The sequence below is a fragment of the Lentibacillus populi genome (assembly GCA_014642895.1).
Lineage (GTDB): Bacteria > Bacillota > Bacilli > Bacillales > Amphibacillaceae > Lentibacillus_C > Lentibacillus_C populi.
This window is the reverse complement of the sequence record BMJD01000012.1, coordinates 1-90,771: the sequence shown is the minus strand read 5'-3', so window position 1 is coordinate 90,771 and position 90,771 is coordinate 1. Positions and strand designations below refer to the sequence as shown.

Genomic DNA, 90,771 nt, shown 5'->3' with positions numbered 1-90,771 from the left:
TGGACGGTGCCACCTTTGATTGGACTTTGACTTTTTGGCAAAAATTACGGGAATAGTACTTACTGAACATTTTGACTATATTTATGCAATGCTAGTGACGGAACAGAAGTTGATAATTTCTGGAAACTTAATCCAAGCCTTAGGTGGACTTGTTTCACTAGCAGATGAATTAAATGATCCTACAGCTTCAGGTCAAATATATAACATAATAGGTAATCTGTTACAATCTATAGGTAATTCATTGCAGGCTATAGCAGGAATGTATGAATTAGAAAATAAACATGTTGACCATAAAGGCTATAAAATAGATGAAAATATTGAAACATTAGAAATTAGTGGTAGTTGGATACAAGCAACTGGCTCTGTAATGACATTGATTGGTCAAATAAAAGAAGAAGATAATGAAATTGACGTATCAGAAAAGGAAACATTGCATTAGCTTTGTTTCCCTTTTCTGCTATTTGGGTAGTAGGAAAACCCAGGATATTTCACAACAGGCCATTTCTCCTTGTGTAGAAAATCTAGCAATTCTGATCCAACATTCAAGTTGCTTTGAACTAGCTCTTTAGGAGTCAGTGCCATCCATTGGTTTAGAGATACGTCTACAAAGCGATTGCTTTTGAACATTTCTAAAAACCATAACGTTTCGGTACCGGTGTTCTGAATATAGTGACCAGTAGCAAAGGGTACATATCCGACATCACCTGCTCTATAGTCAAATGTACGTGCTGTACCGTTTCCAGTAAATACCGTCATGCGCCCTTGTCCGGTAAGGTAATACTGCCACTCGTCGTTATTAGGATGCCAATGAAGTTCTCTCATTCCACCAGGCTCAATCTCAACGAGTGCTGCTGCGATTGTTTTTGAAATAGGGAAGTTAGAAGAGTCCACAATTCGTACGCTTCCACCAGGTGTTTTGATTGGTATTTGTTTCAACAGTTCGTGCTTGAATGTTAAAGGAACTTCTCCATAAGGTGACTGGACTTCTTGACTTTCCAGAGAACCGGGTACCTTTCCCTGGTAGATATAAACCTGATCTGACGGAATGGAATTAAAGGCACTCTCTGGTACACCGAAATTGGCGGACAGGACATCTTTTGGCGTATGTGCAAACCAATCAGAGATGGATAAGGTGTTAAGATCGGAAAAGTTTCCGTCATCGAAAACAAGTAGAAATTCGCAATGTTCCAACCCTTGAATCGAATGTGGTATTCCAGGGGGGAAGTACCAAAGATCGCCTGGGCCGACGTCGACAATGAAATTTCGTCCTTCTTGGTCAACCGAGGTTATGCGTGCCCGTCCTAGTAGCATATAAGCCCATTCTGCTTCTTGATGCCAATGGAGTTCACGTACTCCGCCGGCCGTTAAGCTCATATTTACTCCCGAGAGAGTGGTCGCTATCGGAAGTTCTCTGGCGGTGACCTCCCGGGACCATCCCCCGTTATTTAATGTCATATAGGTGTCCGAGAATGAGAATTTCAAGTTAGGAAGCAAGCCTGCATCTGTAATAGGTGGGACGAGCATATTCGGATTTTGAAGATCGCGCATTATATTACGCGGGCCGGAGTCAATCGCTCCAGCTCCATCACTTCGGATAGGTTGCGGCACCTTTCCCTCCACTTGATTAATAGTGCGATTCTCCATAAAAAACCACCTCTTTTATGAGATTATACAGGAATAGAAAAATCCTTGTTCGTGGTGTATGACTTGGGCTATGTTACTGTGCCTATCGATATAAGAACCTACTTCTTACATCTTTATGGCTAACTGTTGATATATGCTAAAACAATTCACTTGAACATTTAAAACAAACATTTGTATTATTCAATTTTAATGGTGATTATGCTCATCCATTTGATTTTCAACAGGATGATCATTATTCTGCTTTCTAACAGAGTTACCATCATAAAAAGTAGTGATCAATACACTAACTGTTAAAATAACCATTATGAAGATTGACATGTATTTATTAATAAAAGTGGGAGCTTTATCACTACTTTCCCTTAAAATATTACTAATTAGAAGAAAGATCAAAGACACAACTATGATATATAAGACATCCATAAATGCTAACATTATTTTAAAGTTCCCTGAAGGTAACATTTCTCCCAGCATTGCCCCCATCATGCTACCCATTAGTGCAGCTGCCATTCCTTCAATTGTTACAAGCAAGCCCAACCGTTTACCTAAAAAAAACCCTACAATCACACTTAAAATCATTGCAAGAATCGTTGAAGAAGTTAAATCATTTTTATAAACAATTCCTGCGATTAATCCAATAACCAGACTTGACACCATTCCTAATGACATTACAATTGTCATGCCTGTCATGCCAGTTAATTTATCTGAATTGGAAGGTATTTTGCAAATTAAACAAGTAGTATAACCTAATACTATTAATATACTTAAAATTAATAACATCCACTACCCCCCTTATTTACAGAGCACAGTCATTTATCGAATAACCATAAACGGTCGCATCATTTCCCAATCCTCATGCTCCAATATATGACAGTGCCATACATACAACCCTGTAAAAGGACCAAATTTCATGATAATTCGGGTTACCTGTTTTGGGTTAGCTCTTACTGTATCCTTTCCTCCTCGTTCTTGGGGTTCGGGAGGCGTCGCCGGGCCAGTATAATGGATAACTCCCTCCTTATTGTACTTTTCTACATCAAAATCTCTCCGATCTAATATTTGAAAATCAATTAAGTGAATGTGGATAGGATGTGAATCGTCCGTTAAGTTAATAAGATACCATATTTCGGTTGATCCCAATTTAGGATTTTCTGTTATGGGGGCATCCCACTGTTTATTATCCAATAGCATGAATTCACGACCGTATTTATCCATATTGTCATTTAAAGTTAGGTATCTTACCCTTGAAGCCGACTGTTCATTTAGTTGGGGTAAGGACATCATATTAGCCGGGATAACACTCGTATCCACACTAGACAAGGGAAGAGTTACACTAAACTGCATCACTGTACCTGTATTTTCATCTACTGGATCTCCAGTTGGAAAGGGAGCAGGCGCATCGTTTGTCATAATAATGGATTTACCCTCAAGATTGGTAAAATCAATGATTACTTCTGCTCGTTCTGCAGGTGATAACATAATCTCTGTTACTCCTATCGGGTACTCCATGAATCCTCCATCCGTCGCAATTTGATACATAAGTTGACCTGAATCAAGCTTCATCCTAAAGAAACGCGTGTTGGATGCGTTTAGCAGCCTAAATCGATATTTGCGTGGCTCCACTTTTAAATAGGGGTATACTTTGCCATTCACCAAAATGGTATCCCCGATAAATTCAGGAATGATCGACGTTTCTAATTCCGGGATTGGTTGTTCTGGCTGCTTCGGGTAATAGAGAGAACCATCCTTATTAAAAGTCCTGTCTTGTAGCATAAGAGGGATATCATATGTCCCACTTGGTAAATTCAGGTAACGTTCCCGTTGATCTCTGATCAGATAGAATCCTGCCAATCCAGCATAAATATTAAGCCTAGTGATACCAAGCGTATGGTCATGATACCAGAGGGTGCAAGCATGATTGCAATTATCATATCGATATACTTGCTTTCTAAAATATCGACCGACTTGTTTGAATCCCTTTGTAAACCAAGCCTCTGGGTAGCCATCGCTTTCCCATTCAACACAAGCACCGTGTACATGTACCACCGTTCGCACTTCCGGTACGTCCATATGGGCACCATGTACCGTATAGTCTACAGGCAACAGATGCTTATCTGGTAGATTGTTGATCCATTTAATAAACACGATTTCTCCGCTTTCCACTTCAATGGTAGGCCCCGGATAGCTTCCTTCGTACCCCCAAACCGTTGTATCATTTAACTCACTATGGAGTGATTGCTTGAATTCAGTCATATTTACTTCATAATAAGTATAAAACTGATCTTTCCATCGAGGTTTTAAAACAGGTGGGATGGGAAGTTCATCTACAAATTTAGTGAGGTTGATTTTGGGGGGATTTGTTTCATTACAGCCGCATTGGTTGTTAGGTGTGCATTTACATTGATCCCCACATTTACAATTTGGATTATTACAGTGTGGGTTGGTACAGGGTTTGGAACCGTTATGCATATTATGTGAATTTGCTTCCGTACTGTCACATTGGTTTTCAGAAGTGCATTTACATTGATCTCCACATTTACAATTTGGATTAAAACAGTGTGGGTTAGTACAGGGTTTGGAAAAGTTGTGCGAATTATGTGAAACGCCATCATTAATATTCATTCAGATTCCTCCGTTTTCTAAATTGTCGAATGAAAACTAAGCACTCTAGATCACATTGATTAATAAAAAGGCGAACAAAAAGCTCGATTTGTATCACCCACTTACCTAGGAATTAAAGGAGCAGATATTACGCCGTTAAGAATGCAATATTAATATATAAACCTTCGAATCCACCTAACTACCCCTTTTCTCTATAAAAGATATGCATAGCCTTATGTATAATTTCCTTTTTCAATTAACCTTACCGTTGGGACACCACAGATTATGCAAGATAAAAATTTGGTTCTTACTCTAGAATCCAATAAAGCTGCCCTAAAAACAGATCGAATCCTCCATTAAATATTTTCGTTTGTTGGCACAAAAACCTTTGTATTTATTGTTTTCTTCCATCAATTTTTCGTTTGGTCAATAGCTGAAATCACTTGTATCCAGCTCCCATACACATTAAATGGTGTATTTCTAATTGCAAAAATGACTGTTCCAATTGCTTGTGTCCATTAACCTATAAATTCTTTAAGTTGATAATCCGTTTGAAGACCGCCCATCCATTCATAATCCATTAATATTGTATTCCTGGGTATTTAAAATATGATATAAGAAATAAAACAACTATTCAGTCGTAAAGCATTGTATTTGTTTTATGCCCACAGCCAATTGGTTAAAATACACCTAAATCACCAAACTATGCTCTGGCTTTAGAATCAATAAAAATAAAAAAGAACTCTTTAAGAGTCCTTTAGAGTATGTCATTTTAATCAAGCATTTCATTAATTTTCCATAATTATACAATTTGATGTGCACTCCTGGGATAATACCCTTTACCGATCAGATAGGTTATAGCTGCTTTCCATCATCGTATAGGGATGGATATTTTTTTGCTTGTTTAAACATATTGATCCATGGTTGAAAGCATTATAAACAGAATAACTCTGTTTAAATGAATCTCAAAAAGACATATTTTCTATTTGTTTTTGTAAAAATATTATTTGTTGGTGCAATTGCTCAATTATTTCTTTCAGTTGTTTAAGTTGTTGTTCCTGTGTTTTTTTCATCTTATGTTCTTGAAAATGTACATCTTTTTCTTCTTTTAGAGCAATTGTTTGCCCTAGAAGAGAAAGTGCTTCTCCCATCATAACTAAACTTTGTCCAACGAATTGCTGCGTATCTACATAGTTACTGCCATTTCCGTCAGTACCAACCTTCACACTATAAACCTCCTTCTTTTCTTGAACTATTTTTAAGTTATGCATGTTGGGCTTGGGCGATACCAAACAAGAGAACACTATCAGAAAAAATGGAATCCCACTTTCGATTCAAGGGTTAAATCCTTTATTACCTCTTTTATTTCGCTACCCCTTATAGATATAAACCTGATCTGACGAAATGGAATTAAAGGCACTCTCTGGTACGCCAAAAAAGACATCTTTTTTCTCCTTATCTAATATCATGATTAAAGCTATAGTTTTTTATCTTGCTCTAGTATTTCGTTTTTATATCGCTAGCTTCTAATCTCTTAACTTAATTTTAAAAAATATCGTAAATAGAGTCGAAAAATGATAATGGAAAGCATATAAGCAATAATTCCTAACACGATATTCATAGTTATCATTTGTCGTCCACTTCTAACATTACAAATTATCCTCTATTTTATCACAATTGAGATCCTTATTTATACTAACTTTTTGTAGAGAACAATTCAATCAAAACGGGTTTGAATCCCGTCAGTTCCACTCTTGACTAAACATCAAAGTTAATAATTTAATTAACTCCTTTCTCGACTACATCTCAACACTCTTACTTATAATAATAACTTCACCCATAACTCCGTACAAATCCGATTGCACTATTCACAGTCATACCTGCATCTGTAAATTTTATTCAGAAAACAGAAAAATACCAATTGATATTACATTGAATTTTGGATGTATAATTATTAAAAAAATACCCCTACCAAATTATTTTTGGCAGGGATTTTGGCAGGGAACTATATTATTTTATACCAATTTGTCAATTTAAGATTAAGATAAACACTGTTAAATAGGCGTTCTCTCTCCAAATTAAGTTAGCTCTTTACTCCCACTCAATCGTCGCCGGCGGCTTACTCGTCACATCATACACAACCCGATTAATATGCTCTACCTCGTTAACAATCCGTGTAGAAATTTTTTCCAGAACATCCCAAGGAATACGTGCCCAATCCGATGTCATTCCATCAATTGATGTCACGGCACGGATCCCAATTGTGTAGTCGTATGTCCGTGCGTCTCCCATAACCCCGACACTGCGGATATCAGGAAGCACGGTAAAGTATTGCCAGATATCGCGTTCTAAACCAGCGTTCGCAATTTCCTCCCGTAATATAGCATCCGATTCCCGAACAATGGCAAGCTTTTCTTCGTCCACTGCACCTAAAACACGGATGGCTAAGCCTGGTCCAGGAAAAGGCTGACGCCATACGATATGTTCTGGAACACCGAGTTGGATACCCAGCTCCCGAACTTCATCTTTAAACAACGTGTTCAACGGCTCAATTAATTCAAATTGCATGTTTTCCGGAAGACCGCCGACATTGTGATGCGATTTGATTGTTTGGGCCGTCTCAGTTCCGCTTTCAATTACATCCGTATACAATGTGCCCTGCGCAAGAAAATCAATGTCTTTTAATTTTGCGGCTTCATCATCAAACACGTAAATAAATTCGTTGCCGATAATTTTCCGTTTTTGTTCCGGGTCGCTCACACCGGCAAGCTTGGATAAAAAGCGGTCTTGAGCATCGATTTTGATAATATTCATATGAAAGCCATCGGCAAATGTTTTCATTACATCGGTTGCTTCATTTTTCCGTAGTAATCCATGATCAACAAAAATACATGTCAGCTGATCACCAATTGCTTTGTGTATAAGGGCAGCAACGACTGATGAGTCAACACCACCGCTTAGAGCGCATAACACTTTACGATTTCCAACCTTTTCTTGGATCTTTGCCACTTCCATGTCAATAAAGTTTTCAATTGTCCAGTCACCAGTACATTGGCATACGGCAAAGACGAATTGCTTCAATAGATGATTCCCATATTCCGAATGGCGAACCTCCGGATGGAACTGAACGCCGTACAATCTTCGCTTTGGATCGCTCATCGCGGCAATTGGCGTAGAATAACTTGTGGCGTCAATTTGGAATGTAGCTGGGGCCTCGATCACTTTATCACCATGACTCATCCACACGGTTTGCTGATTTGGAGTTTCCTGAAATAGAAGGGGATCATGGCTCAGTTCAATAAGTGCCTTGCCATATTCACGGTTTTTTGCCTTTTCAACCTTTCCACCAAAATGTAGTGTCATTAGTTGCATTCCATAGCAAATACCCAAAATGGGGATATCCAAGTCAAAAATTTTCTCGTCACAGCGAAAGCTATTTTCATCGTATACACTATGAGGGCCTCCAGATAAAATGATACCTGAAGGATTCATCTGTTTAATTTCGTCTGCTGATAGCTTATGGGAATGAAGCTCACTATAAACACCAAATTCTCGAATACGTCTGGTGATTAGCTGGTTGTACTGGCTGCCAAAATCTAATACTAAAATTGTTTCTTTATCCATGCTACCACTCCTACTGTTTTATGTTTGGGGTGCTGCCTCCCGAGTTGCGGTGATTTCCCGTCTTATGTGGTTCTCCCGTTAAGCAGTCATTTTTTTGCGAGGCAAACTTAATCGTCCCAAAAATTAGTAACAAAACAGGTGCCGATTAAAAATGCGCCTGGTTCGATCGAAATTCCGACGCCGTGATTGATTCCACTGCCTATCGATCGAAATTATGAGCTGCTCGATCGTTTTTCCTTCCTACTCTATCGAAATCCGTGCAACTCGATCTATTTACCTAAAAGCATCCTGCCCAATCAATATCACGCCCTACTCAACTAATAGGGCTTCCAAAATCCAATCATAAACTCACTTAAAAGCAAAGAACCGAATTCCCACCCTTTATGCAGCAACATAGCTACAAAAAGGCAGAAATCCAGGCTCGATATAACCATAGATATTCCGCCTTCATAGTCAAGGCATTTATGGTGCCCTGGTAGAAACTTTCGAACCATATTTTCGAGGATATACGAACGCGTTATATTCATTTTATTCTTTATTCAAGAAAGTTTTCTGGTTAGTAAGCGAATCCTGCCTGATAGACTGCATCGTTTCCGTAAACAAGGTGGATTCGCTGTTATATATTCTACTAACATAAACAATCATGGTCAAGCACTGATTCGTTTAATTAAATTTTTCCATAATTCATTTAGCTTCTTCGTTTCGGTTTGACTTTGCTCCATCTTATTATTATACAGCATCCGTTCATAATGATCAGTAAGCATCCCCATTTCATGTGTTCCATAACGGTTATCGATCCGCTTCGCGTATTCCCGGAGGGTTTGCCCGGGCTCCATTGCCAGCCCGCTGTGTTTTAACAGTTTTAATAAATGGTGATATGCTTCCTGAAATGTTTTGGCACCAGTTTTACGGTTAAATTTTATCGACAGTATAATGGTTTTAAAACGAAACCGTAATCGGTAACCTGCAATAGCCAGCAGTAACAATAGAACGCCACCTATTCCAACATAGCCCCAACTTACCCGGAAGCCGGAATTATCGGCGGTGGCACTTGTTGTTGCTGTCTCATTTTCCGCTTCTTTTTCTTGCTGCATTTCCTGCTCCGGCTTTTCTTTATCCTGTTCAGACGGGGCTTCGACTGCTTCGTCTTGTGCGTTTTCATCCAGATTTTCTACATCGACATGAAAATCGGTTAAATTGGAAAAACCTTGCGTTGGCTCAAACGGCACCCAGCCAGATCCCGGAAAATAGACCTCCACCCATGAATGGGCATTTGCACTTGTTACCTCGTACACATCATACGTATTATCAGTATCACCGATATTGTCGGCAATTTTTTCGCCACTTGTGAACCCCTTCGCCCATCTCGCCGGGATACCGAGTGTTCTAAGCATCACGACCATTGACGACGAATAGTTATCGCAATACCCCTTTTGAGAATCAAACAAAAATTGATCAACATAATCCTGACCCCTTTTTGGAACCGGGATGTCATTTGTCTGGTACGTAAAGCCATTCCGTCCAAAATAGCTTTCCACCGCACGGGCTTTATCGTAGCGATTGTCCGCCGCAGCCGTAATTTCTTTTGCCAACTCACCAACTCTTGCCGGCAATGATGCTGGTAATTGCGTATATTTCTCTTTTATATCACTTGGATCTTCTGCAGTTGTCTCACGTAATTGGTCAATCGCAAATGACGGGTAATCATACGTAATCGTGTAGGTTGCCAGACTGACATCCTTCCCGTTTGCCTGCGTTCGTATTTCACCTGTATTTTCATCAAGTAAAAATTCTGTATCTGATTCTGCTTCTACCTGACGAATACCATACGGATAAAGCAATTTTTCGATGTTCGTATTTCCCTGAAACTCGACAATGGTTTCATGACGTTCTGTTTCAACACCAGGATCGAATGTTTCCAGCGCAATCCGGCCATCCTGCTGTTCCTGATAGCTTGGGTCTTTCGATGGTTCCCATCCTTTTCCAGTATAAACATCCTTTGTTTCAATCCGCCAATAATGCTCTTCTTTCGCTGCTGCCTGGAAAACTGGTGTATAATCCTGAACAAATGAGCCACCAAGCCGGGAATCATCCTCCCCGTAACCAACCTTATGAATACCCGACCCTGCACCGGAATGACCCGCTCCTTCTGCGGCACTTTTTAAAAATGGAACTGGATCCGGCCATTTCGGAGCAAACTTTGGTGCTGCATAGCCGACTAACGTCGAAAATAGCACAACTGCAATTAGCGGTACTAACCACACCGATGTCTTTTTAAGCCATGCAAAACGAATGGATTCATGGTCAATTACCTTAAAAAAATTAGCAAGCCCAAAAGCAATAAAGGAGATAATGAAGGTTCGAACAATCGATCCATCTGCTTCATAGACCGTAAACGTATCCAATATCGTTACGTAAATAACCGTTAATAGCACGAACAGAAAAATCCGCTTCATCACGACAAACCAATAATACATCAGATAGCTCATAAGCCAAATCAGTAAAAGAAATAAAAAGCTGCGAAATAGGGCTGTCATGTCATACCAATTTTGCTGCACCAGCGCTTGTATATTAAAAGCAAATTCTATATAAAAGCTTTGCAGCCATAGTTTACTTAAGAACGTGTAAGGCAGAAAAAGTGTATGAATAATGAATAGCATCGTCAGTCCTTTTAACAGGAATGATAGCCACCATTTCATTTGAAACATGGAAATAATAAAGCAAAACGCCGCATAGACAATAAAAATAGCCAAATTACTCGTATCGGTAATTTGCTGGACAGGATATATCCATTCCAAAAATAGGAAAAAACCTAAAAAATACAGAACCGAGGTATAGAGAAATGGTATTTTATTTGTTGCGGAAGCACTCATACTATACTCACCTCGATCGTGTGCTGTATTAATTGCTGTTCCGATAGTACGTTCACCACGGCTCCACTAAGCCGGAGCTGCTTAACGATATGATGTTCATGTTCGGTAATCGACTGGGCTGCCTGGACAAAATGAACAACTACCCGTTTTGACCGTTGACTTATTTGTTTAATCGTACTCTCCAGCATATCATCCAAATGGGTCGTTACAATCATGACAATGCTGCCACTTGCCATTCCCAAGGATTCTTCCCTTAATTTAACTCCAAAGGATGCAAATCCATCAGGCTGATCCTTTGTTAGATGTTGCATCAGCAGGTCCTTTTCTCCTTGGTCACGTTGCATTGAAAAGTAGGCAGTTCTCTTGCCAATGGAGATAAAACCCGTTTTTGATTGTTGCTTTTTTAGTTCTTCCATCATCGACAGACTGATTTCAACTGCTGCTTCATATGCTAATAAATTTATTCCTTTGTAATAGCAGCTATCCAATACGACTACAGTATCCGTGCTTTTTTCCTGTTCAAATTCTTTCGTCATCATGGTATTCTTTTTTGCTGTTTGCTTCCAGTCGATCCAGGAAAATTTATCACCGGGGAGATACTCACGAATGCCCGTTGCAACGTTGGTATTTTTTAAATTTAATCTATTCGACGACACTGAGCCCTGTTCAAAGCTGCTGATTCGTTCTGTCATCTTGATTAAACGTTGATTCGGATAAGCAACAAGCTGATCTGCAACTTGAAAAATATGCTCCTTTTTCACAAAGCCAACTATGTCACCTGTTTTAATCCGGATTGCTTGAAAATGGTGCTCCCCCCTGGGTACCTGTTCTATTTGATAGGCTAACTCCAGCGTTCGCTTAAACCCTGGAAATACAACCTGCTTCATGGTACGGTTAGCTTTTAACTTTTCCGGGTGATCTAAATAATGATATTTTTCCGTACGATTGTCCAGCTTGTTCAACGACTCCGGCAGAATTTCTTCAAAGACACAATAATAAAGCGGGTATGGGATAGAGCGTTTAATCCGTATCCTTACTGTTATGGTATCGCCAGAGTGGGCAAAGTACCTTGAAAGTGTTCTGGTTACCTGCCATTTATTTATCGGGTATAAAAGCAGTCCGACAGATAACAGGAAAATGGGCAGATAACCGAAAAATAAGAACCAGCTGACAAACCCACCTTGAAACATAGCGAATGAAAACAGCGAAAGGAAAAGCGCAATAATAAAGAAGAGTTTACCGATAAATCGTATCGGCCGGTTCATTACCGAAATTCCTTTCGAATCGGCACATGCGCATTACTTACGATTGTCTGGATGACCTGCTCGCTCGTCAGTCCATCATATTTTGCCTCAGACGTTAAGATAACCCGATGGGACAGAACAAACGGGGCTAAATACTTTACATCATCAGGGACCACATAGTCACGCGAATAAATATATGCATAGGCTTTTGCTGCCTTCATCAGGGCAATGGATGCCCTCGGACTGCTTCCGAGAAAAATTGCCGGATGGGTTCTTGTTGCAGCAGCCAGATTGACAATATACCGCTTGACATGATGATCCATGTAAACATTGTTTACCTCTTCCTGCACCCCGATTAGCTGCTCCTTTGTCATAACAGCGGTTATATTTTCGATCGGGTGATGTGTTGAAGTACGTTCCAACATTTCCACTTCTTCATCCGGGGCAGGATAACCCATTTTCAATTTCAATAAAAAGCGGTCCAGTTGTGCTTCCGGCAGTGGGTATGTCCCTTCATATTCGATTGGATTTTGTGTAGCCATCACAAAGAAAGGAGCATTTAGCGGGATTGTATTCCCATCAACGGTAACGCTTTTTTCCTCCATCCCTTCCAAAAGGGCAGACTGTGTTTTTGGCGAAGTCCGATTAATTTCATCAGCTAGGACAATATTTCCAAGTATTGGTCCAGCGCGAAATTCGAATTCCATCTCTTTTGGATTATAAATCGATACCCCTGTCACATCTGATGGCAACAGATCCGGGGTAAATTGAATTCTTCTAAAATCGCAATCAAGTGATTTGGCAAGTGTTCGTACAAGCATCGTTTTTCCGACACCGGGAACATCTTCAAGCAACACGTGCCCGCCTGCAAGTAATGCGACCAGGCTTAATGTCGCCTCCCTCTCCTTCCCGATCATGACTCTATTAATATTGGATAATACCTTTTCTATTTTTTCATTATATAAAATGGTTTCTTGCATGTGGCTGCTCCTTCCTGACACCAGCGTTTTCCTTACCTTAATCATACTAAAAATACATCTTGAAGTAAAAGCACAATTATAGGCAGTTTTTGATTATTTCAATTATTTTAATTCCAGTATTAGCTGTTCTAAAAGATTTTAAACGTGTTTGGAAAAGGAATTCCACTCGCTTGTCGCAAATTCATACTGTTTTCACACGAAAACCGGCATCCCGTATTTACCGAATTGGCAAAATAGTTGGAATGCCGGGTTTAGCCGCTACGCATGCGGATCTTCATCCACCCCCTTCTCTTTCTTCTTCCACGGTGGATCACCAAAACGGTGCAACTTCCGATTAAGCTTATAAACAATTAATGGCACCAGAAATGCTAATATGGTATAAAAAATCACAATTGGTTCAGGCAAAAGCCCTAAAAAGTGCTTCCACATCACGTTCACACCCATCTTATTCATTCTTTGATTTATTAACGTTACCGGTTGTTCTGATTCTGGTGGTTGTATTTACATGGAATGTACTTTGGGAAAAGTAATTTGCACCACGATCCCAATTGTCATGTATCTGCTGCCATTGATCGTAATGGCGTTCCTTTAACATATTGCCAATGCCAAAGATATCCGTCTTCAATTCTTGCTGGGCTTTTTTAATCGTTTGTTCCGCTTTCGTTTCAATTTCTCTGGACACGTGCTTTTCGATCTCTTTAAATGTGCTTCGCTGAAAAAGGTTTTCCGTTCCGAATGTCTCCGAAATAACCCCTGATACGTTAATGTCAACGTAAACATCGAGGTGCCTTATGTCGTTTGTATCAAGTTTGATTTTGCTTTTGGCTTCCTCCATTTCATACGTTATATTCTTTTGATTAAGAGAAATATTGATGATCCCTTGCTTTGCTTTTCCTATGATTAAATTCAAGGCTTTTGTTTCAGCATCGTTAAGGGTACCGATCATTTGGTTATTGTACCCCTGAAAAACTGCAGATCCTTCTGATTCAACACTTTTTTCCCTGGCAATTATCCGCGGTAAAACATAGCTCATTTTTCCCATTAGAAACTCATGGACTTCACCAATCTTGACTGGCTCCATTCCCGAGGCATTCTCAAAACTGTTTTCCATTACCGAATCAAGATAAATAGCAGGTATTTTTTCACTTTCCGGTTTCGTATTCAGTACATCCTCAGCCTTGCCGTCCGCAACGGCAACCTTAATACTGCGGCGCATTTCCGGATTACGCAAGAAAATATCCATCATTTCACCAAATAAATACGGAAGCTTGGCAACCTCGTTGGAAATCACTATAATCTTTTCGTGTCTGTAAAAGGGAAGCTTGCTTGATTGCTCTGTCATTTTCCGGGAAATTTCAAACATGCTTTCTCCCGATGCGGATAAATTATCGAAGGCTTTCTGATCACCTCCGCCCTGCATTGGTGCCCCAAGCCCTGCTGGTACAACAAATTGATGGGTCAACGTTAGAACACGCCCCTGTTTCTTCTGCTCATCCGCCATATCAATCCCCGATCCGATAATGAATCCACGCTCTTCGATATCTACCTGATCCCAGCATCCGGTTAACAGCAAAACAAACGAGCTGGAAACAAGTAACAACAGCCTGCGTCTCATCAACTTATTTCACCTTCCTTACCTTGGCAATTACACTCAGTAAAATGGTCACGATGGATGTGTAGGATATTGCAAAGTAACTTAAATATCCCCCCAATGCTGAAACATCGAGTAAATCTTCCGGATACATAGCGATCAGGTAAACAACCGGGGATAAAACACAAACGATTTTCATTTTTGACTTGTTTTTAAAAATCGAACTAAGCGCAAGTAAGGCAACATCAATGGCCATTACAGTCGTATTAAAAATCGCCATGATCCAAATAACAAAAAATATAGATTCAAATCGTTCAAAGAAGCCACCTGGTATATCGACTTCTTTTGCCAATTCAATCGTCGGAAAAATCAAATTCGATGTAACGGAATTTCCGAATACGCCAATACAGGTAATAAAAATCAATATATACAGCAAAACAGGGATACACATCCCGATTACGGCTGACCTTGGTACTTTAGCGGGATTATCTACCAGAGAAGTATAAAACAGAATAATCCCAAATCCCATATAGGACAGCAGTCCAGTCGTAAGTCCCCTTCCAACACCCGTAAAGTCTGTTTCAAATACGGGTAATAAATTTCCCAATGAAAACCAGCCAATATTAAAGACAAACACGGCGATAGCAATAATAAGAATGATTGGCAGAAACATCAGATTCAATCTGAAAATACCTGCCCTTGAACCTGAAACGGCATAAACAACGACAAGCAAGAAGGATAATGATATTATTTCAACCGGGGTCCGATCAAATAAATATTGTTTCGAGATATCTGATATTTCCCGCACCTCCAGGGCGGCCAGGGCAATCGCAATCGCAATAAAAATAAATGTCATCACAACCGCTACCGGTTTTGTCACAATTTTGGATGAATAGGTAAGAAAGGATTGTCTCGGAAATTTCGTTGCAAGCCTCGCCATCAGCCAGGTAATAAAGACAATAACCCCCCCGCTGATCACTAGCAGTATCCAGCCATCGGAACCAACTGTCGCTGCTGCTAAATCCCTTGGCAGAGATAGAACGCCAACAGCGATCACCATCGAAGGAATCGCAACCAGAATTTCCCGGTGACTAATTTTTTCGTTCCCATATTCAAACCATTTCATGATCCATTTTCTCCTTTATTTCCGGATTTCTGGTCCGTGGGCTTCAGGTATTGCGGACGTTTTGTTAATACCTGAATAGGCGCGCGAAAAACGAGGTCCTTCCAATCAGAGAAAAAGCTTGGCGCGAATGGAGCGGAATAAGGTACACCGATACTTTTTAAATTTACAATATGAATGTTTACCATAATGTACGCAAGAATGATCCCGTAAAGGCCAAAAAATGCTGCGGCAATCATAAAGCCAAAACGAATCAACCGAAATGATATGGCAACACTGTATGCCGGCAGGGAAAAAGAGGCAATTGCTGTCAGCGCAACAACAATTACCATAACCGGACTAACAATCCCCGCCTGTACAGCAGCATCGCCAATTACCAGTCCGCCGACAATGCCGATTGTTTGTCCGATTGTTCGTGGCAATCTTGCTCCTGCTTCCCGTAATAATTCCATCGTTACAGCCATTAACATCGCCTCTACAAATGCCGGAAAGGGAACCCCTTCCCTTGTAGCTGCGATCGAGAAAGCAAGCTTCGAGGGGATCATTCCTTGATGAAAGGAAACTAGTGCGATATATAAAGCTGGTACGAACATGGCGATAAATGCTGCCAGGTAACGTAAAGCCCTGAGTAGTGACCCGATCGCCCAGCGTTCATAATAATCCTCTGGTGTCTGCAAGGCATCGCCAATATTAAACGGCAAGATTAGCACCATTGGCGTTCCATCCAATATAATCGCGACTTTCCCTTCCAGCAGTCCCATCGCTACTTTATCTGGTCTTTCCGTGTTCATAACTTGCGGGAAAGGGGATAAAAAACTGTCCTCTATCCATTGTTCAATAAATCCGGACTCCGGAGCATCATCCATATCAATTGTGTCAAGTCTGCGATTAATCTCCTTTAACAAATCCGGATGGGTAATTCCTTCCATATAGGTAACAACAAGAACTTTCTTGGAACGGCGGCCAACTTTCCGTGTTTTAAAACGCAAATTCGGATCCCTGATGTAGCGTCTGATCAGCACCATATTCGTACGGACATTTTCAACAAACCCTTCTCTCGGACCACGAATGACCGGCTCTGTTATCGGTTCCTCGATCGAACGGCTTTCCCATCCTTTTGTATCCATAATGAGTACTTCATCAATACCATCTAAATAGAACACCGCGCTTCCATACAAAATGGCATTGGTGACATCATCCAGTGTCTTCCCCTTTTGAATGTCGCTGACCGAAATCATTTCCTGGTAAATCACTTCAAACATTTGTTTTGTATTGTGAGGCAATTCTTTTCTTTCGGTTACCCCTTGAATACGCAGGAGGATATCATTATCTACTTCTGCCGTATCAATTAACCCATCAATACAGACGATCGCACCCTTATGGTTTGTATTTCGGATGGAAAACTTCCGGATAATCAGATCATTTGGCTGCTCCAGCATTTTCTTGATGTTTTCCATATTTTTATCTAAATTTTTGCCGATCTGAATGGAAAAGTCCTCATCTTTTGTTTGCTGTTTTTTCTTTTTGTCTTGCTTTTTTCGTTTAAAAAATGAACCCATTTAAAATTCCCCTCCTCGTAAACGATATGCCTTTCCCTTTTGTTTCCCATCTTCTCCTGCTTTTATACGAAATCAGGAGAAACTGTATATAACAATAGATAATTGACAAACTAAGAAAACCACAGAATGGACAGTTAAAGGAGGATACATTCGATGGAACTGAAACAAAACTTAACATCTGCTGAAATTGCAAATATATGGCGGGCATATCAAAATGCCAGTATCACATCTGCCGTGCTAAAATATTTTACTAGCAAGGTTGAGGACGAAGAAATAAAACCGGTTATCCAAGATGCTCTAACACTTGAGCAAACCCAATTGGATAAGCTTACGCGAATATTTAAGAAAGAAAATTTCCCTATACCGATTGCTTTCACCGATCAGGATGTCAATGTCGAGGCACCGAGACTATATACGGATAACTTCTTTTTACAATATGTTGTACAAATGGGCTCACTTGGAATGGGATCATTTACTCAGGCGATAAGCGCATCTACCAGAGAAGATATTTATTTGTTTTTTTCAGAAGGTTTTCGTCAATATAATGAACTGCATCAAAAGGCTTCACTCATTGCGTTAACAAAAGGGCTTATGAACAAACCGCCGATTATTCCCGTGCCGAAAGAGGTCGATTTCGTAAAAAAGCAAAGTTTCCTTACTGGCTGGTTTGGGGAACGCAGACCTTTGACCGCTTTGGAAATTGCCAATCTGTACACCAATATTGCACGCAACAATTTAGGTGTTGCAACATTGACAGGGTTCAGCCAAGTAGCAAAATCCAAAGAGGTCACAGAGTATATTAAACGGGGAATTCATATTGCCAAGAAACACGCCGAAGTATTCAGTTCTGTATTGCGCGAAGGGGATGTTCCTGTACCATCAGGATCGGATGCCATGGTAACCGATGCCAACGAAACTTCCCCATTTTCCGATAAACTGATGATGATGCATGTTACCGCAATGATCGGTCTTGGAATTTCATTTTACGGGATGAGCATCTCGACAAACATCAGACGGGATTTAATTACACATTATACCCGTCTCAGCGGGGAAATCGCCTTATATTCGGAGGATGGTACCAACATCATGATCGACAATGGATGGTTGGAGGAGCCACCACGAATGGTTGCTCGGGACGATTTAGTAAATTCCAAAAAGTAAAGGGATGAAAATGATGGCAGCTAACGACAATTATTCAGAAGAATTAACAGTCGCAGAAATTTCTGCGCTTTGGACTTCCTATCAAAATGATACGATGATGATTTGCGGATTGCGTCATTTTCTGCAAAACGTCGATGACCCACAAATCCGGATCATTTTGGAAAAACTATTAGCTATATCAGAGGAGCATCAAATAACATTAACGGAAATTTTTACTGCTGAAGGTTACCCTGTTCCAATTGGATTTACCGAAAATGATGTCCACTTGGATGCACCAAGACTTTTTTCCGATCGGATTTACCTTGAATTAATGCTGAACGTTGCCAATTTCAATTTAGCCATTTACGGATTGGCCTTATCCCAAGTTGAACGGGATGACATTATTAGCTTTTATTCAACTGCCCTGGATGAAACACAGAAATTGAATAAATTGACCAAAGCTAACGCGAAAGAGAAAGGGCTTTACATTCGTTATCCGCAAATACCGAAGGCGAAGCAAACTGAATTTGTGACCAATGATAGCTTTTTAACAGGCTGGTTTGGGGAGCGCAGACCGTTACTTGGTGTAGAAATTACTGCACTTGTATTAAACACAAGGCGCAACGCTCTCGGTCAGGCACTTGTTGCAGGGTTTGCCCAAGTTGCCAACTCAAAAGAGGTTAGAAAATACTTTGAAAAAGGGCGTGACATTGCAGGAAAACAATTGGAAATATTCTCCTCGATTATAAAGGACGATTATATAGATGATGGAGCCCGTATCCTAACATCAGAAGTAACCAATTCAACCGTTTCCCCTTTCTCGGACAAGCTGATGATGACGCTGGTTACGACCCTAATCGCGTCTGGCATGGGACAATACGGTACATCGATGTCAATCAGTCCACGACACGATTTAGGTGTCCACTATACTCGACTAATAGCAGAAATAGCCAAGTATTCCAATAAAGGGGCTACTATTTTGATCGACAACGGATGGATGGAGCAACCACCAATAGCAGCAGATCGAAAAGATTTAGCGAAGTAGGTTACAACGATGCAAAATAACAGAGAGTCCCGAAGTAAACGATCAGAAATGCTGCTATGGAGTATTGCCTTTCCAGGGTTTGGCCAGTTATTGAATGCACACTATATTAAGGGTCTTTCATTAATTGCTTTAGAATTTATCGTTAATGTACAAGGAAATTTCAACACCATCATTGTGTTAAGTTATCATGGTAAAATTCAAGAAGCTATTGAGCAAACAAACTATCAGTGGCTCATGTTTTATCCATGTCTGTATTTTTTTGCGATTTGGGATGCCTATAGGGGAGTAGGTGGTGGAACAAAGCCATATTCCTTTATGCCTTTTGTTTTCTCCGCCTATTTTGTAACACTTGGGTTAATTTTTTCTCCCAAACTTACCTTATTTGGTGTCTTGATTGGACCAATGTGGCTGCCAATATTGTTTTTACCGATTGGCATCGTGGTCGGATTCATTATTCAATTTATTATGCTAAAGGTTAAGTCGGATGAAACTGGAGGGCGGGTTGAATGAAGGAAGCAGCCCTCCTTTAATCATATTTTATACATAGAGAAATGCAGCAATAATGGTGATCAATATAAATTCAGGTGAATAAAAGAAAGGACGGAGAAGTAATTTGAATGAATTATTGGAAGCACTTTAGCACTGAGCCCTTAAGCCCTATGTTGCTGTTTTAATTGTTCTGTCATCTTCCATATACAATTTCTACCATTTATAGACAATAAAAATTCGCTGCACCTAAATCAAAATTCCTTGCAGCGATTACCGTAATACAATCTATTTTTTTATCATAAATATCAGTCTGTTTCTTAATTCCTTATCAAGATTCCTCACAAATTCCGTGTCAAGGTTTAATTCCTTCGCCTTCGTATAGGCTTCAACAAGTTGCTCATTACTCAAGTTATGCATCGTTCAAAATACCCATCCTTCTCTACTATATTAGTCACAAACACTTGTTATTTTACTATGTTACGACAACTTGTCAAGTATTTTGGCGAAATTTTTGTTTTTTGGAAAATTCCCTGGCAACAACAAATCATGTTGAAATTTGTTTTTCGCATGATATAATAGGAACATTCTATACAGCATTCACTCATATAATCGCGGGAATATGGCCTGCAAGTATCTACCGGTTTGCCGTAAACAGACTGACTATGAGCAGCAATGAAAAGAAAAGAACATGCAATTTGGCATGGCTTCTTTTCTCTTCCTTTCGACTATATAGCTCGAAGGACCTTGCTCCACTCATATAATGAATGGATGCACGGTCCTCGGGCTTTTTTACTTTTCCATGGATCGACAAAACAAGAGAGGAGAGGCAAGTATGCAAATACTAAAAGATAAAATTAGGCAAGAAGGGAAAGTACTATCGGACAACGTATTAAAGGTGGACTCATTTTTAAATCATCAAATTGACCCAACACTAATGAAAGAAATCGGGGAGGAATTCGCTGAACGTTTTCGAAATTCCACTATCACGAAAATCCTTTCCATTGAGTCTTCCGGGATTGCGCCAGCAACAATGACTGGTCTTGCGTTAGGTGTACCGGTGATTTTTGCCCGCAAGCGTAAATCGTTAACCTTATCCGATGATCTATATACCGCAAGTGTTTATTCCTACACCAAAAAAGAATCAAATGATATCTCCATATCCAAGGATTTTATTCACGATGATGACACGGTACTGATTATCGATGACTTCTTGGCAAATGGACAAGCCGCATTTGGATTAATGAAAATTGTAGAACAGACTGGTGCTTCGCTTGCCGGGATCGGCATCGTTATTGAAAAAGGGTTTCAGCCCGGCGGCAAACTCATCCGTGATCGCGGGATTCGTGTAGAATCTTTGACAACTATCCGCTCATTACAAAACGGCATAGTGGAATTTTTTGAGGAGGTTCATGCGAAATGAAAAATACCTTGAAACATACTACCTTAGGAATTCAGCACCTTTTGGCCATGTATGCAGGAGCGGTTATCGTTCCCTTGATTATTGGTGGAGCGTTGGGTTTTAATGCAAATGAACTGACCTACCTTGTTTCCATTGATATTTTGATGTGCGGGATTGCAACTATTTTACAAATTACCAGCAGCCGTTTTATTGGGATCGGCCTTCCAGTTGTGCTTGGCTGTACGTTTACCGCGGTTGGTCCAATTATTGCAATTGGTGGCCAATTTGGTGTATCTGCCGTTTACGGATCTGTCATTGCATCTGGAATAATTGTTGTTCTCGTCAGTAGTTTTTTTGGCAAGCTGGTAAAATTTTTTCCACCTGTTGTGACAGGCTCTGTTGTCACCGTTATCGGGATTACGCTTATTCCCGTTGCGGTAAATAATTTGGGTGGTGGTGACGGAGCAAGTGATTTTGGATCCCTGTCGAATATTTTACTAGGGTTTGGGACATTATTGTTGATTATACTTATTTATCGTTTCTCTTCTGGATTTATTCGTTCAATCTCGATCCTGCTTGGACTGGTTGCAGGTACAGTTGTTGCTGTGGTGATGGGAAAAGTGGACTTTACACCAGTAACCGAAGCATCCTTTTTCCATGTGGTAGAGCCTTTCCATTTCGGTTTTCCAACTTTCGAATGGCCCGCTATCCTAACGATGACACTAGTCGCAATGGTTTCACTAGTCGAATCAACTGGTGTTTATTTTGCCCTTGGCGATATTTGTGAAAAGGATTTGCAGGAACAGGATCTGACAAAAGGCTATCGTGCAGAAGGCCTCGCCGCCATAATCGGTGGAATTTTCAATGCATTTCCATATACAACATTTTCGCAAAATGTCGGCTTGTTGCAGATGTCCGGTATTCGCTCCCGTAAAGTCATTTTGCTTACCGGTCTGATGCTTGTAGCTCTTGGATTCTTACCGAAAATAGCCGCTCTGGCAACAATTATCCCTGCTTCCGTTTTAGGTGGAGCGATGATTGCCATGTTCGGTATGGTTGTCTCACAAGGAATTAAAATGCTTAGCGGCATTATTGCCGATTCCGATTCACAGGAAAACTCCATGATTATTGCCTGTTCAGTTGGAATGGGACTTGGCGTGACCGTGGCTCCGGATTTATTCGTAAACCTTCCATCAAGTATACAAATCTTGACGAGTAATGGAATTGTTGCCGGCAGTATAACAGCAATTGCACTAAATATTATGTTCAATATGCTGCCTGCAAGGAAAAGGAAGCGGACATCGGTGTTGTATGAACAAGAAGCATAGTGCTGGATGAGGAAAAATCGCTGGATGGTGGCCATTCAGCGATTTTTTGTGTGGTCGGTCAACTATAATTAAACTTGTATTTATCGATGATTTTTAACGTTTATCAGTAGTGGCCTGCTAGCCTGCAGCTTTTCCTGCTTTATCAGCGACTTCCCGATCTTTTTGGCCCTTGGATTACGTGATTTACATGAATATTCTAGTCGAGCTCTATATCAACAATGTCACCTGTATTGACATCAACATTCACTTCATATTCAACGCCTTGTTGTGTTACAATTTCTACCTCATAGACAGGTATTCCATGCTCCGTGTCCAACTCTACTCTGACCACTTCACCTGGTACTTGCTGTGTTGCGATATTCATCGCCTCTTCCATCGTTATTCTGCGATGCCAATTTGAACCGTTTTGATTATAACCTTGGTGTTGCCAATTAGGATGGTATGCCGGATTTGGATTGTTCCAATTTGGCTGTCGGTATGGATCAGGATTAGGCTGATTCCAATTCGGATGGTGCGATGGATTCGGTTGGTTCCAATTATAATTGTACATTCTCGTTTCCCCTTTTCAGCTTAAGATTCTCCTTATTATCCTATTCATTCGCCTACTTTGGGTGATGTGTTTAGATGAAAATGGGTATTGACCTATTGCTCGAAGAAACCATTTTTTGAATAAATGTTACTTTTCTGTTACTTATATAAATAAAAGACAGGAATTGCTCGCACAATTCCTGTCATATCAATGTTTTTATATTTAAACTTACATCATGCCCGGCATATTACATTTGATTATTTCGTATTTCGCCGGGCTTTCTAACGTTAGTATAATAGTAAAAAGTAGTATCAACTTCTGATTTATTTATGCTCGATTACTTATTATTACTTTTTATTATTACTTTTTGTATTACGTCAAACAATAGCGGTCAACACACCATAAATAAATCACACCTATTTTAACCAATTTGGAACAACACAAAAAAAGCCCCTCGAGTGAGGGGCTTTAGTTAATAATGCTTTGTTGCATTTTCAGCAGATTTAAATATCAGATTTATAAAAAAGTTTGATCATTATCTACTTTGTATTGTTTCATTAAAGCGCCCGATAGTTGAAAAAGTCATATTCCAGACATTCCTGCAATTATCACAAAGGTAGTCCAAAGAAAACCACAAATTAATATAATAAATGTCGCTATCCCCAACATTGACAGTCCAAATATTAATTTTCCTTTCACGTTTACTTTCCTAGTAATTGCTATTACTAAGAAAACTATACCCATCAACCAAATAAAATAAGTGAAAGCAACTCCAACCCAATACCAAGTCAAATCATTTCCCCAGTATGCCATACTTTGAAATGCACTACTCATTAAAAATACACCTATTGCACATAACAGCGATAAAAACACAAAAAATTGTTTCGTTTTGATTAAGTCCATCTCATTTCTCCTTTTACTTATGTCGCAAAAGTTAGCCCTTTTGTTGAATTGTCTAATCCGCCTAGATCGATGTAATTGTATCAAACTCTTTTATAAATTATCAAACTTTATTTAAGATGATAAAGCTTTATTATAAATTATCAAACTTTATTTCAAAGTTACAAACGCCACCTTTTCCACTTCTCATTCGATAATAAATATAGGAGGGGTTTTTCTAATGGAAAAAATTATTGCTGGTCATTTAATTGGATTTGGAACTTTGCAGGAATGGGGGGATTATGAGGATTATATTTGGCACGGCGGTGCTATGTCTGAGGAAAGGTATAATGTTTGGGCTGATACACCTAGTAAGAAAGAGTGTGATCGGATTTGTGAGGAGTTGTCTGGAGAAGTAGTTGAATATAAAATAAAAAACCCTTTATGAAGGGTTCATTATACTATCTATAGGACAGTAGGAAAATTTATCAAAATCATGTTGATTATAATAGTCATTTGAATGAATTAAGTGATGGTAATCAATAAAAACTGGTGTCAGGTAATTGTTTGTATAATCATGTATGGCAATAAGCCTAATATTTTGAGTTACACCAAATTGCCATAACTGTGGTCCTGCAACCTTTTGAGAATTAAATTTGTGTCCATGAATCTCTTCGGTAATTTTAAGTACTAAATCTAGCTTGTCCTCGTCAATAGGATGACAATGTCGCCACCCTTTTGTTCCAGCTTCCTTAATCATATCATTACCATTTCTTTGAATTAAAGGAATTACTTTATGGAACAACTCCGTTATGTATTCAATAAACATATCTTTGTCTTTCAGTTTGTTTGTATACTTTTCTTTTGGTACTGAAACGCTTTTTAGCCAGTTTTCATTCGATAAATCAAACGTTAAAGGGGAATCAGACTGAATTGGTCTATTCCCCCTAACATTTTTAGATGCAACACTTTTATTATTTTTCTTTACCTTTTTCGTACCCATTAATCCACATACTCAACTTCCTGAATATAATACGAAAAAATATCTTCGTCTGAAATAAGTGTGTTACATCTTTCGATAGGGCTACAATCCCCTCTTGCCTTTTTCCATGGTTCTTCTTGATGAGTAATACTTTCTAACTGGTTACCATTATAATCACCATACTCATCCCACACCTGATTTAAAATATCTTCGATATCTTCATCAAATTTAATTTTATAATCTTCTAATCTAGCTATATCGTGATAACCAAATGTTTTAAAATCATGGTAAACAGATGGTAATACCGGCCCGTGTACCCAGGCTTCAAAATTGTTATCGAACAACTTGTTTTCGAGATTTTCTACATCCTCGTTTTGCAACGCTAATGTCCACGAATAAGCATAATATAATAATTTTTGCAGCTTCTTAGGTGACATGGAATCCTTGGATAAAAACCAATTGATCACATCTTGTACTTGATAATACCCGTTTTGATCTCTTTGAGCATATTCAACCAATGCGGTCACCCTCCTTATAATTTTCAGAAAAAAATAAAAAAGTAATATCTTCTTTATTTATTATAATACAACGGATAAAGATTGTATACATTTAAGAAAAAAATTCACAAAAAAGATGATTTTATTATGTTATATCCCATTTCAAGGAAATATAAACCAAAGAAGGTGATTATAAATCAAATTAAATCAACACAAACTAACGTTGCTTAGCCCCTCGAGTAAGGGGCTTTAGATAATAATGCTTTGTTGCATTTTCAGCAGATTTAAATTTGAGATTTATAAAAAAGTTTGATCACTTTATAGTGTCTCTTCCATATTTCAAGAACGGTCTGTTATTTTTTTAAAGCTATCCATGTTGCTGAACCAATTCGCTACAAAGAAAAGGGATAGATAAATAAAAAAGTCATAAATCATTGGCCATCCTTTTGGATCGTAAAAATCAATCATTGCAAAAAAGTTCATACCTATAAAAGCCCCAATTCCAGCAAATATTAAACCTTTTAAAAGTGAATTAGCTCTTGGTTTAATTTGAAGAGCAAACATAATTGTAACAGGAGCTAATGAAAAATGATAGGGAAGAAATAAAAGTGGAGCTATAGGTGAAAATTTCATGGGGTAAGACCACAGCCCATAAGACAAGGCAATAAGGTCAATTATTAATGACAAAATGATGGTTACAAATCCTCCAATAAGAAGCCGACCCGTACTTTCTTTATTTCTAAAAAGAAACCATATTATCCAAGGAATAATAAATAGTCCGATCCCAAACCACCATTGCCATGTAAACATAAAGACATTATCAACTGCTTCGGACATCGAGTTATTCATTTCTATTAGCTGTTCGTAGGCTCTTTCAACCTGTTTTATTCCTTCTTTTACTGTCATTTTTCAATCCACCTCATATACCCCACTTTTACGTGTGTTTTAATGGTTATCTTTTGCAATTTATTTTCCTTTTATCCGAATAACAAATTTATAAGTGTTTATTTGCAAGCAGAGCTACTTTGTTTTAAATCGATAGTTCGGAATAATGCCCCCCTTTTCCCCTTCTCATTCGATAATAGTTATAGGAGGGATTTTCTTATGGAAAAAATAATTGATGGTCATTTAGTTGGGTTTGGTACATTGCGGGAATGGGATGATTATGAGGATCATATTTGGTTTGGTGGTGCGATGTCTGAGGAAAGGTATTATGCTTGGGCTGATACGCCTAGTAAAAAGGAATGTGATCGAATTTTCGAGGAGTTGTCTGGGGAAGTAATTACTTATAACAAGAAAAATAACGACTGATTTGATAGACTTGTCTTAACTAAAAAGATGAAATTGGAGAAAACAATGGAAAACATCTTAGAGTGGTCGATAAGTAACAATTTAAATTTAATTGAAGTATGCATAATTGTTCAATTAGAAAAAGCCTATCCTCAAACATTTTCTATCGAGGAAATGGTTTCCGATACAACTGGGCAGCAGATCGTAAAGAAAAATATGCATAGCTTAGTCGCAAAAGGGTTTGTTGAACAAAGGTTTGATAAATATAGGATTAAGGATAATACATATGGAGGAAAATAAAAATGTTGATTGTATCCTATAAGTTTCAGATAGAGCCTATGGTTTTAAAAGCATAATAAAATGGCCCTGGCGGGGCCATGTAAATACATGTTTTTTATATATTGGATTAGCACGAAAATTTTATTTGGTTGACATATAACTTTAAAAACCTTAATATAAATATATACATAGACGCTTGGTAAGGCGTGTTAGTTGGACTAATGCTTCCCTTACTGGGCGTTTTTATATTTTTTAATATCATAAATACATGCCATCTTCCTGTAATGTGTCCCCCCACTGGTCATTCCATAAATTTTATTACCATATGATAATAAAAATTGTCTAATTTCCCCAGGTTCCGAGTCGTAAACACATCTTATGACTAAATAACTTAGCTTCCTACTGTTAGATGGTATTGTCTCAAAGATTTCTTCTAGTGATGAAAAATGATTTTCGTAATAGGAATCGATATCTCTTTTTATGCTATTGTTAAAGAAATCATCGACCTTCATATTACATAATCTATTCACTTTACTTTCAAGTGTTAACTCGCCATTATAGTTTTTAATATATTTGTGTATAGGTAGTATATTATTTCCTCTTAATAAATTCGGTATCTGAATTTCAATAAGCAGTTTTTGTCTCTCATTGGTCCTGATCTTGTTTTCTAGTGACCCGGTTAAAAGGTCATCAAATAAATCCTCTGGCTGTATTCCTGTGATTCCAACAGAATCAAGAAAATTATCTTTTTTGGTTATGGCCACAACAATTTCATCATCATCTATAGCAGTCTCATTATCCACCAAATTAATAAACTTCTTTTTTTGTCCATTATCATTTTGAACAATATCGTATACTATATCCTTTATATGTTTTAAATCTTTAAATCTTACTTTTTTCTTTAACTTCTGCATCTCCTCCAAAATGGGGGTGAAACTTGAAGTTACAACTTTTGTAAAAGTGATTTCAACATTGTCAATTGACATAGCGTATGTACCAATAGAAGGGATTTCCTGATTTTCACTGTATTCAATCATAATTAACCTCTTCTCAAATACTTTATAGTCTTCTACCTCATCTATACATTGAAATATATCCAATAATATTGACCTTATATTTTCATCGGAAACTGAATACCCCATAAAAATCACAGGATTCTCAGTAAATAGATTAATTAATTTTGCTGACAAAACTTTTCTTTTTTTCTTAAATTTTTGATAGTCCTTGGAGGTTAAAACCAACGAACTCGGATTGGTAATACATCCGTGTATCTTGAATAAAGTTCCTAGCTCAGAATTTTTAAATATGTCTTGACCGACAATTTTGTCATGCTCAGTAAATATGTAATCCTCAAACAATGTATCATAGTTGGTTGTAATAACTGTTAACATTTTGTCTCTTAGTCTTTTAAACAATTCAATTTCGTAATTCATCTCCTCATTCAGACTATATTCACTAAGCATTTTTGCGATAAACACCTTAAGTGGATTCTGTTTATTTTCAACATCAAGGCTTTTAATGTTTCCTTTATAAAATTCTTTATTGAAGTCTCTTTCAACTTTAGTACCAATTTTTTCATTAATAGAAAATTTATTTATCTGATCAGATTCTAATTCATATTCGACATCAACTTTATACTCCTATACTTATTTTCCGGATCTGCATTATATTGAGAAATGCATTCAATTAATAATCGTTTCCAATCATAACTGTTTGACGTATATCTTTTTGTTATTCCTGAACCAGCAAATATAACTGGCAACATTTCCGAGCTAGCCAAATTATCAAATATCTCCTGAATACTTTTCATTAACGTTCCCCCCTAAAATCACCATTCTAACAACATTATATAACAAATCTTCGAAATTTTACATTGTCCTATCTATAGAACTTTGCGAATGGTGGGCTTGCCCCCTAGTTGAATTTTGGGTATTAAAAAGCACCGCTATGGGTGCTTTTTTAATCAAGATTTATTTCCTCATTATAACTCGTCCAATACTCTGCTCCATCGTCTTCTTTAACACGTATATCTGTGCCATACGAGTTCTTTTGCACATCAACAACTGTAATATCTTTAGTAATCTTGCCAGTCATCCCTTTTTCTAATTCTTTTTCTTGATTCATATCAAGACCTCCTTTAAATATATTTTATCCTATTGTTTAATCGATATGACGGATTCTACGTAAATATCCCCTTTCAGGTGGTATGGAATCCACAATTTGCTGAAATGCTGTTATAGAATCTTCATCTCTATTTAGGTCTGGAATGTCAAATTTATCAAGAGAACTTCTGCTAATAGTAAGATTCTTATCCTCCTCTTCTTCGTAATACTTTATTTTATCAATTATAACATTTTCTGAATTTAAGGCTGCAATAACAACTGGATTGTTATTAACTTCGCCTTCGTTAGTTGCTTTTATAAGTATTAGGTTTGTGCGTGAATCATCATTATTCCAAAACTCAAGAAATCCATTATTAATTATTGGATTATCTGAAACATCATGATTACATGCACGCCTCTCATTTAAATTACTGAACTGTGCTTCGATAACCCTTGCTGTGTTAAATATCCTTTCAAATATTTCATTTCCTTCAGGAATTTGGGTAGGAATTACATTAAAATTAATATTAAATACCGCTTGGAAGGCATCATTTAGGATATCAATTAACCTACTAGAAGTCCTACCAGGATTCAAATTAACAGGTGAATAATTTCGGTTTTGTATAAGTAAATTCCTAGTGTAAAAATCAAATGCAAAAATCGTTCTTTCATATGGTTCTATGTCTTGGACAGGCATAAGGATTTTATCATCATTTAATTCATTGGTATTCGGAACGTACTCTTCACTAATACTTCCAACCAAGATTCCATTTTGGTGTTCTACGTCCCCGTTAATCAAGTAATCCAGTCCTTGACCTGCATTTAAAGGATCTAACCCTCTTAAGTAATAAACCATCCTGGATAATGCATCATCATCAAATTCCACTTGTTCATATAATTGGAAAATTTTAAAATTCAATTTTGTACCCCCTTTTTTATCTTATTTTTATTCTTTCGACAAAAAGGGACTATTTTCCTTCTTTATATTACAAATTAACTAAAAATATTTTTTGTATATTATTACTTTAACCAGTAAAAACTTAAACAGACTATGTGGAACTCTCTTTATGCCCCCAAGCAATTAGAAAGGGCCTTCTTAAAATTTTTTTTGCAAATAATTATAAAACCATAAAGGATGGTGAATTATTATGAATGGTCGTAGAGGTATGTTAACTTCGGTAATAACTGTTGGTGCGGTTGGTGCTGCTATATATGGTATTACAAGGGGTGTTCAAAACGGAACTTTCAGCGTTTGACTCAAACCACTTCTAATGCACTGAACAAGCTACAACAAGGCACTAATGCAATGCAAAACATGGCAAGTAATATGCAACAAATAGCCAATCCATTGCAAGGACAGACAACAAACCAAAATTCGGAACAACAAATAGGAAATACCAATCAAAGTAATCAGTTATAATTCATAGACAGAAGGATGGATCTCCAAATGGATAACCATCCTTTCTTTATTGTTTGAATAATTTAAAACAAACCGTTAATACTAAAATCGCTATGAATCAACCATCCTTGAGCCCCTCGTTTGTGAGGGGCAATTTTTTATTTATTTAACCAACACAAGACATTCGGAGGTTTACATGAGTATAAATTACCATATGTACAGTTTAGCAAAAGTTGCCTGTCATACCATACTAAAGTTATATTCGATTGTAACTTATAAAATTGCATAAATTAATCCATACCGTTAAAAATATAACATAGCCACGAGACTCCTATATCAGCCCCTCGAAAGAGAGGGGCGTATTTTTACCCACGCATCTTCTTAAGCAATTGCGCGTTTTGCGATGCGGTACCACTATAATTTTTAATACCGTACTTAGCCGCTAACTTTTTCCGATTAGCAAACGACGAATTGACATCAATTGATTTCAGATAATCGACAATCGAATGTGTTTTCATATCGCCTTTAGGTTTTCCGAATTTACTCAACTTTAATTTGTCTCCAGGATGAATGACATCACTTGATAGATTGTTTAAATCTTTAAGCTGTTTAACTGTCATACCATGATCTTTCGCAATGTCCCAAAGCGTGTCGCCCCTTTTTACAGTGTAGGTTCCTTTACTACTTTTGCTGCCGGAACTAGAACTACCCCCCGATTTCTTTTTCAAATTAAAGGCTTTTGCAATACCATTAACATGGCCGCGTGCAACATCATTAATCCAACTTTGGGTTTTCATTTTAGCTACATCATCCGCATTATCAATAAATCCGTTTTCCGTCAATACAGCTGGCATTTTGGATTCACGCAATACATGCAAGTTTGCTTTTTTCTTGCCGCGATCAGATAGTCCGTTTTTCTTCATCACTTCCGTGTGGATATGATCGCGGATTTTTCCTGTTTTGGAATTATCGGCAATCGTTGTATAAACAAAGTCCTCATATCCAGCCCCACCACCTGCGTTAATGTGGATGGACAAGAAAAAGTCTGCTCCCCATGCGTTAGCTTCATTTGTCCTTTGTGTTAGCGTTGGAAAAGTGTCGCCGGTACGTGACATCTTAACTTGTACACCATCATATTCGCCAAGGAATTGTTGCACTTTCTTGGCAATTTTCAAAGTAATATCTTTTTCTTTAATTCCATTCCCAGATGCACCTGGATCGCTACCGCCATGACCTGGATCTACATAAATCTTAACCATAAATAATCTCTCCTTTTTATTTTTCATATAAGAAAAAGACACCCTGCTGGATGCCTTAATCAACCTTCTTTTCTTTCAGTTCGTCAGCTTGCGGTTCATCATAATCCTTCAATCTTCCTTGGAATATATTAATAGCCTTTTTAATTGCACCAGGAATAGGCAAATTTAATCGCCCTGCATTTTCTAGGATTGAAACCAATTCGTTTACGATATAAAAGTAGATAGTAGCTGTCATAACAAACTCATCAATACCCGCCACATCTAACAGCACTAAATCGATCACATGTGCAACCGCCACTATGCCAAAGATAAATACCTTTTTCCCAATTCCCCAGAACCCAATGCGACTGGATAATTTGCCTTCATACGCACTTGCTGCAATACCTGTTAAATAATCTGCTACAACGAATACTACCAATGCTAAAAGCGACACTGACCACCCTCCGAACAAATAAGAAAAGACCACAGCAAGTGCTGCAGTCCCTGTTTTAGCTGTATTAATAATCATGTCAATCATCATTACCCTCCTATAATTTTTTGCATAGAAAAAGCACCCCGTGTGGAGTGCCTTAACTAAATAATTTTGCTTCCAATTTTTTCGATTCTTGATTCAATGATTCTTTTTCTTCTTTTAAACTTTTCATGCGTTCAAGAACTTCGGTATTTGTGATATCTTTTTCCAATTCTTTTGAAGCATCAAGCAGTTTCTCGTCAATAGAAATGATTGAATCTATCACATTCTGAAGTTTTTTATTTGCTTCTAGTTTTTCTTTTAACCCCATTATCTCACCCCCGCTATTTAATTTATCGGCAAAAGGGGATGATACTTTAAGCTAAAAAAATAGCGCCATTTAGCGCTCGATCAAATCCTCCCGACCTTCAGCAATCAAAATCGCATCCACATCAGCCTTAAACATATCTGGTACTCGGTTGTAATCCCACTTCCCTCGAATAATATAAGTTGCAAACAACATAGCCAACATTGACTCACCTTCCCATTATTAATTCTGTTAGTTCCATTAAGGCAATAGCATTCATTTCCTCATCAGATGGTAAGTTCTGCTTTTCTTCCTCTTCCGCGATTAGCTGTTTTTGATATTCTTCATCTTTGATGAGTTTACCATTTTCATATTTAAAGACGTTTGCATCATATTTAAATATTTCATGGTTGTCCGGTACCTCTAATTCGATTGCACCTTCCATTTTTCCATAAGACAAACCGCCAGAGATGTAATTATTGTCGTCTACTACAAAATAAATTTTAACCATAGCACCATCTCCTAAAATTCCAAAACTTCCCTTAAACACATATTACGATTAACACCATTACCGTTATTGTTATGCCCAGTTATTTTTGTGTTAGATATATAGTAATACTTAAACACTTCAGTTTCATTCCCACTCCTTAAATACGTCCTGTGTCCGCCTGAATCATATGCGACGCTTTTAGGGATATAGGTAAATTGCCAATCAGTATCAGTCGGCCCGTTACCTATGACATAGTTACTCCATTTTAAAATCCAACCGTTTGTACAATCCTTTAATGGTTTTTCCGGTGTAATAACATGAGAGGCATTCAGATATATAGCACCAGCCCACAATGTTTTTTGCTGATTAATCACAGGATAATATCCTTTGTACATTTCCCAAACAGAATCTTCAGGCTGGTAAACTCTAGGCATTATTCCTTCCACAAGTTGCACCCCGTCACACTGTACCCATTCAGTATTTCCACCAGAAATTTTTAAGTCAAGTTCGTCTCCGCGTTTAAAACTGGTAGGGACTGTGAATGTAACTGAATGTCTAACTACACTATAGTCATCCGGCACAGGAGCGAATATTTCGTTTAACAATCTGGTCCTTGTGCTATTGCCGTTGTTATCCCAAGCGATATAATCTACCTCAAAGCGTGGTTGACCGCCACCAACCACATTCCATTGTCGTTTAAAAAATCCAGACAGTGTATACATCTTGTCACCGCCGATACCTTCATAGATCCTTTGCCTTACAAAGTGGGCATTTCGTACACATATTGCCTGTTGCCCGTAAATCGCCAGGGCTTTTGCGTTATCAGGGCTCCATTGTATTGCGACTCTGGGGTTCCCGGATTTCTCCCAAAATCGTTGATAGCCCATTGACTCCTTCATTTCCAGCCAATTATGATCAACCGTGGTCTGCCCGAATGAGTCCTCGTCAGCTTTCACAAGTTCAAACGAATGATCCTTGATCAAATTCCTTCCGGGGGTCGCAATATATTTCATTCCAGTTACTTCATCTTTCAAGGTAAAATCACCGTTGTCCACCGTAACCTCACCGAATGTACCGCTTGATCCAGTTATGTCTCCGCTAAACCTCGCATTTCCTTCAAGATCAAACCAAGCCACCGGATTATCATTTTTATCATACTGAACAAATCCATTTATTCCGTCAAAGCTAATTCTGGCCCCGTTAGCTGCTGTGCGGATTGGAACTGCACCAACATCTAATATTCCTTTCATGATGTTTGATGCATCTTCGGAAAAATCTTTCGCATTTTTCTCTGCTTGATCAGCATATCCTTTTGCATCATCACGCACTTTTTTGTCTTGCGCCTCCGAATAAGCATTAGCAGCTCTCTCGGCAGCATCCGCCTTTGCTTTTGCCTCCGCCTTAGCTGCGTTTAAATTTTCTTCAGCTTGTTTGATACGGGCTTTCTCTTCCTCCGTAATCTTACCGTCTGCATGGGCTTTTGCTTGTTCTTCGGCAAGTTTAGCCTTTGCTTCTGCGACTTTCTCCGCCGCAGCCTGTGCGGCATTTGCTTTGTTGGTCGCATCTTTTTTTGCTTCTTCCTCTACATGGCTATCTTTGTCATCAATCACGCTTTTGTCATACGTATAATCATTCGTATAGTCTTCTGCGTGTTTTTTAGATGCTTCCAGATTTTCTCGAGCTTGTTCAATCCGTTTTCGTTCTTCCTCGGATAATTTTTTATTTGTATACTGCTTTGTTTCTACAGCAATTTGTGCTGGAAGTTCTTGTTTTTCAACACCCGATAACTCATTAAATTTATCATTTAATTTACTAATTAACGTTGGCCTTGATCGTCCAAATGTTGCCTCTAATCGAAAGCCGTCATCCTCGTAAATCTCTAAAAACTCAGTGATAGGAGCCGACATTTTTAAACCCCACGACTTATTAACAACCTGTACCTTGTCTCCTAGGTCGTAATCCTTTTCATATTGAAAAGGTGTTATTTTTTTAACGGGGGTTATTATTTCGGCATCAAGTGAATATACAGTAACCATCTCACTCATTTTCTCTTTGCCACGCTCAACAAGTTGTTGGTCTAACTCTTCCTCTGTTGGTTCTTCTTCACCATCTTCAGTTGTACCAATATCACGAGCATCAACAAAGGTTTCTATTCTATCCCATCCGGATTTGTTGCCCAAAATAATTATTTTACGGTCGATCCCTTCACCTTGACCGCCAATATAGCCTACGGTTTTAAGGTCATTGTCACTATCAACAAAAGATTGTGATTTAGTCGTCTCAAATTCAGGACTAAAAAACACAGGATTATATCCATGCAGATTCCCCTGTGTTAAGTCTTTTGCATCAATCACATCAAATATTAATTTCTTTGTTTTAAAATCGGTGAAGATGCCCCAACCTAAGCCGGTTTTTATTGAGATGTTTTCCAATTGTTCAGCTACATTTTTAAAACGCGATTCCCATTCGATATGCACACCTCTATTAAGGTCGGGCGCAACCTCAACGTGTGGCATTTTCCTTTCTGGATCAGTAGGGTTTACAAAATGATTATTTACATAATGTTTCATCACCGTTTCAGCGCTGCCACTTTTGCGATCGTGTGAAGTGTGGCTGGGCGGTACAGTTATTCGTCTGCTCATTAATCCATCCAAGGTATAACCAGTCAGCTTAAAATTTTCTGTTTCCTTCCCGTTTTCATCTAAGACGATCTCTTTTGTAATAATAATGGCCGCCTTATTGTTTTGTTTACCTAGTGATATAATATTACCTTTATTAAGTTTTTTCGCTTCATGCATGTAACGGTTTACATGTAACTCAAAGTCCGCTATACCATGGTAACTACGTCTAAACTGCAAAGATTGGTACCTGTCCATTTCACCCTCACGATCAAGAAAACGGTTATATATACGTATTGGTTGCTTCAATATAGCACCCCCTATGCCATTTTCGCTATTCTTATACGTGTAAACCATGTAGGAGGCATAGTACGACTTCCTAGGCCTGCTATGCTCACCACAAATGTTAATTCGTCGCCTTTTTCGACTGAATCGGAACCAGAACAAATAAAGAATCTATCTCTGCTGTCTGTCGCCCATCTTGCCCCTAATGGAAAGCTCTCTTTACCATTCTTGTATAGGTACATTCTAAATCCTATATTTTCAAGAACACTATCCCAGGCCATCTCAACCCAAAAATGATAGATGCCATCCTCTCTGGGTTTAAACGTTAAATTGTCGCTTGACATTTCCGATTGATTATCTTTTTCGACGGTACCAAACGGAATAGCCGTTCTTTCTTCTCGATAGTTAAACTCCTCCCAGTTAGTTGCTTTAACAAAAGATTGGTTGGGTAACGTGACAAGTCCATTCTCATTGATTCTCATACCCCGATAAATGTTATGCAGTGGAATATATCCACAAACCGCGTCATTCGTGCGTTCGTCTGTTATCTGGCTTTGTTCGATAAACGATTTACCTTTTATAATTCGTACCTGGGCAACACTCATTTCAAAAATATAATTATCACGTTTAATGCCAGGGGGAACAGGATTTGCAGCTGGAACGCCCTGTTTAACATAAGCATATATTCTGCGTTCGGCAGGATTATTGTCAAAGCATATTACGATCCGATCTATTCGGTCGTTTGTTGGATCGGCAATAGTATGCGTTAATGTCTTAGTACTATCGTTTTCGTACATGTACCCATTTGCGAAACAATAGCCCGCTCCTAATGCGACATCCATATTTGTTTTAGCTGTTACTTCAAGATCAGGTAAATTTGCAGTGTTTGAAACGCCGTTTCCAATTATTTGTGCGTGAAACCTAGCAAAGTCGGCCGCCTGATATATGCGCTGATCATCTGCAGTACTATCGAAAAAATAACTTTTTTCCACTGTGTCACTTCCTTTCAAAAATAAAAAGCACCTCATGTTTGAGATGCTTAATCATCCAATTCAATTTTTCCTTTGTCGTAATGGTAAGCGAACATTCTATCCCTTTTTATGTCAACAATTGATGCTCGTGTAAAGTAGTTATCAGAGCATAATTCTACACCATATTGTTTTTCTAATGCATATAATTTTTGAGCGAACTCTTTTATTTCTTCTTTTCTCATTTGCCCCAAGTCAAATTCACTCCTTTAAAGGAAAAATATACCTCCCTGTCGAATAATGTAGACTGGAGGGAGGTGAAAAAAATGACTAAATTACATCCTGAACTACTTAAAAATATCGACAAACCCTTAGAGGATATAGCACATGATTTATCTTTGCTTCGTGTGAAAAGCAAAATGGAATCAGGACAAATATCTACTATCGGTGAAATGTTCGAAACATATGTTGATGGTGTCGATACTTTTAAACACTATTTCGATAGTGTGGAAGGATTAAAGGACTTTATTAAATCCTAAGTCAATGGGTGCACTACCCATAATGACGCCATTTACTTTCTTTAAAAGTTTACTGGCTTCACGGATTGTTAATCCTTTAAGCGCTTCGTGGATTTTGCTTTCAACCTCGGTTTCCATCGAGGTTGAATCCCATTCAAATGCTAATCTTTTCATTTCTTCTTTCATTTCTTTAATCGTTTCTTCTTTCGTTAACCCATCAGAATTAATTTCAATAATTACTTTACTCATATCATATCCTCCATTATTTTTTCAAATTATTTTCAAATCCCCACGTACATACTATTCCACGTAACAGCCACTAAACTAGTACGATCCCCAGCATCAGCAATATGTTCAATTTCATTTTCTCCTAAAGCGAGTTGTATCCAATCGGAATCATGATCCAAATCTCCGAATACCGAATAAACCTGATTACCGCGATATATTTCCGCACGTTTTTGTCCCTCAGTAGTATCAATATGCAATATCTCACCGGCAGCAACTGAACGATTAACCCTTAACCATTCGCTGGTGGTACGATTGATAATTTGCGGGTTGGTAACGGGACCTTGTATGTCAATACGAACCGGTGCCGGTACATCTCCGACATTGTACAGTAGTGTTCGGGAACCGGACATACCCAATTCAAAGGGTAACGTAAATGGTAATGTAAAATTACCAACATATGCTTGTAGTGGCTTTGATGTTTGATTTGGGTCACGCCAGTATGGGTTGGGTGCGATTAAATCAACAGTTACACGTTGGTATGTTGGCCCCCTATTTTGAGATCCGGACGGAAATTGTGGCACGCTTTCCGCAACCGGACTGATTTCATGGATGATGCCAACCCTTTCATGTTTCAATAATCCCAATCCGAACTTCGGGTTAAACACACTGCTTATAAATCGTTTCTTTGCCATTAATTCTCTTGAATCATCCGCGAGTATAACAAACGTCATATTAATCGGACGCTCTTCCAAAATCGAATCAATATACATGGCGCCATCTTGATATGGTGAGTTTTGTGTTTGTGTATCCGCCCCAACATCCCCATAACCGTCAAATGATTCAAGTAGGAAAGGGGCCCTTGATGTAATTACTGCTTCCTGTCCTCTTGCGTTTGTAAATGATATTTCCATGAATTAAAGCCCCCATTCCAATGCCATTCGTCTTAATGATTGTAGGTTTTTACGCGATATCTCCGAAGGTGACAAAGCCTTCGGACTATTGATTGTCAAGTTCTGTGTGAACTCTGTCGGTTTATTATTTTCTTTTTCGTTTGTAAATCCTAAATGATCTCCAGTTCGTTTCCATATTCTCTCTTGACTCACTCGCTTAGCCGGGTCATGACTAATAATAGATTCAGCCCATCCACCGTCGGCAATCCACGCTAATTGCTTTCTGGTGATGCCAAATGCACCATCTTTATATCCTTTGTACGGCCCGCCATTTGCCATGGATTTAATTCCAGGTGTGTTCCATGGGGTTCCATACCTTGATTTTATATAGTTTATAGCAGCAACGATATTGTGCACCGGATTCATAATGTCGTTCATGCCTTTTTTCTTATACGCGTCAAATGTTGGCTTGATAGTCTGCATTACACCCATAGATGGTGTTCCACGTCGCCAGTTACTGTCCCATTTATTAATAGTCGCTGGTCCAGTACGTCCTCCAGATTCCTTCATAGCAATTGTGGCTAATGGACCTGCCCAACTTCCCGATACTCCAGTTGCGGTAATTGCTTCTGATATCCATTTTTTTAGATTTCCGGAATAATTTCCGCTACCAAAGTCAAAAGAGTTTTTTAGCTTGTCTTTAATAAAGTCAACAGCACTTGATTTAACCTTTTTAAAAGCACCTTTAGCCATTTCAATAATAGAACCAGTACCGCTTGGCATGGAAACTCCGACTTTTTCAAGCGCAATATTCAATAATTTCCCCGGATGCTTAACGTAATCCCAAATGTTACCTGTCCATTTAGCTACTTTTTTAGCACCAGCAACTGTTTTATCCTTAGCTTTTACCGCTCCTTTTTTAATAGCAGAGCCGGTCTTTTTAGCTCCAGACTTGACTTTATTCCACGCATCAGTTCCCCATGCATATTGCGGTGTATCGAGAAGTTTTCTGGTGAATTTTGCAGCTAGGACCTGTGTGCCTTTTGGCATATCCGGTACTAATGTCGGTTTATCTGGTGATAGGTATTGTTTTCCGTCTGGTGTAGTGATTAATTCTGGACCAGCATTAGACCCTTTACCGTCACCAACGACAGCAGGTCCATCTTCTGGATGACCTTTTGTGCCATGAGCGTACCAACTGAATGCCTTAGAATTCTTTGGATCCCATCCTTTCCCCTTGTTTAATTGCTTTTCCTTTGGAACCTTTAGTTTGTTTAATACCCAGTTAACACCCGTTATTACACCGTTTACACCATTCTTTATGCCATCGACCATTTTTCTAGCGAGTGAAAGCATACCGTCTTTTAGTTTTCCAGCACCTTTTTCAAGGCCTTTTTTCATTGTTCCAGGCATGCCTTTAATCTTCTCGACCATATCCTTTACGCGGTTAAAAACAGTATCTTTAATATTTTTAAATATATTAGATACAGTAGTTTTAAAACTTTGGAACTTGTCAATCGCCCATTTAACGCCGGATTTAATCGGGTTGACAATGTGGTCCTTTATCGCATTCCACGATTTTTTCGCTATATTTTTAATTCCAGTAAAAATGCTAGACACGTTATTTTTCATATTCGTAAACCTTGATTTAATAAAGTCTACGATACTTTTTATGATCATCTTGAAAAATGAAAGTATAGCATTCCAAATTGTTGAAATGACATTTTGGATTACTTTAAAAATACTGCTTACTGTATTACGCATTGCCGTAAAACGATTTTTCACAAATTCAACAATCCATTTTATAACTCTAGAAAATAAATCTTTTATAGTTGTCCACATCGACGCTATCGGTTTACTGAATCCTTTTACAAAACCAACGACACCCTTGAGTAATTTACCCCAGAACATAAGTTGGACAAAATTCCAAATGAATTGTAATGCACCGGAAAACACCTGTTTGATGCCTTCCCACATTTTTGAAAAGTCACCGGTGAACAATCCTGAGAAAACCTTTATAATGCCCATGATCACGTTTAAAGCACCATTTATTACACCTTTTATGTTGCCCCATACGGATTTCACGATTTCAAGCACAGCCCAGAAAACGACTTTAAAAATGCCTTGTATAATTGGCAGAGATACCTTAATTACCGATACTATAGCATCTATAATCGGTTTAATGACCGCCCATATACCTTTAAAAACATTACTAACCGCCTGCAACAATTGCTGGCCGTTTGAATCCCAGAATGCTTTCATTTCAGCAAATTTGTTTTTAAAAAAATCAACAACTGCTCTTATCCCGCTTTTCACACTGTCTACAAATCCTAGAAATGATTCGTTAGTAGTTAGAAACTCTTTTACTTTCTTATAGGCATTAACAAAAGCGTCTTTCAATTTGTTGACAAAATTCCGGAATGTTTCAGATTTTTTATAGGCTATGATGAAACCTGTTACCAATGCTGCTATAATACCGATTGTTATCCCAACGGGTCCAGTCAGCAAAGTAAACGTTCTGGAAAGTAATCCTACCTTTTTTGTTCCATCCGCAGCTGTTATACTTAACAGGCCAAAAACACCTTTTGCTTTAGACAATGGTGTAATCAATGTACCTAATCCTGCAGACAATTTACCGATAATACCGCCCAATGTTCCAAGGACTACCAAAATAGGGCCTGCAGCAAGCGCTACTGCACCAAACTTCATGATCATGCTTTGCTGGGATTTACTGAGATTAGCAAACCATTGTATGGCGCTTTGGACCTTATCCACGACAAGGCTAAACATTACACCGATTTGCTTCCCTACTTTTTGTGCCCATGCCACTACTTCGTCAGACTTTAAAAATTCTATAAATTCAGCAATAGATTCTTTCGACTTTTCAAAGACACCGCCCAGTAGGTTTTCACCAATGATTCCAATGTAAGCCTTGGTGTTAGCAACCATACCTTGCCATGAATCGGAATAAGCGCTCGCCATGCCACCAGCAAAGTCCTCCATGACATCAAGGAATTGTTTAGAATTGACTTCACCAGCAGTTACCATTTTCCTGAATTCTTCCTGTGATACGCCCAAGTTTTTTGCCATAGCTTGCGCAAAACCTGGCATACCATCTTCAATCATATTCAGTTCCTGGGTCATTAATTTTCCGGATCCTTGCACACGGTTAAATATCTGGGCCATATCCCCTACTGGCCTATTAGCGCCAACTGCAGCGTCACCAACAAGTTTAATGTAGCGCTCCAATTCGGAGCCTTCTTTAACTCCAGCAGCTAATGCGCCCGCTGCAACAGAGGTACCCTCCGCCATAGTGGTCATACCGCCGTCAATGGCTTTGGTGACTTGCTTGGATATTCTGCCGACTTCTTTTGTATTGTAGCCAAGTCCTTTCAGCTGTGCTTGTGCTGAATCTAGGCCGACAAGCCTTTTCCACCCCAAGGCTGCTGTAATACCACCTATAGCAGTTGCGGCACCGGCCGCTGGCAAAGTGATTTTTTTTGTTAAGCTTTTACCAAGGGTCCCCACTTTCTGAGATGCCTGTTGTAATCCGTTTCCAAAATTGGTTAAAGTTTTGCCAACGCTGCTGAAATTGGTACTCATTTTACCAGCCGTTTTTCCACTGGAAGATTCAAGACTGTTAATATCCTTTTTAACGCCTTGAATGGCCGATTTCATCCCGCTAACTTTTGCCACAAAAGACGCTTGCAACTCCCGTATTGTTGCCATGTTTTACCTCCCTTCTATCAATGTTTGTTGTTCCAACACTTCATTCGGGTCAAAATCCCATTCGTATGTTTTAGTCGAACCTTTTTCCGGCCTGTTCTCCGGCATTAACAAACGTTCAAACTCTCTTTTGGCTTGTATAAATTTTGGGTCTGGCTTTCCTTCTTGCGGCCGTGAGAATATATTGGAAAGGTATTGGATATACATCTTGGCTTTTTCATGTTCCGCTTGTTCTCGCTCTCTTTCCAATGTCATATCCATGTATTTAAATAACTCCACAGCCGGGGCGGTGACAACCTCTTTCCGACCTCCAAGCATGTCAGAAAGCTTGAATACAAACGCTTCCGTTATGCTTGCACTGGTTCCACTGTCTGCTTCGGCTTGAGCATCGTCATAAACTTCGTCTGCGCCTTCGTGAGCGCCAAAGACTTTTTTGCCCGTTTAATTAGTTGATCGATGTCGTTTACTTGAATGATAGCGTCATAGATGTCGAACACATCCATTGCTTTTTGCTGAACGAAAGTCTCATAGTCAATGCCCGATAGAATCGACAAAAGTTCCAACGCTTTATCCGGAATTTCCATCAGCAGGACATCTAAAGCACCGATTGCATTTGCGATTATGCGTTGGCCAAACTCACTTTCTGCAGCTTTATCTTCGTCCGCTTTTTGGGATTCATCGAAAACATCCACTAATAGTGCTTGCAAGTTCTGGTCTTTCTGTGCAATGTCAAAAATCTCTTTGATTTTTTTAATGGCTTTCGTGATTTGTATAATGTTCATTTCTTCTATGTCGTGTTGTACCGTTGTTATCGATTCGTCCTCTTTTATTTTTAAATTAACTTTCATTTTAATTAGTACCTCCCGATTGATTTATATATAAAAAGAGCAGGGTAACCCCTACTCTTGGCTAATCAACGCTTTTAATGCTGTAACTTCATCCTCCGTAAATTGTGGCTCTGCATCTTTTCCGGGGTCTCCCTTTGGACCTTTTAATGATGCAAGCCATTCTTGTTCGGTACCTTTAAAACCATTTTTGACAGCTACTTGATATGCAGAGTCCCCGTTATCGCCTTTATCTCCCTTGATACTTTCTACACCGCTAAGCGCGACAGGCATAGGTGCATCGGTAGAAATAGCTACAGGATTCCCATCCGCATCATAGTATTGCGGAAGTCCTACTTTAGCGCCGTAGATTTCCGTATATAAAATGTCTTTATCTGATTTTGGCATTAAAAAATTCCTCCTTAACTTAAATTACGCCATTCAATCGTCTTCAAAAACAACCGCTGTCGAGGGCTGTATTGACTGAATGACGTCTACTCCTTTGGGGGTTCTTGTCCATTTCCTTGGTCGTCTTCTTCAGTATGCGGATCAACTGCACCACGGTAGAAGAAGTTACCATCATCACTAGCGTCAAACCCTTCACGCGGCATCATTGCAAGTGTAATCGTTACGTTACCCTGTTCGGCGTTATATTCACGCTCAAATCCTTCTGTAGATGCCATATTGTAGATCGTCCAGTCCATGTCTTTGACACTGTCAGGAAGAATCCTCGGGTGAATACGAACTTGGCGACCTGTTAATTTTGTTCCAATTTTCGCGTCCGTTGCGCCTTCTTCGCCGCCATCAGGGTTTTTTACTGGTACAGTGGAGGCGAGTGCAAGTTCAAGAATGTTTACGTCCTCTTGCCCCGCAACGATTGAAACTTCACCTTCCCAACCGGATAGACGACGTTCTACAATTGTTTCACCAAAATCAGCAAATTGGAATTCTGTATATTGTGGTGTTAAGTTCAACGAACCGCCTTCTGCCTGGAGATAATCTTTACCGTCAAACTTAATCTGATCTTCACCTTCACCAACGTAAATGTCGGCTACACCAAAGATGTATTCTTTGTTCTCAGCCATTTATATTTCCTCCTTCAATTCCCTTAAAGTAACGTCAAAATTGACGCTGTATTCCATAATTCCGTCATTGCCTCCGATGCGCAAAGGATCACTTGCAGCCATAACAAAAAGGACAAGGTAATGTTTTTTTAACACTACTTGTCCATTTTTTTCGTACTCAACAGAAACCCTAAAATTGCTTTTCTTATGCAGCTGTTGATATGCCATTTCGGCAGCTAGTTTTGCATAATCCCAGTCAGATGATCTTATCCATACCTGATAACAGGGGTAACGGTATTCTGTGTCGTATCTGTCTGGTTGACTACTACTTGTCGCATAAACGGTTCCTGTATTGTCATCGGCATAATAATAGTCTACTGTCCACGTAAGACCAGGAACGACTGTTTGCAGTTCCTTCATCAATTCATACTGAATCATTTATCTGCCTCCAGTATGCGTTCTAATGCTCGTGCATTCATTTTGTCGTAGTCCGGTTCTATGGCCTTGATTGCGTTTTCCATGTATTTTGGTCCCGGTTGATACCCACGCCATGCAGGTTTTGCTAATGTGCCTGGTCCTCTGCCCGGTTCTTCATGCCGTCTAAGAGCATAAATAACGTTGGTACCGCCACGGACAACGATATCGCTTCCTTCTTTTGTTGCTTTATCAAAGTTGATGGAATCTTCAAGTGTTCCTTCATCATGATGGACAAGTGCTTTTGTGCCTTCTTCAGCCAACATGCCGAATTTGGTCATTTCGTCTATGATGATTTCCTCTGATTTATTGTCCATCTTGTCTAGCAATTCCACGAACTCGTCTAAGCCTTCCCATTCGATTTCGAAAATATCGCCTTTAGCCATCGACAAACACCGTCCTATAGTAGACTTTGCTACCTGCTAGATTCGTAGCTTCATCTTTTGCAACGATAGTGCCACGTCCTTTATCACCGGCCATAGTCTTATAATCTAGTTCGGTACCATTGTCCGGATTAAAGCCACTCGGGAGATCGATTTCTAAGTTGACTTGTCGTTCCCTGCCTTTTGCATCACGTACCAATTGCGACTTAAATTGCACACGTGCTTTTGAGTCAATCTGCTTCGTTTTCGGCTTGCCATACTTATCGGTAATTGGTTGCCCGTTCTCGTCCAAAATAGGCACGTTTGCGGTTACTTTCTGTCTCATGGGTGGCTTCATATCAAACGCCCCACTTTTGCTTTAGGAACAGGCTCTAATAATTGGATTACAGCTGGTGCAATCTCCGTTCCTTCAAATGTTACAGATACACCTTTCACGCTGTAAGATTTCACACCTTGGCGCTTTAGTTTGGCATATTCCTCTTCTTCACCTTCGAGCATATATAGGACTTGTAAGGCAACCGCACGATCTGTGATATCATCCTCTTTAAAATTGTCTTTCAACAGTTCATGAGCCACGAATATGATTTTTTCTTGATCTTCTTTAACCAACTCTTTATATAGCTCGTTGCCATACATACGATCAAGATAACCTTTAATAGATTCATTAGTAATCATGTTGATCACTCCATAAATGAAATGAGCGCCTATTTAGACGCTCATAATTACAATCGATTGCGGCCGTTGAATTGCCGGGAATACCGTTTCGCCAATAAAAATAGCTTGACTTGGTGGGTTGGTTTCCTTGATTTCTGTAACCGAATAGATACCAGATTGATAGTTCTTTTCAACGGTAGGACCTAGGTATGTCTTACCTAATTCCTCACCCAAGAACACAACTTTATTATCATCCAACAACTGTACTTCGCCATTGCCGTATACATCCACAACATCGTCATTGATTTCATATGGGGGTAAACCCAAGGACGTAAGCACGTTGGAAATATCATTCTTAGTTAGCAAGCGTTGGCCGTTATCCGTTCCATACACTTGTGTGCGGATTTGCTCATTATTTAACAGATGCGCTTCCGTTACACTAGTCATATGCATTACACGTGGCTTTTGACGTTTATTTTCTTTTTGGTATTGTTTAACCGCTTCCCGGATGTCTTCAAGTGGTGTGGATTTAGGGTCAGACCATTTTGTTTTGACGTTGATCTTATTTCCCTTCGGTATGTCATATTCAACATTCAAATGAATATCGTTTTCATCATCGTCATATTTAAGCACTCCGTTATAAACCGCTTGTGCGCGCATGTATTCTTCAATATCATAAACACCTTGAATAAGATCGTCTGTGGTGTCATAAACATAATCAATCGCTTGGTTCTTTTCCTCGTTGTCACGCGGACGGTTGAAACGCAGTAGTTCTTCCTCGTCCAATCGTGTTCCGTGTTGTACTTTTGCGACGGAACCAAAAGCCTTTTGCAAGTCCTTTTTGTCGCGTAATGGGGCGGATGCATTAAATCCAGTAATGCTTGCAGCTTGTCCGTATTTACCATTAATCACATTGTAGGAAAAGTTAATATCCTTGATTGGTTTATTCGGCAAAACGTTTCGCAATTTATATTCTTTGGCTACTGGTACGTTTTCCACATAGCCTTGAAATTCTTCTCCTTGAAATTCTTTTAAATGTAATGGCATAAATTATTCCTCCTTCTTACGCATCAAAGCGCAAATATCCTTTTACTGCATTTTTAAATCCTTCTGTAACACCAGTGCATTTATTTTCTAGTGGGTGCCCAGCTACAAGTACACCGACAATCGGATTAGAACCCTCCACGACTTTTACATCATGAGAAGTCAAACCAGCGCCCTCGCGTGCTTCTGTATTTCCATCTTCATCTGTTTTAGGGTCAGTCCACGGAACGTATAACCCGTCGGCACCTTTATAAACGGCAGTACCGGCTTTTACGTACTCACCAGTCGTAAATTTTGAAGCATCAAGTGTTGCGCCACCTGTTTTATATTCAGTGCCTACATTGTTGCGTAAAAACTCTTTGCCACTAACAATATCGATCTTCGTTGGCTGTAAATTCATTTATTTTTCCTCCTTTTTATGTCGTTCAAGTGCCCTTTGACGACCTGCTTCCCTTGGATCGACTTTCTTTTTCCTGTTTCCTTTTTGCCGGGAACCAGGTACAAAAGATGATTTCTTTTTCTTCTTAACCGATTCGTCCTCTTCCTCGTCATCATCAACAGCACCAAAATACTCCGGAAATTCTTCTTCCAATTCCTCGAATAAATCGTCAAGGTTTTCCGGTTCCCCATCTTCATCCAGTTCGATGTCATCAACGTTGATCAGACGTGCCAATAATCTAGGATTGACCTGGTTGTCCACTGCATACTCTTTGACCATCGCCCGCTTTTCCTTACGTTCTGCACGTTCGATGCGCTTTTCTTTTTCGGACAATTGATTTTTGAGCGACTCAAGTTCATCGTCATCATCCTTATCCTGCTTGTCTTTTTTCTTACCAGCCTGCTCTTTGAGTCGGCGATACTCTTCCGGATCCACGTCGTTGTACTTCTTCATTCGTTTGGACAGTTGTTCCTTCATCTTCTTTTGATATTGCTTTTTGAATTCCTTATCCTTGAGCAATTCATCCAAATCTGGAACGCCGTCATCGTCCTCGTCATCATCTGAACCTTCTTTATTATCGTCTGTATCATCTTCGTCATTAGAGCTATCACCTTCGTCAGCAAAGAATTGCAGATTCAATTTCAAAGGTTCAACCTCTTTCGTTATCGTAGAAAGATCACACTTAAATAATGAGATAAACCATGTAATTAATCGTTGTAGCATTTCAATATCCTTCCTCTGCTTAGGTGCAGGAACCGTTACTCATAATTGTTCTTTAACGCCTTCAATTATGGAAAAAAGGCATAATAAAAGCACATCGGCAACCATTTCAATACGATGTGCGCCCTGCCCACTGACTTCAAATTGCAGGATTCCATTTTAAACCTAATTAATCTTTTGCAGGATACGTCAAACTAACGTTAAGTCCAATCGAACCGTCGTCATACTTTGTATTATCAATTTGTACAATTTCTAATTCCTCTGGATTGACGTTCTGTAGCAATTCAATAGCATGTTTCAACATTACCTCGTTTTTCATGCTACTCACCTCCTGTTATTTTTTAATAGATTTCAGCGTATCCTGGTAATCTTGTATCAACTTATTGTAATTATCTGTGTTAGCGCGCTTCATCCGTTTGAAAGCCCCCAGATTAGCAGGAGCATCGTCACCGAGTACCCCTTTAATATCTGCATAACGCTTCTTCTCATAATTATTGATACGATTTAAGCGCTGTTGCTCTTCGTAAGCTTTCTTTTGTGCCACTGTCCGCGTGTCTTTATTGGGATCAAATGATTTCCATTTTTTCTTGGCATCCTCTATTTCTTTATCCGTCTTGTGTTCAATCACATACGGACGGACAGAACCTCTACAATTTGCATGGCGTGGTGGTAATGGTGCTTCTTCTGTAGTCGGAAACCCTTCGTGTTTACCAGTTAAACTAACCACAATACCGTTGTATTTGGCACATTCGGCACATCCATCACTGCGTTCGAATATCTCAACTAAGCCAACGCCGTTCTCTAAATAGCGATTATTAGCACCTTGCACATTGGCGCTTTTTAGATTGGTTCTTGTCACAACCTCACTATAAAAATCCAATGGCAGTTTCTTTCCATCAACGGTTGTAAAAGATGTCATACCTTCCTTTGCAAAGGATTCAGCTACTCTTTTAGTGATAACCTTTCTGGATTTACCTTGAATTATTCCACTTTGCAAATCTCTTTTAACTGATGTCAGTGCTGCCTCAATTGATGCATTGGTATTCTTTCTTGCTGTTCGAATAGCCGCTTTCAAATCTAGCATAGTGTTATCTGTTATTTCTGCTATAGCTGCTAGATGTACGTGATTATTAAATGCAGATGAAACTTGACCGCTACCAGATATACTGGCGGCAAGTCCGTTTGTTGGATTGATACCGGCGCCACTTAGCGCCTTTGTGGCTTCGTCTACACCCTCTAAATATGCCTTTAATGATTCAGCAGGGATAACATCCTCAACAGCTATATCAAGCCTGGAAAACATATTATCTATGGTTTGTAGCGTTTGCTGTGCATTCTTATCGTTCGCAAGATTGGTATTCTGCAATAATTCCAGAATTTCTAGTTTTAATACCTTGGTTATTTCTAGTAACTGTTCACTATTCATTCTTCATCATCCTGTATAGGATTGCCGTTCTCATACCGATTACCCATAAATTGTTGTAACGTTTGCCTTCCTCTCAAAAGAGAAAAGCTATCATCATTCGAACGTTCAGCTTCAACCCGCGCCAGTTCTTCCTGTATCCATTCCTCGGATGCATTCGGGTTATTACGTCTAATTGTCGTTTCAAGCGACTGTGTTTCCGATTCGAAAGCCATGTTATTTTCCTCGATAAGTTCTTTCCTGCTAATTGGTATCATGGACTTAAGCGTAATTTCTGGTTCCTCAATTACAACAGCCGGATCATTATAATTGGCAAGCCACAACGCACTTTCAATCAACTGCTGCAGGAAATAGATGTATTCGCTTTGTATTTGCTCTGCTTTGATTAACGACGTAAACAGGTCGTAGAACTTTGCTACACCAGATTGGGCGCTAGTTCCACTGTTATCCATATAAAAATCAATTACCTTCTCTGATGTCTTAGTTTCCATGAGCATGAGTTTCATCAAGTCTTTAACCCACTGGATATCGCCTATTTTTGTAATGTCAATTTGAATTACTTCCATAGCCTTCCCTTGATCATCAAATGTGGTGATCTCTAAATCCCTATGATCAATACGGCCACGTTCTCCGTAACGTTCTTCCGCCTTTTCCTCTAATGCCACCATGATCTCTTTAGAGACAGCAATACGCGGCTTACCATTACGCTCAAACGTGATTGCATTTCTGGTAAGCGTCCAATTTACTTCATCTTGTTTGCCATCCTGTCCTTTCAAACAGGAAGAACCCAACGGATTCATAAATGTCTTTTCATTCGGCCAATAAATAATAAAAGGCCTACCCCGACCTGGGTAAACCTTTTCTAATTCCTTCATTCCTAATAATTCCTTAGCTTCATCGTCTGGAACTTCTTCTGTTTTGCGTGATTCATTCAGTAAATAAAGCATGTGACTGGTATATAAATCACCATCTATCACTTGTTCCCGATACACATGCAAGTATTCCTGCTCGTCTATTTCGATCTCATAAGCCAAATCAGCACCCATACCATCTTCATGGGGGTAATACACGTCACGAGCTTTAAATTCTAACCGTAGCCCCCTCTCATCCATCCACGGAACGCCTACAAGGCCACCATCTACTTGCTGTTGTAGGATATTTCCCCAATGCTCAAATGCAAGGTTGCTATTCTTTTGTATCTGATCGATCACTTCCTGCTGCACATGAATGATCTTGCTTACATCACCCCGCGGCTCGTCCACTATTTCATCTGTGTCAGCATTAATTTCACCAGCTTGAAAATCATCAGGAGATAAGGACGATTGTATATTACCAATAGATCGGCTTACAAGCATGGCCGGTATTTCCGGTATTAGTTTGCATATATTAGCGACAATGTACGGTGTTTTAACGTTTTGCGCTTGTTGTGTACCGTACATAATGTTGTCGATGATCTCACCTTTTTCAATTAGGTTTTTCGCCCGCGGGAATATTTCCGAATGCTTTCCCTCGTAGAGATCACGATAATAAAAGATATGGCCATGTACTTTTTTAATTGTATCTTCATCAAATTTCGTCCAATTTGGCATGGGTTCACCTTCTTTCTACCATACGTTAATACTGCTTATTCCTGCTTTAGGGGCAAATATTATAGTGTTAACAAAGTACCTGTCTGAATCCATAAGATGATCAAATTGCTTAATAGGCTTATCCTCGCCTCTTTCAGATGCTTTTGTGTCCCAAACATAAGAAGAAAACTCCCTAAATGTTTCTTTGCAGCAATCGTTATATAAAATCATCATTTCACTAAGAGCCGTCTGTACATTGCGGATGCCGTCCAACACATCATTCTTTGCTTTAATAACATAAAATCCATCTTTTCTTAACTGAGCAATAAAACTTGCAGCCGACGGATCCACAATAATCCCTTTTACCCGTATTCCTTTAATAAATTCCTTCAAGTCTTTACTGTACTCAACATCTGTTTTCTGCTTTGTGGAATTGCGGCCATCATAGAAATACTCCTTCACTTTGTACCATGTCTTACCCGATTTCCCCCACAACCCAAATGTAGTAGGGTTTTGAGTACCATAGTCGATAGACACATAATAATCCGTATATCTTCGTCCCTCAGTTTTTACAACATGCTTGTCCTTATCGAACATGTCATAAATAACGCCTTCTGCAAGCACCCATAGACCTAATATGAACCGCTTGTAGAAAACACCTGTAAACATCCTTTTATAACGATTAATAACCCTTGCGGATAATGAAGGGTTGTCGTCCATAGTAAAGTGCAATCGTATGAGGTTTTTTTCTTCCAGGTTATCGATGTAATTCTCTTTAAACCAATGATATGGGCTTGCAGGGTTGCAGTTATACCAATACTTTGAGCCATCAACAGAGCAACGAGCTTCTGCCTGACTAACAAATGATTCCGGCATTAATGCAACTTCATCAAAGAACATTCCGGCCAGCGTAATCCCCTGTATCAAGTCTTGGGAGCTTTCGTCTTTACCGCCAAAGATGTAAAAGTAATTCGTTCTTCCTCGGAATGAAACGGTGAGGTAGTTATCTGCCCGATGATCTTTAACCTTATATCCCCTTGATTTAAGCATTCTCTTTAATGGAGTAATGACATTACGTCTTAATGCTCCTATTGTCTTTCCGGCCATACCAAGGTTTTCTTCATTAAAATTCTCCATGCCCCACATAACATAGGAAAGAGACATGACAACCGTTTTCCCGGCGCGAACGGATCCATCACAGATGATGCCATCTTTTTCTATTACAGGAGAATTAGGATGCCACCAAGTTAAAACCTTCTTTTGTTTGGTAGAAAATGATTTAAATTTAAATAGCGCTGGTTTAAGCTTCTTCGGTGCTTCCATCTGCATCATCGTTCCACACCTCCACTGCATCACCTAAAGCTTCAATGAATCCGTCATCTTCGTAATCATCCATGGTTTCGCCGGATAATCTAGTGATTTCTACCTTGGTTTTCTCGGTGTTTGCCTTCATCTGTTCTAATTTCAATGACTGTTCCCCATAAGACTTGGCGATATCGTGTTTTTGCTTAATGGCCTTCACCAGCTGATTGGTTATCCGAGTCAAGGCATCTTCTATATTCATGATGTCATCGATTTTCCGGTACTGTGTTTCCTCAATCTCCGTTACAACCAATGCAGAAGTTTTTACCGGTACCTTTACTTGGACTCCATCTTTTTCGATCACATGAACATCCTTGGAATCTTTCAATTCCTGCAGCACCCTTTTTTCCGGTTCGGTCAATCCACCTTCTAAATTCTTAATCCGTTTCATCATTCGCCGCTGTCGAATGGATAGTTCCCTGATAGTAATATCAATTTGATAAAGTGGATCTGTTTCGACGGTTTCAAATAGTTCCTTCTCATCATCGTCCAAATAGTCCCACATGAGCGTTTCATATTCTCCGGTGGTGACAGCGTTCTTATTCCCTGGCGGTGGCTTACCACCCTTGTTACCTATTGCGTTATGGTTTCCGAACGGAGCTCCTCCGCCCTTGTTCCCTTTTGCATTTTGACTTCCTTTAGGAGCACCACGTTTAGGAGCGCTCCTATTCGATTTAAGAGCGCTCCCTTTTAAGTCATCATCCCATTTATCTTGTGATTTCCATTTACGGATAGTGCTTGCAGACACTCCAATTTTTTTAGCAATGTCAACAAGTTTTATTTCCTTACCGCTGTCTAACCATAATTTCTTTGCTTCATCCCGTCTTGGGTCACGTGGTCTAGGCATCTACATCATCACCCACCTCCGACACTCCATTAAGTTTGAGTTCGTTTTTACAAATCATCTTTTTGTAATTCTAGGTCAACCTCAATAAGTTTCTTCAAATCGTCCACCGTAGTAATTTTAATCTTACCGTTTTGAAAGTCTTTCACCCATTGGGCTATGCCTGCTTTAATTATTTTTCTGTACCTTTCTTTTGAATCAAGTATTCCACTAACCATCTGTGCTTCATGCTCTAACAACAGATCATTACTAGAACATTCGTTTGCCTTTTCCATTGCCTTACACCGACCTCTCAACTATAATTGAGGTGAGATAGTGGCTATTGTCATCTGTGGCCACAGGTTTCCACTATCTCTGCCGGTGTTTCGGCACTCTACGGGAGGGAGGTGTTCCAGAACCTCTCTCTTTCTTTTTAACTATTTAATAAAACGGGATTCACACCCGTACTTTCATAAAATCGTTTTTTAATAACATCACAAAAGATAGGGTCAAGTTCCAAGGTTCGGCACTCCCTGTCTGTTTGCTCACAGGTCATTAATGTAGAGCCGCTACCTCCGAATAAATCAACCACAATATCTTTCTTCTTGCTACTGTTTTTTAATGGAATAGCAATCAAATCCAATGGTTTTTGAGTAGGATGAACGTATTTGTTTACATTACCTCGACCAATTTCCCAAACGGTGGATGGCTCCGGTAATTCTTCTTTTAAACCAGATCTCCAAACAGTGGATTGCTTTCTATCTCCATGCCAAGAAGGTGATTTCCCTTTCTTGTATGCATAAAAAACAGGCTCATGTTGCCATCTATACTGTGACCAACCGAAAGAAGGATAATTTTTCACCCAAATACATTGAGAACGAACTACAATACCGTGTCTATTCATGGCATTTTCGAATTCCCTTTGATATGAGGAGCCATGGAATACATAAATTGCTGCCGTATCTTTCATCAGATGAACATAGCTTTTAAATACACCGTCTAAGAAACTATCAAATTCTTTTGTTGACATATCATCATTCATAATGGAATCACGTCCAGAATTGCTTAATTGCTTTGATTCGCTCGTTACCGCTACATTGTATGGCGGATCCGTAATGACAAGGTCCGCTTTATCCTCGCCCATCAGTTTGTCGATATCCTTTAATTTTGTAGCATCACCACAAACCAGCAAATGACGACCGAGCTTCCAGACATCCCCATATTCTGTCTCTGGTTCCGTGATATTTTCAACCGCTGCATCTACATCGAAATTATCATCTTCAACAGGATCATTAATTTCGGTATCAGATGGAAGCCCACCTATTAATTCGTTCAATTCATTCTGTTCAAATCCGGTTATTTCAAATCCTAATGGGGTATCAGATAATTCTCGGAGCAATTCTGCCAGCTTTTCATCATCCCATCCTCCGCTAACCTTATTTAATGCGATATTCAGCGCCTTTTCCTTCGTAATGTCCATATCCACAACCGAAACATCAACGGATGTAACGCCCTGATCCAATAATATTTTTAAACGCTGATGACCACCAACCAAATTACCAGTTCTCTTATTCCATACAAGAGGCTCAACATATCCAAATTCATGTATTGACTGTTTTAATTTCTCATATTCTTTATCTCCAGGTTGCAAATCTAATCTAGGATTATATTCCACCGGGATTAAATCATCTATTTTTCTATTTTCTATTCTCATTATCTGTATCACCTCGTTGTGCTAATTGCTTTTTGGCATATAAAAAAGCACCGCAATGGGTGCTTATGAATTGCTATTTAAATATTTACGACCATTCGATGTTATATAAGTTGTTCCTAAATCTAACATACCGTCTTGAAAAATTTTAGAACCATCTATCAGCTTGTCTAACTTCATAGTATCTATTAGTTCTTTGAATTCCTCATAAGGTAGCCCGACATCCGTTTCTTGAATGTCATGATTACCTCTGTTGAGTTCTTTTAAAATATATAGCACAGTGCTAGAGAACTTTTTTTCATCCACAACAAAAAACTCCCTTCAAAAATCTATATCGCTCCATTATTTTTTAAGTTTGTCATTATTTCCGGATTGTCGTTCTCAACGCTATAAAAGAATACTTTATCTACGTAATTTTCAATATCCCAATTTTTTATACTCCACTCATTTGTAGTAATTAGTATTATTTTATGTGATTTACATTTTTTTAGGTCGCTCAAGAAATCAGCATATCTTTTGGAATCATCTAGTACAAGTTGCACAGGATGAAATAACGTGAAAGTATTCTCATTACCTCTAGGGTTATTTGCTGTATGTGTTGCATAACTATTTATGTTTACAGTCATCTTTCCTAGTTTATAGTTAGTTGTTGATTTGAGCGCATCCGGTAACAGTCTCTTGTTAAATGCCCTATAAATTTGGAACGCTATGTCTCGCATAGAACTCGTTCTGATAATTCCCTTGTTATATTCTTTATTCAAACAAGAGAGAGACACCTTTAACTTAGCATCGTCATCATAACCTCTTAACAACAATATTCTATTGGTATTATCTCTTAAAAATTCCGTGACTACTGAAATAGCATTTTGTTCATCAGTCATAATATCCCTCCTTTATCTCTATGATTCGCTAAAAGAGGACTATTTTCCTGCTGATTTTACATATTTTATTAAATATCTATAAATTAGACCGCTATGTCTTAAAAGAACACGGTCTATACTAGATAGGTGCTCTATATAAGAGCATTTTCACTACTATGTGTTTACCTTTTTTCACCACTAGCGCCGCCCTTTTCCAAAGACGGCGCTATGGTATTGCTGGTATCCTATGCTATATCCAAGAACGTCTACATCCAGGCCTACCCGCATCTCTTCCACAACCGGGAGAGCCTTTTTCAACTGTTTCATTAACTTCTCTTTCATAAACTGGGTAGTAATGTTCGTTTCTAATAACAGTCCTGTTTACATTAATAACTTCAGTTGGATGGATATGTTTCCTAACTCGTTCTGTAGTTTTTGTTCTTACAACTGTTTTAGTTGGGCAAGTAATAATGTCTTCCTGTCTTCTATTGCGATGATTGTCATTCATAAATATCCCTCCTTTTCGTTTTGATATATCTTATGAAAAAGGAAAGAACTTGTACTAGACAATAAAATTAGATCTTAATATTTATTCAAAAATAGACTTTTTATCTTAATAGACTAATACATTAATATTTATAGTGCTTATCACATCAAGACCTAACGGTCTTTAATATTTACTACATAATATAAAAAGAGCTCTATACAAGAGCCCTTTCATCCTTAATGCGGGATTGTATGACATTCGTATGACAAGAAATTTTTACCTTAATTTTGTTCTTTGCTCGCTCGATGAATTTTTGAACAGATGGCTTTTTGATATTCAACTCGTCCGCGATTTCCTGCATACTCCATCCTTGAGCCATATGCAATAAATAACATTGCCTTTCACGATGGGATAAATCAATTAAAATATTGATCAAATCTTGCCTTTCCGATTCATTCAATGTTTTTTCTTCTGGTTGAATATCCAAACTAGGCAATAAATCCATGTCCAACAGCATACGCCTTTGATATGCTGATCGCTTGTCAATTCCTCGCATGTTTCCAGGACGTCTACCTAGCTTCATCCAATCAATAGAAAACGACATATCATTAATCATGCTATTTATTTGTGACTTATCCTGCTTGTCTAATTCTGAATCACCTAAATTACACTTCATATTATAAAGCGTTTTTCGACCCTGTTCATACTCGTTTAAGAGCCTGTCTGCCCAATTCTCAAGCTGTTTGTTATTCATATTCTTGCCCCCTCCTGCAAAATAAAAAAGACACCAAATGGCAGCAACACGCTGTCATTCAGTGTCCTCCAGATGGCTGGTAGAACAAATTATTTATTTACCTTTTTTAATTCCCTTTTTCTTCTTTTTTCCATTCTCTTTTCGTTTTCTTCGATAGTTAATCTTTTTCTTTTTTTCTTTTTTTGAACAACTTCATAATGTAAGCTTGTAATTAAATCTTCTCCTTTATAGGAATAAGTGTTTGGAATAAAAATCCTAAATTGCTGCTCCCATGATTGGAAATTTATATCATCATAAAAAACTTTTAATAATAATCTAGGTTGTGTCTTATCTTCAAAAAATGAATTAATGAAATAATCATTTAATAGATATATAAAGTAATCAGGTATATATATTTCAGTCTTATCATTGGAATCAATAAGATCCACACTTCTTATAAATGGAGCAATTTGAATTCTTTTTGCCCCTTTTTGACCTTCAAATTCATACCTAATAAATAACTCTGATTTACCATTTTCATCTTTCCTTACTTTCAGACTATGGTTTCCAAAAATTATTTTTCCACCTTCGTTTAGATCTTCTTTATCTAAAAAGTAATCAAGATTTTCAATATAATAGCAGTACCCAATATTAAAGACAGGTGTATTTCCATAATTCCAAATTGGTAATGTTGTATTTGAGAACTTTTTTGGTAATTTTTCATTTACATCCCAATCGGAAAGAATGTAAGTTATATTAGCTTCAATCTCCTTTATACCAGGTACTATTATTGATTCTTTGTCTTTCTTGTTTATCCTTGCCTGAACAAATATAGAAAACCATGAAGCAATTGCTGCTAGCATAGCAATTATTACAGCAACTAATTGCAATATGTCAGAGGGGTTAAGACAATTCCAGAATCCCCCACAGCTTTCTTTGACAATAAGATCGATATTCAAAACTCCTCCCCCTCTTCCCACTTAACACGCTGTTTCATTTTGTCTCAGCTTCCTCCAGTTAGCTGGTAGAACTTATTTTTAAATATTTTTCCACTTCCTCCATCTTATCATCTATTTTATTTTTGAAATTTCCGATCAATTTCTGGCAAGTTTCGAGAGCAGTAATATCAAATCCCTTGATTCCCTCAAAATGTTCCGTATCCTCAATTATTTGTTCAATTGTTCTTACAACTTTTTTTATAATAATGAATTCCATAAAAGAATCATGCAATAAAAATTTATCATCTATAGTATTTATCTCAGACTTTATGCCACCAATATAGTATTTAAGTTCATTTATTTCTTTCTCAGTGACGAGATCTTTGTTAATTATTTCAGTAAAATTCCACAAAAACCTATCTAAGCTAATATGGAAAGGCTTCAAGTGTTTATAAAACTGCTTATACTCTCCCTCTTTAACTGACTTCTTTTGTTGGTATATCTATAGCACCTGTTATAAGTGCCCCCAACAAAGCTCCCATAAAAGATGGGTCCGAAAACAAACCTTCTAGATACCCATTCAAAATTCTTCCCCCTCATCCCACTTCACTCTTTTAACTTTGCCCTGGTGAGTAACAATCTTTGTCTCCCCGTGTGAAGGCAATTCGGCCAATCTAGCCTTCCCTTCACTTACCACGATGGCAAAGTTTCCCTCTAATTCCATTATATCAATATCTAGTCTCATAGTACTAGGGTTTATTTCTAAATCTTTTAATCTCAACCAGGACCCCTCCTATGTTATAATTAAAATGTAGTGGGCAGGAGAAATCCTGTCTTTTTTTCACTCACTATCTATCCTTCATAAACCGTTGATTCAAGTTCCAAATAACATCATGCAACATCCTATTTTCTTCCCAGAGCCTCAATCTTTTTTTGCTGTTTAATAGTCTCGCTGGCATCTTGGAATTCAGTCATTACATACGTAAATATTCCGAGGAATAAAATTGCTAGTAAACCAGCTGCCATGTACCATATACTTTTCAAATTATCCCTCCTGATTTAAATATTTGGCCCGTTTCGGCGGGCCATCTTAATTTAAGCAATAATTGATATTCTTCCATGTTCAATTTGGTCTTTAAGTGAAGCTTCTAAGTACTTTCGAATGTTTTCAATTGCACTAATCTTCCACGCTCCACCGTCTGCCTCAAAGAGCGCACAACGCGGACCATCCTTCATGCGGAACACGAAGTCACTTTCTGGCTGTACCACTTCAACAAAGGTTCTATACGGCGCCAACGCAACTGGGTTAGGCACTTCTACATTTCCCACTGTGGCAACGCCGACTCTAGCGACAACTGCTTGAGATACACCATCATCACTGACCGTTTTAACCTGGTCCTCGGTAATATTACCTACTACCTTCAACATCACGTCGCGATCATCACTATTAACGAAACATGACTGGAGCTTAATGTTGAAATCTTCAGTGTCATACCAACGATCGAAATAAAACTCCGGAATCAATGCTTCAGCTTTTAAGAAATAGTTACGATTCTCATCCGCGTTTAGGGGAGACTTGACTGTAACTGTTGTCGGACTAGCAACATGGATGATTGCAGCATCCCTTTTATCAAAATTCGATTTTAGGTAACCAACAAGACCAGATAGTGTATGCGCTGTAAATGGTGAAGCTACCGGCGCTTCCAGCAAGTGAAGTTGTTTATCTGACCAATCCTGACCGTTCCTTTCGTGAATTTCCGCTTTTCCCATACCAACAATGTACTGCAATGCTTCTTTGATCATTTTTCATTCCTCCATTTCTTAATGTTTTTTATTCGATATTTTGACATCTGGGGATCCAATCGAATTATTTGTATTACATCCCTTATTGAATCTGCTTTTATCACTGTACGATAGATACCCCGCATCGGGGGTATCTCGTACCAAACTTCATACCTCATTGCCGCTGCTCTCGGAAATTAATAACTCTATTCGGATCCTCATCATTCACCTTTTCTCCTGTATCCAGGGCAATATCGCCATCATTATCAAAAAACATCTGACCTTTAACCCCCGACCGGAGCTCTTTTCCAATGACATTTCCGTTGTCATCTGCACCCATTAAAAGTTTTGTATCAGCCTCTTTAGCAGGAAGAAGTTTCGATTTTGCAACAACGGAAGCACTAACAACATCCCTTCTTTCATCACCATATAATTTGACCTGGACAGTCACTGTTCTAGCCTTCTTAGGATCTGTGTTTGGATCCGCAATGTTATCCAGCGCCTTTTGCAATTCCTCGTTAAAACGTGCCGCAAATGCACCATCTGCAAATTCATTTAAATCGACCATGTAATCCATGTAACACCCTCCTGTTTTTATTTTTTAAGCTATTGCAGCTGCTATTAACCTATCGACTACCGATAAGTAGTCTAATGCAACACCATTTTTGGACTCTACCAAATGTGCATAAACCTCTAAATCTCGCAAAGGGATTGATTTTCTCCCACCGTTTTGAGCTTCCTTTAAATATTTCTGAAGCATGTTATTTGGGACTAAGAAAACGTCCCTGGATATCCTCATTTCGACGATGAGGAAGGATACTGCCCCTTGTTTTTCAGCATCCTCCAGGTATTGAATTTGGTGATCAGCGATTATGCTAAACGGTAGCCGCTTTTCTTTTGTTGATTTAGCTTCGAATACGATTGACTTACCTTGATATATTCCGTCATAATCTGTGGTAGATTTCTGATCAAAAATACATATATGCTGGTTACCTCGCGTCTTTCCTATGATTTTCATAGGGGTTGCCCGTTTATTTATAATGGCCCTGCCTTGGTTTATGTAGATCTGGTTAGTGTAGTTCAGGCTATTTTCAAAGGAAATTCCACGTTTTCCGGTATAAATCATTCTTTTAACACCTCCTCCGCCATACGAAGACAACTAGCTGCAGCATCGATCAGTTCCCTGTAAGTAGATTCCATATCCTTATTCTGAAGCGCTTCCGCAACCTCCCCTAACTCCTCCATGATAGTTACGAAACGCATCGAAAGTGGCAGTTTTTCCGGATGCAAATGATCCTGCCTGGCACGTTCTTGATGTATGTCATTGATGATTTTAGTGCGTAAGTCTAAGTTGCTTGTTTGATAGACTGGTAGCTCCATCGTTTTCCTCCTAACTAATTTCAAATAGATTCATTTGACTGTCTTCAAAGTTCATAAGCAACAGTTCCGTCGCATCAGGTCTCATGTACCCATCTTTTGTGGAAATCATTGTTTTTTTAGTTTTGATCTCGAGTCTATTCCATCCAGGATAGAGCTTATCAATCAAATCGTGATCGTAATAAGAGACGATCGCCTTCCCGTTTATGCGATTGAGCAACGCTGCCAGGTAACGATGATCCTTCTCTTGAAACCCACCCTTGTATCTGCTTTCGTTTCCAAAATAGGGAGGATCCACGTAAAATAAAGAATCTTTATCGTCATAGGTTTGAATGACCTTCGAAAAATCATCGCAATCTATGATTACGCCTTTCAACCTTTCAGCAAATGTTACGATTCGCTTGCAAACTTGTTGATAAACGCCTGGAGTATTATGATGGGCACTGTGTTTCCACCCAGACTTATGATTTTGTCCGCCACCGTTAATCGCACAACGATTGACGTAAAAGAACTTCACTGCGCGGTCGAAATCGCACATATCTCCACCATTGCGCCGTTGGTCAAATAATTCATCCTGCCACAATTCGTATAAATACCTGGAATACGGCAATGTGGAGCAGGCATCATATAGTTTGTCCGGATCCTTTCTAAGGACCATTAGGAAATTAACCGCGTCCCCGTTAATATCGTTGTATACCTCTACTTTTGATTTTGGTTTGCTTGCTAACACATGTGCTGCACCGCCAAATGGTTCAACATAGCATTTATGCTCTGGCATGAGGCTTATAATGCTGTCGGCCATGTTAGCTTTTCCACCGAACCATATCAGCGGTGATTTCACTTTCATTCTTCATCATCCTTTAAAAAATAATGTTCACCCAGTTGCTGCCTTATCTTTTCCATGGTCTTTTTGCCGATCCCGGGAACCTTTTCTAGCCCCTCAAATTTAACAGCAAAAAAATTGACTGCTTGTTCAATGCCATGTTTCGTTCCTTTATCAAATCCTAGCCTGTAACCCTCTTCAAACTTTTTCTTTAGTACAGGATTCTTACTCATTCCACCAGCCTCATTTCGATGGGAACTTGATTGTCACGATGCTCAATCAATAGTTTCCTAGCATCAAACCAAGAGCAATGGTGCGAATCCTGGACTGACTTAACGTATTTTGACCAACGTCTTTGCTGTTTTTTAAAATCCCTTGATTTAACACTTTTATTTGATTCAAGTGGTGAAATAACATCCGCCGGGATAACCATTTCTGTTGAATCCAACTCGCTAAATAGACTTAATTGATCCATCAGAACCACCCACTTCCAGGGTCTTCTACTCTAACCTCAACAGCACGTTTAGCTGCTAGTTTGGTAATAAGCTCTCGCTTCGACTTCCCCGCCGTTTCGTAATACCCCAACTGATGCAATTGATCTATGATGTGCTTTACCATGATGTTTTCTTCGGCTTCAAATGCTTTCATGAGGACACATCCTTTTTGTTTTTTAATCGAACTACGACATCAATCCTCTTCTTCGATAATCATTTTTATAGCGTCTCCCAAATCAAATTCTCTTGAACATTGATGACAAAGTATAACGCTATAATCATCACTATTCCAAGCCATTTCCTCGGCTTCTTCTTTATTTTCTGCTTCAAAGTCACCCACGTATTTGGTGGCATCTATTACCGCATAAGCTCTATATTTTGGCATTTATATCGCCCCTTCTTTATGTCGCATTTTTGTTCAAACTTTTATTGAGCCACGATTAACACTTCTACCTTCTTTTTTCTCTAATTGCTCAATTACCATTTGCAAACCAACCCAATAAGCGATAAGACTACGTGGCAATCTTTTTCCGCAATCAGAAATACAACTTGCCGCTTCACCATCAAACCAACCAACGCTTGTGTTTTCGTAGATGGAGAAAACTGCCTTCTCGAAGTGATCCTGCAAGTCCCAATTTTGGGTTGCACCGATAAGCTCTTCGTACAATTCGTTATCCTCTTCACTCAACTGATCAACATGACTTATGTCACACCAATCAAAGATGTACTCCTCTATTTCTTCCTTTGCCAAATAGGGATCAAAATCCCATCGACGACGTTCATGGGCAGATAACTTTCCAGTGAAATAAGACAGATTAAAGTCTTTTATATTTTCTAATGTTGCTGCACAAGTTAATTCATAAGCTGCAGTTCCTAAATCACCAGAAACAAAGACCATATTGTCTGACAAAACGTAATCAATTTGATACATTCTCGATCCCTGCTCCCCCCAGTTGATGCGTTGAAAACCTTTGGAACCTTCAATGAGTTTAATTTCATGATTACTAAACCATTCTTTTCGGATTTCGTTTTTTGCTTGTTTTAAATAATCCATTTTTATTCTCCTTTCGCTGTTGGGTTTTTATCAATTGCTGTTTCCCCGGTACCAGCAATGTATTCCCTGCCGAAAATGCTTTCTCTATGTCGTCTATCACACCTTCTATCCAAAATTCATAGAGTGATAGAAAGACCTCATGCTCATTACGCTTTGTCCATCTAGAAATGTAATAAACGCTCTTCCCATTCCGCCAAAGTCGCAATACCTCTTCCAATTGCCATTCCGGAAACCCAAAATCGATATCTTTATTGTCAAACAACAACTTGCTTTTTTCTCTGGGGAGAATGGGATCTCTGCCATTTAATGTGTTCACCCGTTAACCCCCTTCGATGTAAACTCACGAAGTAATGCTTCGAATTCTTCTCTTTCCTCTTGCGTTTCTGTATGGGCAGCTGGTTCTTGCTTTTTACCTTTCCGCTTGTTAAACCAATCCGGGACAACCTCGTTATCTCCTGCATAACCGGATGCCCTTCTCTGTCGACTATAAAATTTCTCATCCGCTTCTTTTGCCTGTTCGGGGGTCTTTATATTGTTTTTATGCCAATTAACCAATATGCGGTTTATATATCCCCATTTCCGTTTATACTCTTCTTGTTCTAAGGTTTTTTCCATAGCCAAGATCACCATTTCCTCACTGAAATCATCAAGCCAAGAATTTATTTTTTGAATAATAGCCGGAGGAATGATTCGTTCAAAATTCTCCGCATAATACGTGAATGGGTTAGTTAGTGTCTTACTAACTTCTGGATTGCTGTAATTATTATTATCTTTAATGTCTTTAATCTTTAATGTCTTTAATACTGTCTTTAGAGAGTTTGTATACCTTGCGCCCCTTAGGATTAAGGACTGTCGCGGTAAGTGTTTTACTAACTTAAAAGTTAGTAATTTACTAACTTCTTCACTCTTAAAAGTTAGTGTTTTACTAACCTTCGTTTTCTTTGGAGTTAGTGTTTTACTAACCTTTTTGCGGCTTAGATTTTGGTGAATAAGGCTCTTAAATTTATCGCTATCCCAATTTTTGTTTGGTGTAATTTGCCACATTTTGTAATTTTTATTGATAGAGAAAACCATTGTTTTTTCTTCCCAATCCAGTACATTGCATTCACGCAAAAATTTAAGTTCCTTTTTCACATCTGTTTTGTACATACCAGCCAGTTCCAACATGTTAAATTTGTCTATTTTGCAATCCTTTTGACCTGTTCCGTATGATAATCTCCAAATGAAGAGGATTATTTTTTGTTGCCTTTTACTAAAGTCCCGCCTCAATATTTCATCCCATAGTTCATTCGATATCCTGATATAACCTTGTTCCACTTGAGGGTTAGCCACCTTAATCACCTCCAAACTAAGCTACATATACAACCTTTCCGGTTAGTTCCTGTATTTCACGTTTAAATAGTTCCTCATTGCTGTTACTATCGGATAGGTGCAGCAAGTGGATCTCCTTTACCTTTGATAGATCATTAGCTTTAAGAAAATCCCTGACATTTTCCAGACTAAAATGCGATCGAATAAGACGCTTTTTCATGCCCTTATGAACTCTTCCGGAAGCAATGTTTTCGTTAAGGATATCCATGCTGTAATTACATTCAATAAGCAGGTGTGTGAGCCCGGGAAAGCTATATCTGATGTAATAAGTGTCAGTTGCAAATAAAAGCTTTTCTCCGACCTTATTTTGGAGTAGGAAACCCATCGGCTCTGAAACATCGTGCTGAACATCGAAAGGCAAAACGTTCCACGTCCCTATTTCAAATTTCTTTTTAGCTTGTACTGTTTTTATTCTATGGTGTAGGTATCCTGTTGCTTCTGCGGTACCTGTTGACATATAGCAATTGATTCCTGCCCTTGTAACGCCTTTTAAGCCTGCACAGTGGTCCTTATGCTCATGGGTTACTAACACACCGGCTATGTTGCTAGTCTTAAAATCTAGTGCTTTTCTGATTAATTTGAACGGTATTCCGCACTCCAGGAGCAAAGGGGTGCTGCCATCTGTAATGTGATAGCAGTTCCCTTTGGATCCGGATGCAAGTGTTTTAATGCTAATCATTAGAATGGAGCCTCAACTTGCTGTGTTTCTTTCTTTTCCATATCCTCAATAACTTGATTCACATCGGGTTGATCCCCTTTTTTGTTGTCATCTACATCAGGTTGCTGTTCGGACGTATCTTCTTGGACTTCACTATATTCAGCATCCTCAATCTCACCAGTTTCTTGGTCTACCTTTCGTTCCGGTTGGTCAAAGTCAAGCACTTCACTGTTAGCGTTATCGTTAATCTCTTTACGGGCCTGACGTTGTGTTTCGTCCGTAGCCTCGTCATAATTTGTACTGACAAAAGCATTACCAAAATCCTTAGGAATCTTTTTCACGATATTGTTTCGCATTTTACGGATGATCATCGATTCGCGACTTTGTGGATCTCGCCACGCTGGACTGATATACGTATGCAGTTCTGAGTCATCCAGCGACTTCATAAGACCCTGTGACTTGACCTTATTCAATATCTCCTGCTTCTTGGCAGCAATTTTTTTCTTTTGGTCAGGAGTGGCATTATACCGATCTTTTGCAATACCAAATGTCTCATTCATAAGATTGTTATTAATATGGGCAATAAGATTTTTTACAACATCTTCACGCTCGGCGATATGAAAATCTATTGTTCCATCTTTCTTTTTGATTGGATAAACAACCCTGATAACTTCACCTTTTCCAGTTGGTTGCCACGTTGGCGGTGTCATTTCCAGTCCGTTAAAGCCGGGATAGGTAAAACCGTCTTCTTCGCGAACTAACCAATGTTGCATGACCTGGTCCACATTGCGCCCGAATCGGGAGAGAATGGCGTCGTTGCCATCCCCTTCTATGCCCATTTCAATCTGCTTTTTCCATTCATCCTTACCGTTAACCTTCCGCTTCACATTCCGGACTTGGAAATATACTTCATTTGGACTAGCTGCAGCATTCAATTTTAGTGATGCAATCTGCAGTAAGTTTTGTGTGATATTACTCTGATCTAGTTGAGGATGATTCCAGGTGATACCTTGTTTATCCAACGCGTCGTTTATCGATGTGATAGCTGACAATACGCATCGTTTTGAGTACTCGTCCATTTCAAGTCCGTTATTAACTAATTGGCGTTCAATCATTGGAAAATAAGTGTTGTTCACCTTAGTTAGCATTGTTGAAAATTCTTGTTTTTCTGCCACTTGATTTTGATTACTCATATAATCTGACCTCCTATTGTTTTCGTTTTATTAATGATGGAGTCGATAATGTCCTTTCTTCACTCCATCCTCTTTTCAATCTCGCATGAAGAGTGGAATACTCAATTCCTGTTTCCTCGCTCCACTCTTTCAATGTTTTAATTTCTCTCGCATAGGTTAAATATGGTGTATTGGTGCGGTTTTTAGCTTGATCAGATAACGGAATCCACTTACAATTTGATGAATTATAATCTCCGTTGACATCTTTTCTTTCAAGAGTTAGATCGTCTTTATAACCGCTAGATTTGGCCCATTCATAAAAACCATTAAATTCAATCCACTGTTCACATATCCTAATACCCCTACCTCCATATTTGGGAAAGGCCTTGTCCTTCTTGTTTAAACATCTAGTTTTCATACCGGACCAGATTCTGTATAATCTGGTCCCTTTTTGGCCATGTGTGATATTTTGATGATTATCTTTTTTTAAGCACCCGCAACTTCTTACTTGGCCACCGAATAAATTACCTTTCATTACAACTTTTTCATTTCCGCAATCACATTTACAAAGGTAGTGCTGTCTCCCATGTTTTCTGTCTACTTCCCTTAGAACAGTTAGCTTTCCAAACCGTTCACCAATTTCAAGAGCTCTTTGCATATTCTTTTGTGGCCTCCACCCTTAGTTTTTTATCTCTTTCTGAAACATATAGAGTAATAATTTGGCTTTCGAATTCAGGTAAGTTGGTAACAGATTCTGCGTTGTCGATAAATATAGGAGCCGATATTCCATAATGATCTGAAAGTGTTTGTATAATATCGAGACCTACTAATATCCTTGCCGCATTATTCAACCCACTACTGTACGGGACCCCGTTATAAGTTGTGTCGCATATTTCTTCCAGGCCGCCATTGATGTTTTCTTTGAAAAGATTGAACCTAGCAAATTTAAATTTGCTGTTAATCTTATCTTCAAGAAGGTTAACCTTCGTTCGAATGAATTCTTCCGCCAGATATAGTTCATGCTCCAGCTGATCGAATTCGGCGGCAAGGTCTTTTTCTTGTTGTTCAAGTTCAATGATACGTTTTTGTGATTGTTCAGACTGCGCCAGTTTACTTAGATCAATGTTTAATGCGCTCTGCCGACCCATTAATTCGTTTATTTCCGATTGGACAATCTGTATCGATGTTTCGACTGATTGTTGCATCTCATAAATCTTTTGTTCTAAGGCTTGTCTATCCTGCACAAGCTTTTGATACAAAGGATTTTCATCAATTGGTTTAACGCTGGATTCAGATTCATTAATCTTGGAATGGATCTTCACAACCTGGGCTTGCTTTTCGTCAATCTGTGATTTGAGCTTTTGAATTTCAAAGTCAATTTTTTCGTTTTCGGCTTGTGTTTTTTCAACGTTTGCCTTTGCTTCAAGACCTTTATTCTTGTATCTTTCAAGTTCGTTGGACTTATCAGCGTTAAATTGTATCAATGCTTTGTCTCGTGCTTGCTCTAGCTGTTCTTGCGGTAATTCTTGTCCGCATGTTGGACAGTTGCAATCTGCTTCATGGGTAAATTCCCTGCTGTTAATCTCCTGCCAATACGATCTCCATCTATCCATTTTTTCTGTTAGATCGGCAATGTACTCTTTATTCATCTGATATTGCTGATCTTTACTTTTAATCTTGGACTGCAAAATGTTAATATTCGACTGCTCTTCTTGGAGCCTAGCCTTCAACCCATACAGTTCTTGCTGCCCCTGTTGTGCATGCTCATTTTTGGCATTGGCAATTTGTAGATCAATATCGCTAATTTGCTTGCGGATATTGTTTACTTCACTACCATTCCGAATATCGCTTATTTGCCCTTGTTTAGCTTCAATTTGGTTGTTTAACTCAGTTAACTGGGATTCAATTCCGGCTTTATCAAGTCCGTTTACATCCGGCAAATTACGATTTATTTCATCAATCCGGATCGGAATCCGATCAAGTTCCTGATTAATTTCTTTCCGTTTAGCAGCGATCACCTTTTTATGGTCTTCAATACTCCGACCGCTTAGTACATCCGCTAATTTGGATAAACCCGCATTAGAATTGATAACATCCTGATCAGTGACATCCTCGGCAATTTCAAGCAATAGATCACGGCGTTTTTTCCAATGCAGCTGCTCGTTGAAATATCCCGGACTGGTTAATAATTTGAAGATATCCTCATCCACTAATGAAGCGACCTTGTCTGTATATTCCTTTTTCTTACTAGGGACACCGTTGATGTAATAGTCTGTTGTATGCCCTGTAAAATCGGCTGTTACAGATCCGCGTTTCTTGGTCCACTTCTCGCTAAATACTTTTTTAAGAGTTAGTTCTTGTTCATCAACCAAGAAGGTTGCTTCAACCTCGTGATTTAATTTGTGCTGAACCTTACCAGCTACTAAAGTTTTAATTCCGAATTCCTTTTGATTCTGTGAATCTTTGTCAAAAAGTAAGTAAACAAATGCATCAAACAAGGTAGTTTTCCCGGTAGCATTATCACCATAAATACGGACATTCCCACCACTTGCATTTAATTCAAAATGTTTAATTCCCTTAAAATTGGTTAATACTAGATTCAGCAGTTTAATTTGCTTCATTACAATTTTCCCCTTTCTTGAAATTTCCGGGACAAACGCCTATAATAGGCGTAAGTTGATATTTAAATGTCCCGAATGACCAGTTCTCAGCTGGTCATTTTTTTGTGACTTTTGCTTTCAAAAAGATGTTCATACTCTAACTGATTAGCAAACGTGTGATAGAGCATACCGTTCATCCGGAAACTGATGCGATATCCCTCACCGGTAAATTGTGTTGTGGTGTCCAACTGATAGTTTTCAACAATTGATAAGAATACCTGATGATCTAGCACCATTTCCTGGCTCCACATCAACTGAATACCGGCATTGTTTGCTTGATGTAATGCCCTGGTGTGCTTCTTCAATTCTTGCAAATTCAACGTAGTAACCTCCCTTCTGGGTTGTTAGTCCACCCTTAGCGAACAGGAACAGCAAAAATCTATCAGGGGGATGGGCAGCTGCTCCTATTCACTAAGCAGGGACCAACAAGTCCTTGCTTTACCACCAAGTAAGGTGGTAAAATGGATTTAATCATTTAACACTTTTATATACTTTTTTGCTCATCGTTGGCGCGGTGAGTTTTTTTGTTCAAAAATTCTTTCTTTCTTTCGATTGATTCGATAAGTTCCTTCTCGTGAGCGTAGAAACCATCCCATAGAACAACTTCCAACTTATCTTCCTTAGTCTTAATAGACGCACGCTCGTCCAATGTTTTATGCTGATGTAATTTCTTCCGTAACCTATCCAATTCCTCATATAACTCTAAATTTCTTTCCAATTTTTCAATCATGTAATTTGGAATTTTCATTCTTGCTAACCTCCTAACTATTGATTAATGCAAAATATAGAAACACTAAGGTCATTCCAAATAAGATTCGATAGGCCTACTTCGACTCACGAATTTTTTCGATCATCAAGGAAAATCCTCCTAATCACTTCGATATGAACACCAGCTGCATTCAATTGATTTACCATGCTTTCCCCTCCTGTTATAAACTCCATAATGCGTATTCCAGAAACCCGATTACCGCCACAGCACAAACATAAATTTTGATGGTGTGCCCTCTTTCAGTCATAGCCGCGACCTCAATTTTTTGAGCAATTCCTCTTGTTGTTGTCGTGCTTCGATTTGTTTAAGCATCATCCATGCTTGATCGTGCAGTTCCTTACTGTCTTTCATGCGTTGCAGTTCCCATAGTGACCGCGCAATATTTTCGTGATAGACAGCTGCACTTCCAAATTCAGTGTTTAAAAAATGGACAATACCTTGGTCTAAGCAGTAGCCATAGCAATCTAGTTCCTTGTCTGACTGCTCTTTGTCTTGCTTTAAAAAAAGCATGTTAATCCTCCTATCCATACGGTTCCTAAACCCACTAATGATGCAATGTTTTGTAATATACTCATGCCGTCCATTCCACAAATGAAGGCTACTAGAACCTCTGATGTTTGTGTGTTCACTGCCCATGCTTGGAATAGTGACATGGATGGTTCCTTTGTGCCGTTCTCATACTTTGATACGTCTGATTGATTGATGAATAATTTATGTGCTAATTCCTCCTGACTTAATCCAGATCGAGTCCGGCACGCTTTTAATATCGCGCCGTATTTCACGTTTTCACCCCCCTTTTTATTCCAAATTGGAATTTTAATAGAGTGTTGACTGTTGTATTATTGAATTACCGCCCCCCTCAGTTGGCAGATTGCTAGATTATTTTTAAACCTTGTCTAAACTCAATCTCGTCTGCATTTTGGTTCGTAGCACTAAGCCAATTAAAAAAGTCTTTAGTGATAACTCTCGGGTGACCTAGTTCCCTGGTCACCGGGAAGTCCGACCGATGGAATAGTTCGTTACACTTATTGGCGCTGATATCAACTAGTTCCATGAACTGTTTCCGGGTTAGCAATGGCGGTAATTCTTTTTGATGCAACTCCTGAATTAGTACCGGGATTAACTGGTTTTTGATTTCGGTAACTAATGATTGGATTTCATCGTCGCCGAATGTGATGGTTGCCAATTAGATCACCTCATTAAATGTTTGTTGATTATTAGATTCGTCGATCTCTATTTTTAAACTGGTAGATGGTTGCCACATACCGATAAAATGTAATCCGTCTTCAAACTTTTTCTTTGGTAAATCACCATAACGGGGGATTTCAAAGTGATTTTTAAAATCTCTCCAAAAAGCTGAGAATACTTTGAATGCCATGTTTTTATATGCGGGTGATGACTTACCACCCAAAGCTTCCATAACAACTCGTTTGCCTTTCATATTCAGAGTGTGTTCTTGAGCACCATCTATACGCATGGTTTCTTCTAAATTGGTGATTCGTTCATTGTGTTGTTCAAGCGTTTCGGTTGCTTCAATAGATAGTTTCATAGACGCAACAAGCTGCTCTTTTTCTGTTAACGCTCTAGGTTTTTTTAGTTCCTGTTCCATTTTGTTAAATGCATTCATGTATTGTAGTTTGAAATCCATTGCCTGTTTACCAGTGAATCCCATGACCAAAAGCGTGAATCCGTCACGATTCATAAGATATTGTCTGTACTCTTGTTTGTTTTGTTCGTGGATATAAGTTGTTTCTAAAAACATTTGTTGGGTATCCCCATTTTTGGGTAACCACTTTACAATTTCGTCAATATCCCTAGTTACGTGGTCGTGTCGTTTTTCAAAGTCTCTAGCTACATTTCTTGAACTTGTTACGATTTGGTTATTGTTCTTGAAAACTAATTGATTCATTGATTTTCCTCCTAATGAAGTTTTTCAAGCTTTTCGCAAATTTCATGCTGCCAATCAACGTCATCTATCATGCTGGCCGCAAGAGATAAATTTTTTAGCTTTGCTTTTTGCCATTCTAGCTTTTCAAGGTGCTTTAAAGATTCGTTAAATTCTCGTGTTTCGGACAACGTTAATCTTCGGTGTTTTTTCAAGATGCTTAACTCAATAAAACGTTCCGCAACAACGTTCACGTGATTCACCTCCTAAGTGACGCTTATTGATTTGTTAACTTCGCGAATCGAGTAGCGACTAGGCAAAAAAATATTTTCAACATCAACATTGTAAATCGATGCTATTTCTGCGGCTCTTTCTGAACTAACTTGACGCTTTCCATTTTCTATTTGGGATAAATAACCGGCTGGAATACCTAGTTTTTTTGCTGATTCCTCCAAACTCATCCCTGCTGATAACCTTGCTTGTTTCGGTAAACTCATTTATTAAACACTCCTTTCAACTATGCAATATGTGATGTTAATATATATAATACAACGCAATTCGCAAAGTGTCAACGCATTTTGCAAAGTTTTTTTAAAAAGATTGATATTCGCATTTTGCAAAGTATAATTATATGTATAGGCAGGTGAGATTATATGTTCGGGGAACGGTTAAGGGAATTAAGAAAAGAAAAGAAATTGACTATGAAAGAGTTAGGCAAAATATTTAGCCTTGCGGAATCGACTATTTCAGGGTATGAATCAGGGACAAGAAAACCAGATATTGATCAAGTTAAAAAGTTTGCTGATTACTTTGATGTACAAACTGATTACTTACTGGGCCGTTCCAACAATAAAAAAGGGGGCGCTCCCTACACTACTCCATTAACAGAAAAAGATGAAAAAGACATCGCAAAGCGCATGGAAAAAATGAGGAAGGATTTAATGGAAGGAAATTCAGATGGGGACGGGCTTAACTTTATGGGGGAACCAATGAGCGAGGAAGCTGTTGAATCTCTTTTAGAAGCACTTGAACACGCGGAACGTATTGCAACTCTAACCAATAAAAAATATACCCCTAAAAAATATAGAGATAAGGAATAATACTAAGGGGGGGTCAATTTAATGTGGATTAAGAACATTGTTGATAATCTAGTCAAAAAATATGGAACCAACGATCCGTTTGAAATTGCTTCCGCTAAAAATATTTATGTACTTGAACATAACCTCCACGAAGAAATATACGGTTTTTATAAATATATACGAAGGAATAAATTCATTTACATAAATTCGAATTTATACCAAGAAGAAAAACGCTTCACTTGTGCACATGAATTAGGGCATTCAGAGATACATCCAAGGGTAAGCACCCCTTTTTTAAAAAGAAATACACTATTTTCTGTGGATAAAATAGAAGTTGAAGCAAATCGTTTTGCGGTTGAATTGTTAATGCCGGATGATACACTTTATAAATTAAGCGATACCAAAATGACTATTAACGATGCAGCCAGTCTTTATGGAGTTCCTGACGAAGTTTTAGATCTAAAGAAATTCAAATATTAGTGATCACACAATCTACCATGATTGTTTTATTTATAGATAACATATAGTTCAATATTACTAAGGGGGCTTTTAATTGAAAAAGACTTTAGGGGTAGCTTTTGCGTTTTTAATAGTTTTTTTGGCTGCTTGTGGTAGCAATGATACCTCTACTAATGTAAGTGAAGGTGATCAAGAAAATGCTGAAAATGAAACAGTAAACAATGAGGATAAGAGTTCCGCTGGGATACAGGAAACGAAAAAAGAGAAAGAAAACAAACAAAAAGAGTATGACCAAAAAACAGGAGAAGGCTATGTGGAAGGGCTAGGATACGTCAAAACACTTGGAGTTGGATATAGCGATGAAGTTGGGATTGACGGAACCGATTCCCCTCTCAAACCGCTCGAATTCGGAAGTATGGAATTAACTATTAATCATATGGAAATAGCTGAAATACAGCCGAATGCAGACAACGAGGTATTATTCGATGGTAGAGACAAAGCAAAGGTAATTATTGTAGATATGAAAGCAGAAAATAAATCAGATGAAGATATTGAGTTTTACCCTGATGGTTCAATTCTAGTAACAGATACAGGGTTGCAACTAGAGGATTCCGATGTGTTTTTGGGTGAAGAAGTCGGTGGCGAATTCTATGGTAAAGTGAAAAAAGAAGGCATGGCGACGTGGATATTGGATGACGATGTTGAAAAAATAAATAGCGTGAAAATGATTATTGATCCAGCCTGGAATATGGATCAATCAATAGAGGAACCGCAAATTGGCGAAGAAAAGCGCATTGAATTTGACATTTTAAATCAAAAAGACGCTTATAAAAAGGATAAAAAAGGGGGTATGGAACAATGAATCATCAAGATGTATTGGATAGATTCAAGGAAATAAACGTTACAGATTTATTTGGAACAAAAAAGGAAGTTAAGGAATTGCCCAACGTTATAAGAGAGAATGAAACAATTATGTATGCAACAAGTGGGTTTATGGAAAATAATACATGGCTTATAACATGTACTGATAAAAGGGTTTTATTCCTAGATAAAGGTATGATCTATGGATTGAAACAGGTGGAAATTCCTATCGAAAAGATTAATTCTGTATCACATAAAAAAGGGCTAATGTTCGGGACTGTTATTATACACCACGGTTCTGATCATATGGAAATTAATCAAATTAATAAAGCAACTCTCAACCCCTTAGTAGAAGCTATTAATAACGAAATCGAAAATCAAAAAAATAAAAAAGATGATAAACCGTATCAATCAAAGGAATTTTCTTTTAGTGTTGCTGATGAAATAATAAAGTTCAAAAAGCTTTACGATGAAGGAATTATAACCGAAGGAGAGTTCCAGGAAAAGAAGAAAGAATTACTGGAATCATAATATACAAGGTTGGTGTACGATTGGTACACCCTCTTTTACGCATTTTATCAGAACATATATTCTCTATATTTTATACCTAAAGGGGGTGACAGCCTATGACATTATGAACCTATTTTATGTAGAGTACAAGTTCTCTTTAAGTCGGGTTGGAAATGTACAAGAATAAGTTCTATGGAGGGATGATCAAAAATGCATTGTAATCAAATACAGACTAAGAAAGGAAAAGTATGGTTTTGCATGGAATACGGTCCAGGAGGAAAACAAGTCAAAAGACATGGAAAAACCAAAAAAGAAGCTAAAAAAAGAGTGGAAGAAGAAATAAAGAGACGTGAAAGGACAGGAATCACCTCCAGACAATCTAAGAAAATAACTTTTAATAAATTTGCTAAGGAATGGTTAAAAGCTTATGCTTTAACCGGGGTCAAACGCGGCAGTGTGAGAGTAAGGGAGAAAGAAATAAACATATTGAACAAATACTTTTCCAAAACTCCCGTTGCCAAGATTACGCATTTAAAATATCAAGATATGCTTAATGACTTGTCAAAGAAAGAATATGAAGAATCGACTATAAGTGGTGTAAATACATGCGCTGGTATGATCTTTAAGTTTGCAAAGCGAAATAAATTGATTGAGGATAATCCGCGTGACGGTGCGACTATCCCTAAAAAAAGGAAAACAATCAACAGTGTAAAAAAGAACAGTATTGAAAATAAATATATGGAAAGCGAGGAATTGAGCGAATTTCTAAATGCAGTAATTAAAATTGGTTTGGAATTGGATAAAGAGCGTTTCTATACGTTAGCATTTTCTGGTATGCGTCCTGGAGAATTGGTTGCCTTAAAAAAACATGATATAGATGTTAAAAACAAAACAATTAATATCGATAAAACGCTTTATAACGAAAATAACAATATGAAGGAATACGAATTAACTCCTCCGAAAAACAATGGATCCTATAGGGTAATTGGCATGGATGAAAAGATAATCATTATGCTTAAAAAACTTATCCACAACAACGATGTGCATAAAATGAAATATCGAAACCTGGCTGATGATTTCCATGATCAAGATTTTGTATTCCAACGAAAAAATGGATACCCATTTTTAACTAAAAACCTAGCTACTCGAATGAAACGAATTTTGAAGTACACAGGTATAGAGAAGAAATTGACACCACACTCTTTTAGGCACACTCATATTTCTATGCTTACGGAATCCGGGGTCGATTTACCAACTATCATGCAAAGGGTCGGTCATGAAGATCCGGATACGACATTAAAAATTTATACACATGTCACCAATAAGATGAAATTACGGTCAGTAGAAAAAGTAACAACGCATCACAGTGATTTGCTTGAAAAAATCACTTTTTAGAAGAAATATTACTTTTTTATTACTTTTTCATAAAAAAGACAGGAATTGCATCACACAATCCCTGTCATATCAACGTTTTTACGTTTAAACTTACATCATGCCCGGCATACCGCCGCCCATGCCGCCCATGTCAGGGGCTCCGCCGCCAGCATTTTCTTCTGGTTGGTCAGCGACTACAGCTTCAGTTGTCAAGAACATAGCTGCGACACTTGCAGCGTTTTGCAGTGCAAAACGGGTTACTTTTGCTGGGTCAACGATTCCAGCTTCAACCATGTCTACCCATTCGCCGGTTGCTGCGTTAAATCCAACGCCGACTTTTTCACCTTTCAAACGTTCTACAACAATGGATCCTTCCAGTCCAGCGTTGTGGGCGATTTGGCGTACTGGCTCTTCCAAAGCACGAAGAACAATGTTGGCACCGGTTGCTTCATCACCTTGAAGTGACAGTTCGCCTACTTTTGTCAAGACATTAACAAATGCAGTACCACCACCTGCTACCATACCTTCTTCTACTCCAGCACGGGTTGAATTTAATGCATCTTCAATACGCAATTTACGCTCTTTTAATTCTGTTTCAGTGGCAGCACCAACTTTGATAACTGCTACCCCACCAGAAAGTTTCGCAAGACGTTCTTGTAATTTTTCTTTGTCAAATTCAGAAGTTGTTTCTTCTGCTTGGGCACGGATTTGTGCGACACGAGAAGAAATCTCTTCTGGTTTTCCTGAACCTTCGACAATTGTTGTATTATCTTTTGTGACAACAACTTTCGAAGCACGACCTAGTTGCTCAATTGTTGCGCTTTTTAATTCCAAACCAAGATCCTCGGTAATCACTTCAGCGCCAGTTAAAACTGCGATATCCTCAAGCATTGCTTTACGACGGTCGCCAAAACCAGGGGCTTTAACCGCAACTGCATTAAATGTTCCACGAAGCTTGTTCAGCACTAATGTTGGAAGTGCTTCTCCTTCAAAATCTTCCGCAATCAATAGCAGCGGTTTACCTTGTTGAACAACCTGCTCTAACACTGGCAATATTTCTTGGATATTGCCAATTTTTTTATCTGTAATCAGGATGTATGGATCGTCCAATTCCGCTTCCATTTTATCCTGATCTGTAACCATGTACGGAGAAGCATAGCCACGATCAAATTGCATACCTTCTACGACTTCCAATTCTGTATTGAAGCCTTTGGATTCTTCAATTGTGATAACACCATCATTGCCAACACGTTCCATTGCTTCCGAAATTAGGCTGCCTACCTCTTCATCACCAGATGAAACGGAAGCGATTTGTGCGATTGATTCCTTTGATTCAATTGGTTTCGAAATGGACTTCAGTTCCGTTACAGCTGCTTCAACTGCTTTTTCGATACCACGGCGAACGCCTACTGGATTTGCACCGGAAGTAACGTTTTTCAGCCCTTCACGAATCATGGATTGTGCTAATACGGTTGCTGTTGTTGTACCATCACCAGCAACATCATTTGTTTTTGATGCTACTTCAGAAACAAGCTGTGCACCCATGTTTTCGAAATGATCTTCCAGTTCAATTTCTTTTGCAATGGTTACACCATCATTGGTAATTAACGGTGATCCGAATTTTTTATCTAAAACAACGTTACGACCTTTTGGCCCTAATGTTACCTTAACCGCATCTGCTAATGTATCTACACCGCGAAGCATTGAACGACGAGCGTCTTCACTAAATTTAATTTCCTTAGCCATAATAAAATGCCCTCCTTAAAATCGAATCTTATGATATTTTTCTTTAGCCAATAATAGCTAAAATGTCATTTTCACGAAGAATTAAGTATTCTGTGCCTTCATATTTCACTTCTGTACCAGCAAATTTAGAGAAAATTACGTGGTTTCCCTCAGCAACTTCAAGGGCAACTTTTTCCCCATTGTCTGTAACGCGACCAGAACCGACAGCAACGACTTTACCTTCTTGTGGCTTTTCCTTTGCCGAGTCTGGAAGTACAATACCGCTTGCAGTTTTTTCCTCTTGTTCAACAAGCTCGATTACAACACGATCTCCTAGTGGTTTAATCATGTAGACAACCTCCTTAATTCGTTTCTTTAATGTATTTTTTGATTTATTAGCACTCATGAATGTCGAGTGCTAATTCCACTTAATATAATAAATAAAACACTCCAAAAATGCAAGCAATCTAATTACTTTTTTTTAAAATTCTTCCTTGCAAGTGTGTCCAGGATGAAACGAACCTTTGTGGGTTAGCCTTATAACATCGGCACAGCAGCCCTGCCCCATTGAAATTGGGGGCAGGACAATTGTGAGGGGCTATACAGGACGTGCTATGCTGGCGATTGAAGCAGACGGTCTTAGCAGAAGATCTCCAGGCAATTTGATACATGAGTCATAGAAACACATCGAAGTTTTGATCCTTGCGCTAAAACCATACTATTATTACCAAGCAAAAAAATATGCTAAACTATTTGGTAGAGTTTGATTACGTACATGAAATAATGGATTTGCTAATAGATATCCGGTTAACCGCATACACTATTATGATACTACTATACATAAAAGGAGTCGTTTTATTTTGACGAAAAGGTACTGGTATGTCATCCTAACTTATATTGCAGTACAATTTTCCGGCGTTGTTTTTGCACCATTGTTATATTTTCTTACACCATTAAGCGAAGCTGACGCTATTATTTATTGGACAATCATCAGCTTTATCGCTGGGCTTATCGTTGTTTTATGGATTATGAAGCCTGAAATAAAAACCAGTAATCAGCGTACTACCGTTAATTGGGGATATAACATAGCATGGGCGATCGGCGGTTTGTTCATGGCCTATTTTGCCCAAGGAATAGCCACCACAATTGAAACGAAATTGCTTGGTATCACAGCAGGATCGGAAAATACACAAATGATTATGGAGATAAGTCGGGCAACCCCTTTATTTATCATTATTCCAGCATTAATTGCACCGATATTGGAAGAGGTTATTTTCCGGAAAATAATCTTTGGCGAACTATATAAGCGAATGAACTTCTTTTTCGCAGCATTACTTTCCGCATTTATTTTCGCCATTATCCACGGTGAACCGGAGCATATCCTAATTTACGGTTCGATGGGATTTGTATTTGCATTTGTCTATGTCAAAACAAAACGAATCATTGTGCCTATTTTAGTACACATGTCTTTAAATTCTATTGTGGTTATTCTCCAGCTTTCCTTAACGCAGGAGGAAATTGAAAAAATGATGCGGGATTTGGAACAGATGCAAATGATTTTAATTGGAGGCTAAGTATGCGAACTTCACCAAAAATAATGGCTGTTATTTATTTTTTAATGGGGCTGTTATTTACGTATATTGCAACACAAACCGTTACAGATACTATTTGGAATTTTTCAACCATCGTTCTTGCAGTCATTGCAACGCTAGATTTTGGTGTCTCCCTCCGTTTACTATTGATTGACTTCCGGCTAAAGCATAAAAACAAGAAGGAGTAGCCTGTGTGCCTGTGCTGCTCCTTCTTGTTTTTCCCAGTTAAGAACGCATCTGAATTTCACTAATTAATTCATTATCAGGAAAGACTATTCCACTTCCGGCGCTCAGTGGCTAGTGTACAACGCCCGCCTTACATGTTCCCTTGCTATATATAATCGTTGAGGATATTTCTCCCTCTCAGAAGGAGGCGAGAGTTATTATTCTGTCCCACTCTCTAGTGGTGTCAAAACGACTATTTGCCATCCCTGTTTCCCATTACTTTTCCGCCTTGTATACGACATACTTTAATTGATTGGAAAATCGTTCGGTCAATCGTTGATGTTTATCCCAGATTTGATATAATGACGGATCAAGTGGTTCCAGCGGATTTAACTCCTGCAGTTCAAATGCATCCTTCTGCAAGGATTGCCCTTCCAATAAATGGGCTACCGTATGTTCCTTTACTATCTCAACTGAATGAAAACCGGCATTACGAAATATGCTCCTCCAGTCCTCCGCGATAGGGATCTCCCTTAACCCATACAGTTCTTGAAAATCACCAACCTCATCAGCTGAAAAAGCGACCCCCGCCGTCATTTCCAGATCGAGAAGCATACCTCCTATTCGCAATAAACGGATATATTCCCTGGCAGTCTTTGTGACATTGGTAAATACCGTCACCGATTCAGCAATGATGAAATCAAAAGATTCCTTTGCTAAAGTGCTATTCTCCATATCCCCCTCTACTAATTGAATCGTTACTTTTTCCCTGGCAAACCTTTCCCTTGCCCTTTCCACCATTAGCGGATGCTGATCCAGGGCAGTCACCTGACATCCGTACGTTTTGGCTAAAAAAGCAGCTGTCTGTCCCGTACCGCACCCTGCGTCAAGAATATGACTCGTTTGTTTAATAGGCAGATCCTTGAGCAATTCCTTCGTCAAGGCTAACCCACCTGGATGGGCCCCGCCAACACCAAGATGAGCCAAAACGTCGTGATACGTAAACATGTCCAAATAATTACCTCCAGTTCACCTATTTTTATTGAAATACTGAGTTTTTTGTCCAATCAGAAGGGGTTTACTGACATAAGGTATTACTACAGCAGCAAAATTTCTCGCTCGCTTTTACTTTTACGTCAACTAACATCACCCTTAAAAAAACCATTATATTTGATTCAATGGGAAAGGAGTAAATGTAGGATGTCAGTGAATCCTTATTATCATCAGTGTTTAAGATGCGTTGGACGTCCTGTCAGAATCAGAACAAGAGATGGCCGTGTACATCATGGGGTCGTTTCACGCGTCAGTAATTCACATGTCTACCTTCGTCCAATGGGAAACCGAAATCTTGGCGGGTTCGGTTATGGGTATGGTGGATACGGTGGATATGGCGGCTGGGGATGGGGATGGGGTTTTGGTGCAGGAATCGCCCTAGCAGCTATTGCAGCCTTATCACCATTATTCTTTTGGTAAAACCTGAACATTCCTTACCACATGCTGCGGCTGGAAGATGTATATATTATCCCTTCACCCTTTTCAGCATTGCAAAAAGCCTGTGCCTAAGCAGGCTTTTTGCTTAGCTTGAAAAATCCGAATCCGCATAAATAGTTTCTGCAGGGACATGTAATGTTCCTTTTATCCGTTTTTGTTTATTTTTCATATACGATGACACGATATGAAATCCGACATTGTATCCAGCCCATCTGGGAATAAAACCTTCTCCATACAATAGGTCATGGTGCCGCCGGTCTTTTTTCGGCAATGTTAAATTTGGTTCTAACCATCTTTTAAAATATTTCTGTGCAGTATTAGCGTCATATATGGATGCCCATTTAGCTAAGTGATCCTTACCTAGGCGTTCCTGCACTGCCATTTCCGCTAAACCTTCCAGAACAATGGAATCCAGCAGTTCAATCTTGTCTTCCCGTTTATCAAGATAATGCAGTCGGCATACATGATTATATTCGTGGGTGAGAAGTTTTTGCAGTTCTTCTTTCGTATTGTTCCCGGCAGCAAACAGGAAAACCTTGTCTTGATAGGACAAGCCGGACAACCCATTAAAGTCAGCCTGCAATTTTTTGTTTTGCAAATCGGAAGGGAATATAAAAACGGGAACATCCGGCCCATCCCATTCCTTTTTTAATTTGGCAAACCCCTCTTCTATGATATTCCAGCAATTGCTATGGATTAAAGATTCAATTAATTCCTTATCCTGTGAGCCCGGTAAAAAAAGACCGTGGTAAAGCAAATGTTGATGGATATCAGCGGAAGAAGCATCCTGAAAATAAGGGATTAACTTCTCGCATATTTGCTCCTTTTGCTGCCGTCGCTGCTCCACCCGTAATTTCCCCTTCTTCTTGATATAATCCTTCAGCCATTTATCCGTTTCCACAACTGCCATTTACTTCAATCCTTTTCCCGAATAAATAACGATCACTATACAGTATGTTAGCGGAAGCAATTTGTTGAGGAAATAGTAAAACTTCTATTTGAGAACTATGCCGTATAATTTTTTAAAACGTAAAAAAGGCTTCCTGCTTAACAGAAAACCTTTAAACGCTTATATTTGCATCCTTCCCAAACTAAAACCTAATCTAATGGATAATGTTTTAAGAAGTAAACCAGCGCCTGTAATTCTACAGCTAAATCAATATGATGAACGCGAATATTGTCTGGAACGGATATCCGTGCCGGCGTAAAATTAAGGATACCTGCAATACCTTGATCGACAAGCCTTTCGGTGATCCCGTCTGCTTCAGTTGCCGGTACCGTTAAGATCGCAACTTGAACGCCAGCTATTTTTTCCTCCAACTCATCAATATGGTAAATTGGAACACCGCCAATTTCTGTCCCTATCTTATCCGCATTCGTATCAAACGCCATTACTATTTTTGTATTATTGTTTTTCATAAAATTATAATGTAAAAATGCAGTACCAAGATTTCCAACACCGATCAGCGCAACCTTGGTCACTTCATCCTGATCCAATGTTTTCCGGAAAAAACCAAGTAAATATTCGACGTTGTAACCATAGCCCTTTTTCCCCAATGCCCCAAAATAGCTGAAATCGCGCCTTATCGTTGCCGAGTCCACCTTAACAGCCTCACTCAATTCTTTGGATGAGACTCGCCTTTTCCCCTGATAATGCAAATTATTTAAAAATCGATAATATAGCGGCAGTCTTTTTGCGGTAGCTTGTGGAATTTTATTCTGATCCACGATTACTCCTCCTTCCCTTTCCGATAGTAATCACCTGATTTTCCGCCCTTTTTCTCCAGTAGATAGGTTTCCCCGATTACCATTCCTTTATCAATTGCCTTACACATGTCATAGATTGTAAGTGCAGTCGCTGAAGCTGCCGTTAATGCTTCCATTTCAACACCTGTACTGCCTTTTGTCTTAACAAATACCTCTATATGTAATACATACGTATCAGCCGAAACCTGCCAGTCAAACGAAATATCTATTCCTTTTAATTGTAATGGATGGCACATTGGAATCCATTCAGAAGTTTTCTTGGCAGCCATAATCCCGGCAACCTGTGCAACTGCAAGCACGTCACCTTTTTTTATTTGATTACTACTAATTTTTTGGTAAATTTCTTCTGAGACTTTAATACTGGATGTTGCAAGGGCGGTTCGATCTGTTTCCTTTTTTTCACTAATATCAACCATCCGAGCCCGTCCCTCTTCATTAAAGTGTGTGAAATTTGCCATATGCTCATCTCCATTTCACTTTTACGTTCCGTATATCTCTTAGTTTATCAGAAAAAATCCAATAAGTCGTGATTTTATTCACAAATTATATTGCGAGCCCAATTAAGAATGCGATACACTTATGTGGATGAGGTGAACGAAATGATTATCATGCAATTAAACGGGATCTCCAAATCCTTTGGTGCGGAACAAATACTATCGAATATAAAACTGGAAATAAAAGAAAAAGACCGGATTGCTATTGTCGGCCGAAACGGTGCTGGTAAATCGACCCTGCTCAAAATAATGGCTGGGGAGCTTAGCTATGATGAAGGTGACATGCATAAACCAAAGGATCTTTCCATTGGCTATTTGTCCCAGCACACTGGCCTTAAATCAGATAAAACCATTTGGGAAGAAATGCTTGCTGTCTTTCAGCACTTGCTTGATCAGGAAAAAGATTTGCGTTTGTTGGAAACGGAAATGGAGCAAGCTGCTTCCTTAACAAAAGCCAACTATGAACAGCTCCTGCACGATTATGATAAGAAACAGCAAGCATTTGAAGCTGGTGGCGGGTATCGTTATGAAGCTGATATCAAGGGCGTCCTGACAGGACTCCATTTTCAGGATTATGATTACGGTACACCGATTAATGAACTAAGTGGCGGTCAGAAAACTCGCCTGGCCTTGGGAAAACTATTATTGAAAAAGCCCGACTTGCTAATCTTGGACGAACCGACGAACCACCTGGATATCGAGACACTTTCATGGTTGGAAAATTACTTAGTAAATTATCCAGGTGCCGTTACAATCGTTTCCCATGACCGGTATTTTTTGGACAAAACCGTTACGATTGTGTACGAGATTTCCTATCACAGAACGAAAAAGTATTACGGCACATACAGTAAATTTCTTGAACAAAAGGCACTAAATTTTGAACAGGAAATGAAAGAGTTTGAAAAACAGCAGGTAGAGATGAAACGAATGGAAGAATTTATTCAAAAAAACATCGTTCGCGCATCTACAACAAAGCGTGCCCAGTCAAGACGAAAACAGCTAGAAAAAATGGATAAACTCGATAAACCGGCTGGCGAGGAATCATCTGCATCCTTTTCGTTTAAAACCAAACGACGAAGCGGAAATGATGTATTGAAAATTGATGATTTAGCCTTTCATTATGCGGATAGTAACGAGGATTTGTTTTCACATGTGACACTTCATGTAAATATAGGAGAACGTATTGCCCTTGTTGGCCCAAATGGTGTTGGCAAAACAACTTTGTTAAAAACGATCCTTGGAACATTAAAACCAACCCGCGGCACGATCCAAATTGGCACAAATGTCGAGATTGGCTATTACGATCAGGAACAAATGAATCTAACACCATCGAAAACAATTTTGCAGGAATTATGGGATGAGTATCCGACAGTAAATGAAAAGGATATTCGTACCGTTTTAGGTAACTTTTTATTTTCCGGTGACGATGTGTTGAAACAGGTTCACACATTAAGTGGTGGAGAAAAGGCACGGCTGTCTTTGGCTAAACTAATGATGCAACAAGCGAATTTACTCGTACTGGATGAACCGACAAACCATTTGGACATAGATAGCAAAGAAGTGTTGGAAGCTGCGTTAACCGATTTTCCAGGAACTATTATTTTCGTATCTCATGACAGGTATTTTATCAACAAAATTACCGATCAGGTGGTGGAAATGCAGCGTGATGGTGCAACTGTTTATTTAGGCGATTATGATTACTATATTGAAAAGAAGCAAGAGCAAGCGGAACGTGAAAGGCTTCGGCGATCAACAGAGGTTATCAACAAAGTAGATGAAAAGAAATTAAGCTTTGAGGAAGAGAAAAAGCTCCGCAGTGAAAAGCGAAAAACAGAACGTAAAATAGTGGAACTGGAGGAAGCAATAGAACAACTGGAGAACGAACTAGCAAACCTTGAGCAAAAAATGACCGAACCGGAAATTTACCAGAATCACGAAAAAACACTGGCACTGGCAAAACAAACCGGTGAGATGAAACAGGAAATCGAGCGGCTGATGGAGGAATGGACAGCATTACAGGAAGATGATTGAACCAGAACCGGGAAACAGTTTACCCGGTTCTTTTCATTGTTACCTAGGGGATAGAGCGGTTATACACAAAAGGCAGGAGGACGACCTTATGCGTTAATCAAACGATTGATCAACCATTATGCACGTAATCCACAAACTTATGCACAGCTAAACTAGGGATTTAACCGTTTTTCAATAGCGTTATGCACAATATCCACAAAATCATAATTACTTATCCACATTTTTTGTCCACATAACTACTTTTGAGCTGCTATGCTTCACAAGCGATATCCACACACCTGTTGATAAATGAAATTTGATCAGGGGATACCGGATACCCTCTCCTCTTTTATTTTTTTGTTAGAATAGAATGAACTTTCCCTCATCTTTTATTCCTTCTATCTCAAAAAAGCAATTGGAACAAAGGATTTAAAGTCGGGATAACCTGCTTATTTTAATAACAATGACGGATTCGCATTTAAATCCCAGCCAGCTCTTCTTCCTTGTTGATAGAAAACAGTACCAGCAGCAGCAATCATTGCAGCATTATCAGTACAAAGTTTTAATGGGGGAATTGATACTGGTATGCCTGTATCAGCGAATCGCCTCTGGATTGCCTCCCGAAGGCCGCTATTTGCAGCCACCCCGCCAGCGACAATTACCTGCTTAACGGCAAATTGGTTTGCTGCTTTGTATGTTTTTTCCGTCAGTACCTCCACAACACTTGCTTGAAAACTCGCAGCGATATCTTCTTTTTTTAATGTTTGGTCACGCTGTTTGGCATTGTGGATTGTGTTAATAACAGACGATTTTAATCCACTAAAACTAAAATCATAGCTATCCTCTTCAAGCCAAGCCCGTGGAAATGGGATGCTCTCTTTTCCGACACTTGCCAGGCGGTCAATTTGCGGTCCCCCAGGATACGGTAAATCCAGCATGCGGGCAACCTTGTCATACGCCTCACCAGCTGCATCATCACGTGTTTCACCAATTACCTCAAAACTTCCATGTTCCTTCATTAAAATAAGCTCTGTATGCCCTCCTGAGACAACTAAAGCTAATAACGGAAAGGTAAACTCTTTTTCAAAACGGTTTGCATAAATATGTCCGGCAATATGATGGACACCAACAAGCGGTTTTTGCTTGGCAAACGCTAATGCCTTCGCAGTATTGACACCGATCAATAAAGCCCCTACCAAACCAGGCCCTTCTGTAACAGCTATGCAATCAATTTCATCCCATGTCATTTTTGCTTGTGCAAATGCTTCTTCCAATACAACCGTCATTTGCTCGACATGATGGCGTGAAGCTATTTCCGGTACAACCCCGCCAAAACGTTTGTGGCTGTCAATTTGTGAAGCTACAACATTTGCAATAATTTCGCTGCCATTTTTGACAATGGCTGCAGCCGTCTCATCACAGCTTGTTTCAATTGCTAAAATATAGTTATCATTTTTCATATAAGTTCACCCACATAACAATCGCATCTTCCTGATTATCGACATAATAGTTTTTCCGAATCCCGCCTGGAACCAAACCAAACTTTCGGTACATATGTTGCGCGATGATATTTGACGTACGTACCTCCAGTGATAAACGGCGGCCACCTAGACGGACAGCTTGTACCATCACGTAATGAAACAATTTTTCACCAAGTTTATTCCCCCGATAGTCAGGCATGATAGCAATATTCGTTATTTGTGCGTCATCTACTACGACCCATAATCCCGCATAACCAACAATTTTTTCATCCACTTGGAGGACAAAATAATGGGCAAATTGATTTTCCACTATCTCCTGCTGAAAAATATCTCTTGGCCATGGTGCAGTAAACGATGCCTTTTCTACCTCCGCTACCTGATCAACATCGTGTTCTTCCATTTTACGAATCAGCAATTCAGCCATTGGCACGTTTTCCCTTTTGTGTTTCCAGCCATTTTGCCTCAGCCTCTGCCAGACGTAAATAGTTCGGGGTTAACGTGTGCGTATTATCATTATTTTTCCCGAGTCCTGCCAAAGCCAGATGGGATGGTTTAGCAAGGTGATACGGCCCTTTTGGAATAACAGCACGGTCACCCATTGTTTTTACAATACTATCTTTATAAAGGGCAATGTCAGGACTCAGGAAAAGCACTTCTTGTTGTTCTGCGGCAAGTTGCTGTAACCAATCAGCCATCGCCACATTCCGTTCCTTTTTCACTAAAGAGACTTGATCCCCCTGCCATCTGTATAAACCCGTATAAACATTTGCCCGTCTAGCATCAAAAAAAGGACAAATATATGAACTAACAAAGCATCCCTGATATGCAAGCACCTCTAAACTGGAAACACCGACGATCGGAATCTGTAGTGCCCATGCAAATGCCTTCGCTGTCGCAAGCCCAATTCTAACCCCTGTAAACGAACCAGGTCCCTTGGCAACGACTATTTTGTCAAGCATTTCCGGTCTCATATTTGTTTCCCGCATCAATTGATCAATTGCAGGCATCAGACGTACAGAATGATTCTTTTTGATGTTTGTAACGATTTCGCCAATCAGAAGGTCCTCCTTAAGCAGGGCGACACCTAATACTTGATTTGACGTATCGATTGCAAGTAAATTCATTCAAGAAACTCCTCGTAACATATTATTATCCAATTAACTCCGTAACAACAGACGCAAAATGATCTCCCCTAGGGCGAAATTCCAATAGGCGTACGTGCTCATCCAAGTACGTAATTTTGATATTTAAACGATTATCTGGCAAGTATTCTTTAATAAACGCAGCCCATTCTACAATAGAGATCCCTTCCCCATTAAAATATTCCGAAAAACCGATATCCTCATCTGAATCTTCCAGACGGTAAACATCCATATGATAAAGTGGAAGCTCCCCTTGATATTCTTTTATAATAGTAAACGTTGGACTGTTTACGTTACGCTTTACCCCAAGCCCACGTGCAACCCCTTTGGTAAAAGTCGTTTTGCCAGCACCAAGATCACCTTCCAGTGTAATCACGTCACCTGGTTTTAACAATAATGCAAGCCGCTCAGCCAATCGTATTGTTTCTTGTTCTGAATGTGTTTCTGCTTTATGCTCACTCATCCTGGTTCACCTGCTTTAAATGTGTATAACCCCGTTTTTCCAATGGCTTACAACAATTCGCTTCCTGTAAATAAACGAGCCTGTTGTGTTGCTCGCTAACATAACCGATTTCTGTAACGCTTGTCTGCGTTTCTGCGGCAGCTTGTTTTACAAATTGCCAATCTTTGTTCGCAACCGTTCCAATCAGTTCATAATCTTCTCCACCAAACAGCTGCCATGCTCGCTGTTTTTCCTTTGAGAATTGGTGATATGTACGACTTACCGGTAATTTAGTAAAATCCAGCACAATAGAAACTCCGGATGACTCGGAAATTTCTGCAGCCTCATTTGCAATACCGTCACTAATATCATTCAGCGCTACTCGCGAAAGTGTCTCCAAGCTATTGGCAAAGGAAATCCGTGGCGTTGGCATTCGATGTCTGGTAATATAAAATTCTTTGTCTTTGTAATCTCCCGGATGTGTTAACATTTGAAAACCAGCACTGGAATCACCTAACGTACCTGTCGCAAACACAATATCCCCGGCCCGTGCCGCTCCTCGATAACGTGCTTTTCCACTAGCAACATAGCCGATAACGGTGATTGATATCGTTAATTCCTGTCCAGATACCGTATCGCCACCAATCAAATCCATATGATACTGGTTCGCCAAGGAACGCATTCCTGAATATATTTGCTTTAATTCCTGTTCAGACCAATGAGACGGTATCACAATAGAAACGAGATAAAACGCTGGTTGCGAACCCATTGCAGCGATATCACTTATATTCGCTGCAATGGCCCGGTAACCAATATGGTAAGGCTCCATTGTATCTCTTGAAAAATGAATATTTTCTACAAATGTATCTGCTGCTGTGACAATATCCTGACCGGATTGTCTAAAAACGGCTGCATCATCACCAACTCCCTTTATTAAGGAAGATTGTTTATATGTTGTTTGTTTAATTGCATTTATAAATGAAAATTCATCCATTCGTATCACCAGACCCTATAATTGCTATATTCATCATAGCAAAAAGACAGTAAAAAGGAAAAAATAGATCAACTGCTGTAACAAGAAGGTTGAAGGGGAACTATAATCGTTAGTATTCGTCTAAGCAGTAAAAATTATATTTAGTAAAGATATCTGCTTAATCTAAAAATTTCCGATCGGTGTAATAAGGGATAAAATCAAGCAAAGATATGCGGTGCGCTCAAGCGTTGCTTGTTTTTACGCTGTACCCTGATGTTTTTCACCGAGGTTGCTGATTCATTGTTGATGTTAGCCTTCTTTTTGTTGATGTTACGTGGTTTTCCGTCAATGCTGGTGTTTCTAGTTGATGCTATCCCCTTTTTTGTTGATGTTACAAGAGATAAGGGGGATCTTCTACAAAAACTGCCCACGTCAATTGTCAACAGCGGAAATCAGTACGTCCTGCGGAAGCTCGCTCCTTGGCTAATATTATCGCTTTTCCTGTGTGTGATACATATTCGGGGAGTCCTCTCACACCGTCACCTCGACCTTCTTGACACAACACATAAGACGTGTTGTTCTTAGTCGAACTTGTAATTTGGTAACTATTTAAACACGACTAAAATGTAAAAAACACATGATCTCATCAAATGAAAACATGTGTTGACGTTTTATTCATTAGTGGCGGTCTGGACGGGACTCGAACCCGCGACCTCCTGCGTGACAGGCAGGCATTCTAACCAGCTGAACTACCAGACCAAAAATATGTATTTACTCACTACTGTTAAAAAAGTAATTCAGCATAGTTAAGTTAAAAATTTTGGTTGCGGGGGCAGGATTTGAACCTACGACCTTTGGGTTATGAGCCCAACGAGCTACCAGACTGCTCCACCCCGCGATAGAAAAAAATATTGATTACAAAATAATTGTGGTAATGCCTGGCGGCGTCCTACTCTTGCAGGGGCAAAGCCCCAACTACCATCGGCGCTGGAGAGCTTAACTACTGTGTTCGGCATGGGAACAGGTGTGACCTCTCCGCTATTGCTACCAGACATATAGGGTGTTCCGTGATCACAATATGCTTAACAGAACTTCCTTATGGGTTAAAATCAAGGACAAGATATATTATATGCACTTCTCTGGAAAAATGCAAGTCCTTTTTCATATATTTTATACCTTGGAAACTAAATAAGAGATCCACAAGCAACGAAATCAGATTAGATGGTTATAGTTAAGTCCTCGATCGATTAGTATCCGTCAGCTCCACGTGTCACCACGCTTCCACCTCGGACCTATCTACCTCATCGTCTCTGAGGGATC

General features: G+C 38.9%; 113 protein-coding genes, 2 tRNA genes, 2 rRNA genes and 2 riboswitches. Of the genes, 19 read left to right on the top strand and 98 right to left on the bottom strand.

Translation table 11 applies throughout. The annotated features are described in order from the left end of the window. The first annotated feature begins 34 nt into the window (after positions 1–34). Positions 35–439 carry a DUF6944 family repetitive protein gene (locus tag IEX12_RS09805; protein ID WP_188725062.1) on the top strand — a complete coding sequence of 135 codons (405 nt, stop codon included), beginning with the start codon at positions 35–37 and terminating at the stop codon, positions 437–439. On the opposite strand, the gene oxdD is transcribed toward IEX12_RS09805, so the two are convergent. The 12 genes from oxdD to IEX12_RS09745 form a co-directional block, all read right to left on the bottom strand. Continuing rightward, entirely contained in the window at positions 436–1,644 is a 1,209-nt protein-coding gene (gene oxdD, locus IEX12_RS09800; protein ID WP_188725061.1) for an oxalate decarboxylase, read from the bottom strand. The two genes, IEX12_RS09805 and oxdD, sit on opposite strands and share 4 nt — an antisense overlap. Before the next feature lie 186 nt (positions 1,645–1,830). After that, positions 1,831–2,421: a hypothetical protein gene (locus IEX12_RS09795; protein ID WP_188725060.1), complete on the bottom strand. Its 591-nt coding sequence runs from the start codon at positions 2,419–2,421 to the stop codon at positions 1,831–1,833. Positions 2,422–2,454: 33 nt separating this feature from the next. Beyond that, positions 2,455–3,987 (bottom strand): multicopper oxidase family protein, encoded by a 1,533-nt coding sequence (locus tag IEX12_RS09790; protein WP_188725067.1) that lies wholly within the window; start codon positions 3,985–3,987, stop codon positions 2,455–2,457. Between the two features lie 1,220 nt (positions 3,988–5,207). Then, positions 5,208–5,468, bottom strand: coding sequence for a hypothetical protein (locus IEX12_RS09785; protein WP_188725059.1), 261 nt, complete (start codon positions 5,466–5,468; stop codon positions 5,208–5,210). Between the two features lie 865 nt (positions 5,469–6,333). Continuing rightward, on the bottom strand, positions 6,334–7,866 hold the full coding sequence (guaA, locus tag IEX12_RS09780) for a glutamine-hydrolyzing GMP synthase (protein WP_155555147.1): 1,533 nt from the start codon (positions 7,864–7,866) through the stop codon (positions 6,334–6,336). A gap of 430 nt (positions 7,867–8,296) precedes the next feature. Next, positions 8,297–8,398: riboswitch (purine riboswitch) on the bottom strand. Positions 8,399–8,513: 115 nt separating this feature from the next. Then, the gene (locus tag IEX12_RS09775) at positions 8,514–10,739 is read right to left on the bottom strand and encodes a transglutaminase TgpA family protein (RefSeq protein ID WP_188725058.1); all 2,226 of its coding nucleotides are present in this window, start codon (positions 10,737–10,739) and stop codon (positions 8,514–8,516) included. Further along, positions 10,736–12,004 carry a DUF58 domain-containing protein gene (locus IEX12_RS09770; RefSeq protein WP_188725057.1) on the bottom strand — a complete coding sequence of 423 codons (1,269 nt, stop codon included), beginning with the start codon at positions 12,002–12,004 and terminating at the stop codon, positions 10,736–10,738. The genes IEX12_RS09775 and IEX12_RS09770 overlap by 4 nt, the downstream gene beginning before the upstream one ends. After that, on the bottom strand, positions 12,004–12,963 hold the full coding sequence (locus tag IEX12_RS09765) for an AAA family ATPase (protein WP_102415889.1): 960 nt from the start codon (positions 12,961–12,963) through the stop codon (positions 12,004–12,006). The genes IEX12_RS09770 and IEX12_RS09765 overlap by 1 nt, the downstream gene beginning before the upstream one ends. A 258-nt stretch (positions 12,964–13,221) precedes the next feature. Further along, positions 13,222–13,407: a hypothetical protein gene (locus IEX12_RS09760; protein WP_155555148.1), complete on the bottom strand. Its 186-nt coding sequence runs from the start codon at positions 13,405–13,407 to the stop codon at positions 13,222–13,224. Between the two features lies 1 nt (position 13,408). Next, complete coding sequence (locus IEX12_RS09755) at positions 13,409–14,578, bottom strand: Ger(x)C family spore germination protein (protein WP_188725056.1); 1,170 nt, start codon at positions 14,576–14,578, stop codon at positions 13,409–13,411. A gap of 4 nt (positions 14,579–14,582) precedes the next feature. Then, on the bottom strand, positions 14,583–15,680 hold the full coding sequence (locus IEX12_RS09750; RefSeq protein WP_102415891.1) for a GerAB/ArcD/ProY family transporter: 1,098 nt from the start codon (positions 15,678–15,680) through the stop codon (positions 14,583–14,585). After that, entirely contained in the window at positions 15,677–17,236 is a 1,560-nt protein-coding gene (locus IEX12_RS09745; RefSeq protein WP_188725055.1) for a spore germination protein, read from the bottom strand. The genes IEX12_RS09750 and IEX12_RS09745 overlap by 4 nt, the downstream gene beginning before the upstream one ends. A 153-nt stretch (positions 17,237–17,389) precedes the next feature. Here IEX12_RS09745 and IEX12_RS09740 point away from each other — a divergent pair, with 153 nt between their 5' ends. The 3 genes from IEX12_RS09740 to IEX12_RS09730 are packed head-to-tail and all read left to right on the top strand — an operon-like array spanning position 17,390 to position 19,931. Beyond that, positions 17,390–18,397, top strand: a complete 1,008-nt coding sequence (locus tag IEX12_RS09740) for a DUF3231 family protein (protein ID WP_088053181.1) — start codon at positions 17,390–17,392, stop codon at positions 18,395–18,397. A 13-nt stretch (positions 18,398–18,410) separates the two neighbouring features. Beyond that, positions 18,411–19,421, top strand: coding sequence for a DUF3231 family protein (locus IEX12_RS09735; protein ID WP_159457856.1), 1,011 nt, complete (start codon positions 18,411–18,413; stop codon positions 19,419–19,421). Between the two features lie 9 nt (positions 19,422–19,430). Then, positions 19,431–19,931, top strand: coding sequence for a hypothetical protein (locus IEX12_RS09730; RefSeq protein ID WP_088053179.1), 501 nt, complete (start codon positions 19,431–19,433; stop codon positions 19,929–19,931). 264 nt (positions 19,932–20,195) lie between these two features. On the opposite strand, the gene sda is transcribed toward IEX12_RS09730, so the two are convergent. Then, complete coding sequence (gene sda, locus IEX12_RS09725) at positions 20,196–20,327, bottom strand: sporulation histidine kinase inhibitor Sda (RefSeq protein WP_088053178.1); 132 nt, start codon at positions 20,325–20,327, stop codon at positions 20,196–20,198. 164 nt (positions 20,328–20,491) lie between these two features. Next, positions 20,492–20,593: riboswitch (purine riboswitch) on the top strand. A gap of 149 nt (positions 20,594–20,742) precedes the next feature. Here sda and IEX12_RS09720 point away from each other — a divergent pair. Beyond that, positions 20,743–21,330: a xanthine phosphoribosyltransferase gene (locus IEX12_RS09720; RefSeq protein WP_088053176.1), complete on the top strand. Its 588-nt coding sequence runs from the start codon at positions 20,743–20,745 to the stop codon at positions 21,328–21,330. After that, positions 21,327–22,637, top strand: coding sequence for a nucleobase:cation symporter-2 family protein (locus IEX12_RS09715; protein WP_188725054.1), 1,311 nt, complete (start codon positions 21,327–21,329; stop codon positions 22,635–22,637). Before IEX12_RS09720 ends, IEX12_RS09715 begins: the two co-directional genes overlap by 4 nt. Before the next feature lie 196 nt (positions 22,638–22,833). On the opposite strand, the gene IEX12_RS23365 is transcribed toward IEX12_RS09715, so the two are convergent. Together IEX12_RS23365 and IEX12_RS09705 are read right to left on the bottom strand one after the other, a co-directional pair. Next, positions 22,834–23,187: a PepSY domain-containing protein gene (locus IEX12_RS23365; protein ID WP_230856156.1), complete on the bottom strand. Its 354-nt coding sequence runs from the start codon at positions 23,185–23,187 to the stop codon at positions 22,834–22,836. Between the two features lie 561 nt (positions 23,188–23,748). After that, positions 23,749–24,069 carry a hypothetical protein gene (locus IEX12_RS09705; RefSeq protein WP_188725053.1) on the bottom strand — a complete coding sequence of 107 codons (321 nt, stop codon included), beginning with the start codon at positions 24,067–24,069 and terminating at the stop codon, positions 23,749–23,751. A 217-nt stretch (positions 24,070–24,286) separates the two neighbouring features. Between IEX12_RS09705 and IEX12_RS09700 the strand changes: the two genes are divergently transcribed. Further along, positions 24,287–24,493 (top strand): hypothetical protein, encoded by a 207-nt coding sequence (locus IEX12_RS09700; protein ID WP_188725052.1) that lies wholly within the window; start codon positions 24,287–24,289, stop codon positions 24,491–24,493. Here IEX12_RS09700 and IEX12_RS09695 read toward each other — a convergent pair. From IEX12_RS09695 to IEX12_RS09685, 3 genes are all read right to left on the bottom strand, one after another. Further along, the gene (locus IEX12_RS09695; RefSeq protein WP_188725051.1) at positions 24,488–25,048 is read right to left on the bottom strand and encodes a UU032 domain-containing protein; all 561 of its coding nucleotides are present in this window, start codon (positions 25,046–25,048) and stop codon (positions 24,488–24,490) included. The two genes, IEX12_RS09700 and IEX12_RS09695, sit on opposite strands and share 6 nt — an antisense overlap. After that, positions 25,048–25,545, bottom strand: a complete 498-nt coding sequence (locus tag IEX12_RS09690) for a Panacea domain-containing protein (RefSeq protein ID WP_286171060.1) — start codon at positions 25,543–25,545, stop codon at positions 25,048–25,050. The genes IEX12_RS09695 and IEX12_RS09690 overlap by 1 nt, the downstream gene beginning before the upstream one ends. Positions 25,546–25,863: 318 nt before the next feature. Then, positions 25,864–26,430, bottom strand: a complete 567-nt coding sequence (locus tag IEX12_RS09685; protein ID WP_188725050.1) for a CBO0543 family protein — start codon at positions 26,428–26,430, stop codon at positions 25,864–25,866. A gap of 198 nt (positions 26,431–26,628) precedes the next feature. On the opposite strand from IEX12_RS09685, the gene IEX12_RS09680 reads away from it, so the two are divergent. After that, complete coding sequence (locus IEX12_RS09680; RefSeq protein ID WP_188725049.1) at positions 26,629–26,835, top strand: hypothetical protein; 207 nt, start codon at positions 26,629–26,631, stop codon at positions 26,833–26,835. 45 nt (positions 26,836–26,880) lie between these two features. Further along, positions 26,881–27,114: a hypothetical protein gene (locus IEX12_RS09675; RefSeq protein WP_188725048.1), complete on the top strand. Its 234-nt coding sequence runs from the start codon at positions 26,881–26,883 to the stop codon at positions 27,112–27,114. A 209-nt stretch (positions 27,115–27,323) separates the two neighbouring features. Here the strand turns inward: IEX12_RS09675 and IEX12_RS09670 are convergent, their stop codons facing one another. The 12 genes from IEX12_RS09670 to IEX12_RS09620 form a co-directional block, all read right to left on the bottom strand. Continuing rightward, the gene (locus tag IEX12_RS09670; RefSeq protein WP_188725047.1) at positions 27,324–28,556 is read right to left on the bottom strand and encodes an SIR2 family NAD-dependent protein deacylase; all 1,233 of its coding nucleotides are present in this window, start codon (positions 28,554–28,556) and stop codon (positions 27,324–27,326) included. Positions 28,557–28,702: 146 nt separating this feature from the next. Further along, positions 28,703–28,903 carry a hypothetical protein gene (locus IEX12_RS09665; RefSeq protein WP_188725046.1) on the bottom strand — a complete coding sequence of 67 codons (201 nt, stop codon included), beginning with the start codon at positions 28,901–28,903 and terminating at the stop codon, positions 28,703–28,705. A gap of 149 nt (positions 28,904–29,052) precedes the next feature. Beyond that, entirely contained in the window at positions 29,053–29,217 is a 165-nt protein-coding gene (locus IEX12_RS09660; RefSeq protein ID WP_188725045.1) for a hypothetical protein, read from the bottom strand. Between the two features lie 36 nt (positions 29,218–29,253). Beyond that, complete coding sequence (locus IEX12_RS09655; protein ID WP_188725044.1) at positions 29,254–30,114, bottom strand: hypothetical protein; 861 nt, start codon at positions 30,112–30,114, stop codon at positions 29,254–29,256. An 845-nt stretch (positions 30,115–30,959) separates the two neighbouring features. Beyond that, positions 30,960–31,880, bottom strand: a complete 921-nt coding sequence (locus tag IEX12_RS09650) for an N-acetylmuramoyl-L-alanine amidase (RefSeq protein WP_188725043.1) — start codon at positions 31,878–31,880, stop codon at positions 30,960–30,962. A 28-nt stretch (positions 31,881–31,908) separates the two neighbouring features. Next, on the bottom strand, positions 31,909–32,370 hold the full coding sequence (locus tag IEX12_RS09645) for a phage holin family protein (protein ID WP_188725042.1): 462 nt from the start codon (positions 32,368–32,370) through the stop codon (positions 31,909–31,911). A 52-nt stretch (positions 32,371–32,422) separates the two neighbouring features. Further along, positions 32,423–32,635: a hypothetical protein gene (locus IEX12_RS09640; protein ID WP_188725041.1), complete on the bottom strand. Its 213-nt coding sequence runs from the start codon at positions 32,633–32,635 to the stop codon at positions 32,423–32,425. 69 nt (positions 32,636–32,704) lie between these two features. Then, positions 32,705–32,836, bottom strand: a complete 132-nt coding sequence (locus IEX12_RS23360; protein ID WP_286171058.1) for a CD1375 family protein — start codon at positions 32,834–32,836, stop codon at positions 32,705–32,707. Between the two features lie 4 nt (positions 32,837–32,840). After that, on the bottom strand, positions 32,841–33,122 hold the full coding sequence (locus tag IEX12_RS09635; protein WP_188725040.1) for a DUF2977 domain-containing protein: 282 nt from the start codon (positions 33,120–33,122) through the stop codon (positions 32,841–32,843). An 11-nt stretch (positions 33,123–33,133) separates the two neighbouring features. Further along, positions 33,134–36,028: a siphovirus ReqiPepy6 Gp37-like family protein gene (locus tag IEX12_RS09630; protein ID WP_188725039.1), complete on the bottom strand. Its 2,895-nt coding sequence runs from the start codon at positions 36,026–36,028 to the stop codon at positions 33,134–33,136. A gap of 11 nt (positions 36,029–36,039) precedes the next feature. Beyond that, positions 36,040–37,014, bottom strand: a complete 975-nt coding sequence (locus IEX12_RS09625; protein ID WP_286171057.1) for a hypothetical protein — start codon at positions 37,012–37,014, stop codon at positions 36,040–36,042. A gap of 29 nt (positions 37,015–37,043) precedes the next feature. Beyond that, positions 37,044–37,226 (bottom strand): hypothetical protein, encoded by a 183-nt coding sequence (locus tag IEX12_RS09620; protein WP_188725037.1) that lies wholly within the window; start codon positions 37,224–37,226, stop codon positions 37,044–37,046. Positions 37,227–37,298: 72 nt separating this feature from the next. On the opposite strand from IEX12_RS09620, the gene IEX12_RS09615 reads away from it, so the two are divergent. Continuing rightward, entirely contained in the window at positions 37,299–37,511 is a 213-nt protein-coding gene (locus IEX12_RS09615; RefSeq protein WP_188725036.1) for a hypothetical protein, read from the top strand. Here IEX12_RS09615 and IEX12_RS09610 read toward each other — a convergent pair. From IEX12_RS09610 to IEX12_RS09350, 53 genes are all read right to left on the bottom strand, one after another. Further along, the gene (locus IEX12_RS09610; RefSeq protein ID WP_188725035.1) at positions 37,488–37,739 is read right to left on the bottom strand and encodes a hypothetical protein; all 252 of its coding nucleotides are present in this window, start codon (positions 37,737–37,739) and stop codon (positions 37,488–37,490) included. The two genes, IEX12_RS09615 and IEX12_RS09610, sit on opposite strands and share 24 nt — an antisense overlap. 32 nt (positions 37,740–37,771) lie before the next feature. Beyond that, positions 37,772–38,629 carry a phage tail family protein gene (locus tag IEX12_RS09605; protein ID WP_188725034.1) on the bottom strand — a complete coding sequence of 286 codons (858 nt, stop codon included), beginning with the start codon at positions 38,627–38,629 and terminating at the stop codon, positions 37,772–37,774. A gap of 3 nt (positions 38,630–38,632) precedes the next feature. Next, positions 38,633–42,337 carry a tape measure protein gene (locus IEX12_RS09600; protein ID WP_188725033.1) on the bottom strand — a complete coding sequence of 1,235 codons (3,705 nt, stop codon included), beginning with the start codon at positions 42,335–42,337 and terminating at the stop codon, positions 38,633–38,635. Between the two features lie 3 nt (positions 42,338–42,340). Then, positions 42,341–42,595, bottom strand: a complete 255-nt coding sequence (locus IEX12_RS09595) for a hypothetical protein (protein ID WP_155554580.1) — start codon at positions 42,593–42,595, stop codon at positions 42,341–42,343. Between the two features lie 86 nt (positions 42,596–42,681). Then, on the bottom strand, positions 42,682–43,182 hold the full coding sequence (locus tag IEX12_RS09590; protein ID WP_188725032.1) for a hypothetical protein: 501 nt from the start codon (positions 43,180–43,182) through the stop codon (positions 42,682–42,684). Positions 43,183–43,233: 51 nt separating this feature from the next. Continuing rightward, complete coding sequence (locus IEX12_RS09585; protein WP_155554578.1) at positions 43,234–43,566, bottom strand: hypothetical protein; 333 nt, start codon at positions 43,564–43,566, stop codon at positions 43,234–43,236. Positions 43,567–43,652: 86 nt separating this feature from the next. Further along, on the bottom strand, positions 43,653–44,243 hold the full coding sequence (locus tag IEX12_RS09580; RefSeq protein WP_188725031.1) for a hypothetical protein: 591 nt from the start codon (positions 44,241–44,243) through the stop codon (positions 43,653–43,655). Continuing rightward, positions 44,244–44,660 (bottom strand): phage tail terminator protein, encoded by a 417-nt coding sequence (locus IEX12_RS09575; protein WP_188725030.1) that lies wholly within the window; start codon positions 44,658–44,660, stop codon positions 44,244–44,246. After that, on the bottom strand, positions 44,657–45,082 hold the full coding sequence (locus IEX12_RS09570; protein WP_188725029.1) for an HK97 gp10 family phage protein: 426 nt from the start codon (positions 45,080–45,082) through the stop codon (positions 44,657–44,659). Before IEX12_RS09570 ends, IEX12_RS09575 begins: the two co-directional genes overlap by 4 nt. After that, complete coding sequence (locus IEX12_RS09565; protein WP_188725028.1) at positions 45,075–45,416, bottom strand: hypothetical protein; 342 nt, start codon at positions 45,414–45,416, stop codon at positions 45,075–45,077. The genes IEX12_RS09570 and IEX12_RS09565 overlap by 8 nt, the downstream gene beginning before the upstream one ends. After that, positions 45,413–45,754 (bottom strand): hypothetical protein, encoded by a 342-nt coding sequence (locus IEX12_RS09560; protein ID WP_286171056.1) that lies wholly within the window; start codon positions 45,752–45,754, stop codon positions 45,413–45,415. The genes IEX12_RS09565 and IEX12_RS09560 overlap by 4 nt, the downstream gene beginning before the upstream one ends. A gap of 33 nt (positions 45,755–45,787) precedes the next feature. Beyond that, positions 45,788–46,780, bottom strand: a complete 993-nt coding sequence (locus IEX12_RS09555) for a major capsid protein (RefSeq protein WP_188725027.1) — start codon at positions 46,778–46,780, stop codon at positions 45,788–45,790. Positions 46,781–46,796: 16 nt separating this feature from the next. Next, positions 46,797–47,177, bottom strand: a complete 381-nt coding sequence (locus IEX12_RS09550) for a hypothetical protein (RefSeq protein WP_188725026.1) — start codon at positions 47,175–47,177, stop codon at positions 46,797–46,799. Then, a complete protein-coding gene (locus IEX12_RS09545; RefSeq protein ID WP_188725025.1) occupies positions 47,178–47,939 on the bottom strand; it encodes a hypothetical protein in 762 nt (253 codons plus the stop codon). Between the two features lie 166 nt (positions 47,940–48,105). After that, positions 48,106–48,255 carry a hypothetical protein gene (locus tag IEX12_RS09540; protein ID WP_188725024.1) on the bottom strand — a complete coding sequence of 50 codons (150 nt, stop codon included), beginning with the start codon at positions 48,253–48,255 and terminating at the stop codon, positions 48,106–48,108. A 15-nt stretch (positions 48,256–48,270) separates the two neighbouring features. After that, positions 48,271–49,362, bottom strand: coding sequence for a phage minor capsid protein (locus IEX12_RS09535; RefSeq protein WP_188725023.1), 1,092 nt, complete (start codon positions 49,360–49,362; stop codon positions 48,271–48,273). After that, positions 49,359–50,948: a hypothetical protein gene (locus IEX12_RS09530; protein WP_188725022.1), complete on the bottom strand. Its 1,590-nt coding sequence runs from the start codon at positions 50,946–50,948 to the stop codon at positions 49,359–49,361. The genes IEX12_RS09535 and IEX12_RS09530 overlap by 4 nt, the downstream gene beginning before the upstream one ends. Positions 50,949–50,963: 15 nt before the next feature. After that, positions 50,964–52,259 carry a PBSX family phage terminase large subunit gene (locus IEX12_RS09525; protein WP_371871293.1) on the bottom strand — a complete coding sequence of 432 codons (1,296 nt, stop codon included), beginning with the start codon at positions 52,257–52,259 and terminating at the stop codon, positions 50,964–50,966. Further along, on the bottom strand, positions 52,228–53,136 hold the full coding sequence (gene terS / locus IEX12_RS09520) for a phage terminase small subunit (protein ID WP_188725021.1): 909 nt from the start codon (positions 53,134–53,136) through the stop codon (positions 52,228–52,230). Before terS ends, IEX12_RS09525 begins: the two co-directional genes overlap by 32 nt. Positions 53,137–53,183: 47 nt before the next feature. After that, positions 53,184–53,408 carry a hypothetical protein gene (locus tag IEX12_RS09515; protein WP_188725020.1) on the bottom strand — a complete coding sequence of 75 codons (225 nt, stop codon included), beginning with the start codon at positions 53,406–53,408 and terminating at the stop codon, positions 53,184–53,186. Between the two features lie 137 nt (positions 53,409–53,545). Then, the gene (locus IEX12_RS09510; RefSeq protein ID WP_188725019.1) at positions 53,546–54,826 is read right to left on the bottom strand and encodes a site-specific DNA-methyltransferase; all 1,281 of its coding nucleotides are present in this window, start codon (positions 54,824–54,826) and stop codon (positions 53,546–53,548) included. 63 nt (positions 54,827–54,889) lie between these two features. Beyond that, positions 54,890–55,129, bottom strand: coding sequence for a YjcQ family protein (locus tag IEX12_RS09505; protein ID WP_188725018.1), 240 nt, complete (start codon positions 55,127–55,129; stop codon positions 54,890–54,892). Between the two features lie 23 nt (positions 55,130–55,152). Further along, complete coding sequence (locus IEX12_RS09500) at positions 55,153–55,704, bottom strand: hypothetical protein (RefSeq protein ID WP_188725017.1); 552 nt, start codon at positions 55,702–55,704, stop codon at positions 55,153–55,155. 229 nt (positions 55,705–55,933) lie between these two features. Then, the gene (locus tag IEX12_RS09495) at positions 55,934–56,191 is read right to left on the bottom strand and encodes a CotD family spore coat protein (RefSeq protein WP_188725016.1); all 258 of its coding nucleotides are present in this window, start codon (positions 56,189–56,191) and stop codon (positions 55,934–55,936) included. Positions 56,192–56,384: 193 nt separating this feature from the next. After that, on the bottom strand, positions 56,385–56,924 hold the full coding sequence (locus IEX12_RS09490; RefSeq protein ID WP_188725015.1) for a sigma-70 family RNA polymerase sigma factor: 540 nt from the start codon (positions 56,922–56,924) through the stop codon (positions 56,385–56,387). A gap of 89 nt (positions 56,925–57,013) precedes the next feature. Beyond that, complete coding sequence (locus IEX12_RS09485; protein WP_188725014.1) at positions 57,014–57,862, bottom strand: hypothetical protein; 849 nt, start codon at positions 57,860–57,862, stop codon at positions 57,014–57,016. A gap of 58 nt (positions 57,863–57,920) precedes the next feature. After that, entirely contained in the window at positions 57,921–58,286 is a 366-nt protein-coding gene (locus IEX12_RS09480; protein WP_188725013.1) for a hypothetical protein, read from the bottom strand. A gap of 135 nt (positions 58,287–58,421) precedes the next feature. Next, positions 58,422–58,622: an XtrA/YqaO family protein gene (locus IEX12_RS09475; RefSeq protein WP_188725012.1), complete on the bottom strand. Its 201-nt coding sequence runs from the start codon at positions 58,620–58,622 to the stop codon at positions 58,422–58,424. A 122-nt stretch (positions 58,623–58,744) separates the two neighbouring features. Then, positions 58,745–58,885 (bottom strand): hypothetical protein, encoded by a 141-nt coding sequence (locus IEX12_RS09470; protein ID WP_188725011.1) that lies wholly within the window; start codon positions 58,883–58,885, stop codon positions 58,745–58,747. A gap of 51 nt (positions 58,886–58,936) precedes the next feature. Continuing rightward, on the bottom strand, positions 58,937–59,644 hold the full coding sequence (locus IEX12_RS09465) for a hypothetical protein (protein ID WP_188725010.1): 708 nt from the start codon (positions 59,642–59,644) through the stop codon (positions 58,937–58,939). A gap of 154 nt (positions 59,645–59,798) precedes the next feature. Continuing rightward, on the bottom strand, positions 59,799–60,200 hold the full coding sequence (locus tag IEX12_RS09460; protein WP_286171054.1) for a replication terminator protein: 402 nt from the start codon (positions 60,198–60,200) through the stop codon (positions 59,799–59,801). Positions 60,201–60,224: 24 nt separating this feature from the next. Further along, complete coding sequence (locus tag IEX12_RS09455; RefSeq protein ID WP_188725009.1) at positions 60,225–60,749, bottom strand: Holliday junction resolvase RecU; 525 nt, start codon at positions 60,747–60,749, stop codon at positions 60,225–60,227. Further along, positions 60,746–61,003, bottom strand: a complete 258-nt coding sequence (locus IEX12_RS09450; protein WP_188725008.1) for a nucleoside triphosphate pyrophosphohydrolase family protein — start codon at positions 61,001–61,003, stop codon at positions 60,746–60,748. Before IEX12_RS09450 ends, IEX12_RS09455 begins: the two co-directional genes overlap by 4 nt. Before the next feature lie 10 nt (positions 61,004–61,013). Continuing rightward, on the bottom strand, positions 61,014–61,847 hold the full coding sequence (locus tag IEX12_RS09445; RefSeq protein ID WP_188725007.1) for a DNA adenine methylase: 834 nt from the start codon (positions 61,845–61,847) through the stop codon (positions 61,014–61,016). After that, complete coding sequence (locus IEX12_RS09440) at positions 61,844–62,056, bottom strand: helix-hairpin-helix domain-containing protein (protein WP_188725006.1); 213 nt, start codon at positions 62,054–62,056, stop codon at positions 61,844–61,846. Before IEX12_RS09440 ends, IEX12_RS09445 begins: the two co-directional genes overlap by 4 nt. Continuing rightward, on the bottom strand, positions 62,053–62,298 hold the full coding sequence (locus IEX12_RS09435; RefSeq protein WP_188725005.1) for a hypothetical protein: 246 nt from the start codon (positions 62,296–62,298) through the stop codon (positions 62,053–62,055). The genes IEX12_RS09440 and IEX12_RS09435 overlap by 4 nt, the downstream gene beginning before the upstream one ends. Beyond that, positions 62,298–62,471, bottom strand: a complete 174-nt coding sequence (locus tag IEX12_RS09430; RefSeq protein ID WP_188725004.1) for a hypothetical protein — start codon at positions 62,469–62,471, stop codon at positions 62,298–62,300. Before IEX12_RS09430 ends, IEX12_RS09435 begins: the two co-directional genes overlap by 1 nt. Before the next feature lie 39 nt (positions 62,472–62,510). Further along, complete coding sequence (locus tag IEX12_RS09425; protein ID WP_188725003.1) at positions 62,511–62,702, bottom strand: hypothetical protein; 192 nt, start codon at positions 62,700–62,702, stop codon at positions 62,511–62,513. Between the two features lie 33 nt (positions 62,703–62,735). Then, on the bottom strand, positions 62,736–63,371 hold the full coding sequence (locus IEX12_RS09420; protein ID WP_188725002.1) for a hypothetical protein: 636 nt from the start codon (positions 63,369–63,371) through the stop codon (positions 62,736–62,738). Continuing rightward, a complete protein-coding gene (locus tag IEX12_RS09415; protein ID WP_188725001.1) occupies positions 63,322–63,687 on the bottom strand; it encodes a hypothetical protein in 366 nt (121 codons plus the stop codon). The genes IEX12_RS09420 and IEX12_RS09415 overlap by 50 nt, the downstream gene beginning before the upstream one ends. After that, positions 63,684–64,703 (bottom strand): replication protein, encoded by a 1,020-nt coding sequence (locus IEX12_RS09410; protein WP_188725000.1) that lies wholly within the window; start codon positions 64,701–64,703, stop codon positions 63,684–63,686. Before IEX12_RS09410 ends, IEX12_RS09415 begins: the two co-directional genes overlap by 4 nt. A gap of 16 nt (positions 64,704–64,719) precedes the next feature. After that, positions 64,720–65,421 carry an MBL fold metallo-hydrolase gene (locus IEX12_RS09405; protein WP_188724999.1) on the bottom strand — a complete coding sequence of 234 codons (702 nt, stop codon included), beginning with the start codon at positions 65,419–65,421 and terminating at the stop codon, positions 64,720–64,722. Then, complete coding sequence (locus tag IEX12_RS09400; protein WP_188724998.1) at positions 65,421–66,593, bottom strand: hypothetical protein; 1,173 nt, start codon at positions 66,591–66,593, stop codon at positions 65,421–65,423. The genes IEX12_RS09405 and IEX12_RS09400 overlap by 1 nt, the downstream gene beginning before the upstream one ends. Positions 66,594–66,606: 13 nt before the next feature. Further along, on the bottom strand, positions 66,607–67,230 hold the full coding sequence (locus IEX12_RS09395; protein ID WP_188724997.1) for a hypothetical protein: 624 nt from the start codon (positions 67,228–67,230) through the stop codon (positions 66,607–66,609). Then, the gene (locus tag IEX12_RS09390) at positions 67,214–69,193 is read right to left on the bottom strand and encodes an AAA family ATPase (RefSeq protein WP_188724996.1); all 1,980 of its coding nucleotides are present in this window, start codon (positions 69,191–69,193) and stop codon (positions 67,214–67,216) included. The genes IEX12_RS09395 and IEX12_RS09390 overlap by 17 nt, the downstream gene beginning before the upstream one ends. Before the next feature lie 86 nt (positions 69,194–69,279). Further along, entirely contained in the window at positions 69,280–69,552 is a 273-nt protein-coding gene (locus tag IEX12_RS09385) for a hypothetical protein (RefSeq protein ID WP_155554552.1), read from the bottom strand. Between the two features lie 164 nt (positions 69,553–69,716). Then, positions 69,717–69,980 (bottom strand): hypothetical protein, encoded by a 264-nt coding sequence (locus tag IEX12_RS09380; protein WP_155554551.1) that lies wholly within the window; start codon positions 69,978–69,980, stop codon positions 69,717–69,719. A gap of 264 nt (positions 69,981–70,244) precedes the next feature. Next, positions 70,245–70,511, bottom strand: coding sequence for a hypothetical protein (locus tag IEX12_RS09375; RefSeq protein WP_155554550.1), 267 nt, complete (start codon positions 70,509–70,511; stop codon positions 70,245–70,247). Continuing rightward, positions 70,499–70,783 carry a helix-turn-helix domain-containing protein gene (locus tag IEX12_RS09370; RefSeq protein WP_155554549.1) on the bottom strand — a complete coding sequence of 95 codons (285 nt, stop codon included), beginning with the start codon at positions 70,781–70,783 and terminating at the stop codon, positions 70,499–70,501. Before IEX12_RS09370 ends, IEX12_RS09375 begins: the two co-directional genes overlap by 13 nt. Positions 70,784–70,875: 92 nt before the next feature. Next, on the bottom strand, positions 70,876–71,187 hold the full coding sequence (locus IEX12_RS09365) for a hypothetical protein (RefSeq protein WP_155554548.1): 312 nt from the start codon (positions 71,185–71,187) through the stop codon (positions 70,876–70,878). Continuing rightward, positions 71,188–71,910 (bottom strand): Rha family transcriptional regulator, encoded by a 723-nt coding sequence (locus IEX12_RS09360; protein WP_188724995.1) that lies wholly within the window; start codon positions 71,908–71,910, stop codon positions 71,188–71,190. Positions 71,911–71,921: 11 nt separating this feature from the next. Next, positions 71,922–72,140, bottom strand: coding sequence for a DUF7667 family protein (locus tag IEX12_RS09355; protein ID WP_188724994.1), 219 nt, complete (start codon positions 72,138–72,140; stop codon positions 71,922–71,924). A 12-nt stretch (positions 72,141–72,152) separates the two neighbouring features. Then, positions 72,153–72,383 (bottom strand): helix-turn-helix domain-containing protein, encoded by a 231-nt coding sequence (locus IEX12_RS09350; RefSeq protein WP_188724993.1) that lies wholly within the window; start codon positions 72,381–72,383, stop codon positions 72,153–72,155. Between the two features lie 156 nt (positions 72,384–72,539). Between IEX12_RS09350 and IEX12_RS09345 the strand changes: the two genes are divergently transcribed. The 5 genes from IEX12_RS09345 (at position 72,540) to IEX12_RS09325 (ending at position 76,190) form a co-directional block, all read left to right on the top strand. Further along, positions 72,540–72,986, top strand: a complete 447-nt coding sequence (locus IEX12_RS09345; RefSeq protein WP_188724992.1) for a helix-turn-helix domain-containing protein — start codon at positions 72,540–72,542, stop codon at positions 72,984–72,986. A gap of 21 nt (positions 72,987–73,007) precedes the next feature. Then, positions 73,008–73,445: an ImmA/IrrE family metallo-endopeptidase gene (locus tag IEX12_RS09340; RefSeq protein ID WP_188724991.1), complete on the top strand. Its 438-nt coding sequence runs from the start codon at positions 73,008–73,010 to the stop codon at positions 73,443–73,445. Between the two features lie 73 nt (positions 73,446–73,518). Continuing rightward, positions 73,519–74,286, top strand: coding sequence for a DUF5068 domain-containing protein (locus IEX12_RS09335; RefSeq protein WP_188724990.1), 768 nt, complete (start codon positions 73,519–73,521; stop codon positions 74,284–74,286). Next, on the top strand, positions 74,283–74,816 hold the full coding sequence (locus tag IEX12_RS09330; RefSeq protein ID WP_188724989.1) for a PH domain-containing protein: 534 nt from the start codon (positions 74,283–74,285) through the stop codon (positions 74,814–74,816). The genes IEX12_RS09335 and IEX12_RS09330 overlap by 4 nt, the downstream gene beginning before the upstream one ends. 189 nt (positions 74,817–75,005) lie before the next feature. Continuing rightward, the gene (locus IEX12_RS09325) at positions 75,006–76,190 is read left to right on the top strand and encodes a tyrosine-type recombinase/integrase (protein ID WP_188724988.1); all 1,185 of its coding nucleotides are present in this window, start codon (positions 75,006–75,008) and stop codon (positions 76,188–76,190) included. 90 nt (positions 76,191–76,280) lie between these two features. Here the strand turns inward: IEX12_RS09325 and groL are convergent, their stop codons facing one another. Next, a complete protein-coding gene (gene groL, locus IEX12_RS09320; RefSeq protein ID WP_088053175.1) occupies positions 76,281–77,915 on the bottom strand; it encodes a chaperonin GroEL in 1,635 nt (544 codons plus the stop codon). Between the two features lie 43 nt (positions 77,916–77,958). Next, entirely contained in the window at positions 77,959–78,300 is a 342-nt protein-coding gene (gene groES, locus IEX12_RS09315) for a co-chaperone GroES (protein ID WP_268811336.1), read from the bottom strand. A 454-nt stretch (positions 78,301–78,754) separates the two neighbouring features. On the opposite strand from groES, the gene IEX12_RS09310 reads away from it, so the two are divergent. Both IEX12_RS09310 and IEX12_RS09305 read left to right on the top strand, forming a co-directional pair. Beyond that, a complete protein-coding gene (locus IEX12_RS09310) occupies positions 78,755–79,468 on the top strand; it encodes a CPBP family intramembrane glutamic endopeptidase (RefSeq protein WP_155555153.1) in 714 nt (237 codons plus the stop codon). A gap of 2 nt (positions 79,469–79,470) precedes the next feature. Beyond that, positions 79,471–79,674 carry a YdiK family protein gene (locus tag IEX12_RS09305; protein ID WP_088053172.1) on the top strand — a complete coding sequence of 68 codons (204 nt, stop codon included), beginning with the start codon at positions 79,471–79,473 and terminating at the stop codon, positions 79,672–79,674. Between the two features lie 253 nt (positions 79,675–79,927). Here IEX12_RS09305 and IEX12_RS09300 read toward each other — a convergent pair whose 3' ends face one another. Then, complete coding sequence (locus IEX12_RS09300) at positions 79,928–80,659, bottom strand: class I SAM-dependent methyltransferase (protein ID WP_286171062.1); 732 nt, start codon at positions 80,657–80,659, stop codon at positions 79,928–79,930. Between the two features lie 192 nt (positions 80,660–80,851). On the opposite strand from IEX12_RS09300, the gene IEX12_RS09295 reads away from it, so the two are divergent. Beyond that, positions 80,852–81,124 carry a hypothetical protein gene (locus tag IEX12_RS09295; RefSeq protein ID WP_088053170.1) on the top strand — a complete coding sequence of 91 codons (273 nt, stop codon included), beginning with the start codon at positions 80,852–80,854 and terminating at the stop codon, positions 81,122–81,124. A 103-nt stretch (positions 81,125–81,227) separates the two neighbouring features. On the opposite strand, the gene IEX12_RS09290 is transcribed toward IEX12_RS09295, so the two are convergent. The 3 genes from IEX12_RS09290 to moaC form a co-directional block, all read right to left on the bottom strand. Further along, positions 81,228–82,052: a DUF2268 domain-containing putative Zn-dependent protease gene (locus IEX12_RS09290; protein ID WP_188724986.1), complete on the bottom strand. Its 825-nt coding sequence runs from the start codon at positions 82,050–82,052 to the stop codon at positions 81,228–81,230. 188 nt (positions 82,053–82,240) lie between these two features. Further along, entirely contained in the window at positions 82,241–82,870 is a 630-nt protein-coding gene (locus tag IEX12_RS09285) for a redox-sensing transcriptional repressor Rex (protein WP_088053168.1), read from the bottom strand. 2 nt (positions 82,871–82,872) lie between these two features. Beyond that, positions 82,873–83,367, bottom strand: a complete 495-nt coding sequence (moaC, locus tag IEX12_RS09280) for a cyclic pyranopterin monophosphate synthase MoaC (protein WP_088053167.1) — start codon at positions 83,365–83,367, stop codon at positions 82,873–82,875. Positions 83,368–83,508: 141 nt separating this feature from the next. Here moaC and IEX12_RS09275 point away from each other — a divergent pair, with 141 nt between their 5' ends. Then, a complete protein-coding gene (locus IEX12_RS09275; protein WP_088053166.1) occupies positions 83,509–85,434 on the top strand; it encodes an ABC-F family ATP-binding cassette domain-containing protein in 1,926 nt (641 codons plus the stop codon). A gap of 428 nt (positions 85,435–85,862) precedes the next feature. Here IEX12_RS09275 and tsaD read toward each other — a convergent pair whose 3' ends face one another. The 9 genes from tsaD to IEX12_RS09230 form a co-directional block, all read right to left on the bottom strand. Next, positions 85,863–86,873, bottom strand: a complete 1,011-nt coding sequence (gene tsaD / locus IEX12_RS09270; RefSeq protein WP_088053165.1) for a tRNA (adenosine(37)-N6)-threonylcarbamoyltransferase complex transferase subunit TsaD — start codon at positions 86,871–86,873, stop codon at positions 85,863–85,865. Next, a complete protein-coding gene (rimI, locus tag IEX12_RS09265) occupies positions 86,863–87,318 on the bottom strand; it encodes a ribosomal protein S18-alanine N-acetyltransferase (RefSeq protein ID WP_088053164.1) in 456 nt (151 codons plus the stop codon). The genes tsaD and rimI overlap by 11 nt, the downstream gene beginning before the upstream one ends. Continuing rightward, on the bottom strand, positions 87,311–88,018 hold the full coding sequence (gene tsaB / locus IEX12_RS09260; RefSeq protein ID WP_088053163.1) for a tRNA (adenosine(37)-N6)-threonylcarbamoyltransferase complex dimerization subunit type 1 TsaB: 708 nt from the start codon (positions 88,016–88,018) through the stop codon (positions 87,311–87,313). The genes rimI and tsaB overlap by 8 nt, the downstream gene beginning before the upstream one ends. A 25-nt stretch (positions 88,019–88,043) precedes the next feature. Then, a complete protein-coding gene (gene tsaE / locus IEX12_RS09255) occupies positions 88,044–88,499 on the bottom strand; it encodes a tRNA (adenosine(37)-N6)-threonylcarbamoyltransferase complex ATPase subunit type 1 TsaE (RefSeq protein ID WP_088053162.1) in 456 nt (151 codons plus the stop codon). Then, positions 88,492–89,472 carry a thiamine-phosphate kinase gene (gene thiL, locus IEX12_RS09250; RefSeq protein ID WP_088053161.1) on the bottom strand — a complete coding sequence of 327 codons (981 nt, stop codon included), beginning with the start codon at positions 89,470–89,472 and terminating at the stop codon, positions 88,492–88,494. Before thiL ends, tsaE begins: the two co-directional genes overlap by 8 nt. Before the next feature lie 661 nt (positions 89,473–90,133). Further along, a tRNA-Asp gene (locus IEX12_RS09245) sits at positions 90,134–90,210 on the bottom strand. Between the two features lie 62 nt (positions 90,211–90,272). Further along, positions 90,273–90,349: transfer RNA gene (locus IEX12_RS09240), tRNA-Met, on the bottom strand. Between the two features lie 38 nt (positions 90,350–90,387). After that, positions 90,388–90,503, bottom strand: a 5S ribosomal RNA gene (gene rrf / locus IEX12_RS09235). Positions 90,504–90,678: 175 nt separating this feature from the next. Continuing rightward, positions 90,679–90,771, bottom strand: a 23S ribosomal RNA gene (locus tag IEX12_RS09230); the annotation flags it as partial.

Coding starts and splice junctions, on each gene's coding strand:
- IEX12_RS09670 (WP_188725047.1), bottom strand. CDS start 28,556: ATGCTTAGTGAATATAGTCTGAATGAGGAGATGAATTACGAAATTGAA.
- IEX12_RS09755 (WP_188725056.1), bottom strand. CDS start 14,578: ATGAGACGCAGGCTGTTGTTACTTGTTTCCAGCTCGTTTGTTTTGCTG.
- IEX12_RS09325 (WP_188724988.1), top strand. CDS start 75,006: ATGCATTGTAATCAAATACAGACTAAGAAAGGAAAAGTATGGTTTTGC.
- IEX12_RS09490 (WP_188725015.1), bottom strand. CDS start 56,924: ATGAATAACAAACAGCTTGAGAATTGGGCAGACAGGCTCTTAAACGAG.
- IEX12_RS09595 (WP_155554580.1), bottom strand. CDS start 42,595: ATGGATATGACATTGGAAAGAGAGCGAGAACAAGCGGAACATGAAAAA.
- IEX12_RS09650 (WP_188725043.1), bottom strand. CDS start 31,880: ATGAAAAATAAAAAGGAGAGATTATTTATGGTTAAGATTTATGTAGAT.
- IEX12_RS09525 (WP_371871293.1), bottom strand. CDS start 52,259: ATGATGCAGATGGAAGCACCGAAGAAGCTTAAACCAGCGCTATTTAAA.
- IEX12_RS09615 (WP_188725036.1), top strand. CDS start 37,299: ATGACTAAATTACATCCTGAACTACTTAAAAATATCGACAAACCCTTA.
- IEX12_RS09275 (WP_088053166.1), top strand. CDS start 83,509: ATGATTATCATGCAATTAAACGGGATCTCCAAATCCTTTGGTGCGGAA.
- IEX12_RS09465 (WP_188725010.1), bottom strand. CDS start 59,644: ATGATCAAAGAAGCATTGCAGTACATTGTTGGTATGGGAAAAGCGGAA.
- IEX12_RS09720 (WP_088053176.1), top strand. CDS start 20,743: ATGCAAATACTAAAAGATAAAATTAGGCAAGAAGGGAAAGTACTATCG.
- IEX12_RS09680 (WP_188725049.1), top strand. CDS start 26,629: ATGGAAAAAATAATTGATGGTCATTTAGTTGGGTTTGGTACATTGCGG.
- IEX12_RS09420 (WP_188725002.1), bottom strand. CDS start 63,371: ATGGATTATTTAAAACAAGCAAAAAACGAAATCCGAAAAGAATGGTTT.
- IEX12_RS09500 (WP_188725017.1), bottom strand. CDS start 55,704: ATGACTGATGAACAAAATGCTATTTCAGTAGTCACGGAATTTTTAAGA.
- IEX12_RS09340 (WP_188724991.1), top strand. CDS start 73,008: ATGTGGATTAAGAACATTGTTGATAATCTAGTCAAAAAATATGGAACC.
- tsaB (WP_088053163.1), bottom strand. CDS start 88,018: ATGAATTTACTTGCAATCGATACGTCAAATCAAGTATTAGGTGTCGCC.
- IEX12_RS09530 (WP_188725022.1), bottom strand. CDS start 50,948: ATGCCAAATTGGACGAAATTTGATGAAGATACAATTAAAAAAGTACAT.
- guaA (WP_155555147.1), bottom strand. CDS start 7,866: ATGGATAAAGAAACAATTTTAGTATTAGATTTTGGCAGCCAGTACAAC.
- sda (WP_088053178.1), bottom strand. CDS start 20,327: ATGCATAACTTGAGTAATGAGCAACTTGTTGAAGCCTATACGAAGGCG.
- IEX12_RS09590 (WP_188725032.1), bottom strand. CDS start 43,182: ATGAAAGTTAATTTAAAAATAAAAGAGGACGAATCGATAACAACGGTA.
- IEX12_RS09535 (WP_188725023.1), bottom strand. CDS start 49,362: ATGAATAGTGAACAGTTACTAGAAATAACCAAGGTATTAAAACTAGAA.
- IEX12_RS09700 (WP_188725052.1), top strand. CDS start 24,287: ATGGAAAAAATTATTGCTGGTCATTTAATTGGATTTGGAACTTTGCAG.
- IEX12_RS09425 (WP_188725003.1), bottom strand. CDS start 62,702: ATGCCAAAATATAGAGCTTATGCGGTAATAGATGCCACCAAATACGTG.
- groL (WP_088053175.1), bottom strand. CDS start 77,915: ATGGCTAAGGAAATTAAATTTAGTGAAGACGCTCGTCGTTCAATGCTT.
- oxdD (WP_188725061.1), bottom strand. CDS start 1,644: ATGGAGAATCGCACTATTAATCAAGTGGAGGGAAAGGTGCCGCAACCT.
- IEX12_RS09660 (WP_188725045.1), bottom strand. CDS start 29,217: ATGAATCAAGAAAAAGAATTAGAAAAAGGGATGACTGGCAAGATTACT.
- IEX12_RS23360 (WP_286171058.1), bottom strand. CDS start 32,836: ATGTTGGCTATGTTGTTTGCAACTTATATTATTCGAGGGAAGTGGGAT.
- IEX12_RS09580 (WP_188725031.1), bottom strand. CDS start 44,243: ATGGCTGAGAACAAAGAATACATCTTTGGTGTAGCCGACATTTACGTT.
- IEX12_RS09405 (WP_188724999.1), bottom strand. CDS start 65,421: ATGATTAGCATTAAAACACTTGCATCCGGATCCAAAGGGAACTGCTAT.
- IEX12_RS09745 (WP_188725055.1), bottom strand. CDS start 17,236: ATGGGTTCATTTTTTAAACGAAAAAAGCAAGACAAAAAGAAAAAACAG.
- IEX12_RS09435 (WP_188725005.1), bottom strand. CDS start 62,298: ATGGATCAATTAAGTCTATTTAGCGAGTTGGATTCAACAGAAATGGTT.
- IEX12_RS09795 (WP_188725060.1), bottom strand. CDS start 2,421: ATGTTATTAATTTTAAGTATATTAATAGTATTAGGTTATACTACTTGT.
- IEX12_RS09290 (WP_188724986.1), bottom strand. CDS start 82,052: ATGGCAGTTGTGGAAACGGATAAATGGCTGAAGGATTATATCAAGAAG.
- IEX12_RS09705 (WP_188725053.1), bottom strand. CDS start 24,069: ATGGACTTAATCAAAACGAAACAATTTTTTGTGTTTTTATCGCTGTTA.
- IEX12_RS09575 (WP_188725030.1), bottom strand. CDS start 44,660: ATGATTCAGTATGAATTGATGAAGGAACTGCAAACAGTCGTTCCTGGT.
- IEX12_RS09560 (WP_286171056.1), bottom strand. CDS start 45,754: ATGATTACTAATGAATCTATTAAAGGTTATCTTGATCGTATGTATGGC.
- IEX12_RS09760 (WP_155555148.1), bottom strand. CDS start 13,407: ATGGGTGTGAACGTGATGTGGAAGCACTTTTTAGGGCTTTTGCCTGAA.
- IEX12_RS09460 (WP_286171054.1), bottom strand. CDS start 60,200: ATGGATTACATGGTCGATTTAAATGAATTTGCAGATGGTGCATTTGCG.
- IEX12_RS09775 (WP_188725058.1), bottom strand. CDS start 10,739: ATGAGTGCTTCCGCAACAAATAAAATACCATTTCTCTATACCTCGGTT.
- IEX12_RS09395 (WP_188724997.1), bottom strand. CDS start 67,230: ATGCAAAGAGCTCTTGAAATTGGTGAACGGTTTGGAAAGCTAACTGTT.
- IEX12_RS09540 (WP_188725024.1), bottom strand. CDS start 48,255: ATGAAAAACGAGGTAATGTTGAAACATGCTATTGAATTGCTACAGAAC.
- IEX12_RS09685 (WP_188725050.1), bottom strand. CDS start 26,430: ATGACAGTAAAAGAAGGAATAAAACAGGTTGAAAGAGCCTACGAACAG.
- IEX12_RS09570 (WP_188725029.1), bottom strand. CDS start 45,082: ATGGCTAAAGGCGATATTTTCGAAATCGAATGGGAAGGCTTAGACGAG.
- IEX12_RS09565 (WP_188725028.1), bottom strand. CDS start 45,416: ATGAAGCCACCCATGAGACAGAAAGTAACCGCAAACGTGCCTATTTTG.
- IEX12_RS09610 (WP_188725035.1), bottom strand. CDS start 37,739: ATGAGTAAAGTAATTATTGAAATTAATTCTGATGGGTTAACGAAAGAA.
- tsaE (WP_088053162.1), bottom strand. CDS start 88,499: ATGAGTGAGCATAAAGCAGAAACACATTCAGAACAAGAAACAATACGA.
- IEX12_RS09300 (WP_286171062.1), bottom strand. CDS start 80,659: ATGTTTACGTATCACGACGTTTTGGCTCATCTTGGTGTTGGCGGGGCC.
- IEX12_RS09450 (WP_188725008.1), bottom strand. CDS start 61,003: ATGGAGCTACCAGTCTATCAAACAAGCAACTTAGACTTACGCACTAAA.
- IEX12_RS09455 (WP_188725009.1), bottom strand. CDS start 60,749: ATGATTTATACCGGAAAACGTGGAATTTCCTTTGAAAATAGCCTGAAC.
- IEX12_RS09360 (WP_188724995.1), bottom strand. CDS start 71,910: ATGAATCAATTAGTTTTCAAGAACAATAACCAAATCGTAACAAGTTCA.
- IEX12_RS09510 (WP_188725019.1), bottom strand. CDS start 54,826: ATGAGAATAGAAAATAGAAAAATAGATGATTTAATCCCGGTGGAATAT.
- IEX12_RS09305 (WP_088053172.1), top strand. CDS start 79,471: ATGCGAACTTCACCAAAAATAATGGCTGTTATTTATTTTTTAATGGGG.
- IEX12_RS09430 (WP_188725004.1), bottom strand. CDS start 62,471: ATGAAAGCATTTGAAGCCGAAGAAAACATCATGGTAAAGCACATCATA.
- IEX12_RS09375 (WP_155554550.1), bottom strand. CDS start 70,511: ATGCTTTTTTTAAAGCAAGACAAAGAGCAGTCAGACAAGGAACTAGAT.
- IEX12_RS09740 (WP_088053181.1), top strand. CDS start 17,390: ATGGAACTGAAACAAAACTTAACATCTGCTGAAATTGCAAATATATGG.
- IEX12_RS09550 (WP_188725026.1), bottom strand. CDS start 47,177: ATGAATTTACAGCCAACGAAGATCGATATTGTTAGTGGCAAAGAGTTT.
- thiL (WP_088053161.1), bottom strand. CDS start 89,472: ATGGATGAATTTTCATTTATAAATGCAATTAAACAAACAACATATAAA.
- IEX12_RS09380 (WP_155554551.1), bottom strand. CDS start 69,980: ATGAAAATTCCAAATTACATGATTGAAAAATTGGAAAGAAATTTAGAG.
- IEX12_RS09495 (WP_188725016.1), bottom strand. CDS start 56,191: ATGAATGACAATCATCGCAATAGAAGACAGGAAGACATTATTACTTGC.
- IEX12_RS09750 (WP_102415891.1), bottom strand. CDS start 15,680: ATGAAATGGTTTGAATATGGGAACGAAAAAATTAGTCACCGGGAAATT.
- IEX12_RS09445 (WP_188725007.1), bottom strand. CDS start 61,847: ATGAAAGTGAAATCACCGCTGATATGGTTCGGTGGAAAAGCTAACATG.
- rimI (WP_088053164.1), bottom strand. CDS start 87,318: ATGGCTGAATTGCTGATTCGTAAAATGGAAGAACACGATGTTGATCAG.
- IEX12_RS09600 (WP_188725033.1), bottom strand. CDS start 42,337: ATGGCAACAATACGGGAGTTGCAAGCGTCTTTTGTGGCAAAAGTTAGC.
- IEX12_RS09330 (WP_188724989.1), top strand. CDS start 74,283: ATGAATCATCAAGATGTATTGGATAGATTCAAGGAAATAAACGTTACA.
- IEX12_RS09400 (WP_188724998.1), bottom strand. CDS start 66,593: ATGAGTAATCAAAATCAAGTGGCAGAAAAACAAGAATTTTCAACAATG.
- IEX12_RS09585 (WP_155554578.1), bottom strand. CDS start 43,566: ATGCCAAAATCAGATAAAGACATTTTATATACGGAAATCTACGGCGCT.
- IEX12_RS09695 (WP_188725051.1), bottom strand. CDS start 25,048: ATGGGTACGAAAAAGGTAAAGAAAAATAATAAAAGTGTTGCATCTAAA.
- IEX12_RS09665 (WP_188725046.1), bottom strand. CDS start 28,903: ATGAAAAGTATTCAGGAGATATTTGATAATTTGGCTAGCTCGGAAATG.
- IEX12_RS09730 (WP_088053179.1), top strand. CDS start 19,431: ATGCAAAATAACAGAGAGTCCCGAAGTAAACGATCAGAAATGCTGCTA.
- groES (WP_268811336.1), bottom strand. CDS start 78,300: ATGAGTGCTAATAAATCAAAAAATACATTAAAGAAACGAATTAAGGAG.
- moaC (WP_088053167.1), bottom strand. CDS start 83,367: ATGGCAAATTTCACACACTTTAATGAAGAGGGACGGGCTCGGATGGTT.
- IEX12_RS09735 (WP_159457856.1), top strand. CDS start 18,411: ATGGCAGCTAACGACAATTATTCAGAAGAATTAACAGTCGCAGAAATT.
- IEX12_RS09350 (WP_188724993.1), bottom strand. CDS start 72,383: ATGAGTTTACCGAAACAAGCAAGGTTATCAGCAGGGATGAGTTTGGAG.
- IEX12_RS09440 (WP_188725006.1), bottom strand. CDS start 62,056: ATGAGTAAGAATCCTGTACTAAAGAAAAAGTTTGAAGAGGGTTACAGG.
- IEX12_RS09605 (WP_188725034.1), bottom strand. CDS start 38,629: ATGGAAATATCATTTACAAACGCAAGAGGACAGGAAGCAGTAATTACA.
- IEX12_RS09635 (WP_188725040.1), bottom strand. CDS start 33,122: ATGGTTAAAATTTATTTTGTAGTAGACGACAATAATTACATCTCTGGC.
- IEX12_RS09545 (WP_188725025.1), bottom strand. CDS start 47,939: ATGCTACAACGATTAATTACATGGTTTATCTCATTATTTAAGTGTGAT.
- IEX12_RS09675 (WP_188725048.1), top strand. CDS start 26,881: ATGGAAAACATCTTAGAGTGGTCGATAAGTAACAATTTAAATTTAATT.
- tsaD (WP_088053165.1), bottom strand. CDS start 86,873: ATGAAAAATGATAACTATATTTTAGCAATTGAAACAAGCTGTGATGAG.
- IEX12_RS09295 (WP_088053170.1), top strand. CDS start 80,852: ATGTCAGTGAATCCTTATTATCATCAGTGTTTAAGATGCGTTGGACGT.
- IEX12_RS09715 (WP_188725054.1), top strand. CDS start 21,327: ATGAAAAATACCTTGAAACATACTACCTTAGGAATTCAGCACCTTTTG.
- terS (WP_188725021.1), bottom strand. CDS start 53,136: ATGCCTAGACCACGTGACCCAAGACGGGATGAAGCAAAGAAATTATGG.
- IEX12_RS09770 (WP_188725057.1), bottom strand. CDS start 12,004: ATGAACCGGCCGATACGATTTATCGGTAAACTCTTCTTTATTATTGCG.
- IEX12_RS09765 (WP_102415889.1), bottom strand. CDS start 12,963: ATGCAAGAAACCATTTTATATAATGAAAAAATAGAAAAGGTATTATCC.
- IEX12_RS09640 (WP_188725041.1), bottom strand. CDS start 32,635: ATGGGGTTAAAAGAAAAACTAGAAGCAAATAAAAAACTTCAGAATGTG.
- IEX12_RS09555 (WP_188725027.1), bottom strand. CDS start 46,780: ATGCCATTACATTTAAAAGAATTTCAAGGAGAAGAATTTCAAGGCTAT.
- IEX12_RS09515 (WP_188725020.1), bottom strand. CDS start 53,408: ATGGAAAAGGCAAACGAATGTTCTAGTAATGATCTGTTGTTAGAGCAT.
- IEX12_RS23365 (WP_230856156.1), bottom strand. CDS start 23,187: ATGTACAATTATAATTGGAACCAACCGAATCCATCGCACCATCCGAAT.
- IEX12_RS09390 (WP_188724996.1), bottom strand. CDS start 69,193: ATGAAGCAAATTAAACTGCTGAATCTAGTATTAACCAATTTTAAGGGA.
- IEX12_RS09345 (WP_188724992.1), top strand. CDS start 72,540: ATGTTCGGGGAACGGTTAAGGGAATTAAGAAAAGAAAAGAAATTGACT.
- IEX12_RS09645 (WP_188725042.1), bottom strand. CDS start 32,370: ATGATTGACATGATTATTAATACAGCTAAAACAGGGACTGCAGCACTT.